Origin of the sequence: Bradyrhizobium sp. (assembly GCF_027451485.1) — a bacterium.
Classification (GTDB): Bacteria; Pseudomonadota; Alphaproteobacteria; order Rhizobiales; family Xanthobacteraceae; genus Bradyrhizobium.
Genome location: NZ_DAIDJE010000206.1, coordinates 1 through 102485, shown reverse-complemented (window position 1 = coordinate 102485; position 102485 = coordinate 1). Strand labels below are relative to the sequence as shown.

The window sequence follows — 102485 nt, the reverse complement described above, 5'->3', positions numbered from 1 at the left end:
ACCACGAACTTCGGAAAGTGGGCACTAGGGCAAGCGGTTCTGGTTACAGGTCCCTGCGTTCCACGGGGACCACTGATCAGCTAGGCGGCGATCAGGCCCTGCTCAAAGCCAATAGCTTGCTCGGCCGCAAGCTCCTCGCAGAACAGCCGTGCTTCTTCCCGAGCCGATTCAGTCGCAAAGCGGCGAAGCAGGATTAGAAGCGGGTCGGTCACGCTGTGATCGGCTTCGCAATGCGTCAGCACGCGTTCGACCATGCGGCGGCGCAAGCGTGCCGCGTCGGCAGCCGAATCGGTGAAGCCGGTCTCGTGAATGACTTCAAGCGCGGCGCGGAACGCCGCGAAGGTCGATTCCGGCAAGCCCGCCCGCTTGAGGAGCGCCAACATGCTGGCTTCGCCGCGATCAAGCAATAGCGACGAGACGCGGCTGCGCGGCAGACCGGACAATTCTGAGAGCGCCGCTTCGAACAATTCGAGGTTGCCTGACAGAAGCGCACGCAGGATCAGACCCGCAGTGAGCTGGGAGGTCGCGCGCAAGTGCGCGATCAGTCCGCACATGTCCTCGCCCCGCGAGGAGGCCGCGATGCTGACCGTGGAGCGATCGCGCGCCTCACCTGCCACCCGTTCGGCGCGATCGGCGCTCAGCCAGTTCTTTGCAACGACGAATTGCGCAAGCGTATCCGATAGCCTGGCGACCAGCGCAACCCGGGTCGCAGCCGGCAGGTCTTCCAGCACCAGCATCGATTCGCGGATCGCCGCCAGATGACCGTGCCGCTCGACAATGCGGTCCCAGGAAAATGCCGGCAGTTCCGCGTAGGCGTTTTCGATCAGTTCCAGCGCCGCTGCAGCGGAGCCAACCTCGGCAATCGCGGCACAGACGGAAGGCGGCAGACTGGTGCGGCGCGCAATCGCGCACTGCACCTCGCCGCCGGCGGTTGCGACAATGTCGACGAGATCGGCATCGATCAGGAGCGGTGAATGTTCGAGGATCGGCAGGGCGACCGATGGCTGATCGAACGCCAGCGCCTGCACGATGGCAGCCGGAGCCTCGTAGCTGCGTGCGAAAACATCAGCCATGGCGCGGCGCACCAGCGGCGATGGATCATCGAGCAGCATCAGCAACGCACCCTCAGCGGCCGCGCGATCGTCTTCGGAAAGATCGGAAATGAGCCAGGCCCGCGCCAACGCCCGCGTGGCTTCGGCGCGTTCGCCCGCGCCGGCGGTCTTAATCCAACTGATGAACTGCCGAACGATCATTGCCCTGCCGGCTTACGCAAAACCTCGGCGCCTTCATTTTGCGCCGCTGCAAGACAAAATAAACCACGACGCTTAACAAAGCGTTCACTATAAGCAGCTGGTTTTATTGACGTTTTGTTAAGGCCTGCGGCGGCGCCAGTCGGGCGTTCAACAAGGCTCAGCCGCTGAAGGTGCCGTTGCGATCGCTGAAGAGATCAAGCCCACCACCCGAGGACGAGGCAGGCAACGCCGCGACCGCGGCCGATGGCGCCGTTATGCCGGGCGAGACCGGCGGATCTGCCGTCAGCGAGGCCGACTTGCCCCACAATTCGCGCACCGCCTGGGAGACCGGCTGGCTGCGGCCGCCATCCTGAAACAGCGAACGGAAGACGGGGCTTGGGGAAGCTGCACTTGCAACCGTCGTCGTCGATGCCGCGGCTGCCGATGCCGCCGGCCGTGTGTCGGGAAACGTCGAGAGATAGGCCGCGTTGTCGACCGGAGGCGAAGCAAGGATGGAACTACTGCCTGCACTCGCCATCGCCACGCCCGGCTTCACGTCGCCGCCAACCGCTGCCATCGCGCTTTGGGTTGCCGATGAATTCGCCGCGCTGGCATAGCGCTGCTGCAACACCGCGTAGACCTCGGAAACGCTCCGCGCCCGGCCGGTGGCGCGGTCATAAAAGATCGAACGGTTGGCGGCCGCGGCATTCGGAAACAGCCGCGCGGCGGAAGCCTGCGGATTGTCCTCGGCATTGCCGATCAATTTGGCTGCACCCCCGACCCCCATGAAATGCGCCATGTACAATTCACTTTCGGTTGGACGGCGGCCGATCATGCCGGTCAGCATGAAACTGTTGGATTGCGTCAATGCCGCAGCCATTTCGGACGCGACCGCCGGATCGTCGCGCAGTTTCATGATGGTCTGCCGCGCAGCGGGATCGGATACCGAATAGGTGCCATCGGGCGATTGCGTGATCATCTTGGCATAGCTGCCGTAGCCGAGTTGCGCGCCCGCGTCCTTGAACGTGGCCAGCCAGGTTTGATCGATGAACTGAAACAGGCCATGGGCGGAAGATGTCGGGGCTGCCGCGCCCGGATTGAAATCCGATTCCATCTTCGCGGTCGCCAACAGGTACTGAAAGCTCATGCCGCTCGACATAGCGGCCTGCTTGATCGCGCCGGCAACGCGCACGCGCGCGGGATCGACACCAGCCGCAGCCGAGGCATTCGATGTGTCGACCGACATTGCCTGGTCTCCGCTCCCCCGCGAAACCACCCGTAGTTATGGCGACCGACGCGAAGGCTCCCACCAGCGCTCAGCCGACTCCAAACTGCCGCGGTTATGGTTAAGAGGGCGTTAAGACGGCTCACCGCGCGGGCCCGAAGCCCACGGATTACTCGCCGTAGACGGCCTTGGGGTCGAACTGGCGCTCTGCGTTCACGAACGACAGCCGCGATCTCCCCTCCGTAGTTTCGACCTTGCGATAGAAACAGGAGCGACGGCCGGTGTGGCAGGCCGCACCGGTCTGCTCGACGCGAAGGAGGATCGCGTCCTGATCGCAATCGACACGCATCTCAACCACGCGCTGGACGTGGCCGGAGGTTTCGCCCTTGCGCCACAGCTCCCCGCGCGAACGGCTGAAATACCAGGCCTCGCCGCTCGCGATCGTCCTGCGGAGCGCTTCCTCGTTCATGTGCGCGACCATCAGCACCTCGGACGTCGCCGCGTCGGCAGCGACGCAGGTGACGAGGCCGCTCGCGTCGAATTTGGGCTGAAGCTTCAGCCCTTCTTCGATCTCGTTACTGTCGGACAATTTAGCCACCAAAGCTCCGATTCCGCCTCAGCGCTGCGGTACTCGCACCAGGGAGATGAAGCGGGCCTGCTCGGCCGGATTGTCGCGGAACATGCCGGTGTAGCGGCTGGTGAAGGTCATCGCACCATGCTTGGCGACCCCCCGTACCGACATGCAGGTATGCTCGGCCTCGATCAGGACGGCAACACCGCGCGGCTTGAGAATCTCGTCGATCGCCGCGGCAATCTGCGCCGTCAGATGTTCCTGGGTCTGCAACCGTCGCGCAAAGATGTCGGTCAGCCGGGCGAGCTTAGACAGGCCGACGACACGTTCGACCGGCGTATAAGCGATGTGCGCCCGGCCGTAGAACGGCATCATGTGATGCTCGCATTGCGAGGTGAATTCGATATCGCGGACCAGGACGAAATCGTCATAGCCGGCCGTCTCGCCGAAGGTGCGGTCGAGTACCTCGGCCGGGCACTGGTGGTAACCCTGGTACAGTTCATCGAAGGCCTCCACCACGCGGCGCGGCGTGTCCAGAAGGCCCTCGCGCTCGGGATTTTCTCCAATATAGCTCAGCAGGGTCTGCACGGCGGATTCCGCCTCGGCGCGCGACGGGCGCGGCTGATCGGCGCGAACCGCAGCGGCCAGAAATTCGGAAGGATCAAGCTCGGCAGGACGGACATCCGCCGGCTTCGTTTCGGAGGGCTTCACATCTGAGGTCTTCAGATCGGAAGGCTTGGAATCAGAGGTCTTCGGGCGGAGGGATTTGATCAATGCGTCCATGTCAGCTCCGTTCGACCGGTCAGAAAAGGACCGGAGTGTCACCGGCAGACGGGGCGGAAGTTCCACCTAGCGCCTGAGTCCCCCCATTACGATTGCTTACGGTGGCCAACGGGTACCTGTTTCAGACCACCCTGCGAAAATGGCGGGGTGTTTTTCCACCATTTCCAACCATATATAGGACCATGCTCCTTGGCCGCCAAGGGCGGGAAGCGTGGGTTCAGACTATGCTAAACGACGTCTACAACAAGCGCATCATTGAACTTGCCGGCAATATACCCCGGCTCGGCCGCCTGCCCTCGCCCGACGCCACCGCCACCGCGCATTCCAAACTGTGCGGATCGACGGTGAAGGTCGATATCAAGATGGACGGCCCCGTGGTTACCGACTTTGCCCACGATGTGAAGGCCTGTGCGCTGGGCCAGGCCTCCTCCTCCATCATGGCAGCCAATGTCGTGGGCTCGACTGCCAGCGAATTGCGGGCGCTGCGCGAGACTGTTCGCAAGATGCTGAAGGAAAACGGCAAGCCGCCCGAGGGCAAATGGGCCGAGATCGCCGTGCTCGAGCCGGTCCGCGACTACAAGGCGCGCCACGCTTCGACGATGCTGACTTTCGACGCCGTGGTGGACGCGATCGGACAAATCGAGGCAAAAGCGGCAGCGAAGGCCAACGGCAAGGAAGCGGCCCAGCCTGCCTCCGCGTAAAAGCAGACTACCGCTTCAAGCCAAAGCCTCGTTTACTGGGCCGGCGCTGCGGCCACACTGGCGGTCGGAGTCAGCGCCTCGGCGGTCCGGGTGGATTTGGCAACGGGTTTGGCCTGCTCGTCGCCGACTGCGTTGCTGACGAAGCGATCCTGCACCGGTTTCGTGGCCACCGCCTGCATGACCGATCCGCCTGTCGAGGGCAGCACTTCAGCGACGGCATCGGTGGTGACCAGATTGGTCAGCCGCAATTCCTCGCGGGACAATTCGTGCAATTCTTCCCACGGCGGAATGCTGAGCGAGAGTGCAAGCAGGTCGCCGGCGCCGCCCATTTCGAAAGTGTATTTGGCAAGGCGCCCAATATCGCGTTCAACGATCATGAGATCGTCGGCGGAATAGTTCGCGGCCTTCGCGTCGTCGGCACGGTCACCCATCCAGATCTGGTGCACCCGCACATGCGCCGCCTCCGGCACATAGCGCGTCTTGCCGGACAGCAGGAGAAACACGCACATCGACTCGCAATAGGCGTCGGGGTCGATAACGTCGCGTTCGCCTTGCGCCGTGTGGGTCAGGACGCTTGTGCCGACCGTCGTCATCAGACCGAGGCCGCGGAAGCGGCGGCCAAGCGTGATGGCGTCGTTGACCGAGCCGCCGCTGGAATCCAGCACGATCGTCGCGCCATGAAGGTCACGTCCTTTTGCGAAATCCTCGAATTCCTGCGGGCTGTCCGCGGTCACGATGCCGACGGCGCTGATCCATCCGCCGCAATGCGGCTGGCAGGCCACCCAGCTGAACTGCATCGGAAGCTTGCGCTCCTCCAACGTTCCGTCGGCGTGCGCCAGCCCCCCAAGTGCGGCCAGAATGCCTGGCACGGCAACACACAGAGTGGCAAGAGCCATAAGCGCCAAGCCACGGAAGCGAAGTCTGACGAGTTTCAATTTGGTTCCTCCCCCCGCAACGCCAAGCCGCGGCCGGATCGGTTCAACACGAAAACGATTCTGTCATCCCCACGTCAAAAAGCGTAAACGCAGTTACCCGAACCGTCTATAGAGCGCTTGTTGCGCCGCGGCGCAGACGGTTGATATTTCCAAAACTGTGGCACAATTATTGACGCAGACGGGTTCCCATGTGGAACCAGACAGCCCACACGACATCGTGGCACGACTTTCATGAAGCATTCGTTCTTCAAGCTAAACCGGCTGTCAGCCCATTGCGCGACTTGCGCTCACAACGTCGAACATCTGCCGCGGCAAACCGGTCGTGCGATGATCTGGCTGTACCGTCACACGCTCTCTCCGCTGGTTGGCTATAATTGCAGGCATTTGCCGACATGCTCCGTGTATGCGGATGAAGCGATAGGACGCTTCGGATTGTGGGCTGGCGGATGGATGACGCTGGCGCGGCTGCTGCGTTGTCAACCGTTCGGCACCTCCGGCATCGACAACGTGCCGGCCACGAGACCTGACGGTGCGCGGTGGTATTTACCGTGGAAATACGGACGCTGGCGCGGGGTCAACTCGCCGTGATGTTCTTCGCCGCGTCGGCCTGCGGCGAGCTTGATGTACCCGCGCCGACAGGCTTCAGCGGCTCACTGAAACCAGAGAAATCCGTGCCACGGCTCGGGTGGCGGCGGCTGGGCCGACAACTGACGAGACCTGCGCGGCCGCCTGGGCCTCGGCGGCGGAGGAACCGCCTCGGTCGAGGGCGTGGCGTCTGCGGTCGCCGCGCCATCATCCGGCAAGCGCACGGCGAGCAGCAAGTTCGATTCATGCGAGCGCCAGCGATAGCCGATGCCGAAATCGAGCGGCTGGGCGCGCTGAAACAGTTCGGCATAAGATTCCTGATATTTGCTCGGGAACTCGGCGATCGGACCGGCGTAGCGGCCGAACGGGAACAAGCGCCACTTCCTGGCGGCGTAGTAGTCCAGCGGGATTCCGGAATCGTCCTGAATGATGGTCGCGCTGTGGGCGAGAAGGAAATCGCGCACCGTCGAGAAGTTGGCGGAGTGCATCAGATAGGACGCGCTCTTGATCAGGCTGTTGCCGGGGGCGAGCGTGGCGCAGAATTTCAAAAAGCCGCTCGCTCTGGCGCTGGAGTTTGAGAGATCGGTCGAGAAATAGTACAGCGTCTTGTCGATGCCATCGCCTCCCGCAAACACGATGCGAACTCCGTGCACGGCATTGGGGCCGGAGTTCTCGCTGGCGAAGTACGCGCTGCCCTTTGCGTCGAGCGCAACAGTCGAGACATTCTTGATGGTCTTGCCGGAGCGCGCCAGGAATATATACAGCAGCGGCATCGCACCGGTGAGGTCCCCCTCGTGCAGGTCCACCTTCATTTTCTTGGTGATGAAAAAGGAGAAGCTGAGAATAGAGCCGAGCGAATGCTCGACATTGGACAAGGCAGCCGCAACGCTGCCACGTGATACCTTCGTCAGGTCCGGGATCGCCCCCGGCGGCTCGAGCGCACTCAGCACGTAGGTGGTGGCACCGGGATAGAATGCGTTGGCGTAAAGAAAGTCCGGGCCCGAAAACATGTAAAACATCGTGGGCTTTGGCGCCGCGATATTGGCCTCCGACCAGGCGCGGACCTTCGATATCTGCCGCTGATCGAGTTGGCCGAATGCGGAATCGAAAAGCCTCGAATGGCGCTGCCAGGCCGGATCCCTGGTCAGCGGCGTCAGCGGCGAATCGGCGGACGGCATCATGCCGGCCAAAAACCGCGCGGTATCGTCGGCCGTCGGCGCATCAGACGCACGCGCGTCAGTGAGCGCTGCTGCAAATAGCAAGGCCGCAGCGGCCACAACGATTTTCAGTGTGTGAAGCATCTTATTTGCGACCTGCCCTCGGCGATGAACTCGCAGCGCCGGCGTCGCGCTTGCGGAAAACCAGGTAAATCAACAGGCCTGACACCATGATCAGTGCGCCAAAAAAGGACTGGAGCGGCCGATCGACGACCAGATAGTACATCATGAAAAGTGTCACGAGGAGGAAAATCACGGGCGTGACCGGGTATCCCCAGGCGCGGTACGGCCTTGGCAGGTCGGGCCTCATGATGCGCAGCTTGATGACGCCGAGCACCGTAAAGAAGGAGCAGAACAGCAGCGAAAACTGGATGAAGTCGAGCACCGCCTCGAAGCTGCGGGTGAACAACATCAGCGTTGCGACCGTCAACTGGAACAGGATGGCGTATGCCGGCGCTCCTTGCGTCGATCTGCGGGCAAATACGCGCAACGCCGGGATATCCTCTCCCATCGTCATCATGACGCGCGGACCGATCCACATCATGGCGCTGACCGACGATATCAGCCCGATGCAGATCATCGCTCCAACGATACGGCCTCCGGTCTCGCCGAAAATATAGCTGCCCGCAATGCGTGCGACATCGATCTGTCCAGCCAGCTTGTCGATCGGTGCCGTATGAAGGAAGACCGCGTTCAGCGCGACATAAAGCACCAGCACGATCAGCGTGCCCGTGAACAACGCGCGCGGCAAATTCTGGTCGGCATCGCGCATCTCGCCGATGATATAGGTCGCGGCATTCCAGCCCGAAAACGAATACATCACGAAGACGAGCCCGATCGCAAACGGCGCACTGGCGACATAGCCGATATCTCGGACTTGCGGCGCGAACGATACATCTTGCCCCTGGCCGATGACGAAGCCCGCGATCAGGAAAGCCGTGATCAGCACCACCTTCAGGACCGTCGCGATCAATTGGAAAATCGAGGAATGCCTGACGCCCGCGAGTTGGACGAGCGATACCGCCCAGACGATTCCGATCGCAAGCGAAAGCGGCGGCGCATTTGGCACGATCGCGCGCCCGTACTGCTCCAACGCCATCGCCGCAAGCGCCACCGGCGCCGCAAAGCCGACAGTCGCCGAGACGAAACCGGCGACAAAGCCAAAGGCGGGATGATAGGCGCGGCTGAGGAAATTGTACTCGCCGCTCGAGCGCGGAAACATGGCGCCCAATTCGCTGTATGAAAACACGCCGCATAGCGCGACGATGCCGCCCACCGTCCAGAGCGCGAGAATGGCAAAACCGGAGGGAATGTCCTTGACCTGGAAGCCGAGGCTCGTGAAGACGCCGACGCCGATCATGTCGGCCACGACGATGGCGGTTGCAACAGCGACGGAGACGTTCGATCCGCTGGAGAGCGGACCTCCCCACGCCATGCCTTCGGTCTCAGATGCCGCCATGTTCACCCGCACACGGGCGCCATGCCCTGCAGTTTCATCGTGCAGGCAGGCTGGGGCCAATTCAAGGAAGCCCCAGCCCCGAGATCCATCCATCAGGAGCGGTTATATAATACCAATATCGTCCGGCTGCTTGGGAAGAAGTGCGCCCTTCCCACAATGAGGACACGATTCCGTGTTCCCAAGGCCGTTTCCGGAAATGGGGAAGATTTCCGGAGGATTAACGTCACCGCAACACAAACGCGCTGACATCAGCCGCTGGATGGCTGTTGGGGGCAAAGGGGTGGATGGTCGGGGCCAATCCGAAATCTGAAAGCTGCGGTTGCGTGAAGTTGCCCTGGAAACCGGGCACGACGTGCGTTGCGCTTTCGCGTGCCGTCTCGCCGATGCGCTGGCTTGTCCGCCTTTTGCTCCTGATCCCGCTCTCGCTCACACTCGCCCAATGCGGCAACTCGCCGAGTGCGGGGACGCTGGCCGCCAACATTCAAGGCTCGAGCGGCGATACCTTCGACGACCGCTTCCCCAAACCGCAATTCAACGACCGCTTCCCGACCGCGGCGGAAAGCTTGCAGCAGCGCCCGGCGAACACGGCTGATGCGCAAAACCGGCGCATCGTGCAAACCAAATCCTATCGCGTTGCCTCGCTGGCGCCGGTGATCCCCTACCAGCGTCCGCAGCGCGAAGATCAGACCGCGCTGATCGGGCTGAAATCATCGGCCTTCCCCTATGACGGCAACAATCCACGCACGGACGCACCGTTCCTGAACGTCTCCAACGGAGAACGGCGCGGCCACCGCAGCTATTCAGGCCGCGTCTTCTGGCAGGACGAGACCTTCAACGACAATCGCGTGCTGATGCACGTGCCCGAACATTTCGACATCAACAAGCCCGGCGTGATCGTCGTGTTCTTCCACGGCAACGGCGCGACGCTGGAGCGCGACGTGCGCGACCGTCAACGCGTGCCGCAACAGATTTCGGAATCAGGCGCCAACGCCGTGCTGCTCGCGCCGCAGCTTGCCGTCGATGCCGCCGATTCCAGTGCCGGCAAGTTCTGGCAGCCTGGCGGTCTCAAGCGATTTATCAATGAATCGGCCGATCATCTGGCAAAACTCTACGGCGATCCGGCCGCGGCCAAGACTTTTGCCAATATGCCGATCGTGATCGTTGGCTATAGCGGCGGCTTCCTTCCGACCGCATACAGCCTGGATGTCGGCGGAGTCGGCAATCGCATCCGCGGCGTCGTGCTGCTCGATGCGGTCTATGGCGAACTCGACAAGTTCGCCTCCTGGGTTGCCAACAACCGCTCGGGATTCTTCGTCAGTGCCTATACCCGCTATACCCAGCCGCATGATCGCGAGCTGATGCAGATGATCCGCGACAAGGGCATCGCTGTCTCGGACGACATCGACGGTCCCTTGCGCCCCGGCAGTGTCATTTTCGTCAAGACGCCCGATGGCGTGCGGCACCGCGACTATGTCACGCATGCGTGGTCCGACGAGCCGATCCGCAAAGTGCTCGCCAAGATGTCGTTGACACCGGCGCTGACGCGCTATGCGGCCAGCGGCTCCGGTACGCCGATCAGCAGATAGACAACGGTCGGGCTTCAGGCCGGCGTCTCGAGGCGCCGTGTCAGAACCACCATGACCAGCGCCAGCGCGACAAATGCCGCACCCGCATAACCGACACCATGAAGACGTTCATGCGCGTACAACAGGCCACCGATCGCAGACCCGATCGCCTGCCCGACATACAAGCATGACGTGTTGAGTGCGACCGAGGCCGAGGCAAGCGGAGGCGCAGCAGCGACGAGCCGCACCTGTTGCATCGAATTGCTGGATGCAAAACCCAGTCCCCAGATCGCAACCGCCGCGGCCGTCAGCGAATAGAAGCCCGCGCTCAGCGCCCAGCCGGCAACTCCGGCCAGCACCAGTCCGACGGACAGCACCGATGCCTTCAGGGGACCCCAGGAATCAACGATATTGCTGATGATCACGAGCCCGATGAAGCCGCAGACACCGTAAATACCGAACACCAGCCCCACTGCATCGGGACCGACATGCGTCAGCTTCGATAACAGCGGCCCCATATAGGTGAAGACGGCGAACTGACCCGACGTCAATAGCGTGGTGATGCCGAGCAGCGTAACGATCACCGGGTTGCGCGCAAGCTCGGTCCATGTCTTGAGATCGACGGGCGTCCCGACCAGGCCCTTCGGCAATCGCCAGAGCAGCGACAGCAAGCTCGCCACTGCAATGATACTGATGCTGCCATAGGCCGCGCGCCAGCCATAATGGCTGGTCAGGAAGGTGATCAGCGGCAAGCCGATAGCAGCTGCCAGCGACCAGCCGAGGAATACATAGGCGATGGTACCGCCGCGCTTTTCCGCTGGGACGATCAATGCCGCCGTGCCTGCGGCCTGCGGCGTGTACAGGGCGCCGACCGCCAGCGTCACGAGGCGGATGGCCAGAAGCGCCGCATAATCGGGCGCGAAGGCCGAAGCAATATTACCGAGCGCGAGAACGGCAAGCGTGAACGCGAGCAAGGCGCGTCGCTCGATCCGGCTGGTCAGCCACGCCGTCAACGGCGAGCCAATGCAGAGGATGATCGCACCGAAGGTCACGAGGAGCCCCGCAGTGTGGACCGTGATGTCGAGATCTGCCGCGAGTTCGATCAGCATGCCGGCCGGTGCCAGGATCGAACAGCCCGTCGCGATATTGCCCAACATCAAGGCGGTCGGAGCGAAACGACGGTGAACGGGAATCCCGGGCGAGAGATTTTTCATGCAGCCGCATCTAACCTTCCCGTTTCGCGATGGGAAGGCCGCGATGCGACTTGTTTGGACGCCGCTCTGTGTGCATGAAAGAAAATCGTGCGATACATGACAGAAAGACGTTCAGCCGACGCTATTTTTCGGCTGCATCACGGGTGCTGACGGTTACTGCTTTGGCCGGCGGGCAGGTTGGCAGCAGGCTATCAAGGGCGCGGGAAAGGCCCTCGGTTGACAGCGCCGTTTGCGTGGCTTGCCGCCCGTCCGGCGTCTCCGACGATTCGATGAACTCAAATTGCGGCTCCGCAGCCAGTTCGTCGAGGGCTGCACGCTTCATGCGCACGCCCCAGAACTCAGCCCCGCCCGCCTGTGCGGTGATCTGCGTAAAATAAAGCGGCGCGGCGGCTGAATCGGTGATAGCCACGGCGGGAAAGACCGACTTTGCGGCTGGCCGCTGGAGGTCGAGTTCGAACTGCTCGGCGCTCGAGCAGATCAACCGCCACTGCAGCAGCCGATACGAGCTGGCGCCTTCGACCTTCTCGGAGGCGACCTTGTCGACCATACTGCGTCCGCCGTTCTCGAAATGCCACGGCGTCTCGACATGCTCACGCCGATCGATTCCGAAACGGATGATTTCTTCGCGGGTCAACACGTGCACGTCCTCGAATTTCACGGTGCCCACGAGCTTCAATAGCCCGGCATCGGCGCCCACCCGCGCAAAATAGTTCGCCAGCAGGCCGTTGGAGCGCTCCTGGCCGCGCCGGGCTGCCGCGGCGAGCATCGCCGGCGTCGGCACGACCCCAACGAACTGCGTGATGACTTTCGCCGAATGCACCCCAAGCGAGGCGTCGGGCGCAATCTCGCGCGTGGACGCGCCGAGCAGGAAATAGGGACAGGCCGAATTGCAGATGGCATTACGGGTCCAGAGATCGCCGGTTAGTTCGCGGCCGGATTGTTTGAGCTTGAGACAGACGTCGCTGTCCTGCGCCTCGAACCCGCACTCCTTCACGACCGTGCGCGCCACCCGCACGACTGCTGGCTTTGCATGGAGGAACGTCCCCATCGCGAGCGCCTGATCGAGGTTGCCGCCGGGCGAGGTGATGTAGATTGGCAGGTTGCGATTCCTGAGCGGCTGGAAAAATCTGCGAAACCGCGCGGCTGCGCCGCCATCGATCTGGCCCTCGATCGCGATCCAGGTGTCGCAGCCGCTGCCGCATGAATCGGGCGCGCCCTTGGCGACGTAGAAGACGACGGGATGTGTTTGTATTGGCCGGACCGTTATCGCCGCCCGGGCCCTCGCCGGCTGGGCAAGCCGCGCGAGCGGCTGCGCCGCCACCGGTCCACATACCAGCACGAACAAGGCGGCGAGGACGGGACGCAGTGTCATGGAGACCCCAGGAATTCCAGCGACGGGGAGGAACGCCAACAGCCTTCCAGTGTCAAGGCCCTTCGCCAACCCTGGACGAACTGTCGGCATGGCACGATTTTCTTGATATTGCCGGATTGCAGTGCCCGAATCGGCTGTTATACGACTTCGGTTCCCCGCTTACCTGCGCTCGTTCGCAGGAGTGAGCCCTGAGGAGATGATCATGTCGGACAAGAACGCCCCCGCGTCGGGATTCCAGTACAGCATTACCAACTTGAAGCCGGCCGAGCCCGTGCAAAAAGTCACCCTCACCTTCCCCGACGGAGCCAAGCGCGACTATCCCAAGAGCACGACAGGGATGGACATTGCAAAGGGCATCTCGCCCTCACTTGCCAAGCGTACCGTGGCGATGGCACTGGATGGCCGCCTGGCCGATCTCAACGACGGAATCGAGAACGACGCAAAGATCGAGCTGATCTCGCGCGAAGATCCACGCGCACTCGAACTGATCCGCCACGACGCCGCGCACGTGCTCGCCGAAGCCGTGCAGTCGCTGTGGCCGGGTACGCAGGTGACGATCGGACCCGTGATCGAAAACGGCTTCTACTACGATTTCTTCCGAAACGAGCCGTTCACGCCGGAGGATTTCGCGGCGATCGAGAAGAAGATGCGCGAGATCGTCGCCCGCGACAAACCATTCACCAAGGAGGTCTGGGACCGCGAGAAAACCAAGCAGGTGTTCCGCGACAAGGGCGAGAATTTCAAGGTCGAACTGGTCGACGCCATCCCGGGCGACGAGCCGATCAAGATCTATTTCCAGGGCGACTGGTTCGACCTGTGCCGCGGCCCGCACATGACCTCGACCGGCAAGATCGGAAACGCATTCAAACTGATGAAGGTGGCCGGCGCTTACTGGCGCGGCGATTCCAACAATCCGATGCTGACTCGCATCTACGGCACGGCGTTTGCCAGGCAGGAGGACCTCGACGCTTATCTGAAGCAGATCGAGGAAGCCGAGAAGCGCGATCACCGCAAGTTGGGGCGTGAACTCGATCTGTTCCACTTCCAGGAAGAAGGTCCGGGCGTGGTGTTCTGGCACCCCAAGGGCTGGACGATTTTCCAGGCGCTGATCGCCTACATGCGCCGCCGGCTCACCGGCGATTACAGCGAGGTCAATGCGCCGCAAATCCTCGACAAGGTGTTGTGGGAGACGTCCGGCCACTGGGACTGGTACCGCGAGAACATGTTCGCCGCGCAATCCGCCGGCGACGAGGCCGAGGACAAGCGCTGGTTTGCGCTGAAGCCGATGAATTGCCCCGGCCACGTGCAGATCTTCAAGCATGGCCTGAAGAGTTATAGAGATCTGCCCTTGCGGCTGGCGGAATTCGGCGTCGTGCACCGCTATGAGGCTTCAGGGGCCATGCACGGCCTGATGCGCGTGCGGGGCTTCACGCAGGACGATGCGCATGTATTCTGCACCGAGGCGCAGCTCGCGGAGGAATGCCTCAAGATCAACGAGCTGATCCTGTCGACCTACGCCGACTTCGGCTTCGAGGGTGAACTCACCGTCAAGCTTTCGACCCGTCCCGAAAAGCGGGTCGGCACCGATCAAATGTGGGACCATGCCGAACGCGTAATGGCAACAGTCTTGAGCGAGATCGAGGCGAACAGCCACAATCAGCGCATCAAGACCTCGATCAATCCCGGCGAAGGCGCATTCTACGGCCCGAAGTTCGAATATGTGCTGCGTGACGCCATCGGCCGCGACTGGCAATGCGGCACCACGCAGGTTGACTTCAACCTGCCCGAACGGTTTGGGGCATTTTACATCGACGCCGACGGCTCGAAGAAGGCACCGGTGATGGTGCATCGGGCGATCTGCGGCTCTATGGAACGCTTCATCGGCATCCTGATCGAACATTACGCCGGCAACTTTCCGCTTTGGTTGGCGCCGATCCAGGCGGTGGTCACTACCATCACCTCGGAAGGCGACGAATACGCCAAGGTGGTCGCGGCGGCCGCGCGGCGCGCCGGTCTGCGCGTCGAGATCGACCTGCGTAACGAGAAGATCAACTACAAGGTCCGCGAACATTCGCTGGCGAAGATCCCCGCGCTCCTTGTCGTCGGCAAGAAGGAGGCTGAGACGCATTCGGTCTCGGTGCGGCGGCTGGGCAGCGACGGACAGAAGGTGATGGCGACCGAGGAAGCGATCGCTGCCCTGGTCGACGAGGCGACGCCGCCCGACATCAAGCGCGCACGGTCGAACGCCTAGCCGCCTTTTCTAGTTCGCGCCTGCTCGGCGCGAATCTTGACCATTCCGGCGGACCTTCGGTCAGCCGGTCAATTCGTCGCTCGCGCTCACGCTGTGGCGTATCGGGATCGATCGGCCGTTCGATCCGGCCTCCGCTCAATGCTCGATTGCGCAGTCGCGGTTGAAGATTCTAGGCCACCTCGGGTTTGGGATCTGCTGGTATCGCCATTGCGGGCCTCCGATAAGCATGAAGGCAACGGAGCCGAGACGACGGGGCGATCTTTGCGCACAATCAAAAAAGGCGGCCGCGAACGAATTTGGAGAGCTCCCAAAATAAACCCGGCTTGCATCCGCCTTGCAGATGCAGATATCTGCATGGCAACCCAATCTATCGGATTCCAATGCCCGACGCCCTTGAACTCCTGAAAACCCGCCGCTCCGTCAAGCCACGTGAGATGAGCGGTCCCGGCCCCTCGCCGTCCGAACTGGAAACGATCCTGACGATCGGCGCCAGGGTGCCCGATCACGGCAAGCTTGCGCCATGGCGCTTCATCATCTTCGAAGGTGATGCGCGCCTTCGCGCGGGCGAAGTCATCGCCGGCGTCTTTGCGAAAAAACATCCGAATGCCGCGCCCGCTGATATCGAGGTCGAGAAACGGCGCCTGACCGACGCACCACTCGTGATCGGCGTCGTTAGCCTGACAAAGCCGCATCCCAAAGTGCCGCCGTGGGAGCAGGAATTGTCAGCCGGCGCGAGCGCGATGAACATCGTGACGGCCGCGACCGCGCTCGGCTATGGCGCGTGCTGGCTCACGGGATGGTTTGCTTTCGACCGCGATGTCCTCGACAGGCTGGGGTTGAAGGCGGAGGAAAAACTTGCCGGATTCATTCATATCGGCAAAATGACCAGACCGAACGAGGACCGCCCGCGTCCTGCGCTGTCGGATCTCGTTACACGGTTTTAGATCACGCCGCCTGCGAGGCACGCTCGTCAAATCTGGAAAACAATGCGGCGATTTCGCTCGCCGGCCTTGCAGCGCTGAACAGAAAGCCTTGCACCTCGTCGCATCCCTCGTTGCGTAGCCAGTCGAGCTGATCGACCGTTTCCACGCCCTCCGCAGTTGTCCTGATGTTGAGGCTGCGGCCCAGACCGGAGATGGCGCGGACGATCGCAACGCAATCCGGCCGCTCGGCGATATCCTTGACGAACGATCGGTCGATCTTGATCTTGTCAAAGGGAAAGCTGCGCAGGTAGCTCAGACTGGAATAACCGGTACCGAAATCATCCATGGAGATGCGCACGCCGAGTCCGCGCAACTGATGCAGGATGGCGAGATTGGCTTCCGTTTCGGCCAGAAACACCGATTCCGTAATTTCGAGTTCAAGCCGCAGCGGCGACAAGCCGGAATGCGCCAGCGCCGAGATCACGGCCTGAACCAGATTGCGGCTGCGAAACTGCACTGCCGACAGGTTGACAGCAACCTTGACGTCACCGGGCCATTTCGCGGCTTCGGTGCATGCCTCGCGCAACACCCATTCGCCGATCGAGACAATCAGGCCGATATCTTCGGCGATCGGAATGAACTCGGCCGGCGAGATCATGCCTTTCTCGGGATGCTGCCATCGCAACAGCGCCTCGAAGCCACTGATGCGATTGGCTCCAATGTCGACCAGCGGCTGGTAATGCAGTTGAAACTCTCCGTTGGCAAAGGCGCGGCGCAGATCGACCTCCATGTCGCGGCGTTTTTGCGCCAGGAGGTCCATTTCGCGCTCGAAGAAGCGATGGACGCCGCCGCCGTCGGACTTGGCGCGGTACAGCGCCATGTCGGCGCTACGCATCAATTCCTCCGACGTCGTGCCGTCACTCGGCGACAGCGCAATACCAACGCTGGCGCCGATCACAACCTCGATGCCGTCAATATCGTAGCTTTCGCTCAGCACGCTGATCAGGCGGGTGGAAAAGTCGCTGATCTCCTTTGGCGTCGGATCCGAGACGAGAATCAATGCAAACTCATCGCCTCCGAGACGCGCGGCGATGTGATTGCCGCGAACCTGTGACTGCAAGCGGCCGGCGACCAGCCGCAACAGGCGGTCGCCCATCGGATGGCCGAAGGAATCGTTGACGTTCTTGAACAGATCGAGGTCGACACACAGCACTGCCACCCGCTTGTTAGAGCCTTGCGCTTCCTCCAGCGACTGGCGTAGCCGCTCCTGATAGAACTCGCGGTTGGGCAGATCCGTCAGCCCGTCATGATGCGCCATATACGCGATGCGCGCCTCGGCCTTGAGACGCTCGGTGATGTCGGCGATGGCCACGAGATAGCCGTCCTGGCCGTTGAATGCGACCCGGCGGCCATAGGTCAGCACATGAATCTCGCTGCCGTCGGCTCTGATATGCCGCCAGTTGCGGCCGGAATGATAGGAATCGCCGATGTTCACCAATGCTTCCTTATGGCTGATCCGCTCGTCCTCCGGCCAGATCTCGTCGAGCGTCATGGCCAGGAATTTTTCGCGGGCGTAGCCGTAATGCTGGACTGCCGCATCGTTGACGCTGAGAAACCGCGCGGTCGCCGGTTCGAACACCCACATCGGCATTGGATTGTTGTCGAACAGCAGTCGGAACGACGCCTCGCGCCGCTTCAACGCCGTGATGTCGGAGACCGTCAGCGCGAGGATGTCGCCGAAGGCGGTCGCACCCAGTTGCAGGCTGCGATCATTGCTGTCGATCTCGAACTGATAGCCGTTGCCCGTTTCGACGACCTGAAGCAAGCGCTCAATTACGTCGCCCGAGCACAGAACATTTCCCTTTGCGCTCAGCCGCTGCCACAGCAATCCCTCCGCCGGCACTTTCAAAAGCCGTGCAGCCCCCGCATTGTGATGAACGATCTGGAAGTCGAATGGCCTGCCTTCCGAGTCGCGGATCACCGCAAGCGAAAGCACGCCTTCATCGGTGGCGGAGAAGATCGCATCGAGCAAATTGTACTGGGGAGCACGCTCGTTGACATAGACGCCAATCAATGTATGGCCCCAGCGCGAGGCGGTTGGCAGCGCCAGCAGGTCATAGGTCTTAACCAGGCCGTCGCGCACGCAGTAGGCTGCAGCAACATAGGGGCGGCTGTTGTTGAGCGCGCTTGCCGCCGCTTCCGCGAGCATGGTCGCGCAATCCGGCGACAACTGACTGATCGGAGAATTCAGGTGATCGTGACCGAGCCACTTCTGGGCGTAGCGGCCGGTACGTGAAACTTCGAGGCCGCGCTCGCCATCCTTGAGCAGGATGATATGGTCGGCGAGCCGTCCGAGGCTTCCGAGCATGACATCTTCATAGGCCGGCAGCTTCTCGCCGGGACGAAGTCCGGCCTGCCACTTGCGCTGGAGGACCGGGACATCATCGAACATCTCCGGTAAGGCTTTTCCCGACGGCTTCCTGGCAGCAAGCATGACATTTCCCAACGTGCGCGAGCAATGCACGCCGCATGCAATGACGCCTGCGCTTTAAAGGGATGTAAAAATTCCGCCGGCAGAAAAGCGCCGCAGCAATTATGACAGTTTTAAGTCGCGCGATGGTTAGTGCGCGTTAGAGACTATGACAGCGCGGGCAAGCATCAGTGAGCGATCACTTCGACCTCACCGTCGACGCCGTTAACGACGTTGAAAGCCCGCTCATAGACCTTGCCCTCGTTCTTGGCGATGGCGCGGTATTCGCCTTCCGACAAAACGACGCGCGGGAACGCGCCGATCGATTCCTTGACGACGTCGCCGCCCGGCGTGATCACCGACCATGCGGTATTGGCGAGGGCCTCGCCGCCGTGATCGCTGACGAGCTTGAGCGTGATGACGGCGGCGCGATGGGTAACCGTAACATCGGTCAGTTTGCTGGCCTGCACGCGAATATCCGAGCGCACCACGGAATTGGCGTCTCCGTAATTGGAAACAATGTAGTACGTCCCCTCGGGAAGCAGAACGAGGTCGCCTGGAGACACGCTGGGTACCAGCGGTGCACGCTCGCCGCCTTCGAACTGGCTGCCCTTGTAGATCGCAAATGAAACCTGGTTCTGGGGAATCTTCGAGCTGCCCACGCGGCCTTCGAGACGCAGGGCGCCTGCGGGAAGGATGAAGGATTCCCGATTGGTCTCCGCCTTCAGCGTCACCGGCCGCACGGCGCTGACGAGGCCAAGTGCGACGTGGATCACGTAGTTGCCAGGCGGCAGCACGATGTTCGGCGAAGGATTCCGGTCCTCGCGGATCATCTTCACATTGCCGGTTTCATCCGGCTTGTCCGAGAAGATGCGCCACACCAGACCGCCGGTTATCAGCGGAAGGTCCTTGCCGAAACGCGCCGTCAGCGCCAGCACGGCCTGGTTCGACGGGGCAATGCTTCCGGGCGGAGCCGGCGGCACTGCGGCGACGGAAGGCGCCGCGTTCAAGGGCGGCGGCAGGTTGGGAACGGCCGGACCAGAGGACGGCGCCAGATTCATTGCGGGTCCGCCGGGAACATCCGGCACGAGCGCCGGAGGCACCGGCGGGGGCCTGTCGCTGAACAATTGCGCCGAAACGGGGGCGGTGACGACCAGCCCCAAGATCAAGGCAAAGGCCGGCAGAGGCGAACACGCTCGCCCTGCCCCACCGGTAACCTGCCTGCCCCGCTTCATCTTTGATGGTTTTCACTGAAAACGCGGCAAATTCAAGCCTGCACTGGCCTGACCGGAGAGATACGGAACCGGTGCGGGGCACCCCGGTTACTTTTTAGGATTGGCCGCGGCCTTGTCACAATCTCACCCCAGCCCCCGGCATAAACCATGCTTGCCTGCCGTTCTGGCGGGAGCCGCCGTCTGGCGATAGCCTCGATCGAGTGGACCTGACATTCGCTCCCGGCGAGCAGGGATGTTGGAATTGGCCCCAAGAGGGAGAACCTTCCGTGTTGGATAGTTGGATGGGGCGAGGCCAAAATGGCGGACAGTTCCGGGACAAAACGGCTGGCCGGCGTCCCGTTATCGGCCTTGCGCTCGGTGGCGGAGCCGCGCGCGGCTTCGCCCATATCGGCATCGTTCGGACCCTGATCGCCTACGGCATCGTCCCCAACGTTGTAGTCGGTACCTCAATCGGAGCGGTCGTCGGCGGGGCCTTCGCGGCCGGTCATCTCGACACGCTGGAGACATGGGCGCGTGGCTTGCAGCCGCGAAATGTCCTTTCCTACCTCGACCTCAAGCTCAACGGCTCCGGCCTGATCGGCGGTGACAAGCTTGCCGCGGAGCTTGAGACCTCGCTTGGCACGACCCTGATCGAGGATTTGCCGCTCAAATTCGCAACGGTCGCAACCGAAGTCCGGACCGGACATGAGACCTGGGTAACGCACGGCCGCATCGTCGAGGCCATGCGGGCCTCCTACGCATTGCCCGGCATCTTCGCGCCCGTCCTCATCGGCGATCGCTGGCTGGTTGACGGCGCGCTGGTCAATCCGGTGCCGGTCTCGGCGGCGCGGGCCCTGGGCGCCGAGATCGTGATTGCCGCCAATCTCTCAAGCGACATCTTCGCCCATTCGACCACGATCTATTCGCACGGCGCTTCCGAGGTTGCCAAGGAAGTCCCCGTCGGGCCGGCGCGACGCGGAATTGGCAAGTTCTTTTCGGCGGAACGGGCGGTCAAACGGGAGTTTTTCGGCGGCGGCGGCCGACCGGGGATTTCCTCGGTGATGGTCGATGCCTTCAACATCATGCAGGACCGCATTACCCGGGCGCGCCTTGCCGGCGACCCGCCCGACCTCCTGATCACACCCCGAATCGGCCAGATTGGGTGGTTTGATTTTCATCGGGCCGACGAATTGATCGCCCACGGCGCGCGCGCGGCCGAACGCGCCATGGCCTCGATCCAGGAAGTGATCGGCGTTCTGGCGCCGGCCACCCCGGCTGCTGCGATCGATAACGGCGTCTCTGGCAAGGACGCGCTCGACGGTTCGTCCTGAGCGGTGGTCTCTTACGTCAGGCCGTCTTGATATATTCGCGCAGCGCTTCCTGCTCGCGCTCATATTCCTGCACGCGCCATTTGACAACGTCGCCAATCGAGATCAGGCCGACCACCCGCTCGCCATCGACGACCGGCAGATGACGGAATTTTCCGCGCGTCATCATCTCCATGATCGCGCTGACGGTATCGGACTGCTTGCAGCTGACGACCTTGCGGGTCATCACCGCGCTGACGGGGTCTTCAAGGATGGCCGCCCCCCGCTCGCCCAGGACGCGCACGATGTCACGCTCCGACAGAATACCCTCAATCCGGCCTGCGCTCATGACGAGCACGGCGCCGATCTTGCGTTCCCCTAGAATCCTGACGGCGGCGGAGAGCCTCGCCTCCGGCTCGACGCTCGTGATCTGATGGCCTTTGGTATCGAGAATTGCACGTACCGTCATTGTCGCCTCCTTGAAGTCGATCGCGCCCTTGAAAAGCGAGCGCGTTCTTTGTTCATTTGAGTCTTCAAACAACAGTGATGCGCCACTTTGGTTGCGGGGCGCTTGTGCGGTTGCCACGGCCTGACGAGCAACATCTGCGGCTCGTGCCGTGCCGCATGTCGCGAATGATGGATTAAATCTCACCGCCCCGCAAGCGAAGCCCAGAGAATTCAGACATAGCGCTCCGCTTCCGAAGGTCGCAGGATGCCGCGGCATCCTCTGACGCGAACGTCGACCTCAAAGGAGCTTCAGCAACTTCTTGTTTCCTGTGCGGCTTTTGAATTCGAAGCTCCTATGAAGGACGCGCGGCCCAACTGACAGAAACTTCAAATTCGCGGTGTTAATCGTCTGCGTCCGCAACGTCGGACGATGAGCGCGGAACCGGGTCGAACAGCGAAAACAGGACAAGACCGGCCAAAAAACCGCCGATATGCGCTTGCCAGGCGACTGTGGCGCCTTCCATGCCGATCGCAATCGAACCAATCCCGAAAATGAGGTTGACAACGAACCAGACGGCGAGGAAGGCGATGACGCGGCGGTCGCGCAGCGCTTGCCACAGCGATTGCGCGGGCACCTTCGCGGCGCGGTCTGCATCGCCTCTGCTGAAAGAAAGAAAGCTGCCCCGCACGAATGCGAAGCGGATGCTGGCAGCCATCGTGCCGGAGACCGAGGCCGACGCACCGATCATCGGCGCGAGCTCATGCTCATGCGAGATCAGATGGGCAAGCGCGCCGGCCGCCGCTGTAACGGCCATGAAAACGTAGAAACGGACTGCGCCGAAACGGCGCGCCAGCGCGCTGCCAAACGGAAGGAGCCACAGCACGTTGAAGCCGATATGACTGAGGTTGGCGTGCAGCAGGGAATAGGTCACGAACGTCCAGTATTTCGCCCCCTCCCCCCCGGGAAAAGCATCCGGCAGCAATGTCGCGTCATAGCGCTTGGGGATGAATCCGAAGGCAATGACGATCCAGTTGTCGAGGTCGCGTGGCAAAAGCACGCGCAGGTGGATCACCGCGAGCAGGAGAATGTAGGCGGTCAATGCACCGGGCAGCGTGAGTAGCGGCTCGCGACGGCGGGACGGTGGAAGCTGCGGCAGGGTTTCCGGCGGCGATTTTTCAGGTCTGGATTCCAAGGGTTTGCAACCTCAAGACGGCAGCTTTTCGAGCGATGCGCCCCATTAGAGGGTTTTGCTTCGAAGTGGAAGCCGGTGCAGGAACTTCAAATGCGCGGCACTAGCCGTTATCCTGACCAAAGAGAGCGTGGGTCGCCTGCAAACAGGCTGGATCGGGGAGAAACACCATGAATTTTCACCGCAGATTGATCCTGCGCGGCCTCACGCTGGCGCCGGCGATGACGCTCAACGCATGGGTCAGACCGGCCGGCGCCGCCGAGAAGGTGAGAATCGGCTTTCTACTGAAAACCATGCAGGAGGAGCGCTATCAGCGCGACAAGGCTGCCTTTCTCGCCAAGGCGAAGGCGCTGGGCGCCGGGGTCATTTTCGATTCCGCCAACAATGACGAACAGGCCCAGCTTGCCGCCTTCGAGAACATGCTGTCGCGGGGCGCGCAGGCGATCGTGCTCCAGCCGGTCAATACCGGCACCGCCGGCAGCATGGTCAGTTTGGCCCACAAGAGCGGCGTAAGGGTGGTCGGCTATGACGCCATGCTGGTCAACGGCCCGCTCGATGCCATGGTGATGCAGGACAGCTGGGCCGTCGGCAAGCTTCAGGCCGAAGCCATGGTGGCCTGGCTCAAGGCGAAATACGGATCGGTCAAGGGTAACGTCGTGCTCATTCGCGGCCAACCCGGCGATTCCAACGCCAATACCATGTCCAGCGGCGTGCTCGAAGTGCTCAAGGCCAACCCAGGCCTCACGCTCATCGCCGATCAATCGCATGAGGGATGGTCGCCGGACAAGGCGATGGCGACCACCGAAAATCTCCTGACCAAGTCAGGCAACAAGATCGATGCTATCATCTGCAACAACTCAGGCATGGCGCGCGGCGTGATCGCCGCGCTCGACGCACAGGGGCTCGCCAGCGCGGATAAGGTGTTCGTCGCCGGTTCCGACGCCGACCTCGTCAACGTCCAGTATATCGCGCAAGGCAAGCAGGCCGTGGATGTCTGGAAGAAGATCGATCCGTTGGCAGAAACCGCGGTCGAAATCGCCGTGAAACTCGCGGCCAATCCGGACAAGGAACCGAAAACACTGATCAAGGCCGACCGCGTGATCAATAACGGCGCCGTCGATGTGCCGACGCTGGTGACGCCGGTCGTGCTCATCGACAAGAGCAATCTGGACTCGACGATCATTGCAGAAGGGTTTTACACCCACAAGCAGGTCTACGGAAACTAGGTAAGCCGCAAGTGCCGATGCGCATGTCCGACGTCGTCCTCAAGATGGAGCATATCGTCAAGGAATTTCCGGGCGTACGAGCCCTCGACGACGTCAATTTCGAGGCACGCGCAGGCGAGGTTCTGGCGCTGATGGGCGAGAATGGCGCGGGAAAGTCCACGCTGATGAAGGTGCTCGGCGGCGTCTGGCCCTATCCCACCTACCAGGGCGATATTTTCATCCAGGGAGAGAGACGGCAGTTTCGTGGCCCCCGTGACGCCATGGACGCCGGTATCGCCGTCATCCACCAGGAGCTCAATCTTCTTCCAGAGCTCTCAATCGCCGAAAACATCTTTCTCGACAATCAGCCGGTCAACAGGTTTGGCGCCATCGATTGGGCAAAACTGAACCGGGATGCCGAGGTTCTGCTCGCCGAATTGGGGCTGACCGACATCGGCCCCGCCGACCGGGTCAAACACATCGCCGTTGGCAAGCAGCAGATGGTCGAAATCGCAAAGGCGCTGTCGAGGCGCGCCCGGATCCTCATTCTCGACGAGCCGACATCTGCGCTGTCGGACAAGGAGGTCACCGAACTTTTCCGCGTAATCCGAGGCTTGCGGCAGTCCGGCGTCTGCCTCTGCTATATCTCCCACAAGATGGAGGAGATCGCGCAGATCGCCGATCGCGTCGTCGTCCTCCGCGACGGCCGGACCATCGGCGAGCCGGCGGCGATATCCGACATCACGCTCGATCAGATCATTGCCCGGATGGTCGGCCGCGAACTGAAGGAAATGTATCCGGCAAGCTCGCGCCAGCGGGGCGAGAAAATTCTGGAAGTCAGGCACCTCGCCGTCGATCATCCTTCCCTGCCCGGCATGCGCAAGATCGAGGACATTTCGTTTTCAGCCTATCGCGGCGAAATCCTCGGGCTTTGCGGCCTGATGGGTTCGGGTCGGACCACGCTGGCTTCGGCGATCTTTGGCGCATTCCCACCTGCGACACATGGCGAGGTGCTGATCGAGGGCACGCAAGTTGAGATAAATTCGCCCGCCGATGCGATCGCCTGCGGGATTGCGCTTCTCACCGAAGACCGCAAGGCGCTCGGCCTGTTCCTGAAGCAGCCGATCACCTTTAACACCACGATATCCTCGCTGCAGACGGTCAGCTCGCCGCAGATCGGGGTTATCGACGCGGACAAAGAGCGCGCGCTAACCGAGAAGTACGTCGCGCAATTGAACGTAAAGACTTCTAGCGTCGATGCCATTGTCGGAACGCTCTCGGGCGGCAACCAGCAGAAGGTCCTGCTCGCGCGTTGGCTCAATGCAGCCCCAAAGATCTTCATCCTGGACGAGCCGACCCGCGGCATCGATATCGGGGCCAAGATCGAAATCCACAGGCTTCTCGATCGGCTCGCTTGCCAAGGCGTCGCCATCATCATCATCTCCTCCGAACTCGACGAACTGCTCGGCATGAGCGACCGGATTCTTGTGATGAATGAAGGGCGCATCGTCTCGGAATTCACCAAGGCGAATGCGAGCCGCGAAGCAGTGATGCAATGGGCGACCGGCGCGCGCCGGGCGGAGCAATAGGGCACAATGCAGGGCAATCCCGCGCTTCGATTCATCAGGAGCAACGCGACGCTGATCGCGTTGGTGGCGCTGACGATTGCGCTCGCGGTCGTTGACCCCACCTTTGCCACCGCGCGCAACCTGAGCAATGTGGCGCGCCAAGTGACGGTCGTCGGCATCATCGCGGTCGGGATGACCATGGTGATCCTGATCGCCGGTATCGATCTCTCGGTCGGGTCGGTCGTCGGCGTTGCCGCGGTCGTGGTGACACTGTTGATGCAATACGGCCTTGCCGCTTGGCTCGCCGTCCCGGTTACGCTAGCGGTCGTCGGCGGCGTCATTGGGCTTTGGAACGGCTTCTGGATCGCGCATTACCGCATTCCACCGTTCATCATCACGCTTGGCATGCTGACGATCGGGCGCGGCGTGGCGCTGTCGCTGTCTGGCGGCAGCTCCATTCCGGTTGCCGATCGCTCCTTTGCCGTCCTTGGCAGCTCCTATATTCCGCCGATCCCGACGCTGGTTTTTCTTGCCATCGGCGCGCTGGCTGGCCTTTACACACTTGCCAAGAGCAGGCGCGAAGGCAGGACAAAGAGCCTCGCGCTGCTCGAAAGAGACCTTCCCGGCACCCTGGCCGCCGCGGCCGGTCTGTTGCTCGCGGCTTATGTGTTCGGCACCGGTGAGGGTCTTCCCGTGCCGGTCGCGATCTTTGTCGTGATCGCTGCCATTGCGATCTTCCTCCTTGGGCATACCCGGTTCGGCCGCAGGCTTTATGCACTCGGCGGCAATGAGGAAGCCGCCCGCCTCTCGGGCATCAACGTCTACGCGACGAAAATTATCGTCTATGTCACCGTGTCGCTGCTATCGGCATTGTCGGGCATTTTGCTGGCTTCGCGCTTGAACGGCGCCTCACCCAATCTCGGCAACATGTTCGAACTGGACGCCATTGCTGCGGTGGTGATCGGCGGCACCAGCCTCTCCGGAGGCTCCGGCACGATCGGCGGCACTATCGTTGGCGCGCTGATCATTGGCGTGCTCAACAATGGCATGAGCCTGCTCGGCATTTCCTCGTTCTACCAACTGATCATCAAGGGACTGATCATCAGCCTCGCCGTCTGGTTCGACGTGCTGCAGAAGAAGAACTGGAAGGCTTGAACACGCGCCTCGATCTGCAAAATGAAAAGGCAGGGCCCTGAGAAAGCCCTGCCTTGTTGACGTTGGCCTTGTCTTTTGCGGGGTCATTTGGGGTTTTATCCCCACCCCTCCCCGCGCAAGCCGCCAATCTGTTCGACGCCTTGTGTCTTTGCCGGACCTCGAAAAGCCCGGCGAAGCGATCTGATGGAAGAGAGCCTAGCAGGCTGATCTCTCCCGCCAAGCCGATCGTTAATTTAACGTTAACGCTGCAAACCGCCGCTGCGAAGCGGCTTCGGCATGGACGCTGCAAATCCCTTTCTGCACAACAAAACCGGGGTCCGCGCATGCGCGAAAGCGGGACAGAAATGTCCCATCGGCGGCCGGCACGGAGCAAGGACAGGGCCATGAAGCATCCGTCAAATCGGCAATTCTTCGCGTATTGGGACGAAAAACGCGGCGACTCCCGCGCGCCGGACCGTAGCGACTTCAAACCCGACGCCTTTCGGGAACTGCTCGGCGACATCTTCGTGCTGGCCTGCGACGAGGCCGGCCGCTATCCGTTTCGCGTGGCAGGGACCCGGCTTTCCGCCCTGCTGGGCCGCGATCTGAAGGATCAGAGCTTTCCTGGCCTGTTCGGGCGGGAAAGCCGGCGCGACATTACAGACATCATTACGGCGGTGACCGAGGACATGCTGCCGGCCGTCGCCGGCATCACTGCGACCTCCGACGAAGGGGCCATGCACTTTGAATTGCTGCTGTTGCCCTTCAATCAGCGCGCGCACGCACCGATGAGCCTGACCGGCCTGCTCGCCCCGTTTGAGAGTGGGCATAGCCGCCTACGGAATTTCGAGTTGACGTCGTGGCGCTATCTCCATCCGCCGACCGAACGGCTCGTCCCTCGCGCCTTGCGAAAGTTGAAGCTGGCGCGCGGGCTGATGGTCTATGAAGGCCTGCGTTAGCTGCTAGCTGCCTGCCGGCCCGAGCGCAGCCTTGCGGCCGTTGATTTCGGCTGAATCGACGAACAGATCGGGCACCCGGTCAGCCCGGTCCAGCACCCACGCAATTCCAATCATGACGAGGATGCCGGCAGCACTGACCACGAGTTGCTCCCACACGCCCCTCGTGTACTGCATCAGGACCCAGTGCGCGGCAAAGGACAGGAACACCCCGAAACAGAAAATCGGCAGCGAATGCTGGCCGCACAAGACGACCGGACGAAGCCATCGTTGCCTGAGCACCGACCACCCGTGCGGCACGTAGCGCGACACGATCAACGCAATTGCCAGGAAATGCGTGAAGCGAAACATGTCGAGATTGGTTTTGTCGATGGGATAGATGATCTTGTTGAGCCATGCCGGTATCCAGGAACCCAGGACGGCGAAGTGCCAGCTCATGACAATGAAGAATGCGAACACAAGCCATAACGTTGCCAGGGCGAGCGCCAGGCGCGATTGGACGATCGGCCAGAGGCGGTTGGCGCCGCCAGTGCCGCACCAGGCCGCGAAGACGAACATCAGCTGCCAAGCAAAGGGATTGAAATACCAGGTCGTGTTCGGCGGATAGGAGGCAAGGTTCAAGTCGAAATTGCGTGCGCAAACATAAAGAATGATCGAGCCGAGGAGCGTCAGGTTCGGCCGGCGCACCATCGCCCACAGCATGAAGGGCGCAGTCGCAATCAACGCGATGTAAAGGGGCAGAACGTCGAGATTGACCGGCTTGTAGCGCAGGGTCAGCGCCTGCCCGATCAGCGTGTCCGGGTGCAGCAGGAAATTGTGGACGTTGAATTCGTCCTCATACAGCGGATTGTCAAACTTCCGCACGGTACGGGCGATTTGCGCCGTGAAGACCAGGAAGAGCATGATGTGAGCGACATACATTTCCATCGCCCGCTTCCACAGCCGCTTCAGCGCCGCCAGAAAATGCCCGGCCTTGATGACCGGGCCGTAGATGAAGCCGGCCAGATAGCCGGATATGAAAACGAAGAACTCGGCGGCGTCGCTGAAGCCGTAGTTGCGAAGCGTGAGCCAGGATACGACGTCGTGCGGGATATGATCGAGAAATATCATCCACAGTCCGACGCCCCGGAACAGATCCAGTCTGAGATCCCGCTCGACTGATATTTTGCCTTGCTCGGCCATGGTGCCCCCCATCCGGTTACGCAAGTTAAAGCGAGAAACTTCAGTATTGCTGCAACAACAAGTTCGTTGATTAGCTGTCGGCCGGTCGTGGTCAATCCGAAAGGATTTCCGGTTCGGCCAGACTCACTCTACCAGTTCCGGCCATGGCACGATGGTAGATTTCACCGTCTTCATCGCCATGGCGTCAGCAACGGCCTGTCCGATGCCCTCTTCCGAGAACGGGTAGATCGTCTGCATCTCGAGCCAGGGATACTTGTCCCGGGTGCGGTAGAGCATGTCGACGCCGAGCGGCAAGTCGTTGCCGGTGAATCCCCACGATCCCAGCACGTTGAGGTCCTTGGTGCAGATGCGGTGCCAGGACGTTTCGATGGCGCCGGCGTCGGTGAACTGCCCCATCTCGACATAGGTGCCGCCATCTCGAAGCATCTCGATGCCTTCAGGGCCGGCACTCGGATGGCCGGAGCAATCCATGACGAGATCGGCGCCAAATCCGCCGACGATGTCGCGCACGCTGCTGATGCGCTCAGCCGGCGTCTTCGCCACTTCAATATCGACGGTTGCCTCGGCACCGAACTTGCGCGCAAGCGCCAGACGCGGCTGTTCGGGCGCGCCGACGCAAATCACCCTTCCCGCGCCCATTTCACGCGCGGCAGCGACCGCAAGAATGCCGATCGGACCCGAGCCCTGGATGACGACGGTGTCGCCCCAGTTGAATCCGCCGGCGCGCGTGGCGCGGTTGAAGGCCCTGATGCAGGATGTCAGCGGCTCCGATAGCGCGCCCAATCGCAGCGGCATGTCATCAGGCAGCTTGTAGATCTTTGTGCCCGGCAGCATATCGAGATCGACGTAGACGTATTCGGCCCAACCGCCCCACAGATGCGGCGCTTTCTCGAAGCCGAGATAGCGGCCGTAATAGACTGGCGTCAGGCATTTGTTGGCATTCTGCGGGTAGTGGATACAGTAGTAGCAATGGCCGCAGGGCATCAAGGGCGGGATCATGACTTTCGATCCCGCTTTCAACGGCTTGCTCATGAAATCTTCAGTGAACTCCGAGCCGACCTCGGCCAGTACGCCGCCGATCTCATGGCCAAGGGTAAACGGCCATGGCAGCGGTTTGGGCCAATGACCCTTGAGAATGTGCAGATCGGTGCCGCAGACACCGCAGGCGCCCACCTTGATCAGCGCCGCCTTCTTGCCGATTTTCGGCCATGGCACCGTGCGGATAACCGGCGTGGCGCCCGGACCGTCATATGTGCATACGCGAATCTCTTGCATCGACATTTCCTCCCGGCCCGCTCGCGTCTCTGATGGCGCTTGCTTGGGCGGGATGTCAGCCTATGTGAATCGGGCCATGATTCCAACGTCGCCCGTGCCCTTGAACTGACCGTTGGTCAGGCTGCGGGAATCTGCGCATTTGTCGCGCTGTGGTTGTCGCCCGGTCAATCCGCTAACTGCTCATTAACCTTGCTGGCCGTAGGGTTGGACGACACCAGTAGCTGGTGCTCTGGCGGCGAAGATGGCGTTGGCAAATAAAAAATCGATTCTTCCGTCCGCTGAAGAGCGACGGCGCTTCCAGCGGGTCAGGGTGCATCTGCTGGGCCGCTACATGCTGCCCGACCGGCGCGAATTTCCATGCCAGATCATCAACATGTCGCCAGGCGGGCTCGCGCTGCTTGCGCCCGGCATCGGCAATGTCGGCGACCGCGTGATCGCCTATCTCGATCATATCGGACGCGTTGAGGGGCGGATCACCCGCATCATCGACAACGGCTTTGCGATGACGGTGGGAGCGACCGCGCGCAAGCGCGACAAGCTGGCCGCGCAGCTGACCTGGCTTGCCAACCGTGACATTCTCAATCTGCCGGAAGATCGCCGCCACGATCGCATCGTGCCGCGCAATCCGATCGCGCTGCTCACGCTCGAGGACGGCACACGCATGACCTGCCGCATCATCGACATGTCGCGTTCGGGGGCAGCGATTGCTGCCGAAAGCAGGCCGCCATTGAAATCGCAGGTGATGCTCGGCAAGGTTCCGGCGCGCGTGGTGCGCAATCTCGATGACGGTTTTGCGCTCGAATTCGTCCACGAGCAGATCGCCGAGACGCTCGAGGACAGCGTCACGGCGCGGTGACGGCTATTCCGCAGCAGCTGGTATCACCTTCAAGTCACCGAGATGATCGCTAATTGGCGATCGTCTCGTCCGGCAGATGATGCTCGTGCCAGACCGCGTTGAGAATGCCGCAGCCGCAGGCAAAACCAAGCCCAAGAATCCAGGTGAAATACCACATCGATCTCGCTCCTCAATACAGATTGGCCGAGTTGCCTTGGACCTGCTTGGCCGTTACCACGCCGCGCATGATGCGGAATGCTAGGCTGGTGTAGACGAGCACGACCGGCAGGAAGATCAGCGTCGCCAGCAGCATGACGAAAAGCGTCAGCTGGCTTGAAGTCGAATCCCACACTGTGAGGCTGGCGCCGGGCATGATGTCCGAGGGCATCAGGAACGGAAACATGCTGACGCCCGCTGTCGAAATAATGCCAAAGATGCCGAGCGCGCTGGCAATGAAGGCAAGCCCCGCCCGCCCCGCCTTCGTGAGCAAGACCGCCAGAAGCGGACCGGCAATGCCTAGCGCCGGCGCTATCGGCGTCCACTTGTAGGTCGTGTAGTTGGCAAGCCATTGCCCGGGCGCCGTGACCACTGTCTTCAGCAGCGGATTCGATGGCCCGTCGGCAACGGCTGTCCCGGAAATCGCGTAGCCTTTGACGCCCAACGCAATCCAGACCCCGGCAAGGACGAACAGCCCGGCGGTCACCAAGCCGCCGAAACGGATATAGGCGGCTGCGCGCTCCTTCACCGGTCCATCCGCCTTGTTGGTCAGGTAGACCGCACCGTGCGTGGTGAGCATGAACAGCGAGACCAGACCGCACAGCAGGCCGAATGGATTAAGCAATTCGAACAGCCCGCTGCCCTCGTAAAGAACGCGCAAATCGCCATCGATGCGGAAAGGTACGCCTTGCAGGACATTGCCGAACGCGACGCCGAACACCAGAGACGGCACGAGGCCGCCACAGAACAGCGCGTAATCCCAGAATGCGCGCCAGCGCGCATCCTTGATCTTGTTTCGGAACTCGAAGCCGACCGGCCGCAGGATCAATGCGGCGAGCACCAGGAACATGGCGATATAGAAGCCGGAAAAGGACGCCGCATAGATCGCGGGAAACGCCGCGAAGATCGCGCCGCCGCCGAGAATGAACCAGACCTGGTTGCCATCCCAGACCGGGCCGATGGTGTTGATGGCGATCCGCCGCTCGATGTCGTTCCTTGCGACGAACGGGAGTAGCGCCGCGACGCCGAGATCGAAGCCGTCCATGATCGCGAAGCCGATCAGCAGCACGCCGAGGAACAGCCACCAGACAAAGCGGAGTGTCTCGTAGTCGAATGGAATGGACATGACTGGTCCTCCTTCACGATACGGTAGCGAGCCGGGGGTTGAGGGGTGCCCCGCCGCCGAGTGCCTCGACCGGACCCATTCGCACATATTTGCGCATCAACGTCACATCGATCACCAGCAGCGACGAATAGAACAGGACGAAGCCACAAAGCGTGAACAGCACCTGCGCCGCCGATACCGACGAGGAAGCCAGGAATGTCGGGAGCACGCCGTCGATCGCCCACGGCTGGCGGCCAAATTCGGCGACGAACCAGCCGAGCTCGGCCGATACCCACGGCAGCGGCAGCGTCCAGAGGCATAGCCTCAGCAGCCAACGCTGCGAAAAGTCGCGCCTCGAAGTAAACCAGAAAACCGCCGCGAACAGGGCGATGAAGTAGAAGCCGAGCCCCACCATCGCGCGGAAGGCCCAGAACAGCGGCAGCACACCGGGTATGGTGTCGGAACCCGCTTTGGCGATCGTCGCGTCGTCAGCCTTGCGCGGGTCCGCCACGTAGCGCTTGAGCAGGAGCGCGTAGCCGAGATCCTTGGCGTGCGCCGCCAGGTCGGCGCGCGCGGTGGCGTCGCTGCGATTTGCTTTCAGTCGCTCGAGCGCGTCATAGGCCAGAAGGCCATTCCTGATGCGCGATTGCGCTTGCTTGACCAGGTCATCGATGCCCGGCAGCGGCGTGTCGAGCGAGCGCGTCGCAATCAGGCCCAGCGCCCAGGGAATCTTGAACTCGTAGCGATTCTGCCGGGTCGCAGGATCGGGAATCGCAAACAACGTGAACGACGCCGGCGCAGGTTCGGTCTTCCACATCGCTTCGATGGCGGCGAGCTTCATCTTCTGATTTTCAGTGATGGTGTAGCCGCTTTCATCACCGAGCACGACGACAGACAGCGCCGAGGCAAGCCCGAAGGCCGAGGCAACGATGATCGAGCGGCGCGCCATCGCGACATGCCGACCGGCGAGCAAGTAATATGCGCTGATGGCGAGCATGAACACCGCGCCGGTTACATAGCCGGCGCTGACCGTGTGCACGAACTTGGATTGCGCAGTCGGGTTGAACAACAGCTCGAAGAATGAGGTGAGCTCCATGCGCATCGTGTCAGGATTGAAGTGCGCGCCGACCGGGTTCTGCATCCAGCCATTGGCGATCAGGATCCAGAGCGCCGAAAGGCTCGAGCCGATCGCCACCAGCCAGGTGACAGTCAGGTGTCCGAGCTTGCTCAGGCGATCCCAGCCGAAGAAGAACAGTCCGACAAACGTCGATTCGAGAAAGAAGGCCATCAAGCCTTCGATCGCCAGCGGCGCGCCAAAGATGTCGCCGACGTAGTGCGAATAATACGCCCAGTTGGTACCGAACTGGAATTCCATGGTAATGCCGGTAGCGACACCCATGGCGAAGTTGATACCGAACAGCTTGCCCCAGAAGCGGGTCATGTCACGCCAGATCTCGCGCCCGGTCATGACATAGGCGCTCTCCATGATGGCTAGCAGGAACGAGAGTCCCAGCGTCAGCGGCACGAAGAGAAAGTGATAAAGCGCGGTCGCCGCGAATTGCAGACGCGAGAGCGTTACCGGATCGAGGTGCTCCATGTCAGACCTTCCTTTCCATCACGGCGCCGAGGACGGGCCAAGCCGAAAAGCGACACCGGCTGGATCGGCGATCGCGCTGCGATCTTCGTAATGTTGAAAAATCATCATCGCCGTAACGGCGACGAGCTTGATGACGAGGACGGTAACGACAGCCCGCGCCAGCATCGTCCGGGGCCGAAAGCCGGCGCGCACAAAATCAGCAAGCGACTCTGCTAGCGGCCGCCCAGACTTCAGCCCGTTGTTTTCAGCCTTCGCCATCGAAGACGCCCTTCCGCAAATTTCGCGAGACCGATCTAGCAGTCCGCGGTTCCAACATTCGCATTCCTTCTCAGCAGGCAATTTTGCGAATGTTGGAATCAAAGGACCACTAGGACACCGGACCTCCCCTCGCGCGCCATCCGCTCATTCCGCCGGGATAGTGCCTGACATCCTGCCGCCCGGCGGCCAGTGCGCGCTGCAAGGCCCTCGCGGAGCGACCGCCCGCCTGACAGATCAAAACGACCGGCTTTCCTTGCGCGAGACGCCCCGGATCGAACGTCGACAAAGGATGATTCATGGCACCGGATATGTGGCCGCTCCTGAATTCGTGCGGCTCTCGCACATCCACGAGAATGCAGCTCTTTTTGCTCAAAGCCTGCACCAGCTCATCGTGTTCGATGGCTGGGACGCTCGTAGAGCCCGCCAACCTCTTCAGTAAACCTGATAGCATCCTGTTGGTCCTCGTTACCTGTTAGTCTTGTTGACAATTTTTCCCGGCACCTCACGCGGCGTCCGGAGTGCGATGTAGATCGCCGGAATGACCAGCACCGTGAGCAGCGTGGATGATGCCAGCCCGAACAGGAGAGAAATCGCCAGCCCCTGGAAGATCGGGTCAAGCAGGATGGTTGCGGCACCAATCATCGCCGCGAGCGCGGTAAGAAGGATCGGTTTGAACCGCACGGCGCCGGCTTCAAGCACTACGTCGCGCAATGATTTGCCCTCGCCGCCAGAATGGCGGATAAAATCGACCAGCAGGATCGAGTTGCGCACGATGATGCCCGCCAGCGCGATGAAGCCGATCATCGAGGTTGCGGTGAATGGCGCACCCAGCAGCCAATGCCCGATCAGAATGCCGATCAGGGTGAGAGGAATCGGCGTCAGGATGACGAGCGGCAGGCGGAAGCTTTTGAACTGGGCGACCACCAGCACGTAAATGCCCAGAATCGCTGCACCAAACGCCGCACCCATGTCGCGGAACGTCACCCAGGTGATCTCCCATTCACCGTCCCACAACAGCGTCGGGTGGGCTTCATCCGCCGGCTGTCCATGCATGCTGATCGCAGGCTTGGGCAGCGCGCCCCAATCGTGGGTGTTGATGCGACTGTCCACGTCGAGCATTCCATAAAGCGGCGCCTCGAAGCGGCCGGCGAGTTCCGCCATCACCATGTCGGCAAAACGTCCGTCGCGGCGGAAGATCATCGGCGAACCCTGCTCGACGGATGCCTTTACCACCTGCCCCAATTCGACAACCGTCTTGCTCCCGGGAAGCGTATTGGCAGGCACGGGAGTCGAAGCCAGCGCGTCGTCCCAGACGAGGCCATGCTTGGGCAACCCGATGGATATCTCGATCGGGTTGCGATCTTCGCCGCGATGCGAGTAGCCGATCGAGACGCCGCTGAACAGCATCTGAATCGTATCGTACACGTCGCGCTGCTCGACGCCGAAGAATTCGAGCTTGTCCTGATCGATCGACAGGCGCAGCCGTGGTCGAGGTTCTCCGATCGAATCGTCGATATCCACAATGAAGGGCACGTCCGCGAATATCTTCTTGATCTCGTGCGTCACTGCCCGCCGCGTTGCGGCATCGGGGCCATAGACTTCGGCGAGGAGTGTCGCCAGCACCGGCGGGCCCGGCGGCACCTCAACCACCTTGACGCTGGTACCCTTGGGAACGCCAACAGCCTTGAGCCGCTGCCGCAGGTCCAGTGCGATTTCATGACTTGTCCTCTTGCGGTCGCCCTTCGCAGCGAGATTGACCTGCAATTCCCCGAGTTCCGGGCGCTCCCGAAGGTAATAATGCCGAACCAGGCCGTTGAAATTGAAGGGGGCCGGTGTACCGGCATAGTCCTGCACCGATGTGACTTCGGCCATCTGGCGCGTGATATCGGCGCTTGCAAACAAAACCCGCTCGGTATCTTCCACGCTCGCGCCTTCAGGCAGATCGACCATGACGGCGATCTCAGACTTGTTGTCGAACGGCAGCAATTTGACGGTGACGGATTTGGTTACAAACAAGGTCATCGACAACAGCGTTGCCACGCCCACGAAAAGCAGAAACTTCCAGGCCGAGCGCTTGCTGGAGACAACGGGCGTTGCGAAGCGGCGATACAACGAACCCAGGCGGCCTTCGGTGTGTGCGGCATGGGCCGCCGCAACATCATCCCCTTTGGGAGCCAGCCGCAACATAAGCCAGGGCGCCACCACCATCGCGACGAAGAACGAGAACAGCATCGCAGCGGAGGCGTTGGCCGGGATGGGCGCCATGTAAGGTCCCATCAATCCCGACACGAACAGCATCGGCAGGAGCGCAGCGACCACGGTCAACGTTGCGACGATGGTCGGGTTGCCGACCTCGGCGACAGCCTCGATCGTCGCCTGGAGCCGCGGTCTTCCGTCTCGCATGCCCCAATGGCGTGCGATGTTCTCGACCACGACGATAGCATCATCGACCAGGATACCGATCGAGAAAATCAGCGCGAACAGGCTGACCCGATTGATGGTGTAACCCATCAAATTGGCGGCAAACAGCGTCAACAGGATCGTGGTCGGGATCACGACCAGCGTTACCAGGGCCTCTCGCCAGCCGATCGCAATGGCAATCAGCACCACGATCGAGACGGTGGCAAGCCCGAGATGAAACAGCAGCTCGTTGGCCTTCTCGTTTGCGGTCTCGCCGTAATCGCGGGTGGTCGTCACCTGAATGTCGTCAGGAATGAGACGGGACTTCAATCCTTCCAGGCGCTTGGACAGTTCTTCCGAGACCACGACCGCATTGGCGCCGGCGCGCTTTGCCAGCGCAATGCTGATCGCCGGCACGCGCTTCCAGGCCCCATTGCTGTCGCGGATATCGTTCCAGACGCGATGCTCTGCGGTGTTCGGCGACACCACGACCGACGCGACGTCCTTGACGTAGACCGGTCGCCCGTCCCGGGTGGAAATCAACAACAGGCCGATATCGGGTATTCCCGTCAGCGTCTGGCCGGCGGTGACGTTGCGAACGATGCCCGCGTCGCGCACGCTTCCGGCAAGGAAGGAGCGGTTGGCATCCTTTACCTTGGCAACCAGCTGCTGCAGCGTCACCCCATAAAGCGACAGCTTTTCCGGATTTGGCTCGACCCTGATTTGCTGGGCACTGCCGCCGGAAATGTAAGTCAGCCCGATATTGTCCGCTTTCACCAGCTCGTAGCGCAGCTTTTCGGCGAGTTCGTAGAGAGCCTTGTCGGTCCAGCGATCCGCCGCTTCAGGTTTCGGCGAGAGCGTGAATACCTTGATCGCGACGTCATTGATGCCGCGGCCGACGATGAGCGGCACCGGAATGCCGACCGGGATGCGATCGAGATTGGCCCGAATCTTTTCGTGAACACGAAGGATGGCATCATCAAATCGCGTTCCGACGAGAAAGCGGGCGGTCACCATCACCCGGTCGTCTTCCGTCTGGCTGTAGACGTGCTCGACGCCGTTGATACCCTTGACGATGGCTTCGAGCGGCTTGGTGACGAGCTCGACCCCGTCAGGCGCGCGCAGGCCGTCGGTGTTGACCAGGATGTCAACCATGGGCACGCTGATCTGCGGCTCCTCCTCGCGCGGTATCACGGCGAGCGCAATCAGTCCGACGATCAGCGAGGCGAGCAGGAAAAGCGGCGTCAAAGGCGAGTTGATAGTCGCCTTGGTGAGACGCCCGGAGAGACCCAGATTCACGGCTTCACCAACACGTCGCCGGCACGGATGCCGGACAGGATCTCAAGCCCATCGGGGACACTGGCTGAGGGATAGTCGCGTCCGCGCTGCACAGGCACGCTCATCGTGCCAGCCGAATTGCGGAGCTGCACGTAATCGATGCCAAATCGCGTCGTCACGTAGCTTGACGGAATCACATAGGCTGGCCGTTCGCCGCCAGAGATCCAGACCCTGCGCCGGTCGCCCACGAAATATTCGCCGATCCCCTGGACTGTAGCGTCGGCGATCACCCGCCCTTCTTCAATCTGGGGATACACAAGGTCGATGACGCCCCATCTGGCGCCGCGCTCGCCGGATTCGCCGCCGTCAAGACGAATACGATCGCCTTTCTTCATGAACCGGGCATGCTCCTCCGGTATCCTCAATCGCAATTTGAAATCCTGCTGGGCGACGGTCACGATCGGATCGCCGGGCAGCACGACCGAGCCCACCGCCACCAGGCGCTTGAGGACACGACCATCCTGCGGAGCGAGTACCTGTCCCTCGGTCTGCTGCTGCTGGATGACGCCGCGCTCGGCGGTCTTGGCGCGGAGATTGTTCTGGGCAACATTGAGGGCTGTTCGGGCTTCATCGAGCCGGGTACGCGGAAGCGTTCCGCGCTCCACCAGCCCCTCGATGCGATCAAAATCAGTCTGGGCCTGATCGGCCTGCGCCTGCAACGCTTCGATCTGCGCATCCAGCGACTTCATTTGGAGCACGAGCTTCTCGTCGCCCACGACGGCTATGGCCTGGCCGCGCTTCACCGCGTCGCCTTCTATCACGTGCAGCTGCGCGACCGTCCCACCGATCCGGCTGCGCGCCGGCACCACGCTGATGCTTTCAACTGTGGCAAACACCGCCTTCTCATCCGTGATCGGGTGTTCCGCCACTGTCAGCGTCTGAGCGCCCGCCATGGCTGCAGGAAAAGACAGTGACGCGATCGCCACCAATAACCGGAAACTCTGGTTGATCATGGAACCTATCCATCTACCGCGGCGCAGCGCGTCTTCATTGTTTGTTTCATCAAAGGGTCGGATGCCGCGTTGATCTAGCTCAACGCGAGGGCGCGCGCGCGCCCTTAGGTTTCGTAACGCAATAGGCTTGATAGAGCGTCTTGAGGATGTCGCGCGCCGGCTCGCTCGCGATCGAATAGAAAACGGTCTGCGCATCGCGCCGCGCGGTTACCAGACCATCCTTGCGAAGGAGCGCAAGATGCTGAGAAACTGTGGAGTCCCGCAGGTCGAGGAATTCGGCAAGCTCGCCGACCGAACGCTCGCCGTCGATCAACTGGCATATGATGAGAAGCCGGTGCCGGTTGGCAAGCGCTTTCAGGAGATCGCTCGCTTCGTCCGCCGCGCGCTCCATCACTTCGCTATCTATTTTCATAGTTGCGTATATACGAATTTATGAATATGTAGTCAAGCATCACGCGAGACGGCCGGGGCAAACCGGCGAGGCGGTCAACCCAAAAGGAGGCAGTCGTGGCGGAAGTTGTCGTAATCGGAGCAGGCCTCAGCGGAACGCTGATGGCATATGAGTTGTTGCCCCAGCTCAACAAGGGCGACCGGCTGAGCGTCATTTCGGAGGGAGCGGTCTATCACTTCGTGCCGTCGAATCCGTGGGTCGCGGTCGGCTGGCGCAAACGCAGCGACATCGAGATCGATCTCGCCGACATCATGAAGCGCAAAGGCGTTCGCCTGCTCACCCAGGGAGCCAAGCGCGTTCACCCCGAGGAGAATCGCGTCGAACTCGGCGACGGCTCATCGATCAGCTACGACTACCTCGTGATCGCGACGGGGCCCCAGCTGGCCTTTGACGAGATTGCGGGATTGGGTCCGGAGGGCTACACGCAATCGATCTGTCACGTCGATCATGCCGCGAAGGCACAGGAAGCGTTCGAAAAGCTCGCCGCCAAGCCCGGCCCTGTCGTGATCGGGGCGGTCCAGGGCGCATCCTGCTTCGGGCCGGCTTACGAATTCCTGTTCATTTTGGAGACCGAACTCCGACGCCGCAAGCTGCGCGATCAGGTACCAATGACCTTCGTGACGTCAGAACCGTATATCGGCCATCTCGGGCTCGACGGCGTCGGCGACACCAAGGGCCTGCTCGAAAGCGAGATGCGCGAAAAGCATATCAAGTGGATCACCAATGCGCGGGTCGACCGTATCGAGCCCGGCAAGATGACCGTAGAGGAATTTGCGGAAAACGGCACGGTCCACAAGGCTCACGATCTGCCGTTTGTCTATTCCATGATGCTCCCGGCCTTCCGCGGCGTCGAAGCCGTTCGCGGCATCGAAAAGCTGACTAATCCTCGCGGCTTCGTCATCGTCGACAAGCATCAGCGCAACCCCGCCTTCCCGAACGTGTTTGCAGTCGGCGTATGCGTCGCGATTGCGCCAGTCGGAGCGACCCCGGTTCCGGTCGGCGTACCGAAGACCGGCTTCATGATCGAGTCGATGGTCACGGCGACCGCGATGAACATCGGCGCCCTGCTCCGCGGCAAGACGCCCGACGCCCAGCCGACCTGGAATGCCATCTGTCTCGCCGACTTCGGCGATTCCGGCGTGGCCTTCCTGGCGCAGCCGCAGATTCCGCCGCGCAACGTCAACTGGTCGTCCAAGGGCGAATGGGTGCATTACGCCAAAGTGGCATTCGAAAAATACTTCATTCGCAAGATGCGGCGCGGCGAAACCGAGCCGTTCTACGAACGCTTCATGCTCAACCAGCTGAACATCCCCAAGATCAAGGAGGTCAAGACCGGCACATGAGCGAGACGCGCCATATCGTCTGCGGGAATTGTGGGCGGACCAACCGGCTGCCCGTTGAGCGCGCCTCCAAGGAGGCGCGCTGCGGCGCCTGCCATCAGCCACTCTTCACCGGCCACCCCGTGGAGGTCGACGAAGAAGGTTTTGGACGTCACCTCGCCAACAACGACATTCCCGTGCTCGTGGACGTCTGGGCACCCTGGTGCGGCCCGTGCCGCGCCATGGCCCCGATGTTCGAGCGCGCCGCCCAACAGCTGGAGCCTCAGGTGCGCCTGTTAAAGCTCAACTCGGACAAAGCGCCTTCGCTGTCGTCGCGCCTCAATATCTCGGGAATTCCGACGCTGCTCCTGATGCGCGGCGGCCGCGAGATCGCCCGTCAAGCCGGCGCGATGGATGCGCAAAGCATCGTCGCCTGGACAGAATCCCGCCTTGCCCATTCCTAATGTTGCAGTTTCAAGGAGAATATCATGAATATCGATAAAGCTGTTCTAGCCTTCGCCGGTTTCGTCGTCCTGCTGGGGCTGGCGCTCGGCACCTATGTCAACGCCTATTGGTATCTGCTGACGGCTTTTGCCGGGTTGAACATGATCCAGGCGTCGCTCACCGGCCTTTGCCCGGCAGCGCTCGTGTTCAAGTGGCTCGGGCTGCGCAAAGGAAACGCGTTTTAACGACCCGAGAGAAATCGCCGACTTGCTCGGATCCAGTTCGCTGTGTTCGGAAAGCGTTAGCGGCCGGTAAAGCCGAAACGCGCCGGATTGGCTGTTTTTCCAACTCCAGAGGGTCAACCGGGGCTTTTTTGCGAGCGGGCAAGCCCCGGTGATCCCGGTTAATGCCGGGAACCCTTTTCAGGAATACGGCTGCATTTTCGCGGTCTCGGCAGTTAATTGCTAAAATTTGAATCAATTGCAGTTTTGTAAAATTGGACTCGCATTCTATTCAAATGCCGATCGAACTATCTGAAGTATTGAGCAGTATTCGTCTCAATTGTGCTTCGGCTGCTTAGCCGCACCGCAAATCCTTTGTGCGAAACGTGGTCCCAACAAGAAAACGGGGGGCCACAATGTTCAACCTCAGGGATCGGAAAGGTTTGGCGGTTGCCGCCATCCTGTTGGGACTGACCGTATCGGCGCGAGCCGCAGATGAGCGGCCGCTCTATGCAAGTCTTGGCGACACCGCACGTGCCCCGATCGGCTGGGTCGAATTCTGCACCGAGAATGCGGCCGAGTGCAAAGCCGGCCCGTCTCAGCCGCGTGATATCGTGATGACGCAAGCGGCCTGGCGCGATCTGATCAAGGTCAATCGCTGGGTCAACGAGACCATCAAGCCGATGACCGACATGGATCATTGGGGCGTGGTCGAGAAATGGTCGATCCCGACCGACGGCTATGGTGACTGCGAAGACTACGTGCTGCTGAAACGGAAGATGCTGATCGATGCGGGCTGGCCCCGCGAGGCGCTTCTGATCACGGTTGTGCGCGACAAGATGGGCGAAGGTCATGCGGTCTTGACCGTCAAGTCCGACAAGGGCGAGTTCATTCTCGACAACCAGAACGAAAACGTCGTGGCCTGGACCGAGACCGGCTACCGCTTCGTCAAGCGCCAATCGCAGAGCGACCAGAATGTCTGGGTTTCCCTCGGCGATCCCCGGCCTGCGGCTTTGACAGCCAGCGCCAGGGATCATTGAGAACAAGAATCAAGAGTTACGCGAGCCGGTCACATCCCCACCCCTCCCCGTCCCAGACCGTCTCGCGCGCGGCCAGCCTTCCCCCAAGGGCTGGCCGCACCCTTTTTGGAGACTTTGTGAACTACTTCACACGGATCCGGGTGACACCGTGCCATGGTGGAGTTCGCCGGATGGCGTGAGCCAATTTAATATCCGGGGCAGGCAAGGCCGTGGGCGAACATACTCCGCCGACGGCCTTGTTTTTTTACCTCAGAAAGTTCGTGCCGAAATAACGAAGCGCGCGGACGAACATCCGCGCGCTTTCATTGGGCAGCAGGGGCGCTCCCCTAACTAACTGCAAACCTGGACCGGCCGTAGGCGCCACCCATGCGGCGTATGCACACGCCGCTGCACCACGTAGCAGTTGTTGTCGTAGCCATAGTAATCCGGATAATCGTAATAGGCGTAGTCCGGATAGCCCCAGCCCCAATCGTCGTAATAGCCCGGCCCCCAACCCCAGCCTCCATATCCGGCATAAAAGCCGCGATGGCGAAAGCCGCGGCCATGGCCGTGGCCAAACCCGCCGTGACCAAAATTGCCGCCTGCAAACCGGTTGCCTTGGACCGCGCCAACGCCGCCGCCCGGTGCCACGTGAGCGAAGCTATTCATGCCACCGCGCGTAGCGAGGCCACCCACATGCGCACCGCCGAAACCGCCGCCGCCAAAACCGCCAACATGGCCGCCGAACCCGCCGCCACCAAATCCACCGCCGCCATGCCCGCCACCAAAGCCGCCGCCACCCCCACCGAAACCACCGCCGCCATGTCCCCCACCGCCGCCGCCGTGTCCACCAAAGGCCAAGGCCATATTCGGCGTCAACGCAAGTACCGAAGCCACGGCGCACAGCGCAATCATTGTCTTCCGCAACATCTCATCCTCCTTCAAGTGACAAGTCCTCGTAAGAGAAGACTCGCTGTTCAGCTTTCTGTTCCCTGTTGTACGGCCGAGCGCGATGACATGTCTCACACGATATGCTCACGTCTGCGCGACCGGACGGCAGGATCTTCAAAGATAAAAAGTGTTTTATGAAGCGGATCGGAGGGACGTCGTCGTTGAAGTGCTCCGTTCTCGAGCCGGCCTGGCCGGTTTGTTGTCATCAATCATATCGATCAACACGATCTCGTTGGACCGATAGGAAATGCGCAAACCGACGCACCAAAACATGGCGGCCGTGTCTTGACGGCGCGGCCGAGGCATTCAATTTCTGCCTCTCCTGCCAGCAACAGACGATCTGCTGCTGAAAATCACACTATGCCAGCGCGGGGCGGCATCCGCGCGACATTTGGAGGACCGGAAGCTGAAATGTTAGGGTGGGGACCACTGGCTAAACCCTGTTAAGCGTCGCCCCATCGTTCACGCATCCGGCCTTGCTCATGCGCAAATTGATCGCCTTCGACGACGATACGTTCGACAAGCTGAAGCAATTGACGCGCGACCGGATGGCGACGTTCCAGGAACTGGCGGACGAGGCATTTGCCGATTTGCTCAAGAAGCACGGCATTCCAATCGATCTCAAGGACCCCTGCGCAAGAGCGTTCGCCTGACAGCTGAACCGGAGCGCAAACGCAACCGCCCCAAACCTGGTCGGAAGTCCAAACCATGATGACAGGAACGCCGGCATCCATGGCCGACGAGACTTAGCCGATCCTCTTCAAGCCGTCTTTAAAGCGAGGGCCGTTACCGGCGTAGAATTTTGCCGCACTTCCCATGGCCGCTACCTGAGCCGGTTCGAGCGTCCGGATCACCCGCGCCGGCGCGCCGATGATCAGCGACTGTTCAGGAAATGTCTTGCCTTCGGTAATCACCGCGCCGGCACCGACGATGCTGTCGCGGCCGATCCTGGCACCGTTCATGATGATCGACCCCATGCCGACCAATGCGCCGTCCTCGAGCGTGCAGCCGTGCAGGATGACATTGTGGCCAACAGTGCAGTTCTTGCCGATCGTCAGCGGAAAGCCGCGATCGGTATGGCAGGTCGAATTGTCCTGCACATTCGAACCCTCCCCGATCTCGATCCACTCATTGTCGCCGCGCAACACCGCGCCAAACCAGACGCTTGCGCCCTCGAGCAGACGCACCTTGCCGATCACGGTTGCAGTATCGGCGATGAAATAGTTGCCGGATTTGGGGAGGTCAGGCGCCTGGCCGTCGAGTTCGTAGATCGCCATGAGGGAGAGGTCTCCTTTCCAAGGGATGACTCTCGCACAGCCCTCAAAGCGTTTTCAAGCAAGCTGTGCAGCGGCTCGCGTCAAGAAGGATTCAGGCCAGCAGTCCCGCGGCGTGGAGCGTCATGAGAAAAAAGGACCCGGACATCAGGCTCCAGAATCCCGCCAGCACCGTCGCCATCATCACGAACTCGAAGCGGCGCCGCTCGACCTGCACGCCACGCAGCGTATTGCGCATGATGATGAAGGGGGCGGCAAACACCAAAAACGGCACGGCCGCAAAGGTGCTCGGTGCAATCCCGTCCTGAAGCAAGCCGAAGCCTGCCGGTCGATGCACGATCGCTTGATATCCGCTGGTGAGCGCGCCGGCGAGCGCAAAACCGATGGCCAAGGCAAACACGGAGTTCAACGCATCCGGCGTCATGAGGGTACGTCCACGCAACGACTGAAACCGGCTTTGCTTCGCAAAATTGGCGCGCGACCGCTACAACATACTTAAGGAAGGGTTAATGCATGTTCGGGAACTGCGGCCGGCACATGGCTCACAAGGCATGCCCCAGTTCAAACGATACGGATGTGCGGCGCCGCATGGCATATTCGGCGCTGATTCGTTCGCAGTTCCGATCCAACCTCAGCTTGTTCATGACTTTAATCGCCTCAACCCGGATCATCGCACGCAGCACCGGAAAGGACTGGAGCGCCCACCTGCTCCCGGTCGTGGTGGGCGGCTTTATTGCTGCAGCGGCGCTTACCTCGGTTGCCTATCTGCTCTGGCCGACCTGGGACGCGGAAGCGGGAAGCGGGCCGGCGCGGCTGCCGATCAGCATCGGCTCGACCCTCTTCAACGTGCCGTCTGCTTCGATCCGAATGAAAATCCAGCGCCATACCGGGCCACAGGAACGCATTGACCTGAGCTTCAGCTACCCCTCGCTCCAGCCTCCGGAAGCGCCAAAACGCGTCAGTGCGGCTACTGTCGAGGACACTGTACGACCGATCGACCGGATTTTCCTGTCGATTGCGGCCCATCATGGCTCGCTGGCGCCGGAGGAGCGCGTAGCCACCATCTTGCCACGCTATCTCGAGCCTACCCAGTCGGTTGGCGAGGATGGTCTGACCACGCGCGCATTCCGTGAGGGCTCGCCCTACAGCGGAGAGGATTTGTTCTTCGCGTCCTCACCCGGCATGGTTGCCCGCTGCTCGCGCGAGGCAGCCACGCCCGGCATGTGTCTCAGCGAACGTCGCATTGAGGGAGCTGACCTGACCTTTCGCTTTCCGCGCAGTTGGCTGGCGCAATGGCGGCAGGTGGCGGACGCGATGGACCGCCTGACCCAGCAACTACACGGTTCGAAATAGCCGTGATTAGCCCTGCTCGACCAGATCGTCTTCCAGGATCGCCATCTGGAACTGAAACGAGCGGTCATCGTCCTCGTCATCGACAAAGAGAACGCCGATGAATTCCTCGCCGATATAGACTTCGGCCGAGTCATCCTTCTTGGGCCGCGGAACCACGCGGATCTTTGGATTCCCGAACACACGCTTGAGGTAGGCGTCGAGTTTCCTGACTTCCTGAACGTCCACGGTGCGTCTCCAAATGCGAAAAGCTAAGAAGTTTTAGAGCGATGCGGCGAGAAGCGCCAGCATCATGACAATTTGATTCCGGGCAGGGTTATAGCCGCGCATCCGGCCGACTGCAAAACCATCAATGCGTCCCACCCGCGCGCAATCCTCCGGCGGCGCGCAGGGATGAAACTCACAGCCCGATGGCGTTGATCATCTGGTCCATGGTACGGGAGGGTTCGGCGCATCCGGCCTCACCCACGATCTTGGCCGGCACGCCGGCGACCGTCACATTGTGCGGCACGGGTTTGACGACCACGGAGCCAGCCGCGATTCTCGCGCAGTGACCGACCTCGATGTTGCCGAGGATTTTGGCTCCGGCCCCGATCATCACGCCGCGACGGATTTTGGGGTGGCGATCCTCGTTCTCCTTGCCGGTTCCACCGAGCGTGACCCCATGCAGAATTGAGACGTCGTCCTCGATTACTGCCGTCTCACCGCAAACGAAACCGGTGGCATGGTCGAGGAAGATGCCGCGGCCAATGACCGCCGCCGGGTTTATGTCGGTCTGAAATGCCGAAGACGAGCGGCTTTGCAGATAGAAGGAGAAATCCTTGCGGCCCCTCCTGAACAGCCAGTGCGCCAGACGATGGGTCTGCAAGGCATGAAAACCCTTGAAATAGAGCAAGGGGTCGATAAAGCGCGACGTGGCTGGATCGCGGTCATAAACCGCGACCAGATCGGCTCGGAAGGCGTTGCCGATATCAGGATCGTCGCGCAGCGCCTCGTCATAGGCTTGGCGGATCAGGTCACCCGACAGTGCCGAATGGTCCAGGCGTTCGGCAATCCGGTGCACCACCGCCTGCTCGAGCCGGTCGTGATGCAATACGGTGGCATAGATAAACGTGGCGAGTTCCGGCTCCCGGCGGACGATGTCCTCAGCCTCGGCGCGGACCCGATCCCAAATCGGGTCGAGAGCAGCCAGCCTGCTGCCGCCTTGCGGATTGATCTGATGCTTTGCCATAGGCTCCACCCGCAAATTCCTCTGTAGCCACGATAAACAGACCCATTTTTATCACGAGCCCGACCCGATGTCCTCCGACTTTCACGCGAGGGTGAATGCTGGCATAAGGCGCCGGAATCTCATAGGAATTTGAGCTGCCCGCTCTGTTCGGCGGATTTTGAAGCTCCTATCAATTCGCCGCCAGTTCGTCATAAGAACTTAAAATTCGAAGCCGCACTAGTGCCCACTTTCCGAAGTTCGTGTTACGCCTCAACTTCCGATTTCACGAACTTCGGAAAGTCATGGGCACTAGCTAACTTATTGATGCGAGTACCGCTTCATCGATCTGAAGTCCCTGATCGAATTCGCCGCTTGTGGTGCAGGGACTTCAGATCGGCGGTACTGGCAACAATAAATCGCTTGAGTCCTTCGCGTCCGGAGTTCGCATCGGGGTATGACGATATAGCCTGCGAACTTCGGAATCGGAGCTCTAGTTGGTTGCGAGTTCCCGTAAATCAAGCCGACTATCGGCGGATTTGCGCGCGATAAGGTCTCCTTGCATGGTCGGTCAGATGGCAGATATTAGCGCACCCACCGTGCCCGCACGCGACGCCAAACCGCTTCTGGTCTGGGCGATCGCCATCGCCATACCCCTGATGCTGCTTGCGCCGGCATTCTGGAATGGCTACCCCCTCCTTCAGTCGGACACCGGCGGGTATCTGGCGCGATGGTATGAAGGTTACCTGGTCCCTAGTCGTTCGACCGTCTTCGGCCTCTATCTGCACTACGGTGAACACACCTACTTCTGGGGCAATCTGGCGATCCAGGCGCTCGCGACAATGTGGATCTTGCAGCTGATGCTGCGGGTCTTTGGCCTCGCCGGGCCGTGGCGGCTGTTCGGATCGTGTCTGGCGCTGACCCTGACGACGGCGCTCCCCTGGCTTGCCAGCATGCTGTTGACCGACATCTTTTCCGGCTTGTCGGTCCTGTCGTTGTTCCTTCTGGTCCTGTACAGCAGCAAGATTTCCCGAAGCGAAAAGATCGCACTGTTCGTTTTCACTGCTTTTTCGGCAGCAACCCACAGCGCAACGATGGGCGTTCTCCTGGGATTGTGTTGCGTCGGATGGATCTTGCGCCCCTTCCTATGCGGGCGAATCCCGACCACCCACCTCGTGCAGGGCACACTCACCATCGCCGCCGGCGCCATCATGCTGCTGTTGGGCAATTTCGCCCTGTCCGGACAATTGGCGTGGACGCCCGGCGGCCCTGCGCTGGCGTTTGCCCGCATGCTCCAGGACGGCATCGTCACCCGTTACCTGAACGACCATTGTGCCACCCAACAGTTCAAGCTCTGCCCTTACCGCAACGAGCTGCCGGAAACGGCGGACGATTTCCTGTGGAGCCGGGAAAGCATCTTCAACAAGCTCGGGCGCTTTCCCGGCTTGGGCAATGAGATGGGATACATCGCAGTCCACGCTCTTGCGGACTACCCGCTATGGCAGGCCGAGGCGGCGCTGACGGATGCGGGGGAGCAGTTGCTTAAAGTGGCCACCGGCGAGAATACCGACCATCCGACAATGATGCACACCTACGGCCTCTTCCGGGACTTTCTGCCACAGCAATTGAAAGTAGTTGACGCAGCGCGCCAGCAGAAAAGCCACCTCACCTTTGGTCCCTTCAACCTGATTCACGTTCCGGTCGCGTTGATCTCGACGGTACTGGTCTTTGTCCTGCTGCTCGCTGCGCTCTGGCGAAAGCGGGTCGACGATGTAACGCTTTTGCTCGCGACCGTATGCCTGACGCTGCTGGGTAACGCGTTCATCTGCGGCGTGATATCAGGCCCGCACGATCGCTATGGCTCGCGTCTCGTCTGGATCACGACCTTTGCGCTGATGATCGCGGGGATGAGGTATTGGCAGCGAGACGATATCCCGAACGGACGGTCACGGCCGACGTGACAGAAAGTCCAGCACGCCCTCTTTATAGATCTTGTCTCCGACGGCGCGCATGTGATCGCGACGGGGAATATCGAGCACTTCCGAGCCGGGAATGATCTCGCCGAGCGCATGCGCCGAGCCCGCGATCTCGTCCGCGGTGCCTACCGCAATCAATACCGGGACAGTAATTCCGGCTGCGTCCTCATTCGTCATCAGGCGACGTGAACCACGCAGGCACGCCGCGAGCGCCTTGCGGTCGGAGCGGGTTTGGTCGGCAAAGGCGCGAAATGTCCGCCCGACCGGATCGGTGACCTCATCCAACGAATCCGCCTCGAGCGCCTCAGCGACGTTCTCGCCGGGACCGCCGCCGTCGATCAGGCCGATGCCGATCCCGCCCAGGATTGCCGAGCGCAGGCGATGCGGCGCGCTCCGCGCCAGGATCGCCGTCATCCGCGATCCCAGCGAGTAACCCATGACGTCAGCGCGATCGAGCCTGAGGTGATCCATCAGGGCCGCGATGTCGCTCGCCATGATGGCGATCTCATACTCGGCCGAATCGTAAAGCTTGCTGGAATCGCCGTGACCGCGATTGTCGAAGGCGATTACACGACGGCCGTTTTTCTTCAGGTCGGAGACCCAGGTCGGATATACCCAATTCACATTCTTGCTCGAGGCAAAGCCGTGCACGAGGATGATCGGGTCGCCCTCGCCTTCGTCGAGATAGGCGATTTCAACAGCGCCGTGGTGAAAGCTCGGCATGGCGTGTTCCGTCTTTAGGAGATGAAAACTAGCCGTCTGCGGTGGCGCTGGCCATCTGACCGGCAGCGAGTTGCGTACGCAGCCTGCGGCGCTTGCGATGGTCAATCCACGACTGCGCCAGCCGTTCGGTGGTCGCCTTGATCGACACCAGCAGGGAAAACAGCGTGAACAGCGCGCTGAATACCCATAATAGCAGATCGAAGGCGCCGGTCGTCAGCAAGAGCGCGCCGCGGCCAAGCAGCTTGATGAGCGCCCGCGTCTTGCCGCCGCTTTTTTCCGCCAGCCGCGCCGCGCGCGCGATATCTTCCGGCCCTTCAGCGATCTTGAGCGTATCGAGCGCGCCGCGCGCGCCGGCCTTTTCGCTGATACGGCCAACATCCTTGGCCATCCGCACCAGCGCTCCCGCTTTCTCGGCATTGAATGCGGCGCGAACGGCGCTCACGGTTCGTATCGGTGACGTCGTCGCACTGGAGGCAACGGCCTCTTCCAGCATCGGTGCATTGACAACATCCCGCGCCGAGCGGCCGGCCCATGCGGTGAGCCCCTCCCCCAGCCTCCCGATCTTGCGCGCATCCTTGACCAGCGTCAGCCCGGCGCGCACCGGCGCAGTGCCGCCGACGGTGACATAGGTCGCCGCCGTCACGGCGAGGCCGGCGGCTGCAAGACCGAGCACCAGGCGATCGGTGTCCTGACCCATGATCAGATGCTTGCCCTCGCGGACGACATCCCTGATGTCGCCGAAGACGAAGAGATCGCCGGCAACGGTGCCCGACAGGCTGCCGGCGTCGTCAGCGTTTCCGGTCACAAGGCCGCTGGCAAAACGTCCGGCGAAATGCGCCGCGGAGCTGTCTTCGGCAACGGTCTGATTTACGCGGTTCACTAGATCCTGCGGCAACTCGATGTGCCTCGCCTTGGCGAGATCAACGAAGCTTTCAGCCAAGCCGGTATCATGACTTTCCAGCGCCGCTTCGATCTGACCGACGATAAGATCTTGTTTGTTTCGCAAGGCAGAACTGACCTGGATGTCAGACAATTGCGCAGGGTCGTCCTGCGCCGCCAACATGGCACCCGCTTCGTGTGCATGCGGCCACAGCACGGCAAGCGCGGCACCGCTTACCGCCATTGCTGCCAAAGTCCAACTGATCCGCCGCCGTTTCATCAAAAAACCTGCCCGACCCTGTGCAGCGAGACATAGTGTGCCGCTTTTGCGACACAACCGCCCCGACGAAAGAAGGGCTTCTCCGGGACACCAAGATTGTGTCGAATTTGTACGGTGAAAATTAGCGGCGCCGGGGCTATCGCACGGTTGTGGAAAATGTCAAATCGGCCCCGCTACAGCGGAAGATTTGGCTGTCGCTTCGTCAGATACCGGAGCACTAGGAATCAACAGCATCCGTTGGTATTGCTGCTTTCCAGTGGCGGAACCTCGCGGAGATGCCGTCTGCTGCTCGCTACCTAAGGTGAACCCGATGTCCGATCATGTCGTTCCGCACTTCCACAACGATGCCGGCGTTGCCGTCATTGAGATCGGCTCGCAGGAATTCATGTGCGTCGGAGCCAATCCGCCTTTCGATCATCCGCATGTCTTTCTCGACCTCGGCAACGACAACGAGATTATCTGCCCCTATTGCTCGACGCTCTATCGTTTCGCCGCCGACCTCAAGCCCGGCGAAGCCCGCCCGCCGGAATGCGTGCTGACCGATAAGGTCGCCTGATCCGGCTCGTCGCCATATGGCGGCTTTACGGACGATCATCGTTGCAGGCGCCGGAATCGGGGGACTCACCACGTCGCTGGCGCTGGCGAAGCTGGGCTTTCGAATCATTGTTCTGGAGAAGGCAGAGCATCTGGAGGAAGCCGGCGCCGGTCTGCAACTTTCGCCTAATGCCAGCCGCGTGCTGCTTGATCTCGGCCTTGGCCCGCGGCTTTCCCGCGCGGTGACGCCCGATTCGATATGCCTGATGAGCGCGAGAAATGGCGGCGAGATCTCCCGACTTCCACTTGACAGGATAAACTCTGCCGCTGGTGCCCCCTACTTGGTGATCCATCGCGCCGATCTGCAAACCGCTCTGCGCGAGGAGGTCGAAAGCCGCTCGAACATCGAATTGCGGCTCGGCTGCCAATTCGAGGATGTCAGCCCTCACGCCAAGGGATTGACCGTTGTCCAGCGCAGCGGCACCTCTCGCCAGGAGGAACTCGCGGTCGCGCTGATCGGCGCTGACGGAATCTGGTCCACCGTGCGCAATCATTTGCTGCCGGATGTGCAGCCCCTGTTCTCCGGCCTGATCGCCTGGCGCGGCACGCTCGATACCAAGCAGTTACCTCGCGAATATACCTCGCGACGCGTGCAGCTCTGGATGGGACCCCACGCGCATCTCGTCGCCTATCCGATTTCCGCAGCGCGCCAGATCAACGTGGTGGCGGTCGTCCCCGGACAATGGAATAGGCCGGGCTGGAGCGAACCGGGAGACTTGAACGAGATCAAGAGCGCCTTCGCTGCAGCCGGATGGCATGCCATTCCCCGGATGCTCATTGGCGCCGTGGACGGCTGGCGAAAATGGGCGCTGTTCACCCTTCCCAACCGCGGTCCCTGGACGGGCGACGGCGTGGCGTTGTTGGGAGATGCCGCCCACGCCATGCTGCCATTCGCCGCCCAGGGCGCTGGCATGGCGATCGAGGATGCTGCGGTGCTGGCGAAATGCATCGCCGCGCGTTCCGACGAAAGCCCGGCGGGATTTTCGGCGGCCCTGCAAAGCTATGGGCGGGTGCGCCGGCGACGCGTCAAGATGGTTCAGCGCAGTGCGCGGCAGGCAGGCCGCATCTATCATCTGGCGGGTCCGCTCGCGCTCGCGCGCGACCTTGTCATCAAGGCGATGGGGCCGCAGCGGATGCTCGCGCGACAGAACTGGATCTATGATTGGCGGCCCTGAGACGAAGCCTCGCAAACCCGATCAATAGACGGCGTTGCCCGACTTCTTCGGCGTATGCACGGATACCGCTGCCGGCATCGGCGCAGCAGAAGGCGTCTCCGTCGTCTTTGACGGCGGCGTCTCGTGGCATTTGTTGGCTACCCACGCGGCGTCTGCATTCCTGGCCTGGCCACGCAGCGCAATGTAATCGTTGCGATAGGCAACCTCCGCCACCACCGGTCCCGCGAAACCCGACTGCGCCTTGCTCATCAAACCCTGTAGTTCGGCCATTCTGGTCCCAAGACTCTTGCGCTCGGTCTCGAGCTGCTTGCAATTGTAGAGCTCGTATTTCGCGGGGTCCGCAAAGGCCGAGGTCATGCCGTCGCTCATGTTGGCGCAGCCGGAAAGAGCCGCACCCAGCGCAAAAAGAACCGCGCCTGCGACGGCGCGGAGCGGCGAACGATGCCAGGGCAGGAACGCGATCATGAGATGCTGTTAAACCGACAATCTTGAGGTTGCGTAAAGCAGGAACTGGTGTCCGGAATGAGGCTTCCGATCGAGCCGCCCTCTCACTGCAGTTTAGGACGTCGCAAGGCGGTTGGCTCACGTTCCCGACCGAGGAGAAGCGCCAACTGCCTGATTCCACGGGCATAAGCGGGCTTGGCCGGGATCGCCGACTTGTCGACGCCTCAGGCCTTCGCGGTCACGCCAACCAGCCTCGCTGAATAGCCGTCCCCTGTTTCGCCTGCTGCTGGAAAGGCTCCCGCTTACGGCAAATCGGCTTGGGTGGCCTGTGCAACAATCGCCATGGCGAAGCCGCACAATTGTTTTATCGTCTGCCTTCCAATCGCCTCTCACCGCCTCGCCGGAACTGGAGGGACCAATGAAGACCTATCAGCTTTTCATCGATGGCCAGTATGTCGATCCTGCCAAGGGTGAATGGTTTGAATCGATCGATCCCTACCGTGGCAAGGCGTGGGCGAAAATTCCCCGCGGATCTGCTGCCGATGTCGACGCGGCTGCAAAGGCTGCCAACGAAGCCATGTGGCGCGGCCCCTGGTCGAAGATGACGGCCTCGGCGCGGGGTAAGGCCATGCGGAAGCTTGGCGACCTCGTCGCCGCGAACGCCGAACGTCTCGCCGAAATCGAGGTCCGCGACAACGGCAAGCTCATGGCCGAGATGCTCGGCCAGCTTCGTTACCACCCGGAATGGTGGTGGTATTTCGGCGGTCTTGTCGACAAGCTGGAAGGCGGTCTCGTGCCGATCGACAAGCCGGACACCTTTGCCTACACGACACATGAACCGGTCGGCGTTGTGGCAGCGCTCACAGCCTGGAATTCGCCGCTGCTGTTTGTTGCCTGGAAATGTGCTGCCGCGCTCGCCGCCGGCTGCGCGGTCATCGTCAAGCCATCGGAATTCACGTCCGCCAGCACATTGGAGTTCGCCGCGCTCACCAGGGAGGCCGGCATTCCGGACGGAATCTTCAACGTGGTCACAGGCTTCGGGCCGGAAGTTGGCACCGACCTGATTTCGCACCCCGGCATCGCCAAGATCACCTTTACCGGGTCGGATACGACCGGCGCGAAAGTATACGAGACGGCCGCACGCAGCCTGAAGCGGGTTTCGCTGGAGCTCGGCGGGAAGTCCCCCAACATTGTCTTCGAGGACGCCGATCTCGGAGCCGCGACCGCGGGCGCCGTTTCCGGCATCTTCGCCGCGACCGGCCAGACCTGCATCGCCGGATCGCGTCTATTGGTGCAGAATTCGATCAAGAGCAAGTTTGTGGAGCGCCTCCTGGAGCTCGCGCGCTCTGCCAAGATCGGCGATCCAATGCAGTCGGACACCAATATCGGCCCGATCACGACGCCGGCGCAGTATAAGAAGGTGCTCGATTACATCGATATCGCAAAATCAGAAGGCGCCCGCTGTCTGCTCGGAGGCAAGCCGGCCTCGGGCGAGGGCATCGCCGGCGGTCAGTTTGTTGAGCCGACCATCTTTACCGACGTCGACAACTCCATGCGGATCGCGCGCGAGGAGGTGTTCGGGCCGGTCCTGTCGATCATCGGCTTCGACAGCGAGGAAGATGCCGTTCGCATCGCCAACGACACGATCTACGGCCTCGCGGCGGGAATATGGACCCGCGATCTTGCGCGCGCCGTGCGCGTACCGAAGCTGCTGCGCGCCGGAACCGTTTGGGTGAACACCTATCGCGCGATCAGCTACATGATGCCGTTCGGCGGCATGAAACATTCGGGTCTCGGCCGCGAGAGCGGCATCGACGCAGTCCGCGAATACCTGGAGACGAAGAGCGTGTGGATTTCGACCGCACAGGGCGCCCCGGCCAATCCGTTCGTTATGCGATGAGCGCTGTGCCCGGAGCGCTGCGCACCGGGGCCGCCGGCATGGCTGGTTCCGGTTGCCGCCTAAGTCGGTGACTGCAGCCCGGTCGAATTGATCCATTCGTCAATATGTGCCGCCGTGTCCGCTCGGCTCGCTCTTTTCAGGAGGTCTTCCCTTTCGGGACCGGGCGGCAGCGTCGATGCCTGCTCTCGCACTTGTTCGGCGAACGCCATGAGTCGCTCTTTCAGAGGGGTTGTTTGTTTAAACCGCCGTCTCTTTTTCAAGGCTTACTCCCGAATAACCGAACCCGCAGCTCCGGCTTTTAAGGCTAAGAGCAGCGGCTTGGGGCCGCGACAACCTAAGTTAAAATGGCTGAGAATGCCCGGACGGGAGCCGCTGATACTTTGGTCAAGCAAATTTTCGGCAGTCAGCTCATCTTGAGTAATGAGCAGTGACAGGCGTGGACAGCAAGATTTTGACGAAGCCGTCGGAAATCCGGATGACACCGATCCGGGCCGGCAAGCGCAACCCACTGCTGAGAGTTATCGCGATCTTGCGACAGCGGCACTCGATCTGGTGCGGGCGGCGGGACTCGAACCCGCACGACGTTGCCATCGAGGGATTTTAAGTCCCTTGCGTCTACCAATTCCGCCACGTCCGCGTTGTTGGCCTGCATAGCTTTTTTGCCTATGCCCCGCAAACGTTTTGCATGAAATCCCTCGTGGTCTAGATTCGTCATCCACCTTGCTCAAGCCACCATTGGCCGCTTCTTCAACGTGAGTCGCGGCCATGCTCACGGGCGGCGGCTTCCGCAACCTGCAACATGCGCCGCTTTATAGGCAAAGCCCGTGGTGATAGAAGAAGTAGTCGCCTAGACCGGAAGCATGCTCCATGTCTCATCTCTCCTTTGAAGAGGCGGTCCAGGAACGCGTCGACGAGATGGTGGATGCCTGCACCCGCTGCGGCAAGTGCATCGAGGTATGCCCGAGCGTGAAGCCGGCGGGCATTGCAGATGCGGCGCCCGTGGATGTCATTGGCGGCATCCTCGATATTCTGCGCGAGGGTCAGGGACTGGAGGCGTCGCGGAAATGGGCGCAAGCCTGCACGCTTCATGGTGCATGCATCACGGCCTGCGATGAAGCGATCAATCCGCGCTTTCTGCTCGCGATGGCGCGCGTTGCCATGGCCAAAACCAGGAATGATTTGCCGGCGCGGCGACGGCAAGGACTGGAGAGATACCGCGACGTCAGCCGTGAAGTCGCCATGCTTTCGCAGCTTCAGCTGGACGATCAGGTGCTGGCACGGCTCGGCCAGAAACCGGCGTCAGCGAATGTGACGAACGAGCTGCCGGATTTCGTGTTCTACACCGGCTGCAATGTGCTCAAGACGCCGCACATCGCGCTCCTCGCTCTCGACATCATGGACGCGCTCGGTATCGGCTATGAGGTGATGGGCGGACCGAGCCATTGCTGCGGCGTCATGCAGTTGCGATCCGGCGATGTCGAAATGTCCGGCCGGATGGGAACGAGCAGCGTCGACAAGCTGGCACAGTCGAAGTCAGGCGAGGTCATTTCCTGGTGTCCCAGCTGCTATGTCCAGTTCACCGAAACCACCCTGCCCGCGCTCGAACGCCAGCGCGGCGCTCGCCCGTTCGAGATGACGCCGTTCCTTCGCTTCCTGGCGCAGCGCCTCGATCAGCTCACGCCCCATCTGCGTGAACGCGTTCCAATGCGCGTCGCGCTGCATCGCCATCCCGGCGTCTCCGGCGTGGTGGAAGCCGCCATCAAAACCCTGGAAGCCATTCCCGGCATCACGCTCGTCGACCTGAAGCAGCCGGCGTTCGGACTGCAGGGCGTGAGCCTGAGCGTCCTGCCCGAGTTCAAGCGCGAGTTGACGCGCAAGGAACTGGAGACTGCCCGCGAGGCCGGCATCGACGCACTCGTCACCATCTATCATTCCGAGCATCGCGAGCTCTGCGCACATGAGCGCGACTGGCCGTTCCGCATCGTCAACCTGCTTGAACTGGTCGGTCAGAGCATGGGATTGAAGCAACACGATCGTTACAAGGAGCTGAAGCTGATGCAGGATGCCGATCAGATCGTCGCCGATTGCGCCGACCTGCTGGCGATCCACGCGCTTGATGCCGCGAAAGCCCGCGAGGCCGTCGTCAAGGGCATGCTCGCCGATCAGCCGCTGCCGCTGCGGGACGGTTGATCGCCCCTACTCCTTCTTCTCGATATTCCAGAAGATCGGCGTCGCCGGACCGTCGAGCACGCCCTTGAGCGAGGTGCGCCATGCGCTGGGAATCAGAAACTGGCCGAGCGGGATATAGATCACCTGATCGTAATTCTCCTTCTGGATCTGTTCGGCGAGCTTCTTCTGCTCTTCCGGCGACGACGCGCGTGCGAAGGCGTCGCGCAAGGCCTCCATCTTCGGATCGTCGGGCCAGCCGAACCAGCCCCCATTCTTGCCCTTTCCGTTGATCGAGACGTTGGCGATGGGGTTGACGACGTCGGCGCCGGCCCAGTTGGTGAAGAACATATTCCAGCCGCCTTCCTTCGGCGGCTTCTGGCTGGCGCGGCGGGTGACGACGGTCTGCCAGTCGGTCGCCTGTACATCGACCTTGAAGCCGGCTTCGCGCAACTGTTGCGCTGCCACGATCGGCTGCGCCTTCAGCGTCACGACGTCGCCCGGCGCCATCACCACGACCGGCGTGCCGTCGTAGCCGGATTCGGCGAGCAGCTTCTTCGCCTCCGCCATGCCGTTACCCTTCACCAGCGTCTCCGATCCGACATCGGAAGCGAGCGGCGTGCCACAGACGAACACTGCGCCGCAGATCCGATAATATTCGGGGTTGCCGACGAGCGCGTCGAGCACCTCCTTCTGGTTGATCGCCAGGAAGGCAGCGCGGCGCACCTTGACGTTATCGAACGGCGGATAAAGGAAGTTCATCCGCCCCAGCGTCTGGTAACCAAGCTTGTTCAGTGTTTGGACTTTCAATTCCGGATTGGCGGAAAGCGCCGGCAGAAGATCCCACGGCGGGTTCTCCATGAAATCGATATCGCCTGATTGCAGCGCGTTCACCGCAGTCTGCGCATCCGGCATGGTGATCCATTCGACGCGATCGACCTTCACCACCTTGCCGCCCGAGGTCCAGCTCGGCGGCTCCTTGCGCGGCACATAGTCGGTGTTCTTGACATAGACCGCCTTCACGCCGGGCTGGAATTCGCTTGCCACGAACTTGAAAGGGCCCGAGCCGATCTGCTCCTTGATCTGCTGGCCGGGCGGTGTCTCGGCAAGGCGCTTGGGCATCATGAACGGCACCAGCGAGGACGGCTTGCCGATCGATTCCAGCACGAGGCCATAGGGCTCCTTCAGCTTCAGCACGATGGTCCTTTGGTCCGCGGCGGTAAGGCTCGCGGTAAAATCCATCAGCTTCTGGCCCATGCCGTCATTGCGGCCCCAGCGCTTGAGCGATGCGACACAGTCCTCCGCCGTCACCGGCGTGCCGTCATGCCATTTCAACCCGTCGCGCAGCGTGAAGGTGTAGGTCAGCTTGTCGTCGGAGACCTTCCAGTCCGCCATCTGCGGCTGGATCTTGAAGTTCGCGTCTTCCGAAAGCAGCGTGTCATAGACCATGTAGCCGTGGTCCCGGGTGATATAGGCGGTCGTGAATCCGGGATCGATCACACGCAGGTCGGAATGCATCACCGCGGTGATGGTTGTGGCAGACGCCGGCGCGGCCGCGACGAGGGCGAGCGCGAAGGCCGCAAATTTCAAGTTCCTGCACCACATGGACCTGTCTCCTGATGTGAAATCGGGCATCGCCGCTTATCCAATGTGCACGTGTTGCGTGATTTCGCGACACTAACACCTTGTAAGTCTTTCGATATTTTTGAGACTTGCACCGCCTACACGGCGCGTCAATCGACTTTCAGGGGAATGGCTTTGCGCCAAATGCAGACGGCAACGGAAGCTGTCATCCGTTGCCGTCCAGGCCGCACGATTTGCCCTACTCTTCGGGGCTGTAGCCGTCGTTGAGCGTTTGCAGGAATGCGATGATATCGGTTTCATCCTGAGGCGTCATTGCCGGCTGATCGCCGCGGTGGCGGTTGAACGGCGGATCGGCGACATCGACGTTCGCCTGATACTGCAACGGGATATCGTTGTACTTCTGCACTTTGCCATCGGCGTCCACCGGATAAACCTTTTCCGGATTTGTATCGCGGAAGGTGTAGAAGTCCAGCACCTGCTGCAGCGTGCGGAAAACGCCGTTGTGGAAGTACGCGTGGCGAATGGCGGTGTTGCGCAAGCTCGGCGTCTTGAACATGCCGCAGAACTGGGTCTGCAGGGCAACGTCCTTGCGAATCGGGCCGCACACCCCGAGGTCGTAGTAGTTGGGATTCCTTGTGTCGGTAAGCGCCAGATTGCGCGGTGCGCCAAGCGCCTCATATTGGGTGTCGGTAAAGCGCGGCGGGTATCCTTCGCGTGAAGGCTGCGAGGTGTGGCAGCCGGCGCAATTGGCTTTCTGGGGATCGTTGAACAAGCGAAGGCCGCGCAGTTCGGCCTCGCTCAAACGAGCCTTTCCTTCCAGCCAGTAATCGTACTTGCTGGTGTAGGAGTGAAAGCTCGGCTCCTCCATCTGGTAGCGGCCCACTGCGAAGGACGCCTCCGTGACGAGCAGCTTTGTGTCCTTGAAAACCCGCTCGCCGAACAAGGCCGCAAATTTCTTGGCATAAGGTGCGTTGCGCAGCTTTTCGGCAATGATCTCGACGCTGCCGCCATCCATCTCCCGCGGATCGAGCAACGGACCCGACGCCTGGATCTGAAGCGTATCGGCGCGGCCGTCCCAGAACAGGCCGCCTTGAGGCACGATGTTGGCGCTTTGCGCGGTCTGCGTCGCGATCTTCTCGAAGCGCACGGCGCCCTTGCCGGCCTCGGCCTGCTGCGCCAGACCGGCGACGTTATCGTTCTCGTCTTCCTTTTCGGGGCCGATACTGAAATCAAGCTGCCGTTCGAGATAGGTCAATGACGGAACGGCCCGCGCGCCCTGCAACGTCAGGTCGGGTCCTCCAAGCATGACGGGGCCGTCGTTCGGCGGACCGTAGGCATGGTCGGGACTGTGGCAGGAAGCGCAAGCGATCTTGCCAGACGACGACAGTCTCGCGTCGAAGAAAATATCTCGCCCCAGTCTTGCCATGGCGGAAAGCGGCGCGACCGGGCGGCGGATCAGATGAACCGGTTTCGGATTTGCGCCGGGCAACGTCTGCGGCTCGGTAGCGAAGACGGCGCCGGCCAGAAGGCCGGCGCCGAGGGACCACACAATTGTGCGACGAAGCATGTCAGATCAGCTCAGTTCTTGATCTTGTCTCTGCTGTCCACGACGCCGAACGTCGGATCGAGGATCAGCTTTTCCGAGTGCTTCCGCCTGAAGTCGAACATGTCCATGATCGAACCGGTCGTAGCATCGAAGGAGCCCTCGCCGATACGCTCGCCGTTCAACCAGTTGTCCTCGATGAACTGCGTGACCGAAGCCTGCGTGGTCAACACGTGGCTGACATAGTTCTTTTTCGCATAGGGCGAGATCACCATAAACGGCATGCGCGTGCCGGGGCCGCAGCGGCCAGCAACCGGCAGGCCCTTCACACCGTTTGGCTCAGGTGTGACGCCGGGCGTGCCGCAGTTGCCGGTGCCGTTCAACGCGTCGGCGCTCGAGAACGAACCATGCGTCGGGGCGACAAAGGCGTGGTCGTACCAGCCGTCGGAGTCGTCATAGGCGATGATCACGGCGGTGGAGTCCCAATCCTCCTGCTGCTGGAGGAAGTTGATCAGGTTGACCACCCCCGTCTGCTCATCGAGCGGATCGGAGTAACCGGGGTGAGCGTCCTGATAGGCGGGTAGCTTGATGAAAGAAACCGCGGGATAATTGCCGGAGCCGACCGCCTTCGTGAAGTCCTCCAGGTCATAGGCGTGATTGGCCGGGTCGATCTTGTTGGTGCCCGGGACCTTGGTATAGCCGATCGCCTTGATCGACGTCGGACGGGCATGGTTCAGGTTGGCCGTCGATGCATAATACTGGAACCAGGCATGGTGCGGGATGTAGTCGGTAACCGTACCGGTAACCGCGCTCACCGAGCTGCGCGCGCAACCAGTCGTGCCGTTGTTGTTGATGGTTTGCAGATTGAAACCGCCCATGAACGAACCCCATGGGATATTCGCCGCATTGAGCAGATCGCCGACATTCTTGCCGGTCAGCGCGACCTGTCTCGTCGGGCTCGAGCAGATGTCGCCGGTTGGATCGGTGTCGTTGATCAGCGTCAGGCCGCCCTGCCCATCCGGAATGGTGCTGGCGGAAAGGCCCGCCGGAACGACCGCGCCATTGGTGCTGCCGGCGAACATGTTGAGAGCGCCGGGCGTCGATGGCCCGTAGTCGTCGGTCCACGAATTGTCGCTCATCGCGTAGTTCTGAGCGTAGTTCCACATCGCGGTGACGGTGTTGCCATCGAAATAGCCCATCACTTGAGCGGTGGTGCCGAATGCACCGGCACCGCCCTTGGTGCCACTGCCGGTATCGAGCGGAAACAGGTCGTTCTTGCCGCCGTCATACGCCGCCTGCTCGGCGGTATAGGCGTGGTTCTGGTCGGCGGTGCCAGCCTGCGTGCGGTCAAGACGGAACGGGTTGGAGGCGCCGGCGCCGTTGGCCGGATTGAGGTTCGGGTTGTTGTCGAGCAGCGAAGGGTTCGACAGCAGGTTGTTGATGTCGCGCGGCGTCTTCTTGGCCGGCTCGAAGGGCGGCTCACCGTCCGGGTTCAGCGCGTTCGGGTAAGTGCCGAAATAATGATCAAACGATACGTTCTCGTTGAAAATAACCACGAGGTGCTTGATCGGAGTCCTGGTCGGCAGCCTGTCCGCGCCGACCTCCTTCTTCGCGTTCGAAGCGACGTCGTCGACCAGGTTCATCACCGGAGCCAGCTGGCTCTCGAGGTTACCGGCAACGGAACCGGTCGTCGTGAAGGCGGCGGCGACGGCGATCATCGCGGCCGAAGAAAGCAGAGCCGATTTGAGTTTCAGATGTTTCATCTTTCTCCCCATTTGCCTCTCAAAAGAATTTTGAGGCGTGCGGGGCTGACAGATAGAAAACCTCAATGACACATATGTGTAGGTTTGACTTCAATTGCTGAGTTTTCCCACACGCACGCACAAAGCTGTGTATGTTGAGAGATGGTGATCGGATAGCTTGGCGGTCATATCGAGGACGATCTCTGCAAACCATTTCTGGAAGCCCTCGCGCCCTTGCCGACCGTTGCCGCATCGACAAGACAAGCAGCGTATTGCCTCGCGGCGTACCTGTTTTGCAGAAGTTTGACTTTACAAATTTGTCACCAATCCTTCTTTTAAGCGGCACTGAACTTCCATCCGTCGAAATTCCCCTGTGGAGATCGAGAGTATCAGATGAACCCCGCCAACCTTCCTTTCGATTCCGAGACCATGCTCACTGGCCTGCGCAGCTGGGTAGAATGCGAAAGCCCGACCTGGGATGCGACAGCGGTGAACCGCATGCTCGATCTGGCCGCCCGCGAAATGGCGATCATGGGCGCGCAGGTGGAGCGCATCGCCGGACGACAGGGCTTCGGCGGTTGCGTGCGGGCCAAATTCCCTCATCCCAAGCAGGGCGAACCCGGCGTCCTGATCGCGGGACACCTCGACACCGTACATCCCCTCGGCACGATCGAGAAGCTGAAGTGGCGGCGCGAAGGCAACAGATGCTATGGGCCGGGCATCTTCGATATGAAGGGCGGCAATTACCTCGCGCTGGAAGCGATTCGGCAACTGGCGCGGGCCGCCGTCGCCACGCCGCTGCCCGTCACCGTGCTGTTCACGCCGGACGAAGAAGTCGGAACCCCCTCGACGCGAGATATCATCGAAGCCGAAGCCAGACGCAACAAATATGTGCTGGTGCCAGAACCCGGCCGGCCCAACAACGGCGTCGTGACCGGCCGTTATGCAATCGCGCGATTCAACCTCGAAGCCACCGGCCGGCCGAGTCACGCCGGCGCCACCTTGTCATCGGGCCGTTCGGCCATTCGCGAGATGGCGCGGCAGATCCTGATCATCGACGGCATGACATCCGAGGACTGCACATTCTCCGTCGGAGTCGTGCATGGCGGCCAGTGGGTCAATTGCGTCGCCACCACCTGCATCGGCGAAGCACTCAGCATGGCCAAGCGCCAGGCCGATCTCGACCGCGGCGTCGAACGCATGCTGGCTTTGTCCGGCACGTCCAACGACGTGACCTTCCAGGTCACGCGCGGCGTGACGCGCCCGGTGTGGGAGCCGGATGCCGGCACCATGGCGCTCTACGAAAAGGCGCGCAGCGTTGCGGCTTCGATGGGTCTCGAGCTGCCGCACGGCTCGGCCGGCGGCGGTTCCGACGGCAATTTCACCGGCGCGATGGGCATTCCGACGCTGGATGGGTTGGGCGTTCGCGGCGCCGATGCGCACACGCTGAATGAACATATCGAGGTGGACAGCCTCGCGGAGCGCGGCCGCCTGATGGCAGGCCTTTTGGCCACGCTCACCTAGCATCTACGCTCCGGTCATCGCCAGCAGGATACCGCCGGCCGCACTGATCGCGACGACGATCAGCGGTGGAGCGCGCCAGGCAATCAGGAGAACGAAGCCCAGCAGGGCGATGCCAAAATCCCCGGACGTTTTCACCGAGGTGCTCCAGACCGGATTGTAGAGGGCTGCCCCGAGCAGGCCGACGACGGCAGCATTGACGCCGCGCATGATTGCCTGTGCGTTCGGGCGCTTGCGAAAGGAATCCCAGAACGGAAGCACTCCCAGCAGCACCAGCATTCCCGGCAGAAAGATACCGAGGAGCCCGAGCGCGGCACCCGCAAGCCCGTGTGGCTCCGCAGATACGACGGTCCCGAGATAGGCGGCGAAGGTGAAAAGCGGGCCCGGCACTGCCTGCGCGGCGCCGTAGCCGGCGAGAAATGCGTTATCGCTGAGCCAGCCCGGGGTCACGAATGCTTCGCGCAAGAGCGGCAGCACGACATGGCCGCCGCCGAAGACCAGCGCACCGGAACGATAAAAGGCCTCGAACAAGGCGACACCCGATGACCCGCTAAGACCGCGCACCAGAGGAAGTCCCGCCAGAAGGATGAAAAAACCGGCGAGACAGGCGAGACCGACGGTGCGCGACACCGGAAGTTCGACGTGTCCGGAAGGCGCCGTCGCTTCGCTGCGGCACAGCCACAGTCCGGCCAGCCCGCCGAGAACAATGGCTGCGACCTGGGCGATCGAGGACGTACTGAACAGGATGATGAGCGCGGCGACGACTGCGATCGACGCTCGCTCGCGGTCGGGGCAAAGGTTGCGGGCCATGCCCAGGACGGCCTGCGCCACAATGGCCACGGCCGTCAGCTTAAGGCCGTGCAACAGTCCGCTCCCAAGCGGCCCGCTGAGCGCGCTGGCGCCGTAGGCGAAGATGATGAGCGCCGCGGCGGACGGAAGCGTGAAGCCGGTCCAGGCCGCGAGCGCACCCAGGTAGCCGGCGCGCATCAATCCGATCGAGAAGCCCACCTGGCTGCTCGCGGGCCCCGGCAGGAATTGGCACAGCCCGACCAGATCGGCAAAGGCATGTTCGTCGATCCACTTTCGCCGCACGACGAATTCGTCGCGGAAATATCCGATGTGGGCGATCGGGCCGCCGAAGCAGCTGAATCCGAGCTTGGCAAAAATGCGAAGGACCTCGAGCGGCGAACCGGCCACACGACGTCCTTGCTGGATTTGAGTTGTGGTCGACACCATTCCCCCTCTGCGTTCAATGCGTCCTGACGCGCCGCCCCGCGATTGCAATCGGCACGACGGCAAGCAACTGCGCGACGACGGCGACCGCGACCATCGCAACGACCGAGACATCGTAGAGCGCGCCGAGTGCCGCGCTGCCGGCGAACCAGGCGATACCGAAGATCGCGCCGAAGACGCCGTACGCCGACCCCAATCGTTCCCGCGGGATCATATGCGCGACAGCGGCCTGCATCACCGATTCATGGGCGCCCAACCCGATACCCCAGAGCAGCGCGCCGAGCAGCGAAAGCGCAAAGCCGCCCAGGAACGCAAGAGGCGCATAAACAGCTACCACGATCGTAACCGGCAAAAGAACAAACAGACCCAGCCGGTCAAAAAGCCTGCCGACAATGAGGGATCCGATCCCGCCGGCTCCCATCGCGAACGCATAGAAGATCGGTATCCATTCGTTCGCCACGATGTGGGACTTGCTCAAATGGAAGGCGATGAGCGAGTAATCGGCGAATCCGAAGCCTACCAAGCCTGCGCCAAGGCAATACCACCAATAGGCAGGCGGATAGCGACCGACCTGGGAGGTCTGCGGCTCCCTTGCGATGCGGCCGGCATCTGGAAAGGTGAAGCGGGCGCCGAAGACGAGGAGAAGCGTGATGATGGCAGGAAGCGCAAGACAAGCGAACGCAAGGTGGAAGTTTCCCTTCCAGGCAAGGAGTCCCGCGATCGCCAACGGGCCGATCAGTGCGCCGCACTGGTCCATCGCTTCGTTGACCCCAAACGCCCAACCGCGCCCCATCTGCTCGCCGGCCTGAGCCAGCATGACGTCCCGTGGCGGATTGCGCGTGGCGCGGCCGATCCTTTCGAACAGGATCAGGACGGCCGCGATCGGCCAGCTTCCGCTGAGAGCCAGCGCGGGGACTGCTACCATCTGCACGACGTAACCAGCCAGCGTGATCGGCCAATACATACGGCTGGAGTCAGCCCAACGTCCCGATACCAGCCGCAGCGCATAGCCGAGAAACTCGCCGAAGCCGGTTACCGTGCCGACGATGAAGCCGGTTGCGCCGAGCATTCCCAGGAAAGGACCGGTCACGCTACGCGCGCCCTCATACGTCATGTCGGCGAACAGGTTAACTGCACCGAACAGGAGAACGAAGGCAAGGCCGGAGCTGGCCGACCAGACTGGCTGTGCTTGCGCCGACATGGATGACTCCCGTCGTCGGTTCAGGCCCAGAGCCCCGATTCCGAAGTCCGCAAGCTATCGCAGCAGCATCTGATGCGAAGTTCGGACTCAAACGGAGCTCTAGCAACCTGCCGTTTTGTAGTGCGACCTTGGATTTGAAGTTCCCATCGCGAACTCGCAGCAACCCCGACAGGGGCTGCAAATTCGCCGCACTATGCGTAACCGAACAGAAACATGAATCCGAAGTCCATGTGGAGTTGCTGGTGGCAGTGAAACAGCGTCATTCCGGGATTGTCCGCGACGAAATCGAACTCGACCTCCTGGAATCCGCCTACCATCACGACGTCCTTGATGACGCCGGCCGTCGACTTACCGCCGACACTCACCAGTTCGAAGCTGTGGCGATGCAGGTGCAGCGGATGAATGTCGTCGCTCGCGTTGCGGAATTTCAGGCGGTAGCGGCGGCCTTCGTGGACCGTGTACGTCGGATTCCTGGTCTCCATGGCGAAGGCCTTGCCGTTCAGCGTCCACTCGTTAAAGCCGTTCAGCGCAGCGTTATGCTTGACGATGGTGAATTCCATCGTCTCGTCCGGCTTTGCCCGCGTCGCGCCCGGCTTGCCGAACAGCGTGTAGTCCCAGCGATAAGGCTTCGGCTTCGTCCATTGCGGCTTGCCTTTGGAGCCGGCGTATTCGACCACGATGCCCATGCCTCGCTTGCGGTCATCATCGGCAAGGTCGCCGATGACCCAAACGCCGGGATGGTTCATCTCGACAATGGCCGAGATGCGCTCCGCGGTGCCCAACCAGAGCACCGGCACGTCCCGCGGCGTCGGCACCGGATTGCCGTCGAGCGCCACGACTCTGAAAGAGTGACCTGGCAGCGCGAGGCTGCGAGTCTCGCCGGCGCTTCCGTTGAGAACGTGAAACAGCACGCGCTCGCCGCGTTTTACGCGAATGGGCTCGCCGTGCCCGAGCATCTTGCCATTAATCGCGAACAGGTCGTAGCCGACCTCAAAGCCCTTGGTCTTTTCCTTGGCCTCGTCGTCGGCCTTCTTGCCGGTCTCCTGCAACTCCTTGATCGGCTCGCCGGCGAGAAAGTCCATCGCCATATCGCCGCCGCGGCTGAACGACGGCGCAAACTCCTTGAGCACCAGGAAGACCTCGCGGTCATAAGCTCCGGGCTCGTTTTTCGGTTCGATATAGACCGGGCCGACCTGCCCCGTGTAAGTCCCGCGATTGAGATCAGCACGGGCCACAACATGCGTGTGATAAAAGCGGAAGCCCGCCGGCTTGGGCACAAAAGCGATCCGGCGCATGCCGTGAGGCGCGATAAAGGGCGTTCCCTCCTCTGCCGCCCCGTCGACATCGCTTCCGATCATCTGGCCATGCCAGTGCACCAGTTCCGGCGTGTCCGTGTCGTTATAGACGTCCACGACCGTGCGCTGCCCTTCCTTGAAGCGCAGGAGCGGTCCGGGAAACTGGCCGTTGTAGAGCGTTGTCGAGACGATGTGATCCGGAGCCAATTCGACCAGACCCGTGGCGATCCGCAAGGTGTGGTCGGCCTTTTCAATTGCCCCCGCCGTCGGCGACTCGGCCGCACGGGCGAGCCGGGATACCGATCCAGCCAATGGAAGCATGGCGCCATAGGCAAGAAGTGCGCGGCGGTCGATCTGCACAGGAGGCTCTCCCGGTTTCGTGAAGCAGCGGCGAAACAAACACCTTAGCCTTCACTATCGAATTTCGATATCGTTAGTCGACTATCAGCCGGCCCCGCAAGCGGAATCATGCAATCGGAAACGGGAAATCCGTCAATCCTTCATCACTTCGCCGGTGAACTCGCGCAAACGTGTTCTGGCGAGCGTGAGCGCCCGCTTCCCCAACGCCGTCGCGCGGTAAAGGGTCCTGACGGTGCGGCCGTCCCGCTGCTTTCGGGATCGCAGATATCCCTTTTGTTCCATCGCGTGGAGCATGGGGTAGAGCGTGCCGGGGCTCAATTTGTAGCCGTGCCGGGCCAGTTCATCGATCATCCACTGGCCGTAGACCTCGTGTTCAGCGGCGTGGTGCAGGATATGGAGACGGACGAATCCGCTGAGCAGGTCCTTGAACTTCATCGACAGGCGACCTCATCGACCATTACGTCCACGCCTCCCGGCGAAAGCATATGAACCATCTCTTTGCCCGGCTCAACAAGCGTAAGGATATAGCAATGGACCGGAACAGCGCCCTCGATGTCACGACATCCACCTGGACGATCCTTATACGGCTCCAGATCGGGTTAATCGTCTTTTTCCCGGAAGGCATTCAGAAGCTGCTATTCCCCGACATTCTGGGCGCGGGACGTTTCGCCAGGATCGGGATTCCCTTTCCCGACCTCATGGGTCCGTTCGTCGGCGTCGTCGAAACGATTTGCGGACTTCTCATCATCGTCGGACTGCTTACCCGACTCGCCGCGGTCCCGTTGATCATTGTCATGATCGTCGCGCTCGCCTCGACGAAGCTGCCGATCCTGCTCGGCCACGACGTGTGGCTGTTCCACCTCGCCAAGGACATCAAGCGTACGGGGTTTTGGAGCATGATGCATGAAGCACGGACCGATCTCGTCATGCTGCTCGGATGCATCTACCTGCTGATCGTAGGCGCCGGACGCTGGTCAATCGACGGCCGGATGCGGGCTTGAGAAACGCCTCGCGATCACCAGCCGCAGCCCTCGGCCAACGCGTAGCGGATGTCAAATTCGCTCACCGGGTGCATGACGCTGCGAAGCCACAGGTCTTGCGCATTTGCGCGACGCCAATTGCCGAGAACGAAACAGAATATGATCAGCCACCCGCCACTGTGGCACGCCATTTGCTACTAGAACCAACGCCGTCATTGCGGTCGCAAGCGAAGCAATCCAGAGTGTCCCGGACAAGTTCCGGACGGCGTCGGCGCTTCGCTCCGCTGAAGGCCAGACAACTTTAGAGGCTGCATGCTCGGATATCTGATGCGCCGGGTGCTCGCCGCCATTCCCGTGATGGGCGTGGTCGCACTGTTCGTGTTCCTGCTGCTGCGGTTGACGCCCGGCGACCCCGCGGCGATTCTCGCCGGCGACAACGCTACGCCCGAGCAGCTCGAGCACATCCGTATTTCGCTCGGGCTGAACCAGCCGCTCTACACCCAGTTCTTCACCTGGATCGGCAGTCTCCTCCACGGCGATCTCGGCACCTCGCTCTCCTCCCACAAACCGGTGCTGACGCTGATCGGCCAGCGCATCGAGCCCTCGATTGCGGTCGCCATCTCAACCATCGTGCTGTCGGTTGTGATCGCCGTGCCGCTCGGGGTGATCGCCGCCTGGAAACGCGGCACCCTGATCGATCGCTTCGTGATGGGATTGTCGGTGGTCGGGTTTTCGGTTCCGGTGTTTGTCATCGGCTATGTCTTGATCCAGATTTTTGCCATCGATCTGCGCTGGCTGCCGGTCCAGGGTTATCGCAGCATCGCCAAGGGCTTCGGCCCGTTCCTCGAACGGCTGATCCTGCCAACGGTGACGCTGTCGTTCATCTATGTCGCGCTGATCGCACGCATGACCCGCGCCTCCATGCTGGACGTGCTGGGCGAAGATTACGTACGCACGGCGCGCGCCAAGGGCATCAGCGAGGCCGGCGTGCTGCTGCGCCACGGCCTGCGCAACGCCGCCGTCCCGGTCATCACCGTGATCGGCACCGGATTTGCGCTCCTGATTTCCGGGGTCGTCGTCACTGAAAGCGTGTTCAACCTGCCTGGCATCGGCCGTCTCACCGTCGATGCCGTGCTGTCTCGCGATTATCCGGTCATCCAGGGTCTGATCCTACTGACCTCGGGCGTGTATCTTGGCGTCAACCTTCTGATCGATGTCGCCTACACCCTGCTCGATCCCCGAATCCGCTACTGAGGCCCAAAGAAATCCGATGGCGATCGAGACCCTTCCAGAGCCCTCCATTCCGATCACGACGCCTGTGCGGGGGACATTCCTGACCGCAACGCCGATCATCACCGTCGCCGTCGTGTGTCTTGCTCTCATAACGCTCTCGGCGATCCTCGCGCCCTGGCTCGCCCCGCACGATCCGCTGCTGCTCACGCCCGCCCAGCGGCTGAAGCCGGCCAGCGCGCAATTCTTGCTGGGCACCGACGGCTATGGTCGCGACCTGCTGTCACGCATCCTTTATGGTGGACGCATCTCGCTGCTGGTCGGTCTTGGCAGCGCCGTTTTCAGCGTTGGCATCGGGCTTGCTATCGGATTGGTGTCCGGCTTCTTCAAATGGATCGACGCCGTCATGATGCGGATCATGGATGGGCTGATGGCGATCCCCGGTATTTTGCTGGCGATTGCCGTTGTTTCGCTCTCCGGCGCCAGCCTGATGACCGTGATGGTCGCCATCACCATTCCGGAGATTCCGCGCGTGGCGCGGCTGGTCCGTTCCGTCGTGCTGTCGGCGCGCGAGGAGCCCTATGTGGAGGCCGCGATCTCGCTCGGATCGTCCCTGCCAAAGATCATGTGGCGGCATCTGATGCCGAACACCATTGCCCCCCTGATCGTGCAAGGCACCTATGTTTGCGCGTCGGCGATTTTGACCGAAGCGATCCTGTCATTTCTCGGCGCCGGGATCAGCCCGGAAACCCCGAGCTGGGGCAACATCATGGCCGAGGGACGCAGTTTCTTTCAGATCAAGCCCTCCCTGATCTTCTGGCCCGGGCTCGTTCTCTCGATCACGATCCTTTCGGTCAACCTCATTGGCGATGCCGCGCGCGACGCGCTCGATCCCCGCCTGAAGCAGCGGGAGGCGAGCAAGTGACCTCGCCTGCTCTCGCGATCGAAAACCTCGTCGTCAGCCTTGGACAAAACCCCGATGCCGATCGCGTCATCGATGGCGTCTGCCTCGACGTGCACGAACGCGAGACGCTGTGCCTCGTCGGCGAAAGCGGATCGGGAAAATCCGTCACCTCGTTGGCCGTGATGGGACTGTTGCCGAAGGGCACGCTCGCGGCAACCGGCGGCCACATCAAACTGGCCCGAGAGGAACTGATTGGCGCAAGCGACCGGCGCTTGAGGCAACTGCGCGCCACCACGATGGCGATGATTTTTCAGGAGCCGATGACCGCGCTCAACCCTGTAGTGCCGGTCGGACGGCAGATCGACGAAGTCCTGCGCACGCATACCAGGCTCGACAAGCGCGCGCGGCGCACGCGCATCCTTGAGATGATGGAACAAGTGCGGCTGCCGGAGGTCGAACGGATCTTTGCCTCCTACCCGCATCGCCTGTCAGGTGGCCAGCGTCAACGCATCATGATCGCCATGGCGCTGGTGCTGGAACCGAAGCTCCTGATCGCGGACGAGCCGACCACGGCGCTCGACGTTACCACGCAAAAGCAGATACTGGGCTTGATCCGCGACCTGCAACGCGACCACGGCACCGCAGTGCTCTTTATCACCCACGATATGGGCGTGGTCGCGGAAATCGCCGACCGTGTCGCAGTGATGCGGCGGGGCAAGCTGGTCGAGACCGGACCGCTTCAGGCCATCCTGCGTGCGCCGGCGCAAGAATACACCCGCAATCTCCTCGCAGCGGTGCCGTCGCTGGTGCCGCGCGCGCCGCGGCCGGAATCACACGAGCCGATCGTGCTTGAAACCAACAACCTTTCGAAAATTTACCGCGAAAGCTCGGCGTTTCGGCGCTCGCGCGAAGTGACCGCAGCCCAGGGGGTGACGCTCAGGCTGCGCAAGGGCCGCACGCTCGGCATTGTCGGCGAAAGCGGCTCAGGCAAATCGACCGTCGCCCGCTGCATCGTCCGTCTGATCGATCCGACCTCCGGGACGGTTCACCTGGGAAATCGCGAAATATCCGACCTGTCGCGAAAGCTGTTGCAGCCGCATCGCAAGAAGATCCAGATCGTCTTCCAGGATCCCTATCGATCGCTCAATCCGCGCATCACCGTCGGTGAAACCATCGCCGAAGGCCCAATCAACTATCACATGCCGCGCCCGCGGGCGCTGGAGAAAGCGCGCGAGCTGCTCGAGCTGGTCGGCTTGCCGCCGGATTCCGTCGCGCGTTTCCCGCATCAGTTTTCCGGCGGACAGCGACAGCGCATCGCCATCGCGCGGGCACTTGCGCTCGATCCCGACGTGATGGTGGCAGACGAGGCTGTCTCGGCGCTGGACGTCTCCGTTCAGGCGCAGGTCCTCGAATTGCTCGACCAGCTCCAGGCGCGACTTGGTGTCGCAATCCTCTTCGTCACCCATGATCTGCGCGTCGCGGCGCAAATCTGCGACGACGTCGCGGTCATGCAGCACGGCCGCATCGTCGAACAGGGGCCGGCCATGCAAGTCCTCACAAAACCGCAACAGGCCTATACCCGTAGCCTGCTTGACGCCGCGCCCGGACGCGGATGGGATTTTGCGAACTTCCGGCCGATTGTCGGCTAGCGTTGTCAGATCCAAATTCCGGGTCTGCTCCTGCCGGCGAATCGCGGAATGACTGCTGAGGAACCACGCATGCCCCGTATCGCCGTCGGCGGTTTTTTGCACGAGACCAACACTTTCGCGCCGACCAAGGCGAGCTATGCCGATTTCGTCCATGGCGGCGGCTGGCCTGCGATGGTACGAGGCACCGACGTCTTCAAGGTGATGCGCAACATCAACGTCGGGCTTGCCGGTTTCATCGGCGAAGCGGAGGCGCTCGGCTGGGAACTGGTGCCGACGATCTTTGCCGCCGCCAGCCCCTGCGCGCATGTCACGAAGGACGCCTATGAGCGCATCGCGAAGGTGATCGTCGAGGGCCTCGCCGGCGCCGGGCGGCTCGATGCGGTCTATCTCGACCTGCATGGCGCGATGGTAGCCGAGCATTTCGACGACGGCGAAGGCGAAATCCTGCGGCGGGTGCGGCAGGTGATCGGCGACGAACTACCGCTCGTCACGAGCCTCGATCTGCACGCCAATGTCACGCCAGACATGGTGCATCACGCAGATGCACTGATCGCCTACCGCACCTATCCGCATGTCGACATGGCCGATACCGGCCGCGCCGCCGCGCGGCACCTCGCCCTGCTGCTGCAGAACGGCCAGCACTTCGAAAAAGCGTTCCGGCAATTGCCGTTTCTGATTCCGATCAGCTGGCAGTGCACCAGCGATTTTCCAAGCAAGGCCATTTACGAGCAACTCGCCGACATGCAGAGCGAGGCCGTGCCGACGCTCTCCTTTTGTCCCGGCTTTCCGGCCGCCGATTTCGCCCATTGCGGGCCAAGCGTCTTTGCTTACGGAAAGACCAAGCGCGACGCGCAGGCCGCGGTGGACAAGCTCGCGGGTCTGATCGAAGGCCATGAAAAGGATTTCGACGGCCGCATCTACTCGCCTGATGAAGGCGTGCGACTCGCCATGGAACTGTCGAAGGCTGCGCGCAAACCCATCATCATTGCCGATACCCAGGACAATCCCGGTGCCGGCGGCGACTCCGACACGACCGGCATGCTGCGGGCGCTTGTCCGCAACCACGCCACGCACGCGGCAATCGGCGTAATCTACGATCCGGCCTCTGCCAAGGCCGCTCACGAGGCGAGCGTCGGCGCTTCGCTCAAGCTATCCCTCGGCGGCAAGTCAGGTATTCCGGGCGATGCGCCCTTTGAGGCGACCTTCACCGTAGAAAAACTCTCCGACGGAAAATTCGTGGCGCCCGGCCCCTATTTCGGCGGCCGCGACATGGACATGGGGCCATCAGCCTGCTTGCGGATCGACGGCATTCGCGTGGTCGTGAGTTCGCATAAAGCACAGCTCGCCGACCAGGCGATGTTCCGCTATGTCGGAATCGAGCCGACCGAACAGGCGATCCTGGTGAACAAGAGTTCGGTGCATTTCCGCGCCGACTTCGAGCCGATCGCAGAAAGATTGCTGATCTGCGCCGCCCCCGGTGCGATGCCTGCGGACCCGGCCTCCCTGCCCTGGACCAGACTGCGTTCCGGCATTCGACTTAAGCCGAACGGTCCTGCCTTCACCGCGCCTCACTCCTCACCGCTTCATTCCACCGCGACCGGATGACATCATGCCCACGATCGACCGCATCGAGCGCTTTGCCGACGAACTCACCGCCATCAGGCGGGACCTGCACGCCCATCCCGAGATCGGCTTCGAGGAAGTCCGCACCTCCGGCATCGTGGCCGAAAAGCTTACGCAATGGGGGGTCGAGGTTCATCGCGGCTTCGGCGGCACCGGCGTCGTCGGCGTACTCAAGGGCAAAGGCAACGGCAAAAAGCGCATCGGATTGCGCGCCGACATGGACGCGCTGCCGATGGAAGAGAACACCAACCTGAAATGGCGCTCGACCATTCCCGGTCGCTTTCACGGATGCGGTCACGACGGCCACACAACGATGCTGCTCGGGACGGCGCGCTATCTCGCAGAGACGCGGAATTTCGACGGCACCGTGCACTTCATCTTCCAGCCGGCCGAGGAAGGCCTTGGCGGCGCGCGCGCGATGATCAAGGACGGCCTGTTCGAGAAATTTCCGTGCGACGAAATTTACGGCCTCCACAATGCCCCCGACCTCGATCATGGCGAACTCGCCGTGCTCCCCGGGCCTGCCATGGCCGGGGCTGATTTCTTTGACATCACGATCAACGGCTATGGAGCCCACGGTGCCATGCCGGAGCGCTCCAAGGACCCTGTCGTGATTGCAATGTCGCTGGGCCAGGCGTTGCAGACCGTCGTCAGCCGCAACGTTTCGCCGAACGAGGCCGCTGTGCTCTCGATTACGCAGATCCACGCGGGGTCCGCCTATAATGTGATTCCGGGCGAGGCCAGGCTTGCCGGCACCGTGCGCGCCTTCTCCGACGAGGTGCGTGCGCTGATCCGCGAACGGATGCGCAACCTCTGTGCCGGCCTCGCCGCCGCCTTCGACGTCGAGATCAAGGTCGACATCCGCGATATCTTCAGCGTGCTGGTCAACAGCGAGGAGCACTGCAAGGTGGTGGCAGACGTTGCCCGTAGCGTGATCGATCCTGCCAAGTTCCTGACACGCGCCAAGCCGAAAATGGGCAGCGAAGACTTTGCCGATATGCTGCACGCCGTGCCCGGTGCCTATTTCTGGCTCGGCCATGACGGCTCGGTGCCGGTGCATAATCCCGGCTACACGCTGGACGACAAGATTTTGCCGATCGGCGCGAGCGTGTTTGCCCGCATCGTTGAAGCGCGCCTGCCCGCTGGCTAGTGGAGTGATTTTGACGTTTGCCGCCTATCTGGCCGCGGGTTCGCCAAGCGTCTGCAAGGAGCTGCCATGAGCGATGAAGAAACCACTGACGCCGTAACGGCCCTGCATGATCTTTCCGCCGTCGACATGATCGCGGGTTTTCGCGCGCGGCAATTCTCGCCGGGCGAAGTGCTCGATGAGGTGCTAGAGCATATCGAAGGCTGGGAGCCGCACATCAAGGCGCTCTACGCCTTCGATCCGGACGGCGCGCGGAAAGCTGCCCAGGCTTCTACCGAGCGATGGGCAAACGGCGAAGCGGCAGGTCCGCTCGATGGCGTTCCCGTCACCATCAAGGACAATATCGCAACCAAAGGCACGCCGGTTCCGCTCGGCACGGCGACCACCAAACTCGTGCCGGCCGAGGCCGACGCGCCGCCGGCCGCGCGGTTGCGCGAGGCCGGCGCGATCATCTTTTCCAAGACCACGATGCCGGATTTCGGCATGCTGTCGTCGGGGCTTTCCAGTTTCCACCCCCTCACCCGCAATCCATGGGACATCAGGCAGAATCCCGGCGGTTCGAGTGCGGGCGCCGGTGCGGCGGCGGCCGCCGGGTACGGCCCGCTGCATCTTGGAACCGATATCGGCGGTTCGGTGCGGCTGCCGGCGTGCTGGTGCGGCATCGTCGCCCTGAAGCCGAGCCTCGGGCGCGTGCCGATCGATCCGCCTTATGTCGGCCGCGTCGCAGGCCCGATGACGCGCACCGTCGATGACGCCGCGCTGATGATGAGCGTGATCGCAAAGCCCGATCGCCGCGATGGCATGAGCCTGCCGCCCAATGACATTCACTGGAAGGCGCTAGACAAGCCCTTGCGCAAGCTGCGCATCGGGCTGTTGCTCGATCTTGGCGTCGGCCAGGCGCTGGAGAAAGAGGTGCGCGACGTGGCCGTCAAGGCCGCAAAGGCCTTTGAGGCCGCCGGCGCCGTGGTCAGCGAAGTCAAGGGCATCCTGACGCGCGAGATGCTCGACGGGCTGGACAGTTTCTGGCGCGCCCGGGCGTGGGACGATCTTTCGAAACTGGCGCCGGACCAGCGCGGCAAAACGCTGCCTTACATCCTCAAATGGGCCGAAGCCGGCGCAAAACTCTCGGGCATCGATGTCATCAGGGGTTTCAACGCCACCATGGCGATGCGCGCCGGCGCTGCCAAACTCTTTTCCGATATCGACTATCTGATCTCACCGGTTTCGCCGGTGGTGAAATTTGCGGCCGAGCTTGCCGCCCCCCTCAATGATCCCGAGCACCCGTTCGAGCACATCTGCTACACAGTGCCATGGAACATGGCAGAGAATCCGGCGATCTCGATCAACGGCGGCTATGACGCAACAGGCTTTCCGATCGGCGTGCAGATTGTCGGCCGCCGCTTCGATGACCTCGGCGTGCTCGCGATGGCGAAAACGTTCGAGAACCTGCGCGGCCCGCAACGGCTGTGGCCGAGCATGCCGGGAAAATAACATCGGCTTCTTTCTTCTACACAAAGCCAAGAGACGTGGATGGCCGGGACAAGCCCGGCCATGACGGTCGGGAGGACATCGCATGGCTTATGAAACCATCACCTACGAGGTTGCCGACAACATCCTCACCATCACGCTGAACCGACCCGACAAGCTCAACGCCTTCAACGCCACGATGCTGCACGAGCTGATCGAAGCCTTCGATGCGGCCGACAAGGACGACGAGGTCAGGGCCATCATCGTCACCGGCGCAGGCCGCGCGTTCTGCGCCGGCGCCGATCTTTCATCCGGCGCAGATACTTTCGATCGCGACGCGAAGCGGGGTCCGATCAAGCGCCTCGCGGACGGCCGGGTCGATTACAGCGATGCAAACGTTCGTGACGGCGGCGGCCAGGTGACCCTGCGCATCTTCAAATGCCTCAAGCCTGTCATCGCGGCCGTGAATGGAGCGGCGGTCGGCATTGGCGCCACCATGCAGCTTGCCATGGACATCCGCATCGCGTCGGAAGATGCCAGGTTCGGTTTCGTGTTTTCCCAGCGCGGCATCGTGCCGGAAGCGGCTTCGAGCTGGTTCCTGCCGCGCATTGTCGGCATCAGCCAGGCGCTGGAATGGTGCTTTACCGGGCGCGTATTTCCGGCGCAGGAGGCGCTTGCGGGAGGCCTTGTGAGCAAAGTCGTTGCGCCGGATCAGTTGCTCGCCACCGCACGCAGCCTGGCGCGCGAGATCGCCAGCAAGACCGCCCCGGTGTCGGTCGCTCTGATCCGGCAGATGATGTGGCGCCTTTCGGCCGCCGACGATCCGATGGAAGCGCACAAGATAGATAGTCGCGGCATCTATGCCCGCGGGCGATCCGGCGATGTCAAGGAAGGCGTGACGGCGTTCCTGGAGAAGCGGCCTGCGCACTTCAAGGACAAGGTGTCGTCGGACATGCCGGACTATTTCCCATGGTGGGATGAACGGCAATATGAATGAACTGTCGTCACCCGCGAAGTGGTGCGATGAAAACCGGGTATAACGAAGGCAGCTGAGGGGTGTGAAAAGGACCGTCAGCGACGTGCCACTCTCTTTCATGGAACGCGGCCATGGTAGGCACGCTCGCTTGGCCTACGCTACGGCGCTACGTCACCAACGCAACTCTCCCGATCGCCTTGCGATCGATCAGAAGTCGCATGGCCTTCGCGTAGTCTTCCAACGGCAAACGATGCGAGATGTGCGGGCGCACGTGTCCTCCCGCCGCCCACGCAAGCAGCGTCCTCAGCCGCTCCTCGCCGAGCGCGGGATTCTTCCGCGCTGCTTCGCCGGCGCGAACGCCAAGCACGCTCGCACCCTTGATCATCAGGAGATTGGTGCGGGCGAGGCCAATGCCGCCGGTGAAGCCGATCACCAGCATGCGCGCGCCAAAAGCAATACAGCGCTGGCTGTTTTCGAAAACCTCGCCGCCGACCGGATCGAACACAACATCGGCGCCGCGTCCCTCCGTGATACGCTTGACCGCGTCGCAGAACGGCTCGCGCGCGTAGAGGACAAGGTGATCGGCGCCTTTCGTCTTGGCTACCGCAAGTTTCTCCTCCGATGAAGCCGCCGCTATCACGGTCGCGCCCAGGAGCTTGCCGACCTCGACTGCAGCAAGACCCACGCCGCCGCCGGCGCCGTGAACCAGCAGCGCTTCGCCGCGCCTGAGCTGCCCGCGGTCGACAAGCGCATGATAGGCCGTGCCATGCGCAGCCAGGAACGTCGCCCCCTCTGCATAGTGGAAGTCAGGCGGAAGCTTTACCAGTTGCGACGGCGTCACGATGACTTCATCCGCATAGGCGCCGTGCCGCATTCTGGCGATGACGCGGTCGCCGATCGCGATACCTTCTACTCCATCGGCGATCTCACTGACGCTGCCCGCCGCTTCCACTCCCGGCGTAAACGGCAAGTCCGGCTTGAGCTGATATTCGCCGGCTGACATCAAGATGTCGGGAAAATTGATGCCGGCCGCGCGGATAGCCACGCGCACTTCGCCTGGCGCAAGCACCCTTGGAGCAAACGTCTCCAGCCGCAATTTTTCAGGCGGCCCGAGTTCGCGGCAGACAACCGCTCGAGGAATGGATCTGACATTCGCTTCAACTTTTCCGCTTGTTCTCATGGCGAATGCCAAATCCGAAACCGCTCGTAGATTATTATATTGGCGAATGACGCTCTCATTCGAACGTTCGCAATGGCAATTGGGGCGGGATGCGAACATTCGGATTGGAGCATTCGCGTCATCGGACTGCGCCGGCCTTTCGCCGCGAAAGCGCATCGCGGAGCAGCGGGAGACGATCGTTGCCGAAATACATATCGGTCTTATCAAGGAAGATCGTCGGCGAGCCGAAGCCGCCGCGCGCCATCACCTCGTCAGTATTGGCCTTGAGCTGATCCTTGATCGGCTGCCGACCGATGCCGGCGAAAAATGCCTCAGCGTCGATGCCGCAGCGCCGGCACGCTTCGCTCAGCACAGTATCCTGCGAGATGTCCTGGTCTTCGCCCCAGTACATCTGGAACACCGTGCGCGCAAACGGCAGCATGTCCTTGCCCAGCCAGATGCAGCCGCGCATTGCTTTCACGCTGTTCACGGGAAACACCTTGGGCCGCATCAAAATGGTCAGGTCCGCCAGGCGCGCCCAGTCCGCCATGTCTTTCTTGTCGTAGGCGATTTTGGCCGGCACCGGATTTTCGCGCCGCGCATAGACGCTCGGATTGATGGTGTTGAAGATGCCGCCCACCAAAATTGGCCGCCACGATATATTTTCCTCAAACTCCCGCGCCAGCGGCTGGATGTTGTGAAAGGCGAGATAGGTCCAAGGGCTCGAACAGTCGAAGAAGAACTCGATCATGGGGGTTTCCTTGTCTACGTTTCTCTCTGTCATTCCGGGGCGACGGGCGGCGGCGGGCCCGGAATCCAATGAACAACCGACCGTGCCGAGGAATGAATTCCGTGCCTGCGCCTCGCGGCGCGTGCCGGAATGACGACCGCTATTTCCTTTCCGTCATTTCCCTGGCGCGCTGGCCGAACATGTTCCTGCGCGCCTCCTCGTCGAACGGCTCCTTGACGAATTTGCCGATTGCAAGCCCCGCCTGCACCTGCGGCCGGGCGCGCACGTCAGCGTACCAGCGCCTGACGTTCGGGTAGTCGTCGAGGGTAAAGCCCTGCGCCTTGTGGGTCATGGTCCATGGAAAACAGGCGATGTCGGCGATCGAATAGTCGCGCCCCGCGATATAGGCGCCGCTCTTGCCGAGCTGGATGTCAAGCACGTGATAGAGCCGCGCCGCCTCATCGCGGTAGCGCTGGATCGCATAGGGTATCTTTTCCGGCGCATAGAGCGCAAAATGCCCGTGCTGGCCAAGCATCGGGCCGAGCCCACCCATCTGCCACATCACCCATTGCATCACGGCCGACCGCGCGCGCATCTCGGTCGGCAAAAAGCGACCAGTCTTGTCGGCAAGATAGATCAGGATCGCGCCGGTCTCGAACACCGAGAACGGCCCGCCGCCGTCGGGCGGCGCATGATCGACGATTGCCGGAATGCGGTTGTTCGGGCTGATCGCAAGAAACTCCGGCTTGAACTGCTCACCGGCGCGGATGTTCACGGGCTTGACCGTATAGGGAATGCCAAGTTCTTCCAGCATGATCGAGATTTTCCAGCCGTTTGGCGTCGGCGCGTAATAAAGGTCGATCATGGGATTTCCGCGAGAGGGAGCGAGGAAGCCATCTTATCCCCTGCTTTGGTTGCAGGCCATATCCTGATTAGCCATGTACCTCGCCCGCCGGGCATGGCATTAGAAGGGCCAACAGAGTTTCAAAGTCAGAGGACACGCCAACATGCTGTTTCCGACCACGATCGCCGGGTCCCTGCCCAAGCCCGAATGGCTCGCCGAGCCGAACAAACTCTGGGCACCGTGGAAATCGCAGGGCGACGAACTCGCCCGCGCCAAGCGCGACGCGACCCTGCTCGCGGTGAAACTCCAGGAGGATGCCGGCATCGACATCGTCACGGAGGGCGAACAGGCGCGGCAACATTTCGTCCACGGCTTTCTGGAAAAGGTCGAAGGCATCGACTTCGCCCACAAGGTCGAGATGGGAATCCGCAACGATCGCTACAAGGCGATGGTGCCGCAGGTCGTGGCGCCGCTGAAGCTCAAGGGCCGAGTGCATGCGGACGAAGCCCGCGTCACCCGTGCTCACACCACTCGCAAGGTGAAATTCACCATGCCCGGCCCGATGACCATCATCGACACGATCGCCGACCAATATTATGGCGACCGCGTCAAGATGGCGTTCGCCTTTGCCGAACTGCTCAACGAGGAAGCCAGGGCGTTGCAGGCCGACGGCGTCGACCTGATCCAGTTCGACGAACCTGCCTTCAACGTCTACATGAACGAGGTCAACGAGTGGGGTATCAAGGCGCTGGAGCGCGCCGCCGAAGGCCTCACCTGCGCCACCGCCGTACATATCTGCTACGGCTACGGCATCAAGGCCAACACCGACTGGAAAGAGACGCTCGGCAGCGAGTGGCGGCAATATGAGGAATTCTTTCCGTCGATCGCCAAGAGCACCATCGGCCAGGTCGCGATCGAATGCCGGAACTCGAAGGTGCCGCTTGAAATTCTCGGGCTTCTGAAAGGCAAGAAGATCCAGGCCGGTGTGATCGATGTCGCCAACGACCAGGTCGAAACCGCCGAGGACGTCGTCGCCGTGATTGAAGCCGTCTCCAAAGTCGTGCCGAAGAGCGACATCATCCCGACCACCAATTGCGGCATGGCGCCGATGCGGCGCGATATTGCCGAGGCCAAGCTGATGGCGCTCGGCGCTGGTGCGAAGCTCGCACGGCAGAGATTGGGCTAGGCTGAGGCCGTCATTCCGGGGCGCACCGATAGGTGCGAGCCCGGAATCCATTTCTCCTGGTCAATTGCGGCTTGATGGTTTCCGGACTCGCGCTTCACGCGCTCCGGAATGACGGCCAGCGTTGAGCTTCCCCGCACTCTCATGAATCACCACCCGATAGCCGGCCGAAATCGCACGCACGGTCGAGGGCGGCGTCAGGAGCTTTGCATCCTTGAGGCTGCCGCTCACCGCGCGATATCCCGCGGGCGTCCATAGCAGCGGTTTGCCGCCGGCAATCAGAAAGCTCTGCTGTCCCGCCTGCACCATCACACCGTCCGGCAGCTGCTCCAGCGGCATCGGCAAGGGATGCAGCTTCTTGCCGCTGGCGAGACGCTCACCGTGGAGCGCAGCATCCATGTCGGGCGCCAGCACATTGCTCGTTCGATTGCCCTTCTCCCAGGCGGCGCGAAATCGCTTGGCATCTTCGCGCCGGCAATAGAAGCAGGGTCGATGTCCCGCCGCGAGGGACGTCGCCTCGTCGAGAAAGAACAGTTCCGTCCAGCTCCGCCGCTGCCAAACCTTGCGGCGGCGGCCGCGGAATTCCAGCACGCAGGTGATCCAGGCGCGGGTCGACCAGCGCCGCTTCAGGATCGTCCGCGTCGCAGGCTGGTGGATGATGCCACGATTGCCGACAAACATGCCGCGCTCGGGGATGGCGACGATCTCGCCGGTCGGCAGCACGCGGTTTTGCAGCGGCATGGATCTATCCACCTACTCTGCGTCATTCCGGGGCTCGCGAAGCGAGAACCCGGAATGACGGCGAGACTCACGCCGCGCCGTCGCGGATCGGCGGCTGGAACGAGAGCGCGGTGTCCCAGGGAAAGAAAATCCAGGTGTCCTGCGACACCTCTGTGATGAAAGTATCGACCAGCGGGCGACCTTTCGGCTTGGCGTAGACGGTGGCGAAATGCGCGTCCGGCAACATCTGGCGCACCAGGGCTGCGGTCCTGCCGGTATCGACGAGGTCGTCGACGATCAGGAGTCCCTTGCCGGTGCCTTCGCCGAGGTTTTGGGTGTCAGCCGAGACGCCCTTCAACACCCTCAGGTCGCCCTGCGTCGTATGCGAGTAGCTCGCGATACAGACGGTATCGATGATACGCACACCGAGTTCACGCGCCACGATCGCCGCCGGCACCAGCCCTCCGCGGGTGATGGCGATGACGGCATGAAACGGGCCGACCTCATTGAGCCGCCAGGTCAGCGCCCGGCAATCGCGGTGAAACTGGTCCCATGAGACCGGAAAAGGCTTTCCGGCCCGCTCCTGCGCACTGAGTTCCGGATGCTGCGCCATGGATGATCCTATGTATTACCGAACAAAAGCCGTCCTGTGCCGGCCTAACGAACCACGTTCAGTCCAGCCAGCATTTCCTTCACGGCGGCCATCGCAGCCGCGAGCTTTTCCGGATCGCGCGAACGCACCACGAGGTGGGTATTGGGCTTCCGGTCCTCGTCGGTGAAGGGATAGCTGCCGATGATGGTGTCGGGATGGGCTTCTGCAATGGCGCGAAGCGGTCCGCCGATGTCGCCTTCGCGCGCGTTGGCGCGCACGGTTTCCGACAGCATCCGCACGCCGGATTTCAGCTTCGGCGCGACGATGTCCATCATCGCCTGCATGATCGTCGGTACGCCGGCCATCACGACGACATTGCCGAGCTTGAATCCGGGCGCGAGGATGGTCGCACTCTGGATCAGTTCCGCACCATCCGGAATGCGTGCCATCCGCAGCCGCGCCTCGTTGAGGTCGGCATCGCCCCAGCGCTCGCGAAACCGCGCCACCACCTCCGGATGGTGATCGATGCCGACGCCGAATGCCTTCGCAACGCTGTCGGCGGTGATGTCGTCATGGGTCGGGCCGATGCCGCCGGTGGTAAAGACATAAGTGTAGCGATGCCGCAATGCATCCAGCGCATTGATGATCTCTACCTCCTCGTCAGGCACGACGCGAACTTCCTTGAGGTCGATGCCGATATTGGTGAGGTACTCGGCGATAAAGCCGATGTTCTTGTCCTTGGTCCGGCCGGACAGGATCTCGTCGCCGATGACAAGGATTCCCGCCGTGACGATCTCACTCATATTTTCTCCTTGCCTCACCTGTCTCTGGCCGGATTCCGCTGACTGGCCGGACGTTGGATTGCGGCGCGCATTGTGCTGTCGAAATGAGCAGCCGCAAGCTGTTTTTTTGGCAGTCCGCCCGCCCTTCCCGGCAAATGGGCCGCTCCATCCATATCGCGCTGGCTTGAGCCTTGCTACCATCCCTTGAAGTCATGCACTGTAGCGTGATGACGCGTGGGTAGATCAGGGGCGATCCAGGATTCATGGCAGTTGCCTTCGATGAAATGAACGGCCTCGGCGAAGACATTCGCCCCGCCTATCGGGAGCTTTCCCGCTGGCTGAAGGAGACGCCGCCGGATGCGCTGGAATATCGTCGCCAGGAGGCCGAACTGCTGTTTCGCCGGATCGGCATCACCTTCGCGGTCTATGGCGATGCGGAAGCCCAGGAAAGGCTGATCCCCTTCGACGTCATCCCCAGGATCGTATCGGCGAAGGAATGGGCCGTCCTTGAAAAGGGACTGAAGCAGCGCGTGCAAGCGCTGAACCTGTTCCTGCGCGACATTTATCACGGCCGCGACATCCTGCGCGCCAATGTCGTGCCGGAGGATCTGATCTTCCAGAACCCGGTGTTCCGTCCGGAGATGAACGGTCAGGACGTGCCGCACGACATCTATGTCCATGTCGCCGGAATCGACGTCATCCGCACCGATGCCGAGAACTTCATCGTGCTGGAGGACAATGCGCGCACCCCGTCGGGCGTGTCCTACATGCTGGAAAATCGCGAAATCATGATGCGGCTGTTTCCGGACCTGTTCGCGCGTCATCGGATCGCGCCGGTGGAGCGATATCCGGACGAGCTGCTCGCGGCGCTACGGTCGGTGGCACCCGACAGTGCGTCCGCCGAGCCGACGGTCGCGCTGATGACGCCGGGCGTCTACAACTCGGCTTATTACGAACATTCGTTCCTCGCCGACAAGCTCGGCATCGAGCTCGTGGAAGGCCGCGACCTCATCGTCAAGGACGACGAGGTGTTCATGCGGACGACCGAAGGGCTCAAACGCGTCGATGTGATCTACCGCCGCCTCGACGACGACTTCATAGACCCATTGACCTTCCGTCCGGACTCCGCACTCGGAGTGCCCGGCCTGATGTCGGCCTATGCGGCCGGCAATATCACGCTCGCCAACGCGGTCGGCACCGGAATTGCCGACGACAAGGCGATGTACTCCTACATGCCGGAGATCGTGAGATTCTATCTCAGCGAACAACCGATCCTGAAGAACGTACAGACCTGGCGCTGCCGCGAGCCAAAGGACCTTGCCTATGTGCTCGACAATCTTGACCAGCTCGTCGTGAAGGAGGTTCACGGCTCCGGCGGCTACGGCATGCTGATCGGACCGGCGGCGACCAAGGCCACTATCGAGGCGTTCCGCGACAAGTTGAAACGCGAGCCGGAAGGTTTCATCGCCCAGCCGACGCTGGCGCTGTCGACATGCCCGACCTGTACCGAAGCCGGACTTGCGCCGCGGCACGTCGATCTGCGCCCATTCGTGCTCACCGGCAGCAATCACACCACGATTGTGGCTGGCGGCCTGACACGCGTGGCGCTGAAGGAGGGCTCGCTGGTCGTGAATTCGAGCCAGGGCGGCGGCACCAAGGACACCTGGATCCTGGACGAGTAGTCGATGCTGTCGCGCACCGCCGAAAACCTCTACTGGCTCGCCCGCTACGTCGAACGGGCCGAATATATCGCACGCACCATCGACGCGACGCTGCGGGTGACCGCGCTGCCGGCCGCCTATATCGGCAAGACCAATGAATGGGAATCGGCGCTGCTCACTGCCGGCGTCAGCCAGAGCTTTTACCAGGTCTACGACGAGGCCAACGAGCAGAACGTCGTCGACTATCTGTCGTTCAACGCCAACAACCCCTCCTCGATCAAGAACTGCATCGAGGCGGCGCGGCTGAATTCGCGCTCGGTCCGCACGGCACTAACCAGCGAAATGTGGGACACCATCAATTCGGCATGGATCGAGTTGCAGGAAGTCTGGGCCAAAGGCACGAAGACGCGCGAGGAGCTGGCGCGCTTCCTGCGCTTCGTGCAGGAGACTTCGCTGCGCTTCGACGGCTCGGCCTATCGCACCATGTTGCGCAACGACGCCTACTGGTTCTCGCGGCTTGGCGTCCATCTGGAACGCGCCGACAACACCGCACGTATCCTCGATGTCAAATACCACGTGCTGCTGCCCGAGGAGGAACACGTCGGCGGCCCGCTCGATTACTATCAGTGGACCTCGATCCTGCGTTCGGTCTCGGCGCTCACCGCCTATCACTGGGTCTACCGCGAGACGTTGAAACCGTGGCTGATTGCGGACCTTCTCATCCTCAACGACTCGCTGCCGCGGTCGCTGGCAAGCTGTTACGGCAATCTCGTGCGCAATCTCGACCAGATCGGCGTCGCCTATGGTCGCCAGGGCTCGGCCCAGCGTCATGCCCGCGGCGTCCGCAACCGATTGGAGCACAGCAATATCGACGATATCTTCCAGCACGGCGTACATGAATTCATCCAGGAATTCCTCGCCGACAATTCGAGGCTTGGTGAAATCATTACCAGGCAATACCTGACCTGATGACTTGCAATCGCCCCAATCCGTTGTCGTCGCGCCCGCGTGCCGGCCATGACGATCGTTTGTACGGCTAGCAGCCCGGGTCTAACTCAGGTCCAGAATCATGCGCCTGCGCATCACCCATTCCACGACCTACCGCTACGAACCGGCTGCGACCGGCATCACGCAAGTCCTGCGGATGATGCCGGGCAGCCATGACGGACAATACGTCGCCGAATGGCAGATCGACGTCTCGACTGACTCCCGCCTCCATGGGCGTCAGGACGCCTTCGGCAACATCACCCATCTGTTGACCGAAGGCACCCTTTCCGATCTCACCATTACGGCCGAAGGCCTGATCGAAACCCACGACACCGGAGGCGTGCTGCGCGGCACCGACGAACGATTTCCGCCCAGCCTGTTCCTGCGCGCCACGCCGCTGACCCGGGTCAATGCGGCGATGGAGACTTTCTCGCGCGAACTGAGTTCGGAATCGGAAAGCGACGCCCTCGGATTCCTGCACGCCCTGATGCTTCAGATCAACGACCACATGACCTTCGACCCGGACCCCACCCATAGCGGGACGTCGGCCGCCGAAGCATTCGGCCTGAAGCGGGGCGTGTGCCAGGACTACGCACATATCTTCATCGCTTGCGCGCGTGCGGTCGGCGTACCCGCGCGCTTCGTCTCGGGACATTTTCTGCGCGCCGACGGCATGGTGCATCAGCAGGCCGGCCATGCCTGGGCGGAAGCGTTTGTGCCCGATCTCGGTTGGGTTGCCTTCGATCCGGCGAACGCGATCTGCGCCACCGACGCCCACGCCCGCGTGGCCATCGGGCTCGATTATCTCGGCGCCGCGCCGGTGCGCGGCACCCGCTATGGCGGCGGCACCGAAACGCTGACGGTTGCGGTGAAGGTCGATCAGGCCGGTCGTCAGAGTCAGTGGCAATCGCGGTCGTAACTACCGGACGCCGACAGCGTACACCGACCGCGCAAATCTGCGTGCTAACGGCCATTCGCCCGCCGCAGTGTTTCGCCAGTCCTCGTTGAAGCCGAGAGCCTTCCTGTTTCATGCCGACGCGATGCCGCGCTCGGTCGCGATTTGAAGCGCGCGTCGCGCCGGGGAGCTAGTCCCAAGGGACTAGTCAATAAGCCCCGTTGAAAAGACGCAATTCCACCGGTTTTGCCACGATCAATCGACGCGACTTTGGGTGTGGCTGGAGAGGCGCTCGCGCCATGATTGACAGCGATGGACCGCGAATTGAGACTCCAATGGAGTGCTGGCGGCTCAGTTGCCGAAGGTGTGGCGCGCACTCTCCTCTCGCCTATTCAATTCTCGATTCCCAGCGTGGCAACACCGTCCGCCTGTACCGCTGTGTGACGTGTGAAGAATACATGTGGGACGACGGTGTCAATCCAATCTAGGAAACGTGACATGGGGACCAGTCGGGTGAATCGGTAGCCTCTTCGGAAATCAAGAAATTGCCGGGTGGTACAGCGTCTCGAACCCGAGGGCTGGCCCGGCGATCCACGGGCTGGAGGCAAAGCAACCAGCTCTTTGAAGCGAGAACGTTGCCAGAGGAGCGAACAAAATGAGAGCACAGAATGCTGCGGTAAAGCCCTTCAATGTAGCCGAACTCGAAGGGGACATCCGGGAAGCCGTCCAACAAAGGCCTGCGCACATCCAGCCGGTCGAACCGATGCCGCGGCTCCCGTCGGTTCCGGAATATGTCAGCCACCACGAGGACGCAACCGAGATCGGCAGGCTGTCGGCCGAGGCCATTGTCAAGGAGTACGAGGTGACCGCGAAGGAAATCGAAGCCGTCGGCGAATTCGTGAAGGAAATGGCCAAGCGCTGCGAACAACTCACCACGTCGGCTTCCGACATGCTCAAGGAGATCAAGACGACGGCGGCGCGCTATCGCAAGGAGGGCAAGCGCATCTTCAATGAAATCGAATCCTGCTCCAGCGCGACGGACGAAGTCCGTCAGCTGTGCGGGACGTTCCGGGACAGGATCGCGGCGAAAGCCGCCGACATGGCGGGCTGATCGTGTACAGGGTGGTGCCCTATCTCCTGCTCGCGGCACCACCCGTCATCATGCTGCTCTCAGCCATGCTTGAAGGTTGCGCGGCGACGAGAATGGACGGCGATCGGACCGAGCAGGCGCGGCTCCATTCCAATTCGGACAGGCGCGCCGGAGAAGAGTTCGTCACCGGGCTGCAACGGCGCGAAACCCGCGCGGAACTGCTGCGCCTCATCAATGAGGGGCCGCGATGATTTGCCATTCGTGCCGGCGCGACGTGGATGACGTCAAGGCTTCGTTCTGGCATGGGGACGCCATGATTTGCCGGGAGTGCTTCGCGCAGTGGTGCGATCCCGATCATGTCATCGGCGCGGGCGATGCGGCGAGTGTCGGAAACTATGTGCGCCTCCAACATGGTCTTCCGCCGCTCGCCGCAGCGCTGGCGGTCCTGCTCGTTCTCGGTACGACGGTGGCGCACGCCTCTCGCCGTTGCCTGGATCGGGCGGAAGCCGCGAGGACGTGGCCTGCACACGTCCTCGTCAGGGACGGCGACGGATGCTGGACTTACGACCATCACCCTGCGCACGCAGAACTGCGTGTCCTCGTGCCGGAAGAAACGCCCGTGCGGGTGCAGGAGGCGACGCTGACGGAGCCTTGGTCTGACTTGGACGTGCTTCGGCTCGATCCGAGCGATCCCGAGCCGAACCACATTTCAGACCGGCCGTCGTCACCCCGGCGGTTCGAAAGCGCAAGGCAATTCGCGCTGCTTGTCGCACTCGTCCTTGCAGTGACATCCGTCGTCGAGGTCGCGACAGTCAGGCCCGCGAGCAAGCCCCCACGTCCGCGATGGCCGCGGCGCAAATTGCATCGAGATGGCGGCACAAACTGACGCGCTCATGCGGCGCTAATGACCCTTTGACACCAACATTGCAGAAGTGGCTGTTGGGACGGGATGCGGATGTTGGAATCGGTCCGGTCATGCGGTCGGAATCGAAGCTCAATGGGCCGTTTCGTCCTGGAGCAAGATCGGCAGTTCAGCCGGCTCCTCCCCGACCCGATCGAACAGTCGGTTGTTGAAGGCCCAGATCGCAGCCTGTGTCCGGTTGCTGGCGCCGATTTTTCTCAAGATCGCCTTCACGTGCGCTTTCACCGTCGGCTCCGCAATTCTGAAGAACCTAGCCACCTGCTTGTTCGAATCGCCGCGAACGATACGTTCAAGGATCGCGACCTCTCGGGCCGACAGCTTCATGGCCGAAGATTCCTCGGCCATATCCCAGGGCATCGCACTGATGAGGGGTGGCGACGGTGGGTCTTCGACCTTCGGCTGGATTTCCAGCGGCCAGAGACGGGCGTCTATCAGAATGAGCTTGCCGTTGACGACGGCCTGCAGCGTGCTCACGAGGTCGCTCGGGCTGACGGTATTGAAGATCGCAGCGTTTGCTCCGTCGTCGAGTGCGCTGGCAAGCGAACGCGGATTGCTCTCGTCAGCAACCGCCACGATGTAGGCGTGCGGATAACGGCTCCTGATCTTGCTGCAGATGACGGCCGGGTTCGCGTCCACCGCCGCGATAAACAGGATAGGCCTGTTATCGGGAATTCCGGAGAGATCTTCCAAGTCGATTGCGCAACCATGAGGACGAAAGCGAGTCTTCGATAGTATTAGCCGAAGACCTTCACGGAATAGGCCATCGCTTTGCAAGATATAGGTCGGGACTGCGGAGACGCTCGACATACCCTGGCAGCCGCTCCAATGAACACACTACTCATTCGTCATCAGCCTCCCCCCGCCTGCCGGCGCCCCAACCAACCGTACATTCTTCGATCTATTTGGAAATAACTTACGATAATTTCGATGCGCACCCAAGACAGTGACCCTGTCCTAAATGGAACTCGCAAGCGGGCGCCGCGACGAAAATTCGGAATGGCGAGCGCCCCCCGTCAAAATTCCGCCAGTTTTTACGTTTCGGCGTGCGCCGCTGCCCATCTGGAGGCCCGCCCCCACAGGCGGCGAATTCGACCCACGGCTTCAGATCAATAACGCGTTGCTAAAATCAACAGACTCGTGAGCGGCCCGTTGCTTTCCGAAGTTCGTGAAGGTGGATGCTGCGATGGAGCACGACATCCGACGCGGCACTGGCGCTGTGACCTCGGCTTCGTTGATTAACTAGCCCGGAGATCCAGCGATACAGGCCCTCCTACTCTGACCCGCGCGCCGGCACCGGCGATATTGTTCAATCTGCACCTCAAAGATCGCCTTGGCGCTTGCGCCTGACACTTCCGCTAATCGCCTTGCAAGGCCGCGGCCTACCTGGAAGTGCTGATAGTCAATCGGGTTTTTCCAATCCCCTCCCCAGATCGCGAAGCCATTTTCTGCAAAGACGTCGACGACGGCTTCAGCCATTCCGGGACGAATGTCAGCGCGGTTCAGGTAACTTTCACCGGCTTTCGGACTGACATGCAGCGCTCCGTTTTCTCGCTGCAAGAACGGGTTTTGGATCGGGTTCAGATCGATCGCAAGGCCATAGGCATGGAGTGAAAGGCTCGTTCCGCCCGAAACCATCCGGTCGTTGAACGCAGACGTATTGTTGTCTGCCATCGAGGCATCATCGTCGCCATCGTATTGGTTCAGCAATCTGGCTCGCTGAATTGGGAAATGCATCTTGAGCAATGCCCTGAAGATGTTGGCGACATGATCGGCGGCGGCATCCAAGACCACCAGTTCGCCGTCGCCATGGACGCGGCCGTCAAAGCCGAAATAGTCAAATTTCAAACGCACCAGCCGTTGACAATCGATGACGCTGTTGGGACCGAGCGTCCTGTGCAACCTCATGTCGGCGCAGGACTCCGGGGTCAGAGGGCTGATCCGGCTGGCTTCGGCCGCAGCCGAAAACGTTCCACTGGTTTGTATGCTGGCGACCGACACCATCAGCATCGCTAGTCGACCGAGCGAAGAGAAGCGTCCGAACATCCTTGCCTCGACAGAAGCGAACAAATCAACACCAACCAAACAAAGGCCGTTGGCAAATGCGCCCGGGCCTAGCGGCCGCGCTACAACTACAATGTGAGCACGTCTGTTGTGCTCTCTTCAATTGTCGTCCCAGCGCTTTGTTCTCCATGAAGGCGGCCCGAGAACCCCGTTTAGGGCGGCACATCCCGCATCATCCTACGATTGGATCATAGCCCCGACATTGCACTTGGAGCGGCAAATGGTACAGTTTTTGCAAAAGAGCAGCGGCAGAATGGGCTGCGATAACAGATCGGGGGACAACAAAATGACCACAGTGAACGGTGTAGCGTCGGCTCAGTCCGTGACCGCCACGCGCTGGACCCAGCTGGTGCTGGGGCTCATCGCGATGATGTCGATCTCGAGCCCGCAATATGGCTGGGCGTTCTTCACCAAGCCGCTGCAGGACAGCCTCGGCGTCCATCTATCGGCGCTTCAGGTCACTTTCACGATCCTGATCGTGCTACAGACGTTCCTGTCGCCGCTCCAGGGCTATTTGATCGACAAATTCGGCGCGCGACTGCTGATTTCGAGTGGCTGCCTGTTGTCTGGTCTCGGCTGGATCACGGCCAGCTATGTCACGACCCTGGCCGGCCTCTATCTCACCTATGGGCTGTTCTGCGGTATCGGCACTGGCATCGTCTATGTCGGCGTCGTCGGCCTGATGGTCCGCTGGTTTCCGGACCGGCGCGGCTTCGCAACCGGCGTGGTCGCCGCAGGCTACGGCTTCGGCGCACTTCTGACGAACACGCCCATCTACGACATGATCAACGCGAGCGGCTACAGGCAAACGCTGGTCGTGTTCGGTATCATTCTCGGCCTGGTCGGCGCAGCCGCCGCGCTTGCGCTGCGTCTGCCGACAGCGGACGACGTGTTGCCGCAACCGGCGGTCCAGGTTTCGAGAGCCGGCACCCCGCCGGACCAGATGCTGCGCAGCAACGTGTTCTGGCTGATGTTCGTCATGATGACGATGATGTCGACCGGCGGCTTGATGGTCATCTCGCAGTTCGGGGCATTTTCCCGCGACTTCGGCGTGACCAGCGTGACCGTTTTCGGTATGGCGGCGCTGCCGCTCGCGCTCAACATCGACCGCATCACCAACGGGTTGACCCGGCCGTTCTTCGGCTGGGTCTCGGACAGGATCGGCCGGGAGAACACCATGGCGATCGCCTTCCTGATGGAGGCGGCCGCGGTCACGCTGATGGTTCTGTCGCGCGACAATGCCATGCTGTTCGTGCTTCTCTCCGGCGTCGTGTTCTTTGGCTGGGGCGAAATCTTCTCGCTTTTCCCCTCCACCCTGACCGACACCTTCGGCGCCGAGCACGCGACGACCAATTACGGGCTGCTCTATATCGCCCAGGGCGTTGGTTCTATCCTCGGCGGCCCGCTCGCAGCCCTGCTGCGCGAACAGACCGGAAGCTGGCTTCCTGTGTTTGCGATCGTGATTGCACTCGACGCGCTGACCGGCATTCTGGCGCTGGTCGCGCTCAAGCCGATGCGGCGCGCCCGCACTACCCGCTAACACCAGCGCGGCCCGCGTCCTTCCGATTGGGGTTGGACGCGGGTATGAAATTGGATAGTTTCGCGCCCCAATGAGCTTCAGGGTGCGGAAATGACCTACTGCTGCGGAGTGTTGGTACGGGACGGTCTCGTCATGATCGCTGATACCCGCACCAATGCCGGTCTCGACAATGTCTCGACCTTCCGCAAGCTGCACATCTTCTCCAGACCGGGCGAACGGATTCTGGCGATCGCCAGCGCCGGTAATCTCGCGATCAGCCAGTCCGTGCTTTCCACCCTGACCGAAGGCATGCAAGACCCCGATAGCGGCGAGTTCGAAACGCTGCTCAACGCGCCGACCATGTTCCAGGCGGCGCAGCGCATCGGGAGAGCGATCCGCTCGGTCCACGCCACCGAGGGCACCGCGCTGAAGGCGGAAGATATCAGTTTCGACGTGTCTTTCCTGTTCGGCGGTCAAATCAAGGGCTCGCGGATGCGGCTCTTCATGGTCTATCCGGCCGGCAATTTCATCGAATGCACCACGGATACGCCGTACTTGCAGATCGGCGAGCACAAATACGGCAAACCCGTGCTCGATCGCGCGCTGCATTATGACGTCGAACTCTACGACGCACTCAAGACCAGCCTGATTTCGATGGACTCGACCATGCGCTCCAATCTCGGCGTCGGCCTTCCGATCGATGTGCTCGTGGTGCGCAACGATGTCTGCGACGCCGACCTCAACCACCGCATCGAGGCGGGCGAGCCCTATTTCCACGATCTGCGCTCGCGCTGGTCGGCGGCGTTGCGCGCGGCCCATCAGAACATCCCGCGCCCGCCCTACAAGACCGAAACACAGAAACCATAAGCAACCAACAACAAGCAAGGCAGGAAGTCATGACCGAGCCCAAGAATGACAACAAGATCGCCATCGTCACCGGCGCCGGGACCGGCGTCGGCCGCGCCGCCTCGCTGGCGCTGATGAATGCAGGTTTTACCGTCGCGCTTGCCGGGCGGCGGAGGGAGAAGCTGGAAGAAACCAGGGATCTCGGTCCGGCCGGCAAAGCGCTTGTGATTCCCGCCGACATGACCGACGCCGGCTCGATCGCCGCCCTGTTCGCGAAGGTGATGGAGACCTGCGGCCGGCTTGATCTCTTGTTCAACAATGCCGGAATGGGAACGCCGGCGATGCCGTTCGAGGACTTGAGTCTTGCGCAGTGGCAGGCGGTGGTTTCCACAAACCTCACCGCCGCGTTCCTTTGCACCCAACACGCCTTCCGCATCATGAAGGACCAGACGCCGCGCGGCGGCCGCATCATCAACAACGGCTCGATTTCCGCGCATGCGCCACGGCCCTTCTCAGCGCCCTACACCTCCACCAAGCACGCGATCACCGGCCTGACCAAGGCCACCAACCTCGACGGCCGAGCCTATGACATCGCGGTCGGGCAGATCGATATCGGCAATGCGGCGACGCCGATGACCGACCGAATGGTCGAGGGCGTGTTGCAGCCCGACGGCCGCAAGATGCCGGAGCCTCGCATGGACGCAAAGGCGGTTGGTGATGCCGTGGTCTACATGGCAAGCCTGCCGCTCGATGCCAATGTGCTGTTCATGACGGTCATGGCCAGCAAGATGCCGTTCGTCGGGCGGGGCTGACGCGCTGAGACATGGACCCCCACGATGAGGAGGCGCTTCCAGTGTCGTCTCGAACCATGAGGCTCGTGGCCCATCCTTCGAGACGCCGCGCAAGCCGCGGCGCCTCAGGATGAGGCGCGCCCGCTACTCCAGCCTCTCAACGTCGCGCAACGAAGGAAACAGCTTCATCCAGAGCAATGCGACCGCGACCGTGGCGACGCCGCCGAGCACCGCGGACGCCACAGTTCCGAGCAACGCCGCCGTGACCCCGCTCTCGAACTGGCCGAGATAGTTCGAGGCGTTGATGAAAAGGAAGTTCACCGCACCGACTCGGCCACGCATCTCGTTCGGCGTGGAAAGCTGCACCAGCGAAAAACGGATTACGACGCTGATCGTGTCCGCCGCACCGAGCGCGGCCAGCGCCAGCAGCGACAGCCACATCCAGTGCGAGAGTCCGAACACGACGGTTGCGATACCAAATACGATCACTGCCTGGAACATCCGCAAGCCCACCCGGCGGTCGATGGCGTGGCGCGCCAGAATCGTGGTCATGAACAGTGCGCCGACCGCCGGCGCGGCCCGCAGGATGCCGAGCCCCATCGGGCCGGCATCCAGGATATCGCGCGCATAGATCGGCAATAGCGCCGTCACGCCGCCGAACAGCACCGCGAACAGGTCGAGCGAGATCGTGCCGAGGATCGCTGGATTGCCGCGAATGAAGCGGACGCCGGCAAAGATGTCGTCTGACATTTCGCCGTGCTTGGCGGGCACCGGCTCGGTGACCACAATTCCGCCGGTGAACAGCATGGCGAGAAGCCAGAAAGCCAGCATGATGCCGTAAGGCAGCCCTGGCGCTACCGCATAGGCAAGGCCGCCGACCGCCGGCCCCGTGATGGTCGCAAGCTGCGCGGCCGCGCTCGACAGCGCGGTGGCGCGTTGCAATGAGCCCTGTGGCGCGATCAGCGGCAGCAGCGCCGCGATGGTCGGACTTTCGAACGCGCCCGCCATGCCCAGCACGAAGGTCGCGATGAAGATATGAACCTCGGCGATCCAGCCGCCGTATGAACCCCAGCAGAGAAAGAGAGCGGTTGCGGCTTCAACGAGCTGACAGAGCTGCACCACGCGTTTGCGTTCGAAGCGGTCGGCGGCGTGGCCTGCGACAAACACCAGTAACGCGGTCGGGAGGAACTGCACCAGTCCGACCATGCCGAGATCGAACGCGCTGCCGGTAAGCGCATAGATCTGCCAGCCGATTGCGACCGCGCCAATCTGGCTGGCAAACCGCGTCAGGCTTCGCGACAGCAGGAAGAAGAGGAATGAAGGTTGCTTGAGTAACGTCCCGGCGCTTACCGGCGCAATTGAAGCCATAATCGCGATCGGTGGCCGATGGTGGCGGCAAAGTCAACGGGCCGTGAAGCGATTTGACGTTCGCGCCCCGTGGCCTCGAGGTCGCGATGCGACCGTCAAATCCACAGCGTCACCGCAAAGTTGAGGCTGCCAGTTGTCCCTTGATCTGGACGTTGCAAAGTGCCTACCCCCGCGGGGTGCAAATGTTAGGATCGAGCACCAGGGGACCAAACCTTGCCTGCCGTTGCGCCTCGAACCGCAAGGCTGGCATAGTCTGTACGGGACTTTCAGGGGGATCATGCTTCAAGTTCAATCGGCGTTCGGCATTGTCGCGCTGCTCGCGCTGGCGTGGATGTTTGGTGAGAACCGCCGCGCGGTCTCGTTGCGGCAGTCCGGAATCGGCCTCGTGGTCACGTTGGCGACCGCGGTCGTGCTGATCAAATTACCGGGCGTGGCGCGCGTGTTCGGTTTGATCAACGATGCCGTCGGCGCAATCGCCTCCGCATCGCGTGCCGGCACCTCCTTTGTGTTCGGTTATCTCGGCGGCGGCGCGCTGCCGTTCGATCTGAAATCGCCTGGCGCCGATTTCATCCTGGCCTTTCAGGCCTTGCCGATCGTGCTGATCATGAGCGTGCTGACCACGTTGCTGTTCTACTGGCGCATCCTGCCGCCGATCGTACGCGGGATGGCCTTTGCGCTCGAGCGCACGCTCGGCATTGGTGGCGCGGTCGGGCTGTCGACCGCCGCCAACATCTTTCTTGGCATGGTGGAAGCGCCGCTGTTCATTCGCCCCTATCTCGCAAACCTCACCCGCAGCGAGTTGTTTCTGGTGATGACCGGCGGCATGGCCGGCATCGCAGGCACTGTGCTCGTGCTCTACGCGACGCTGCTGGCCCCGTTGATTTCCGACGCCGCAGGACACTTCGTCATCGCTTCGGTACTGGGCGCGCCCGCTGCCATTCTGGTCAGCCTGATCATGGTGCCGGAAACGGCCGACATCAAAACCGGCGGCACCTGGGGTGACCCGCGGCTCGCCAGCGATCCCGACCTGCATGCAGCCTCCACCATGGATGCGATCGTCAAGGGCACCACGGCCGGACTTGAACTTCTCCTGAATATCGTTGCCATGCTGATCGTGCTGGTGGCGCTGGTTCATCTCGCCAATGCGATCCTTGGGCTCTTGCCCGAGATCGGCGGCGCAATCACGCTGCAGCGCCTGCTCGGTTACGTCATGGCGCCGGTGTGCTGGCTGATGGGGCTGCCGTGGTCGCAGGCCGTGCCCGCCGGCAGTCTCATGGGGACGAAAACCGTGCTCAACGAACTGATCGCCTATGTCGATTTTTCGAAGCTTCCCCCCGGCACGCTCGATGCGCGGTCGCGGCTGATCATGCTCTACGCGATGTGCGGCTTTGCCAATTTCGGCAGCCTCGGCATCATGGTCGGCGGCCTCGGCACCATGGCGCCGGAGCGCCGCGACGAGATCAATTCGCTGGGGTTGAAGTCGATCATTTCCGGCACGCTGACGACCTGCCTGATGGGCGCGATCGTCGGCATGCTGACCTGACGGCGGATTCGTTCATTCGTTCGCGCCCACCGACGACTGGACCGACCCGCGGCCCAACAGCGGCGCAATCTTGTTCATCACATAAACCGATCCTTCGGCGGTGAGATGCGCATGATCCCAGGCCAGCGGAACGCCGCCGGCAAGCGCAAGCGGACATTGCCGCGCCGGACAAACCGCATCGACCACCGAGATGAAGGAGAACTTTGCGGTTGGCGGCAATGCGGCCTTCATCCGCTCATCGAAGCCAAAGATGTCCGGCAGCACAAAATCATCGGCACGCGGCTCCGCCTGCCGCAGGTGTGCGCGCAGCAGCATCGACGGCAATCGGGCCTTGAACTGCACCGCCGGGCCCAGCAGCGCGACGGCCATTCCGGCGTGGTTCAGCCGCGCGATGGTGTGTTTGAGATCGGCTATCATGGCGTCGAACCGGGCGCCGCGACCGTATTCCAGCCAGTCGCCGGCCATGATGACCAGATCTACCCGGTGGTCGCGAAAGAACGCATCCATTCGGACGGCAAGGCTGCGGCAGGACTCGACCCCCTGCGCCGCCGCGTTCAATGTCGGCATGCAGGCGGCTCGCGTCGCCTGCAACAGGTTTACATCGCGCGTCGCGGTGACCTCGTGCAGCCCGTGGAAATCGTGCGCAGCAAAGCTGTCGCCCCAGAGAAGCCAGTTGGGCTTGCCCGCGGCCGGCGCCAGGCAGGCTGCGCCGAACGCCCCATTGGGGGGATCAAAGCAAATCCCGGAACGATAGAGCTGCGCAAAATGATAAGTGTCGTAGCTCTCGAGCCGTCTCGCAACCTGATCGGCTTCCGACGACGACCGGCTTGCGAAAAGCCCGAGCGCGCTGGCGGCGAGTAGCGCGACGCTCGCCGCGCCGGCCAGGCGAAATGCCGCGGCCCTGGTCGGCGCAAGCGTCCGCTCGCGGAACGGCTGCTCGACATAGCGCCAGGACACATAGGAGATCACGACCGTGACCGCGAACAGGGCGAGCTTGTCGGCCGCGTCGAGCACGAGGCCGTTCTTCGAGAATCGCGCGAAGGTAAAGAGCGGCCAGTGCCAGAGATAAAGGGAATAGGAGATCCGGCCAAAGAACCTGACGATTTCAAGCGGCGCAAAAGCCGGCCGCTTCAATGCCGGCACTCCGATGCCGCTCCAGATGAACAGCGCCGCGCCGATGCAGGGCGCAAGCGCGTAAAAGCCCGGAAAGCCCGGCCCCTCACGCAAGCCGAAGATCGGGATTGCCAGCACCACAAGCGCCGCGCCGCGCACGACCTGCCGCGTCAGCGCGTGACGCAGCAACGGGAATCCCTCTGTCGCGACGAGGCCTCCGATCAGGAATTCCCAGGCCCGCGGCGGGCTCATGAAAAACGCAGCCGCGGAGCGGCCTGATTCCATCAACCAGATCGACAGGGCGAAAGAGGCAAGCGAAAGTGCAACCAGCGTCGCCGAGAGGACAAGCCGGCGGCCGCGCGCGAGCAGCGAAATCAGCCACAGCGTCACCGGCAGCGCGAGATAAAACTGCTCCTCGACCGCCAGAGACCATGTGTGCAGCAGCGGCTTTTCCACCGCGGCATGGTCGAAATAGCCGGTCTGGAACCAGAAGAAGAAGTTCGAGGTGAAGGTGACGACGGCCGCGACCGAGCGGAACAATTCGGCGCGCTCGGAGATCAAGAGATAATGAAAGGACGGAAGCGCCGTCAGCGCAACCATGGCATAGAGTGCGGGCAGCAGTCGGCGTACCCGCCGTTCATAGAAGCGCGGAAATGAAAACGTTCCGGCTTTCAATTCCAACTGGATAATCCCGGTGATCAGATAGCCGGAGATCACAAAGAAAACGTCGACCCCGACGAACCCGCCCCACACCGGCGCCTCGAAGTGGAACGCCACCACCGAAAGCACGGCGATGGCGCGCAGCCAGTCGATGTCTTCGCGATATTTGAAAGTCATGCGGCCTGTTCTGATCCCTCTCACTTGCGGGGAGGGACAAGCAAGCGTCGCGGTCGCTGAACGTCAACCGAAATCACACCGCCAGTTCGACTGTCTTGAACTCGGCCGGCAGGATGACCTCGAGCAGTTCGACATCATCGGAGTAGTCCATGATCAAATGCTTGATGCGCGGCGGCTGGGTCCAGGAGCTGCCCGTCTGAAACATCGTCTCGCCAACGCCTTCCATATAGGTTTTCACCCAGCCCTTGAGCACGTAGACCATCTGGAAGTCGACGTCGTGGAAATGCAGCTTTGAGACGACATCCGGATCGCACGGCCCGACCAGGCGGATCACATGCGCCCGCGCCGCTCCGCCGCTCGCATCGGCGACGCCAAGGTCGCGGTATTTCGCGTAGGCGCGCAGACCATCGGCCTTGAAGTCTTCCTCGCGGTGATGGCTGATGGCGACGCGCTGCTTCGGCCGTGCCCGCTTGACCGGAACAGCCGCCCTGCCCTTGCCCTTCAATTTGCGCCGCGCATTGGACTTGGCGGCCATCTTGCGTGTGGACGCCTTGCGCGCCGGCGACTTCTTCTGCGCGGAATTTTTGGCGGCGGCGCGTGCGGCCGGCTTCCTGGACTTCTTGGTGGCCATGTGTGCTCTCCCTTCCCGAGAAAATCAGGAGTGGAAAGCCTATCACAATGGGTGGTCGTCGTCCCGGACAAGCGATGGACTAGCGAGTGCGACCCGCGCCCCATCGCCACAGGACGCGGTTATCGGATGACGTGCCTCTTGCAGAGATTGCGCGGAGGCCCCGGCATTCGCCGGGACGACTCCAAAATCAATGCAGACGGAACACGCCGTCGACGGCGCGAAAGTCGGCGGGCTTGATCAGCTTGGAATGCGCGACACGGACCGAATAGAGCGGTCCCTCGAGCTTTTCCTGCCAGAAGTGCAGGAAATCCCGCAGCGCCGGGAATTTCGGGAACAGATCGTAGTTCTGCCAGACGTAGGTCTGGAGCAGCGAGGGATGATCCGGCAGCCGATAGAGAATTTCCGCCGTCGTCAGCCCATAACCCAGCACTTGTTTCCGGAAATCTTCGGAAACACCAACCCGCGAGACCATGCCAACCCTCCAAATTGCGAGAGTGCAGCTGGGCCGCGGTGGCTGACGCCGTGATGGCAGGTGCCACCGTGAGTCGAGATGCACTCACATGAGAGAAATGTGACGCACGCGAACAACCCATCACAAGCCTAAATGTTTAACGATCTGTTGAAAAAGCTAGCGTTAGCAGCCACTTAGCTCGACTGCTAATAGTGCCGTCCCAGCTTAGGGGCGCCCGCATTAACGCTGACAACAGGAAGCTGGCAGAGGCCTTGTGTGAGTGCCAATTTTTCTGCTACCGCCCCTTGTCTCCCCGAAAACTTTGGATTATCTCCGTATCACCCGCTGGCACTCGCCGGCGGAGACTGCTAATTTTTTAAAATCTGCAAACATCTTCAAGATCTTAGGAGGACTGCATGAAATTCCGTCCGCTTCACGACCGCGTCGTGGTCAAGCGCGTCGACGCCGAAGAGAAGACCGCAGGCGGCATCATCATTCCCGATACGGCCAAGGAAAAGCCCTCCCAGGGCGAAGTCATCGCCGTCGGCCCGGGCGGCCGCGACGAGTCCGGCAAGCTGATCCCGATCGACATCAAGGTTGGCGACCGCGTTCTGTTCGGCAAGTGGTCGGGCACCGAGGTCAAGATCGATGGCGAAGATCTCCTCATCATGAAGGAGAGCGACATCATGGGCGTCCTGACCGACGTCTCCCAGAAGAAGAAGGCCGCGTAAGCGCCCTTATCCCCTTCCCTAGATTTCAAGGAAACACTCCATGTCAGCCAAAGAAGTCAAATTCGGCGTCGATGCCCGCGACCGCATGCTGCGCGGCGTCGAGATTCTCTCCAATGCAGTCAAGGTGACGCTCGGCCCGAAGGGCCGCAATGTCGTGCTCGACAAGTCGTTCGGCGCACCCCGCATCACCAAGGACGGTGTCACCGTCGCCAAGGAAATCGAGCTTGACGACAAGTTCGAGAACATGGGCGCGCAGATGGTGCGCGAAGTCGCCTCCAAGTCCGCGGACGCGGCCGGCGACGGCACCACCACCGCGACCGTTCTCGCCGCCGCGATCGTCCGTGAAGGCGCCAAGTCGGTTGCCGCCGGCATGAACCCGATGGATCTGAAGCGCGGTATCGACCTCGCGGTCGAAGCCGTTGTTGCGGACCTCGAGAAGAACTCCAAGAAGGTCACCTCGAACGAAGAGATCGCCCAGGTCGGCACCATTTCGGCCAACGGCGATGCCGAGATCGGCAAGTTCCTCTCCGACGCCATGAAGAAGGTCGGCAACGAGGGCGTGATCACGGTCGAGGAAGCCAAGTCGCTGGAGACCGAACTCGATGTCGTCGAAGGCATGCAGTTCGACCGCGGCTACATCTCGCCCTACTTCGTCACCAATGCCGACAAGATGCGCGTCGAGATGGATGACGCCTACATCCTGATCAACGAGAAGAAGCTGTCCTCGCTCAACGAGCTGCTGCCGCTGCTCGAGGCCGTGGTGCAGACCGGCAAGCCGCTCGTCATCGTCGCGGAAGACGTCGAAGGCGAAGCGCTCGCCACCCTCGTCGTCAACCGTCTCCGCGGTGGCCTCAAGGTTGCCGCCGTCAAGGCTCCCGGCTTCGGCGATCGGCGCAAGGCCATGCTGCAGGACATCGCGATCCTGACCGGCGGCCAGGCGATCTCTGAAGACCTCGGCATCAAGCTCGAGAACGTCACCCTCAACATGCTTGGCCGCGCCAAGAAGGTGATGATCGACAAGGAGAACACCACGATCGTCAACGGCGCCGGCAAGAAGGCCGACATCGAGGCCCGCGTGGCCCAGATCAAGGCGCAGATCGAGGAGACCACCTCGGACTACGACCGCGAGAAGCTCCAGGAGCGTCTCGCCAAGCTCGCAGGCGGCGTCGCGGTGATCCGCGTCGGCGGTGCGACCGAGGTCGAGGTGAAGGAGCGCAAGGATCGCGTGGATGACGCGATGCATGCGACCCGCGCCGCGGTCGAAGAAGGCATCCTGCCGGGCGGCGGCGTCGCCCTGCTGCGTGCATCCGAGCACCTCAAGGGCCTGCGCACCAAGAACGACGACCAGAAGACCGGCGTCGAGATCGTGCGCAAGGCGCTCTCCTGGCCGGCACGCCAGATCGCCATCAACGCCGGCGAGGACGGCTCGGTGGTGGTCGGCAAGATCCTGGAGAAGGATCAGTATGCCTACGGCTTCGACAGCCAGACCGGCGAGTACGTCAATCTGGTCTCGAAGGG

General features: G+C 61.8%; 93 protein-coding genes, 1 tRNA gene and 1 pseudogene. 44 read left to right on the top strand and 51 right to left on the bottom strand.

Going from position 1 to position 102485, the window contains the following annotated elements:
- Positions 1–80 precede the first annotated feature (80 nt).
- From NEZ08_RS24270 to folE, 4 genes are all read right to left on the bottom strand, one after another.
- Positions 81–1253, bottom strand: a complete 1173-nt coding sequence (locus tag NEZ08_RS24270) for a DUF2336 domain-containing protein (protein WP_298112835.1) — start codon at positions 1251–1253, stop codon at positions 81–83.
- A gap of 157 nt (positions 1254–1410) precedes the next feature.
- Positions 1411–2478, bottom strand: coding sequence for a transglycosylase SLT domain-containing protein (locus NEZ08_RS24265; protein WP_298112832.1), 1068 nt, complete (start codon positions 2476–2478; stop codon positions 1411–1413).
- A 148-nt stretch (positions 2479–2626) separates the two neighbouring features.
- Positions 2627–3046: a phosphoribosyl-AMP cyclohydrolase gene (hisI, locus tag NEZ08_RS24260; protein WP_298112851.1), complete on the bottom strand. Its 420-nt coding sequence runs from the start codon at positions 3044–3046 to the stop codon at positions 2627–2629.
- Positions 3047–3073: 27 nt separating this feature from the next.
- Positions 3074–3811 (bottom strand): GTP cyclohydrolase I FolE, encoded by a 738-nt coding sequence (gene folE, locus NEZ08_RS24255; protein ID WP_298112829.1) that lies wholly within the window; start codon positions 3809–3811, stop codon positions 3074–3076.
- 224 nt (positions 3812–4035) lie between these two features.
- Between folE and NEZ08_RS24250 the strand changes: the two genes are divergently transcribed.
- Positions 4036–4512 carry an iron-sulfur cluster assembly scaffold protein gene (locus NEZ08_RS24250; RefSeq protein ID WP_298112826.1) on the top strand — a complete coding sequence of 159 codons (477 nt, stop codon included), beginning with the start codon at positions 4036–4038 and terminating at the stop codon, positions 4510–4512.
- 32 nt (positions 4513–4544) lie between these two features.
- On the opposite strand, the gene NEZ08_RS24245 is transcribed toward NEZ08_RS24250, so the two are convergent.
- Positions 4545–5408 carry a hypothetical protein gene (locus NEZ08_RS24245; RefSeq protein ID WP_298112824.1) on the bottom strand — a complete coding sequence of 288 codons (864 nt, stop codon included), beginning with the start codon at positions 5406–5408 and terminating at the stop codon, positions 4545–4547.
- A gap of 270 nt (positions 5409–5678) precedes the next feature.
- Here NEZ08_RS24245 and yidD point away from each other — a divergent pair, with 270 nt between their 5' ends.
- A complete protein-coding gene (gene yidD, locus NEZ08_RS24240; protein WP_298112821.1) occupies positions 5679–6035 on the top strand; it encodes a membrane protein insertion efficiency factor YidD in 357 nt (118 codons plus the stop codon).
- A 62-nt stretch (positions 6036–6097) separates the two neighbouring features.
- Here yidD and NEZ08_RS24235 read toward each other — a convergent pair whose 3' ends face one another.
- Complete coding sequence (locus tag NEZ08_RS24235; protein WP_298112819.1) at positions 6098–7333, bottom strand: hypothetical protein; 1236 nt, start codon at positions 7331–7333, stop codon at positions 6098–6100.
- A gap of 1 nt (position 7334) precedes the next feature.
- Positions 7335–8708, bottom strand: coding sequence for an APC family permease (locus NEZ08_RS24230; protein ID WP_298112815.1), 1374 nt, complete (start codon positions 8706–8708; stop codon positions 7335–7337).
- A gap of 383 nt (positions 8709–9091) precedes the next feature.
- Here NEZ08_RS24230 and NEZ08_RS24225 point away from each other — a divergent pair, with 383 nt between their 5' ends.
- Positions 9092–10294, top strand: coding sequence for an alpha/beta hydrolase (locus NEZ08_RS24225; RefSeq protein ID WP_298112849.1), 1203 nt, complete (start codon positions 9092–9094; stop codon positions 10292–10294).
- Between the two features lie 14 nt (positions 10295–10308).
- On the opposite strand, the gene NEZ08_RS24220 is transcribed toward NEZ08_RS24225, so the two are convergent.
- Positions 10309–11487, bottom strand: a complete 1179-nt coding sequence (locus tag NEZ08_RS24220) for an MFS transporter (protein ID WP_298112811.1) — start codon at positions 11485–11487, stop codon at positions 10309–10311.
- A 121-nt stretch (positions 11488–11608) separates the two neighbouring features.
- Complete coding sequence (locus tag NEZ08_RS24215; RefSeq protein WP_298112807.1) at positions 11609–12859, bottom strand: hypothetical protein; 1251 nt, start codon at positions 12857–12859, stop codon at positions 11609–11611.
- A gap of 202 nt (positions 12860–13061) precedes the next feature.
- On the opposite strand from NEZ08_RS24215, the gene thrS reads away from it, so the two are divergent.
- Entirely contained in the window at positions 13062–15110 is a 2049-nt protein-coding gene (thrS, locus tag NEZ08_RS24210; protein WP_298112804.1) for a threonine--tRNA ligase, read from the top strand.
- Between the two features lie 380 nt (positions 15111–15490).
- Positions 15491–16054: a nitroreductase gene (locus tag NEZ08_RS24205; RefSeq protein WP_298112802.1), complete on the top strand. Its 564-nt coding sequence runs from the start codon at positions 15491–15493 to the stop codon at positions 16052–16054.
- Between the two features lies 1 nt (position 16055).
- On the opposite strand, the gene NEZ08_RS24200 is transcribed toward NEZ08_RS24205, so the two are convergent.
- On the bottom strand, positions 16056–18527 hold the full coding sequence (locus NEZ08_RS24200) for an EAL domain-containing protein (protein ID WP_298112800.1): 2472 nt from the start codon (positions 18525–18527) through the stop codon (positions 16056–16058).
- A gap of 164 nt (positions 18528–18691) precedes the next feature.
- Entirely contained in the window at positions 18692–19672 is a 981-nt protein-coding gene (locus NEZ08_RS24195; RefSeq protein WP_367278458.1) for a hypothetical protein, read from the bottom strand.
- 347 nt (positions 19673–20019) lie between these two features.
- On the opposite strand from NEZ08_RS24195, the gene NEZ08_RS24190 reads away from it, so the two are divergent.
- Positions 20020–21048 carry a patatin-like phospholipase family protein gene (locus tag NEZ08_RS24190; protein ID WP_298112794.1) on the top strand — a complete coding sequence of 343 codons (1029 nt, stop codon included), beginning with the start codon at positions 20020–20022 and terminating at the stop codon, positions 21046–21048.
- Positions 21049–21064: 16 nt separating this feature from the next.
- On the opposite strand, the gene NEZ08_RS24185 is transcribed toward NEZ08_RS24190, so the two are convergent.
- Positions 21065–21493: a CBS domain-containing protein gene (locus NEZ08_RS24185; RefSeq protein ID WP_298112791.1), complete on the bottom strand. Its 429-nt coding sequence runs from the start codon at positions 21491–21493 to the stop codon at positions 21065–21067.
- Positions 21494–21872: 379 nt separating this feature from the next.
- Positions 21873–22628 carry a rhomboid family intramembrane serine protease gene (locus NEZ08_RS24180; protein WP_298112846.1) on the bottom strand — a complete coding sequence of 252 codons (756 nt, stop codon included), beginning with the start codon at positions 22626–22628 and terminating at the stop codon, positions 21873–21875.
- Between the two features lie 203 nt (positions 22629–22831).
- Here NEZ08_RS24180 and NEZ08_RS24175 point away from each other — a divergent pair, with 203 nt between their 5' ends.
- The 4 genes from NEZ08_RS24175 to NEZ08_RS24160 all read left to right on the top strand — a co-directional run bounded on the left by NEZ08_RS24175 (position 22832) and on the right by NEZ08_RS24160 (position 27527).
- Positions 22832–23887, top strand: a complete 1056-nt coding sequence (locus tag NEZ08_RS24175) for a substrate-binding domain-containing protein (RefSeq protein ID WP_298112789.1) — start codon at positions 22832–22834, stop codon at positions 23885–23887.
- Between the two features lie 23 nt (positions 23888–23910).
- Positions 23911–25455, top strand: coding sequence for a sugar ABC transporter ATP-binding protein (locus NEZ08_RS24170; RefSeq protein WP_298112786.1), 1545 nt, complete (start codon positions 23911–23913; stop codon positions 25453–25455).
- 6 nt (positions 25456–25461) lie between these two features.
- Positions 25462–26589, top strand: coding sequence for a sugar ABC transporter permease (locus tag NEZ08_RS24165; RefSeq protein ID WP_298112783.1), 1128 nt, complete (start codon positions 25462–25464; stop codon positions 26587–26589).
- A gap of 383 nt (positions 26590–26972) precedes the next feature.
- Positions 26973–27527, top strand: coding sequence for a PAS domain-containing protein (locus tag NEZ08_RS24160; RefSeq protein WP_298112843.1), 555 nt, complete (start codon positions 26973–26975; stop codon positions 27525–27527).
- Between the two features lie 3 nt (positions 27528–27530).
- Here NEZ08_RS24160 and NEZ08_RS24155 read toward each other — a convergent pair whose 3' ends face one another.
- Together NEZ08_RS24155 and NEZ08_RS24150 are read right to left on the bottom strand one after the other, a co-directional pair.
- Positions 27531–28706, bottom strand: coding sequence for an OpgC domain-containing protein (locus NEZ08_RS24155; protein WP_298112780.1), 1176 nt, complete (start codon positions 28704–28706; stop codon positions 27531–27533).
- 123 nt (positions 28707–28829) lie between these two features.
- Positions 28830–29981 carry a zinc-binding dehydrogenase gene (locus NEZ08_RS24150; protein ID WP_298112778.1) on the bottom strand — a complete coding sequence of 384 codons (1152 nt, stop codon included), beginning with the start codon at positions 29979–29981 and terminating at the stop codon, positions 28830–28832.
- A 241-nt stretch (positions 29982–30222) separates the two neighbouring features.
- Here NEZ08_RS24150 and NEZ08_RS24145 point away from each other — a divergent pair, with 241 nt between their 5' ends.
- Complete coding sequence (locus tag NEZ08_RS24145) at positions 30223–30837, top strand: PilZ domain-containing protein (protein WP_298112775.1); 615 nt, start codon at positions 30223–30225, stop codon at positions 30835–30837.
- Between the two features lie 49 nt (positions 30838–30886).
- Here NEZ08_RS24145 and cydX read toward each other — a convergent pair whose 3' ends face one another.
- From cydX to NEZ08_RS24105, 8 genes are all read right to left on the bottom strand, one after another.
- Positions 30887–30994 carry a cytochrome bd-I oxidase subunit CydX gene (gene cydX / locus NEZ08_RS24140; RefSeq protein ID WP_298112772.1) on the bottom strand — a complete coding sequence of 36 codons (108 nt, stop codon included), beginning with the start codon at positions 30992–30994 and terminating at the stop codon, positions 30887–30889.
- Positions 30995–31006: 12 nt separating this feature from the next.
- On the bottom strand, positions 31007–32158 hold the full coding sequence (cydB, locus tag NEZ08_RS24135) for a cytochrome d ubiquinol oxidase subunit II (RefSeq protein ID WP_298112770.1): 1152 nt from the start codon (positions 32156–32158) through the stop codon (positions 31007–31009).
- A 13-nt stretch (positions 32159–32171) separates the two neighbouring features.
- Positions 32172–33734 carry a cytochrome ubiquinol oxidase subunit I gene (locus NEZ08_RS24130; protein WP_298112767.1) on the bottom strand — a complete coding sequence of 521 codons (1563 nt, stop codon included), beginning with the start codon at positions 33732–33734 and terminating at the stop codon, positions 32172–32174.
- An 18-nt stretch (positions 33735–33752) separates the two neighbouring features.
- A complete protein-coding gene (locus tag NEZ08_RS24125) occupies positions 33753–33992 on the bottom strand; it encodes a hypothetical protein (protein WP_298112764.1) in 240 nt (79 codons plus the stop codon).
- Positions 33993–34101: 109 nt separating this feature from the next.
- Positions 34102–34443 carry a rhodanese-like domain-containing protein gene (locus NEZ08_RS24120; protein ID WP_298112761.1) on the bottom strand — a complete coding sequence of 114 codons (342 nt, stop codon included), beginning with the start codon at positions 34441–34443 and terminating at the stop codon, positions 34102–34104.
- A gap of 14 nt (positions 34444–34457) precedes the next feature.
- Complete coding sequence (locus tag NEZ08_RS24115; protein ID WP_298112758.1) at positions 34458–37691, bottom strand: efflux RND transporter permease subunit; 3234 nt, start codon at positions 37689–37691, stop codon at positions 34458–34460.
- A complete protein-coding gene (locus tag NEZ08_RS24110) occupies positions 37688–38683 on the bottom strand; it encodes an efflux RND transporter periplasmic adaptor subunit (RefSeq protein WP_298112755.1) in 996 nt (331 codons plus the stop codon). The genes NEZ08_RS24115 and NEZ08_RS24110 overlap by 4 nt, the downstream gene beginning before the upstream one ends.
- 79 nt (positions 38684–38762) lie before the next feature.
- Complete coding sequence (locus NEZ08_RS24105; RefSeq protein ID WP_298112752.1) at positions 38763–39095, bottom strand: helix-turn-helix transcriptional regulator; 333 nt, start codon at positions 39093–39095, stop codon at positions 38763–38765.
- Between the two features lie 95 nt (positions 39096–39190).
- Between NEZ08_RS24105 and NEZ08_RS24100 the strand changes: the two genes are divergently transcribed.
- The 4 genes from NEZ08_RS24100 to NEZ08_RS24085 all read left to right on the top strand — a co-directional run bounded on the left by NEZ08_RS24100 (position 39191) and on the right by NEZ08_RS24085 (position 42158).
- A complete protein-coding gene (locus NEZ08_RS24100; RefSeq protein WP_298112749.1) occupies positions 39191–40477 on the top strand; it encodes an FAD/NAD(P)-binding oxidoreductase in 1287 nt (428 codons plus the stop codon).
- Complete coding sequence (gene trxC / locus NEZ08_RS24095) at positions 40474–40917, top strand: thioredoxin TrxC (RefSeq protein WP_298112747.1); 444 nt, start codon at positions 40474–40476, stop codon at positions 40915–40917. Before NEZ08_RS24100 ends, trxC begins: the two co-directional genes overlap by 4 nt.
- A gap of 24 nt (positions 40918–40941) precedes the next feature.
- The gene (locus NEZ08_RS24090; RefSeq protein WP_298112744.1) at positions 40942–41142 is read left to right on the top strand and encodes a DUF2892 domain-containing protein; all 201 of its coding nucleotides are present in this window, start codon (positions 40942–40944) and stop codon (positions 41140–41142) included.
- 392 nt (positions 41143–41534) lie between these two features.
- Positions 41535–42158, top strand: a complete 624-nt coding sequence (locus NEZ08_RS24085; protein WP_298112741.1) for a transglutaminase-like cysteine peptidase — start codon at positions 41535–41537, stop codon at positions 42156–42158.
- A 330-nt stretch (positions 42159–42488) separates the two neighbouring features.
- Here the strand turns inward: NEZ08_RS24085 and NEZ08_RS24080 are convergent, their stop codons facing one another.
- On the bottom strand, positions 42489–43067 hold the full coding sequence (locus tag NEZ08_RS24080) for a hypothetical protein (RefSeq protein ID WP_298112738.1): 579 nt from the start codon (positions 43065–43067) through the stop codon (positions 42489–42491).
- 503 nt (positions 43068–43570) lie between these two features.
- Between NEZ08_RS24080 and NEZ08_RS24075 the strand changes: the two are divergent.
- Positions 43571–43800, top strand: a pseudogene (locus NEZ08_RS24075) (hypothetical protein).
- 34 nt (positions 43801–43834) lie between these two features.
- On the opposite strand, the gene NEZ08_RS24070 reads toward NEZ08_RS24075, so the two are convergent.
- Both NEZ08_RS24070 and NEZ08_RS24065 read right to left on the bottom strand, forming a co-directional pair.
- The gene (locus NEZ08_RS24070) at positions 43835–44365 is read right to left on the bottom strand and encodes a gamma carbonic anhydrase family protein (protein ID WP_298112733.1); all 531 of its coding nucleotides are present in this window, start codon (positions 44363–44365) and stop codon (positions 43835–43837) included.
- 91 nt (positions 44366–44456) lie between these two features.
- Positions 44457–44786, bottom strand: a complete 330-nt coding sequence (locus NEZ08_RS24065; protein ID WP_298112730.1) for a hypothetical protein — start codon at positions 44784–44786, stop codon at positions 44457–44459.
- A 218-nt stretch (positions 44787–45004) separates the two neighbouring features.
- On the opposite strand from NEZ08_RS24065, the gene NEZ08_RS24060 reads away from it, so the two are divergent.
- Entirely contained in the window at positions 45005–45715 is a 711-nt protein-coding gene (locus NEZ08_RS24060) for a hypothetical protein (RefSeq protein WP_298112727.1), read from the top strand.
- Between the two features lie 6 nt (positions 45716–45721).
- Here the strand turns inward: NEZ08_RS24060 and NEZ08_RS24055 are convergent, their stop codons facing one another.
- Both NEZ08_RS24055 and cysE read right to left on the bottom strand, forming a co-directional pair.
- Positions 45722–45940: a DUF3126 family protein gene (locus tag NEZ08_RS24055; RefSeq protein ID WP_072826479.1), complete on the bottom strand. Its 219-nt coding sequence runs from the start codon at positions 45938–45940 to the stop codon at positions 45722–45724.
- A 172-nt stretch (positions 45941–46112) separates the two neighbouring features.
- Complete coding sequence (gene cysE, locus NEZ08_RS24050) at positions 46113–46943, bottom strand: serine O-acetyltransferase (protein WP_298112718.1); 831 nt, start codon at positions 46941–46943, stop codon at positions 46113–46115.
- A gap of 635 nt (positions 46944–47578) precedes the next feature.
- On the opposite strand from cysE, the gene NEZ08_RS24045 reads away from it, so the two are divergent.
- A complete protein-coding gene (locus tag NEZ08_RS24045) occupies positions 47579–48880 on the top strand; it encodes a hypothetical protein (protein WP_298112840.1) in 1302 nt (433 codons plus the stop codon).
- Here NEZ08_RS24045 and NEZ08_RS24040 read toward each other — a convergent pair.
- Both NEZ08_RS24040 and NEZ08_RS24035 read right to left on the bottom strand, forming a co-directional pair.
- The gene (locus NEZ08_RS24040; RefSeq protein ID WP_298112715.1) at positions 48866–49618 is read right to left on the bottom strand and encodes an alpha/beta fold hydrolase; all 753 of its coding nucleotides are present in this window, start codon (positions 49616–49618) and stop codon (positions 48866–48868) included. The genes NEZ08_RS24045 and NEZ08_RS24040 overlap by 15 nt on opposite strands.
- Positions 49619–49646: 28 nt before the next feature.
- The gene (locus NEZ08_RS24035) at positions 49647–50777 is read right to left on the bottom strand and encodes a hypothetical protein (protein ID WP_298112712.1); all 1131 of its coding nucleotides are present in this window, start codon (positions 50775–50777) and stop codon (positions 49647–49649) included.
- 310 nt (positions 50778–51087) lie between these two features.
- On the opposite strand from NEZ08_RS24035, the gene NEZ08_RS24030 reads away from it, so the two are divergent.
- Both NEZ08_RS24030 and NEZ08_RS24025 read left to right on the top strand, forming a co-directional pair.
- The gene (locus NEZ08_RS24030; RefSeq protein WP_298112709.1) at positions 51088–51333 is read left to right on the top strand and encodes a zinc-finger domain-containing protein; all 246 of its coding nucleotides are present in this window, start codon (positions 51088–51090) and stop codon (positions 51331–51333) included.
- A 16-nt stretch (positions 51334–51349) separates the two neighbouring features.
- Positions 51350–52546 carry an FAD-dependent monooxygenase gene (locus NEZ08_RS24025; RefSeq protein WP_298112706.1) on the top strand — a complete coding sequence of 399 codons (1197 nt, stop codon included), beginning with the start codon at positions 51350–51352 and terminating at the stop codon, positions 52544–52546.
- A 21-nt stretch (positions 52547–52567) separates the two neighbouring features.
- On the opposite strand, the gene NEZ08_RS24020 is transcribed toward NEZ08_RS24025, so the two are convergent.
- On the bottom strand, positions 52568–53011 hold the full coding sequence (locus NEZ08_RS24020) for a twin-arginine translocation pathway signal (protein ID WP_298112703.1): 444 nt from the start codon (positions 53009–53011) through the stop codon (positions 52568–52570).
- A gap of 397 nt (positions 53012–53408) precedes the next feature.
- On the opposite strand from NEZ08_RS24020, the gene NEZ08_RS24015 reads away from it, so the two are divergent.
- Positions 53409–54890 (top strand): aldehyde dehydrogenase, encoded by a 1482-nt coding sequence (locus NEZ08_RS24015; RefSeq protein WP_298112701.1) that lies wholly within the window; start codon positions 53409–53411, stop codon positions 54888–54890.
- Positions 54891–55440: 550 nt separating this feature from the next.
- On the opposite strand, the gene NEZ08_RS24005 is transcribed toward NEZ08_RS24015, so the two are convergent.
- Positions 55441–55527 (bottom strand) — tRNA-Leu (locus tag NEZ08_RS24005).
- 230 nt (positions 55528–55757) lie between these two features.
- Here NEZ08_RS24005 and NEZ08_RS24000 point away from each other — a divergent pair.
- On the top strand, positions 55758–57080 hold the full coding sequence (locus tag NEZ08_RS24000) for a (Fe-S)-binding protein (protein ID WP_298112696.1): 1323 nt from the start codon (positions 55758–55760) through the stop codon (positions 57078–57080).
- A gap of 6 nt (positions 57081–57086) precedes the next feature.
- Here NEZ08_RS24000 and NEZ08_RS23995 read toward each other — a convergent pair whose 3' ends face one another.
- The 3 genes from NEZ08_RS23995 to NEZ08_RS23985 form a co-directional block, all read right to left on the bottom strand.
- Entirely contained in the window at positions 57087–58661 is a 1575-nt protein-coding gene (locus NEZ08_RS23995; protein WP_298112694.1) for an ABC transporter substrate-binding protein, read from the bottom strand.
- A 217-nt stretch (positions 58662–58878) separates the two neighbouring features.
- Entirely contained in the window at positions 58879–60207 is a 1329-nt protein-coding gene (locus NEZ08_RS23990; RefSeq protein ID WP_298112692.1) for a cytochrome c peroxidase, read from the bottom strand.
- A gap of 11 nt (positions 60208–60218) precedes the next feature.
- Positions 60219–61946 (bottom strand): alkaline phosphatase family protein, encoded by a 1728-nt coding sequence (locus NEZ08_RS23985; RefSeq protein WP_298112690.1) that lies wholly within the window; start codon positions 61944–61946, stop codon positions 60219–60221.
- A gap of 372 nt (positions 61947–62318) precedes the next feature.
- Between NEZ08_RS23985 and NEZ08_RS23980 the strand changes: the two genes are divergently transcribed.
- Complete coding sequence (locus NEZ08_RS23980; RefSeq protein WP_298112688.1) at positions 62319–63449, top strand: M20/M25/M40 family metallo-hydrolase; 1131 nt, start codon at positions 62319–62321, stop codon at positions 63447–63449.
- A 3-nt stretch (positions 63450–63452) separates the two neighbouring features.
- Here the strand turns inward: NEZ08_RS23980 and chrA are convergent, their stop codons facing one another.
- The 4 genes from chrA to NEZ08_RS23960 form a co-directional block, all read right to left on the bottom strand.
- Positions 63453–64682: a chromate efflux transporter gene (gene chrA / locus NEZ08_RS23975; RefSeq protein ID WP_298112687.1), complete on the bottom strand. Its 1230-nt coding sequence runs from the start codon at positions 64680–64682 to the stop codon at positions 63453–63455.
- A 13-nt stretch (positions 64683–64695) separates the two neighbouring features.
- Positions 64696–65880, bottom strand: a complete 1185-nt coding sequence (locus tag NEZ08_RS23970) for an MFS transporter (protein ID WP_298112685.1) — start codon at positions 65878–65880, stop codon at positions 64696–64698.
- A gap of 191 nt (positions 65881–66071) precedes the next feature.
- Entirely contained in the window at positions 66072–67535 is a 1464-nt protein-coding gene (locus NEZ08_RS23965) for a multicopper oxidase family protein (RefSeq protein ID WP_298112682.1), read from the bottom strand.
- 132 nt (positions 67536–67667) lie between these two features.
- Positions 67668–67970, bottom strand: a complete 303-nt coding sequence (locus NEZ08_RS23960) for a PadR family transcriptional regulator (protein ID WP_298112679.1) — start codon at positions 67968–67970, stop codon at positions 67668–67670.
- Positions 67971–68065: 95 nt separating this feature from the next.
- Between NEZ08_RS23960 and NEZ08_RS23955 the strand changes: the two genes are divergently transcribed.
- From NEZ08_RS23955 to NEZ08_RS23920, 8 genes are all read left to right on the top strand, one after another.
- Positions 68066–68536 (top strand): DoxX family protein, encoded by a 471-nt coding sequence (locus NEZ08_RS23955; RefSeq protein ID WP_298112676.1) that lies wholly within the window; start codon positions 68066–68068, stop codon positions 68534–68536.
- 291 nt (positions 68537–68827) lie between these two features.
- The gene (locus tag NEZ08_RS23950; RefSeq protein ID WP_298112673.1) at positions 68828–69769 is read left to right on the top strand and encodes an ABC transporter permease; all 942 of its coding nucleotides are present in this window, start codon (positions 68828–68830) and stop codon (positions 69767–69769) included.
- 16 nt (positions 69770–69785) lie between these two features.
- Positions 69786–70670 (top strand): ABC transporter permease, encoded by an 885-nt coding sequence (locus NEZ08_RS23945; protein WP_298112670.1) that lies wholly within the window; start codon positions 69786–69788, stop codon positions 70668–70670.
- Entirely contained in the window at positions 70667–72298 is a 1632-nt protein-coding gene (locus tag NEZ08_RS23940) for an ABC transporter ATP-binding protein (protein ID WP_298112667.1), read from the top strand. The genes NEZ08_RS23945 and NEZ08_RS23940 overlap by 4 nt, the downstream gene beginning before the upstream one ends.
- A gap of 69 nt (positions 72299–72367) precedes the next feature.
- The gene (locus NEZ08_RS23935; RefSeq protein WP_298112664.1) at positions 72368–73903 is read left to right on the top strand and encodes a M81 family metallopeptidase; all 1536 of its coding nucleotides are present in this window, start codon (positions 72368–72370) and stop codon (positions 73901–73903) included.
- 4 nt (positions 73904–73907) lie between these two features.
- Positions 73908–75071 carry a M20 aminoacylase family protein gene (locus NEZ08_RS23930; RefSeq protein WP_298112662.1) on the top strand — a complete coding sequence of 388 codons (1164 nt, stop codon included), beginning with the start codon at positions 73908–73910 and terminating at the stop codon, positions 75069–75071.
- Between the two features lie 66 nt (positions 75072–75137).
- The gene (locus NEZ08_RS23925; RefSeq protein WP_298112659.1) at positions 75138–76559 is read left to right on the top strand and encodes an amidase; all 1422 of its coding nucleotides are present in this window, start codon (positions 75138–75140) and stop codon (positions 76557–76559) included.
- Positions 76560–76641: 82 nt separating this feature from the next.
- The gene (locus NEZ08_RS23920) at positions 76642–77532 is read left to right on the top strand and encodes a crotonase/enoyl-CoA hydratase family protein (RefSeq protein ID WP_298112657.1); all 891 of its coding nucleotides are present in this window, start codon (positions 76642–76644) and stop codon (positions 77530–77532) included.
- A gap of 145 nt (positions 77533–77677) precedes the next feature.
- Here the strand turns inward: NEZ08_RS23920 and NEZ08_RS23915 are convergent, their stop codons facing one another.
- From NEZ08_RS23915 to NEZ08_RS23905, 3 genes are all read right to left on the bottom strand, one after another.
- Positions 77678–78652, bottom strand: coding sequence for an NADPH:quinone oxidoreductase family protein (locus NEZ08_RS23915; protein WP_298112838.1), 975 nt, complete (start codon positions 78650–78652; stop codon positions 77678–77680).
- Between the two features lie 157 nt (positions 78653–78809).
- Positions 78810–79421, bottom strand: a complete 612-nt coding sequence (locus tag NEZ08_RS23910) for a 2-hydroxychromene-2-carboxylate isomerase (protein WP_298112655.1) — start codon at positions 79419–79421, stop codon at positions 78810–78812.
- Positions 79422–79560: 139 nt separating this feature from the next.
- A complete protein-coding gene (locus tag NEZ08_RS23905) occupies positions 79561–80265 on the bottom strand; it encodes a glutathione S-transferase N-terminal domain-containing protein (RefSeq protein WP_298112653.1) in 705 nt (234 codons plus the stop codon).
- A 142-nt stretch (positions 80266–80407) separates the two neighbouring features.
- On the opposite strand from NEZ08_RS23905, the gene NEZ08_RS23900 reads away from it, so the two are divergent.
- Positions 80408–81430, top strand: coding sequence for a methionine synthase (locus tag NEZ08_RS23900; protein WP_298112651.1), 1023 nt, complete (start codon positions 80408–80410; stop codon positions 81428–81430).
- 60 nt (positions 81431–81490) lie between these two features.
- Here NEZ08_RS23900 and NEZ08_RS23895 read toward each other — a convergent pair whose 3' ends face one another.
- From NEZ08_RS23895 to NEZ08_RS23885, 3 genes are all read right to left on the bottom strand, one after another.
- A complete protein-coding gene (locus NEZ08_RS23895; RefSeq protein WP_298112648.1) occupies positions 81491–82168 on the bottom strand; it encodes a hypothetical protein in 678 nt (225 codons plus the stop codon).
- A gap of 67 nt (positions 82169–82235) precedes the next feature.
- Positions 82236–82760, bottom strand: coding sequence for a xanthine phosphoribosyltransferase (gpt, locus tag NEZ08_RS23890; protein ID WP_298112646.1), 525 nt, complete (start codon positions 82758–82760; stop codon positions 82236–82238).
- A gap of 44 nt (positions 82761–82804) precedes the next feature.
- Complete coding sequence (locus NEZ08_RS23885) at positions 82805–83542, bottom strand: molybdopterin-binding protein (protein WP_298112643.1); 738 nt, start codon at positions 83540–83542, stop codon at positions 82805–82807.
- Between the two features lie 242 nt (positions 83543–83784).
- On the opposite strand from NEZ08_RS23885, the gene NEZ08_RS23880 reads away from it, so the two are divergent.
- From NEZ08_RS23880 to NEZ08_RS23855, 6 genes are all read left to right on the top strand, one after another.
- Positions 83785–85203 (top strand): circularly permuted type 2 ATP-grasp protein, encoded by a 1419-nt coding sequence (locus NEZ08_RS23880; protein ID WP_298112641.1) that lies wholly within the window; start codon positions 83785–83787, stop codon positions 85201–85203.
- 3 nt (positions 85204–85206) lie between these two features.
- Positions 85207–86151, top strand: a complete 945-nt coding sequence (locus NEZ08_RS23875) for an alpha-E domain-containing protein (protein WP_298112639.1) — start codon at positions 85207–85209, stop codon at positions 86149–86151.
- A gap of 100 nt (positions 86152–86251) precedes the next feature.
- Positions 86252–87088: a transglutaminase family protein gene (locus tag NEZ08_RS23870; RefSeq protein ID WP_298112636.1), complete on the top strand. Its 837-nt coding sequence runs from the start codon at positions 86252–86254 to the stop codon at positions 87086–87088.
- 631 nt (positions 87089–87719) lie between these two features.
- On the top strand, positions 87720–88175 hold the full coding sequence (locus NEZ08_RS23865; RefSeq protein ID WP_298112634.1) for a hypothetical protein: 456 nt from the start codon (positions 87720–87722) through the stop codon (positions 88173–88175).
- A gap of 2 nt (positions 88176–88177) precedes the next feature.
- Positions 88178–88405 carry a hypothetical protein gene (locus NEZ08_RS23860; protein WP_298112631.1) on the top strand — a complete coding sequence of 76 codons (228 nt, stop codon included), beginning with the start codon at positions 88178–88180 and terminating at the stop codon, positions 88403–88405.
- A complete protein-coding gene (locus tag NEZ08_RS23855) occupies positions 88402–89040 on the top strand; it encodes a hypothetical protein (RefSeq protein WP_298112628.1) in 639 nt (212 codons plus the stop codon). The genes NEZ08_RS23860 and NEZ08_RS23855 overlap by 4 nt, the downstream gene beginning before the upstream one ends.
- Before the next feature lie 108 nt (positions 89041–89148).
- Here the strand turns inward: NEZ08_RS23855 and NEZ08_RS23850 are convergent, their stop codons facing one another.
- Both NEZ08_RS23850 and NEZ08_RS23845 read right to left on the bottom strand, forming a co-directional pair.
- Positions 89149–89766, bottom strand: coding sequence for a response regulator transcription factor (locus NEZ08_RS23850; RefSeq protein WP_298112625.1), 618 nt, complete (start codon positions 89764–89766; stop codon positions 89149–89151).
- 549 nt (positions 89767–90315) lie between these two features.
- A complete protein-coding gene (locus NEZ08_RS23845) occupies positions 90316–91077 on the bottom strand; it encodes a M15 family metallopeptidase (RefSeq protein WP_298112622.1) in 762 nt (253 codons plus the stop codon).
- Between the two features lie 346 nt (positions 91078–91423).
- Between NEZ08_RS23845 and oxlT the strand changes: the two genes are divergently transcribed.
- The 3 genes from oxlT (at position 91424) to NEZ08_RS23830 (ending at position 94314) form a co-directional block, all read left to right on the top strand.
- Positions 91424–92677, top strand: coding sequence for an oxalate/formate MFS antiporter (oxlT, locus tag NEZ08_RS23840; RefSeq protein WP_298112619.1), 1254 nt, complete (start codon positions 91424–91426; stop codon positions 92675–92677).
- Between the two features lie 90 nt (positions 92678–92767).
- Positions 92768–93523: a peptidase gene (locus tag NEZ08_RS23835; RefSeq protein ID WP_298112617.1), complete on the top strand. Its 756-nt coding sequence runs from the start codon at positions 92768–92770 to the stop codon at positions 93521–93523.
- A 29-nt stretch (positions 93524–93552) separates the two neighbouring features.
- On the top strand, positions 93553–94314 hold the full coding sequence (locus NEZ08_RS23830; protein ID WP_298112612.1) for an SDR family oxidoreductase: 762 nt from the start codon (positions 93553–93555) through the stop codon (positions 94312–94314).
- 123 nt (positions 94315–94437) lie between these two features.
- Here NEZ08_RS23830 and NEZ08_RS23825 read toward each other — a convergent pair whose 3' ends face one another.
- Positions 94438–95661: an MFS transporter gene (locus tag NEZ08_RS23825; RefSeq protein WP_298112610.1), complete on the bottom strand. Its 1224-nt coding sequence runs from the start codon at positions 95659–95661 to the stop codon at positions 94438–94440.
- 277 nt (positions 95662–95938) lie between these two features.
- On the opposite strand from NEZ08_RS23825, the gene NEZ08_RS23820 reads away from it, so the two are divergent.
- Positions 95939–97204 (top strand): nucleoside transporter C-terminal domain-containing protein, encoded by a 1266-nt coding sequence (locus tag NEZ08_RS23820; RefSeq protein WP_298112607.1) that lies wholly within the window; start codon positions 95939–95941, stop codon positions 97202–97204.
- A gap of 12 nt (positions 97205–97216) precedes the next feature.
- Here NEZ08_RS23820 and NEZ08_RS23815 read toward each other — a convergent pair whose 3' ends face one another.
- The 3 genes from NEZ08_RS23815 to NEZ08_RS23805 all read right to left on the bottom strand — a co-directional run bounded on the left by NEZ08_RS23815 (position 97217) and on the right by NEZ08_RS23805 (position 100257).
- The gene (locus NEZ08_RS23815; RefSeq protein ID WP_298112603.1) at positions 97217–99154 is read right to left on the bottom strand and encodes an acyltransferase family protein; all 1938 of its coding nucleotides are present in this window, start codon (positions 99152–99154) and stop codon (positions 97217–97219) included.
- A 73-nt stretch (positions 99155–99227) separates the two neighbouring features.
- Positions 99228–99785 carry a cupin gene (locus tag NEZ08_RS23810; protein ID WP_298112600.1) on the bottom strand — a complete coding sequence of 186 codons (558 nt, stop codon included), beginning with the start codon at positions 99783–99785 and terminating at the stop codon, positions 99228–99230.
- Between the two features lie 187 nt (positions 99786–99972).
- On the bottom strand, positions 99973–100257 hold the full coding sequence (locus NEZ08_RS23805; RefSeq protein WP_298112599.1) for an usg protein: 285 nt from the start codon (positions 100255–100257) through the stop codon (positions 99973–99975).
- A gap of 395 nt (positions 100258–100652) precedes the next feature.
- Between NEZ08_RS23805 and groES the strand changes: the two genes are divergently transcribed.
- Together groES and groL are read left to right on the top strand one after the other, a co-directional pair.
- The gene (gene groES / locus NEZ08_RS23800) at positions 100653–100967 is read left to right on the top strand and encodes a co-chaperone GroES (protein ID WP_298112597.1); all 315 of its coding nucleotides are present in this window, start codon (positions 100653–100655) and stop codon (positions 100965–100967) included.
- 40 nt (positions 100968–101007) lie between these two features.
- The coding region (gene groL, locus NEZ08_RS23795) for a chaperonin GroEL (protein WP_298112595.1) at positions 101008–102485 on the top strand (1478 nt) is incomplete at its 3' end.

Coding starts and splice junctions, on each gene's coding strand:
- NEZ08_RS23875 (WP_298112639.1), top strand. CDS start 85,207: ATGCTGTCGCGCACCGCCGAAAACCTCTACTGGCTCGCCCGCTACGTC.
- NEZ08_RS24155 (WP_298112780.1), bottom strand. CDS start 28,706: ATGGCCGAGCAAGGCAAAATATCAGTCGAGCGGGATCTCAGACTGGAT.
- NEZ08_RS23920 (WP_298112657.1), top strand. CDS start 76,642: ATGGCTTATGAAACCATCACCTACGAGGTTGCCGACAACATCCTCACC.
- NEZ08_RS24205 (WP_298112802.1), top strand. CDS start 15,491: ATGCCCGACGCCCTTGAACTCCTGAAAACCCGCCGCTCCGTCAAGCCA.
- NEZ08_RS23925 (WP_298112659.1), top strand. CDS start 75,138: ATGAGCGATGAAGAAACCACTGACGCCGTAACGGCCCTGCATGATCTT.
- NEZ08_RS23815 (WP_298112603.1), bottom strand. CDS start 99,154: ATGACTTTCAAATATCGCGAAGACATCGACTGGCTGCGCGCCATCGCC.
- NEZ08_RS24230 (WP_298112815.1), bottom strand. CDS start 8,708: ATGGCGGCATCTGAGACCGAAGGCATGGCGTGGGGAGGTCCGCTCTCC.
- NEZ08_RS24015 (WP_298112701.1), top strand. CDS start 53,409: ATGAAGACCTATCAGCTTTTCATCGATGGCCAGTATGTCGATCCTGCC.
- NEZ08_RS23935 (WP_298112664.1), top strand. CDS start 72,368: ATGCCCCGTATCGCCGTCGGCGGTTTTTTGCACGAGACCAACACTTTC.
- NEZ08_RS23870 (WP_298112636.1), top strand. CDS start 86,252: ATGCGCCTGCGCATCACCCATTCCACGACCTACCGCTACGAACCGGCT.
- NEZ08_RS24145 (WP_298112775.1), top strand. CDS start 30,223: ATGGCGTTGGCAAATAAAAAATCGATTCTTCCGTCCGCTGAAGAGCGA.
- NEZ08_RS24125 (WP_298112764.1), bottom strand. CDS start 33,992: ATGGCGAAGGCTGAAAACAACGGGCTGAAGTCTGGGCGGCCGCTAGCA.
- NEZ08_RS23985 (WP_298112690.1), bottom strand. CDS start 61,946: ATGAAACATCTGAAACTCAAATCGGCTCTGCTTTCTTCGGCCGCGATG.
- NEZ08_RS24080 (WP_298112738.1), bottom strand. CDS start 43,067: ATGTTGCGGAAGACAATGATTGCGCTGTGCGCCGTGGCTTCGGTACTT.
- NEZ08_RS24220 (WP_298112811.1), bottom strand. CDS start 11,487: ATGAAAAATCTCTCGCCCGGGATTCCCGTTCACCGTCGTTTCGCTCCG.
- NEZ08_RS23885 (WP_298112643.1), bottom strand. CDS start 83,542: ATGAGTGAGATCGTCACGGCGGGAATCCTTGTCATCGGCGACGAGATC.
- NEZ08_RS24020 (WP_298112703.1), bottom strand. CDS start 53,011: ATGATCGCGTTCCTGCCCTGGCATCGTTCGCCGCTCCGCGCCGTCGCA.
- NEZ08_RS23995 (WP_298112694.1), bottom strand. CDS start 58,661: ATGTGGTGCAGGAACTTGAAATTTGCGGCCTTCGCGCTCGCCCTCGTC.
- NEZ08_RS24250 (WP_298112826.1), top strand. CDS start 4,036: ATGCTAAACGACGTCTACAACAAGCGCATCATTGAACTTGCCGGCAAT.
- NEZ08_RS24045 (WP_298112840.1), top strand. CDS start 47,579: ATGCTGCTTGCGCCGGCATTCTGGAATGGCTACCCCCTCCTTCAGTCG.
- NEZ08_RS24070 (WP_298112733.1), bottom strand. CDS start 44,365: ATGGCGATCTACGAACTCGACGGCCAGGCGCCTGACCTCCCCAAATCC.
- NEZ08_RS24245 (WP_298112824.1), bottom strand. CDS start 5,408: ATGGCTCTTGCCACTCTGTGTGTTGCCGTGCCAGGCATTCTGGCCGCA.
- NEZ08_RS24120 (WP_298112761.1), bottom strand. CDS start 34,443: ATGCTATCAGGTTTACTGAAGAGGTTGGCGGGCTCTACGAGCGTCCCA.
- NEZ08_RS24030 (WP_298112709.1), top strand. CDS start 51,088: ATGTCCGATCATGTCGTTCCGCACTTCCACAACGATGCCGGCGTTGCC.
- thrS (WP_298112804.1), top strand. CDS start 13,062: ATGTCGGACAAGAACGCCCCCGCGTCGGGATTCCAGTACAGCATTACC.
- NEZ08_RS23900 (WP_298112651.1), top strand. CDS start 80,408: ATGCTGTTTCCGACCACGATCGCCGGGTCCCTGCCCAAGCCCGAATGG.
- NEZ08_RS24150 (WP_298112778.1), bottom strand. CDS start 29,981: ATGCAAGAGATTCGCGTATGCACATATGACGGTCCGGGCGCCACGCCG.
- cysE (WP_298112718.1), bottom strand. CDS start 46,943: ATGGCAAAGCATCAGATCAATCCGCAAGGCGGCAGCAGGCTGGCTGCT.
- NEZ08_RS23970 (WP_298112685.1), bottom strand. CDS start 65,880: ATGTCGGCGCAAGCACAGCCAGTCTGGTCGGCCAGCTCCGGCCTTGCC.
- NEZ08_RS24160 (WP_298112843.1), top strand. CDS start 26,973: ATGAAGCATCCGTCAAATCGGCAATTCTTCGCGTATTGGGACGAAAAA.
- NEZ08_RS23990 (WP_298112692.1), bottom strand. CDS start 60,207: ATGCTTCGTCGCACAATTGTGTGGTCCCTCGGCGCCGGCCTTCTGGCC.
- NEZ08_RS23950 (WP_298112673.1), top strand. CDS start 68,828: ATGCTCGGATATCTGATGCGCCGGGTGCTCGCCGCCATTCCCGTGATG.
- NEZ08_RS23825 (WP_298112610.1), bottom strand. CDS start 95,661: ATGGCTTCAATTGCGCCGGTAAGCGCCGGGACGTTACTCAAGCAACCT.
- NEZ08_RS24040 (WP_298112715.1), bottom strand. CDS start 49,618: ATGCCGAGCTTTCACCACGGCGCTGTTGAAATCGCCTATCTCGACGAA.
- NEZ08_RS24215 (WP_298112807.1), bottom strand. CDS start 12,859: ATGACACTGCGTCCCGTCCTCGCCGCCTTGTTCGTGCTGGTATGTGGA.
- NEZ08_RS23845 (WP_298112622.1), bottom strand. CDS start 91,077: ATGGTGTCGGTCGCCAGCATACAAACCAGTGGAACGTTTTCGGCTGCG.
- NEZ08_RS23855 (WP_298112628.1), top strand. CDS start 88,402: ATGATTTGCCATTCGTGCCGGCGCGACGTGGATGACGTCAAGGCTTCG.
- NEZ08_RS24200 (WP_298112800.1), bottom strand. CDS start 18,527: ATGCTTGCTGCCAGGAAGCCGTCGGGAAAAGCCTTACCGGAGATGTTC.
- NEZ08_RS23910 (WP_298112655.1), bottom strand. CDS start 79,421: ATGATCGAGTTCTTCTTCGACTGTTCGAGCCCTTGGACCTATCTCGCC.
- NEZ08_RS23980 (WP_298112688.1), top strand. CDS start 62,319: ATGAACCCCGCCAACCTTCCTTTCGATTCCGAGACCATGCTCACTGGC.
- NEZ08_RS24105 (WP_298112752.1), bottom strand. CDS start 39,095: ATGAAAATAGATAGCGAAGTGATGGAGCGCGCGGCGGACGAAGCGAGC.
- NEZ08_RS23960 (WP_298112679.1), bottom strand. CDS start 67,970: ATGAAGTTCAAGGACCTGCTCAGCGGATTCGTCCGTCTCCATATCCTG.
- NEZ08_RS24130 (WP_298112767.1), bottom strand. CDS start 33,734: ATGGAGCACCTCGATCCGGTAACGCTCTCGCGTCTGCAATTCGCGGCG.
- NEZ08_RS24110 (WP_298112755.1), bottom strand. CDS start 38,683: ATGATCAACCAGAGTTTCCGGTTATTGGTGGCGATCGCGTCACTGTCT.
- NEZ08_RS24035 (WP_298112712.1), bottom strand. CDS start 50,777: ATGAAACGGCGGCGGATCAGTTGGACTTTGGCAGCAATGGCGGTAAGC.
- trxC (WP_298112747.1), top strand. CDS start 40,474: ATGAGCGAGACGCGCCATATCGTCTGCGGGAATTGTGGGCGGACCAAC.
- NEZ08_RS23930 (WP_298112662.1), top strand. CDS start 73,908: ATGCCCACGATCGACCGCATCGAGCGCTTTGCCGACGAACTCACCGCC.
- NEZ08_RS23895 (WP_298112648.1), bottom strand. CDS start 82,168: ATGCCGCTGCAAAACCGCGTGCTGCCGACCGGCGAGATCGTCGCCATC.
- NEZ08_RS24225 (WP_298112849.1), top strand. CDS start 9,092: ATGCGCTGGCTTGTCCGCCTTTTGCTCCTGATCCCGCTCTCGCTCACA.
- groES (WP_298112597.1), top strand. CDS start 100,653: ATGAAATTCCGTCCGCTTCACGACCGCGTCGTGGTCAAGCGCGTCGAC.
- oxlT (WP_298112619.1), top strand. CDS start 91,424: ATGACCACAGTGAACGGTGTAGCGTCGGCTCAGTCCGTGACCGCCACG.
- NEZ08_RS24090 (WP_298112744.1), top strand. CDS start 40,942: ATGAATATCGATAAAGCTGTTCTAGCCTTCGCCGGTTTCGTCGTCCTG.
- NEZ08_RS23880 (WP_298112641.1), top strand. CDS start 83,785: ATGGCAGTTGCCTTCGATGAAATGAACGGCCTCGGCGAAGACATTCGC.
- cydX (WP_298112772.1), bottom strand. CDS start 30,994: ATGTGGTATTTCACCTGGATTCTTGGGCTTGGTTTTGCCTGCGGCTGC.
- NEZ08_RS24185 (WP_298112791.1), bottom strand. CDS start 21,493: ATGACGGTACGTGCAATTCTCGATACCAAAGGCCATCAGATCACGAGC.
- NEZ08_RS23955 (WP_298112676.1), top strand. CDS start 68,066: ATGGACCGGAACAGCGCCCTCGATGTCACGACATCCACCTGGACGATC.
- NEZ08_RS24270 (WP_298112835.1), bottom strand. CDS start 1,253: ATGATCGTTCGGCAGTTCATCAGTTGGATTAAGACCGCCGGCGCGGGC.
- NEZ08_RS24170 (WP_298112786.1), top strand. CDS start 23,911: ATGTCCGACGTCGTCCTCAAGATGGAGCATATCGTCAAGGAATTTCCG.
- NEZ08_RS23820 (WP_298112607.1), top strand. CDS start 95,939: ATGCTTCAAGTTCAATCGGCGTTCGGCATTGTCGCGCTGCTCGCGCTG.
- NEZ08_RS23805 (WP_298112599.1), bottom strand. CDS start 100,257: ATGGTCTCGCGGGTTGGTGTTTCCGAAGATTTCCGGAAACAAGTGCTG.
- NEZ08_RS23905 (WP_298112653.1), bottom strand. CDS start 80,265: ATGATCGACCTTTATTACGCGCCGACGCCAAACGGCTGGAAAATCTCG.
- NEZ08_RS23830 (WP_298112612.1), top strand. CDS start 93,553: ATGACCGAGCCCAAGAATGACAACAAGATCGCCATCGTCACCGGCGCC.
- NEZ08_RS24025 (WP_298112706.1), top strand. CDS start 51,350: ATGGCGGCTTTACGGACGATCATCGTTGCAGGCGCCGGAATCGGGGGA.
- NEZ08_RS23835 (WP_298112617.1), top strand. CDS start 92,768: ATGACCTACTGCTGCGGAGTGTTGGTACGGGACGGTCTCGTCATGATC.
- cydB (WP_298112770.1), bottom strand. CDS start 32,158: ATGTCCATTCCATTCGACTACGAGACACTCCGCTTTGTCTGGTGGCTG.
- NEZ08_RS23810 (WP_298112600.1), bottom strand. CDS start 99,785: ATGGCCACCAAGAAGTCCAGGAAGCCGGCCGCACGCGCCGCCGCCAAA.
- NEZ08_RS24235 (WP_298112819.1), bottom strand. CDS start 7,333: ATGCTTCACACACTGAAAATCGTTGTGGCCGCTGCGGCCTTGCTATTT.
- yidD (WP_298112821.1), top strand. CDS start 5,679: ATGAAGCATTCGTTCTTCAAGCTAAACCGGCTGTCAGCCCATTGCGCG.
- folE (WP_298112829.1), bottom strand. CDS start 3,811: ATGGACGCATTGATCAAATCCCTCCGCCCGAAGACCTCTGATTCCAAG.
- gpt (WP_298112646.1), bottom strand. CDS start 82,760: ATGGCGCAGCATCCGGAACTCAGTGCGCAGGAGCGGGCCGGAAAGCCT.
- NEZ08_RS24165 (WP_298112783.1), top strand. CDS start 25,462: ATGCAGGGCAATCCCGCGCTTCGATTCATCAGGAGCAACGCGACGCTG.
- NEZ08_RS23945 (WP_298112670.1), top strand. CDS start 69,786: ATGGCGATCGAGACCCTTCCAGAGCCCTCCATTCCGATCACGACGCCT.
- NEZ08_RS24085 (WP_298112741.1), top strand. CDS start 41,535: ATGTTCAACCTCAGGGATCGGAAAGGTTTGGCGGTTGCCGCCATCCTG.
- NEZ08_RS24065 (WP_298112730.1), bottom strand. CDS start 44,786: ATGACGCCGGATGCGTTGAACTCCGTGTTTGCCTTGGCCATCGGTTTT.
- NEZ08_RS24265 (WP_298112832.1), bottom strand. CDS start 2,478: ATGTCGGTCGACACATCGAATGCCTCGGCTGCGGCTGGTGTCGATCCC.
- chrA (WP_298112687.1), bottom strand. CDS start 64,682: ATGGTGTCGACCACAACTCAAATCCAGCAAGGACGTCGTGTGGCCGGT.
- NEZ08_RS24000 (WP_298112696.1), top strand. CDS start 55,758: ATGTCTCATCTCTCCTTTGAAGAGGCGGTCCAGGAACGCGTCGACGAG.
- NEZ08_RS24190 (WP_298112794.1), top strand. CDS start 20,020: ATGGGGCGAGGCCAAAATGGCGGACAGTTCCGGGACAAAACGGCTGGC.
- NEZ08_RS24060 (WP_298112727.1), top strand. CDS start 45,005: ATGACTTTAATCGCCTCAACCCGGATCATCGCACGCAGCACCGGAAAG.
- NEZ08_RS23865 (WP_298112634.1), top strand. CDS start 87,720: ATGAGAGCACAGAATGCTGCGGTAAAGCCCTTCAATGTAGCCGAACTC.
- NEZ08_RS24175 (WP_298112789.1), top strand. CDS start 22,832: ATGAATTTTCACCGCAGATTGATCCTGCGCGGCCTCACGCTGGCGCCG.